Genomic DNA, 115,343 nt, shown 5'->3' with positions numbered 1-115,343 from the left:
AAATCAAAGTGATCATATTATTAAGTTTAATAAATTTATTGGCGAATTAGAAGAAATAACAAAAGAATGTTATCCTAACTCCTTAGTTGCAAGAACTTTTAAAAAAGATATGGAACCTATAATTTTTCCAGGAGACTATTGTATCGGATGGCCTATATTAGAGAAAATACCAGATAATCTTATAGGAGAACCATGTATAGTTAAAATCAAAAAATGTAATACTCTAAAAATAAAAATAATTAAAAATATAATTAATGATATTGATATTCAAAAAATTAATTTATCTGTTTCAAATATTGAGCACTCAGATGACGAATCTTTTATTTTTAATGCAGAATTTGAATTTATTTCTCCAATTATGTGTATAATTAGAAAGCAGAAGCATGAATATTGACAATTTAAGAAAAACAATTGAAACTTGGGAGAATAAGCATAATTATAAGAGTTATTTTTCTTCTCTTAATAATCCATATGGACTAAATGCTGAACCGAAAATAATAGATGGAAAATTTATATTGAAATATAAAATTGAAAAAAAACATATGGGAATTCCTAATTTCGCATTTGGTGGCATATCATTCTCATTATTAGATGGCCTTATGGGATGGTTTATAATGACTAATTATGACAAAATTGGCATAACACTAACAAATACTATTAAGTATTATAATCCATTAATTCTAAATGAAACATACATTTTTGAAACTCGTGAGAATAAAAAAATAAATAATAATACAATTTCTCTTATTGGTGAGGTCAAAAATAATGATGATATATTATGTGTTGAATCAAAATCTATTTTTCTCTTAAAAAACGAATTGATTAATTTTTAACCATATTTTTATTAAATCTAAAATTATCATTTATACTTAATACAAATATCAGTATCAGAAAAAAAGAAAACACAAAATCATGTTCCAATCTAATATTAAAAAACGTAATTATTTGTGTTGATATAATTGCTACTAATAAATTATAAATAACAGGAAAAGACATATATAGTTGATTTATATTTGATTTTGAAAAAAGTTTTGTTAAAGATGTAGCCCAATAAGATGATACCAAAATTGATAAAATATTTATCTGTACAAAATAGTTGTTAACAAAATGATACAACGGAATAAATAAAATTATTGAAATATTTGTCCATCTTAAAACTTTTTCGACACCAATTTTGTCACTTAATATACCAAATAAAATTGGAACTATTGTTGTAAAAAAGCTAAAATAGGTTAAACAAATTTCTGATATCTCTGGGCTAACATTATACTTTTTCTGAATATATTCAGGAAATATTAAAAGTGTATAATAAATAATAAACACATATGGAAATACATATTTAAAAACACTGAGAGTTAGCATAATATTATTATTACTAATTTTATTTGATATATCATTTGAATATTTTATCGGTTCTATCATGTTTTTTCTAAAAAATATTACTATAATGGAAATAAAGATAGAGATACTATAAGAAAAAATGATTTTATTTTCAATAAATTTTATTCTACTTAATAAATTGGGTGCATAAGTTGCAAGTGTCATACCCAGTCCAGCCCCTAAACCAGCTATAGCTATTGCTGTAGATTTATATTTAGCAATTTCAAAAATATATAACACAGAATTTGTAAATTCACCGCCCAATGCTATACCTTGTATAAATCTTGCAATTATAGTAATTAATACACAGAAAAAAAGATTATCTTTTACGAAGACTGCTATTATTAAAAGAAAAGAAGCAACTGACATTAAATAAATTGTATTTAATAAAGAAACTATACGTCCCTTTTTTAAAGATACTCTACCAAATATATATGCTCCTAACGGTCTAGCAAAAAAACTTATTAATATTCCAAACTTCTGAAATATTACAATTTCACTATTATTAAAAAGTTGAATAAATACATAAACAAAAATAAGAAAATCAAACCACTCAATGAAAGATATTAACATCGTAGTTAAATAACTTCTATAATGATTTAAAGACATTTTATATACCTTTAATTTGGTAAATAATAATAAAGTAATATTAAAGAGGAGAAAGACCTCTTTACAAGATTGAGAAATCAGTATGTAATCTTCTACAAATAAAGATGTTTATTTTTTAATTTTGCGCGTCAAGATTTAATAAAGATGGGTGGGATGAAGTTGCTTTATGAGAAATTTGACCAGTTATTTCACTAATCTTATTTTTAAATACTTCAGGATTATCTATATTTGTAAGTTTTGTTGGCTTATCATTTCCAGTTAAAACTAGAATATTTCCAGATCCAAGCATTCTTTGGATAATTCCTTGAGAAACCTCTAGGTCATTAATTTTCTGGAGAGGTATATCTTTCTTTTTTTTAGCAATAATTCCCTCTTCTACATATAATCTTTGATTTGTTACGGAATAATCCTTACAGCGATTAGCCAATAATTTATAAATGAGTGGACCCCAACCAATAATTAATATCATTACTAGATTAGAACCACCAGAAATAACATGGCTAATAAATCCAATGGTAATTGCAAATGCCCATAAACCAGGTACAAGATATGACGACCAATGGAAATCAACTTTAATTTTCAATTCTTCATTTGCTCTTAACTTTAATGCCACAGCTCATTCCTCGCTTAAATAAAGAAATATTCACATTTTAATTACTTTCTATAGAACGATTTTATATTATTAAATAATTTATTTTTTTTCAAGTTTAAAATTATTAATTTTTTAAAATAGTAGATAAATGTTACAAAAATTAATGCGACTAAAGAAACAAAAATATAAATATAAAAATTTGATTTTTATCAATTCAAACAATCATAAAAGAAATTTAAAGATGTATGATATTAACGTGACATGCAGTCTATAGACTGCTATATTTTATCTTTTGGAGATGAATTATGAATCTTACAGGGAAGTATAGAGAGTCAAATGGAAACTGGCTTGGAAGTATGTCTGAACTAGGTATTATTCAAATTGGAAAAACTCAAAACGAACTTTTTGATAATTTAATAAAAGATATTGATGCAATCATCAATACTCATGATGAAAAAGAAAAACCATATCAGATTAAAATAAATGAAGACAAAACATTCAATCTAAAATTTTTAGAACATAAAATCTTTTCTTCATTCATCTTTAAAGCCTTAAGAAGAAATGAAAAAATCTCACAATCAAAAGTTGCTTCAAGACTTGATGTTGTTCGATCCTCTTATTCACAATACGAAGAACGCAAAAAAGATCCGACTATCACAAAATTTTGTGAAATAATGGAATCTTTCGGATATGAATGTGAAATTTCTTTCAAAAAAACTAGCAGTCTATAGACTGCTAGTTTTTTTGAAATATTCTAATGAATTCTAAAGAAGCATAAGTTTTCCTTAATTTTCAATCTTTTTAATCAAAAACCGTTTTTAGGCAATTTAAGCTCGAATTTTAAATAATATGACTTCTAGTATTACCTAAAAAAAGAACGAACTTGTTTACTAGTTCATAAATCAATTAAAAATATCCATAAGGTTTGAATTCTACCTTAAAACCCATTAAATCTTTTCTCTTACCACCTTTGACTGATTTAATTCCAAGAGTGTTACTTAAAATTTGAGAAAATTTCTTAACTGACATAACCCTAACATCATGACATGAATCTAAAAAATTTTCATAAAGTTCATTCGTTGATTTCCACTCACTTTCACTTAGCTTAATCCTTTTATTTACTATAAAACTTCTTACTAAATTATTTAAAATCTTATCTTTTTCTGAAGGCTCACAATCATATACTTCTTCATAAATCTCAGAAACTTTAGTTATAAGTTCATTTTCTTCCTCAATAAATTCTAAATCTTCCTTTAGTTTTTTATATTTTTCTTTTAAATTTTTTGCTCCCTTAGCATTCTGAATTCTCTTCTTTAATTTCTGATTTTCTAATGTAATAAATTCTATTTTATCTTCTAATTTTTCAAGTTCATACGAAAGGCTTAATATTTGTCTTTTTAAAAACTGTGCTTCTTTATTATTATCTCTTGAATCTTTACTATTGATTATAAAATCTGAAAAATTTACTCCGTTTTTTATGCAAAGGTTTTGAGCATATCTCAAAGCAGATAATGCTTCATGATCATTTGATGATTCAGTTAATCGAATAAATTTTTCAAATTTAGAGTCCATTATAAATACCTTTTTCGGAAAGTTTGCATATCCTCCGAAATAAAAATATCGAATCTTTCGGAGGATTGCAACTTTCTCCGAAAGAGATTTATAAGAATATTCCTTTAATAACATGAATATGTTGATTATACTAAAAAAGTTTATAGAAAGTATTTTAATTTCTATAGATAGAAATTAAAAATTTAAAATGGAATTTTATTTTCTTCTTCAAATTCTGTTTTGTGAATTGGCTGCTGCGTTCCTCTCAAATATTCCTCAAGTGATACCCCAAGATATTTCGCTCTTTTTATAAAATAAGAGTTCAAATTTTCAGCTTTAGAAGATTTATAACCGCAAATCTGACTTGAATTTATTGGATTTATGTTTTTGCTGTAAAGTTGAGAAGCTAGAATTTGATAAGCTTTAGTATTTTTCCTCATATGTATCACCGAAATAAAATTTAAATGAGCTGTTTTACCTAAAAGATCTTTAAGCTTTGGCAAAACATTTTTTAACTTATAATGCCTATTTTTAACCAAACAAAGCAGCATTTTTCCCTCATAAAAAAATCCAATGCGTTGATTAAAAGTGACTGCATTTATTTTTACATTTGTTTGTTTTATAGGAAAGGAAAGCAAAGTCCCTGTTGGACCCTGGAAATTTAATTCACTTGGAGAAAAATTTTGAACCTTTTTAAAAGAAATACTCATTTTTTCTTTGTTTGTAATGCTTAGTGGAAAGCTCTGTACAGCTCCGCAAGAAAAACCCCACGGAGTTTCACTCCTACTAGAAGTTAATGGCCTCAAAATAAAGCAAGCTTTTGTTACTATAATGTTACTTTGCTCGATATTTAATCTAAAACTAAGTTTATCTTGCCTTGAAATTTTAATTGCTGCTCGTTTAAGGAACAATTTATCGTCTTCCATCCAAGATGGTAAAATTATTTTTCCTATTCCAAACAATTCTTTTCTATTAGAAAATATAGAATGAACTGTACATTTTAACTGATTTTCTTTGCACGACTTTGAAGTTTCAAAATTTGGGATTAACTTAACACGTAAACTTATTTTATTTAATGTCTGGATTTCAGAATATCCATTCCATTTGTACCCAATAGCCCAATTTACAATTGCTAAATTTCTTTCTCCATCTTGTACCTTAAATGGTTCAATTATTTTTAATTTAATTCTATTTTGAGAAGTGTTAGCTGCTAGTACCTTTTGAGCTCTATCTATTTGCTTCAAAACGATTTTAGACTGCCTACAGCCTATCCTTATTGTATTGTCTATCGTCTCTTCAAAATGAAATAAAGAATGAAAACGATCCATTTTAAAATAAATATTAGCGGTTCTGATATTAATATCCATCAATTTAACTATTTCTTCTTTTTTTAACTCAATCATACTATATGCTGAAACATACGGTAAATTTAAATCAATGAGTTTTTTCTCTCCGATTAAAAATGATTTATTATCAAATTGTTTTGGATTATAAAGACCCATTAAGTATAAAAATAATTTTGAAAAAGATTTTTCGACTCTAATATCTTTATATAATCTATAATTAATCTCTAATTCTTCTACTATATTTTCAGTATGTTTTAATAAATTAGTTATAAATGGTTCTTTTTTATTTGAAACTTCAGCGCCATCTATTTTTAAATAGTTTGGTTTTTTTGCCTCTTTTTCTACTCTTTTTGTTAATATTTCATTATGATAAACAAGGCTTTTTTTCTTATTATATGTGCAAAAATCTTGCTTTAATCCTAATGCGGCTGGATCTGCTCCTATTCCAATCTCATTAAAAATTTGAATTAGATTGTATTGCAATTGTCTTGCGCTTATTTGAGCTCCATTTGTACGTTCGTCTAGTGGTAATGGCGCTAATCCAAAAAGTATATGAAAACCAGTTCCTGATGTGCTTTTTATTACGTATTCAATTGCTTCAAATAGTTTAGGATATTGCTTTAAACGCTCTTGGATTAAATGCCAATCTAGCTTATTATCTGGACTTTTAAATTCATCACGACTTTTATTAAAATCAATATCCAATCGAATGTATCTTAATACTTCAGTTTTGTCCGGATTCACAAAATAAGTTGATTGTAGGTCAGGGCTAGCGGATTTTTTGCAATTAACTGGTATTTTATTCCCATTTTTAACTTTCACCCATTTTTTAAATATGTATCGTCCGCCTTCTTTTTTAGGCTTTAAACATATTGCTTGATGTAAATAACTAGTGAGCTGCTCCATTAACAGCCCCCTTAGTTATTTTAGTTTTTAATTGATTGAATAATAAAGAAAAAGATGTCTTATTAATTACATAAGTCAATATTACTTCATAAATGAATAAAATTTGACTGGTATTCCGAAAAAAATTCAGTTGCATCTAAAAATCCTATTGATTTATTGATGCAACATAGCTATCCTCAAATTAGGTTGATTGTTTGGTTTTTGAGGATCGGTTCAGTTGCATCTAATGTGTACTGGGCCTTCTTTTTTTATAAACTCTTAATTATTTCTTTAACTCCCAAAGTTTCTGAATTTGAAGTATTATTTTCTTTTTTCTTTTTAGAAAAATCAAATTTTTTTACAAATGAAATATACTTACTCCGATGAATATGATGATCTTTAAAATTTCCATTTTCTTTTAAATATCTATAAAGCTCATCCGCATTTTTATGAAGATTTAATTCTAATATTTTCTTTAATCCAATATCACTTAATGTTGCTGCACATTGAACAGTCCATTGTGGAAAGAGGCGATCTCTTTCGGGAAATATAGACATAACAATTAATGGCCATTGAGCATAATTCTCAAGAATGTAAAACCAAGTTACATTTGAAAGTTTAGGATAATATCCTCTTAGGTTTTTAATATAAGGTAAATGATGCTCCAATTCATCTTTTTTAAAAAATAAAACTTTATCCTCTTTCAGATTTTCTCTTTTAATAGAACTTTTATTTTCTTGAACTTTTGATTCTATTTTTAATTTCTTTGCTGCTAATGATTGCTCAAACTTTTTTTTCGCATCATAAACCATCTTTAATATCCAAGCTGGTTTATCAACTTTATTTTGAAGAACTGCGATTTTAGCAATATTTTGTATTATATTTTCAGGTAGTCCATTTGCTTCGGGATAGGTTAGTATAATTTTTTTAATATATTCTTGATCCATAGAAAACTCCGAAATTTCATTCCACGTCGTGGAATGAAACTTTTTCTTTCTTATAGCAAATGTAAATTCCTCTAAATTAAACAAATTCTTAACCTCTTTTCATTCCACTGTGTGGAATGAACTCAGTATTCTTTGAAGTTTTTCAATACTATTTTTAAGCTTTATAACTTCATTTTTATCAGTATCAGTTTTCTCTAATCTCATAAATTTTTCTGTCATAGAATCTATTTCATTCCTTAGTTTAACCATATTACTTTTGAATATTTTAAAAGAATCCTTGGTATTTTCCCTTAATGCTAAAATATCTTTAGCAGAAATTAAAGCTACATCAATTGATTTAATGTCTACACCACTATTGTGAGCGCGTAATAATGCTTTCAAAGTATGAATTGGCAATTTACTTAACCTATATTGCTTTAATTTTTCTGCAATTGCCATGAATTCATATGCTGTTGATTTCTCAAAACCATTACATAAATTATCTTTTAAAAAAGTAGACCACAAACCTCTAGTTTTTCTATCATCGTTTGGAAAAAAACGAGTTCTACAACTAAATAACCAATCGCCTATAAGATAAGCTATAGTTCCATCTAAATTTTTTCTTATTGTTTTATATGAATTAAAAATAATATTTACTTGATTTAGATAATCAACAGCATTAGATAAGTTATCTCTGATTTTAGCTTGCTCTTCCCAATACGAACAAAAACCATCTAAGCTATCTACACTTTTTTTAAGTGCTCCTTCAGAAGAATAACCTACTAAATAACTTTGTATAACTTCACTTGCACCAACTTCTTTAATATTTCTTTGAGTTGGTGAAAAACCTTTTTGCTTTGCATTTTTTTCAAGATCCAATAGAGATGCCATAATTTATCTCTCTCAATTTATTCTTTAAAACCCAAACCAAGCTCATATCTTACTATCATGTCAACATCTTCTGAAGCAGTTCCTGCTGATTTACCAAGTTCCCAAAGACTCTTTTTTTGATTTGACGCGGTTAAAAAATCAGAAGAATTTCTAACATACAAGGGATACATAAAGTCCTTATAATGACTCATCAAAGATAAAACTTTTTCACAAGAAGATTTAACTCTAGTATCATGCTTATTAATTAAAATTTTTATATTTATATTTTTTGAATATTCAGCACCTAAACGTTTCCAAATAGAAAACATTTCCTGAAGACCTTCATCACTAAACTCATCTGGAACTACTGGAGCAACAACAGTATCTACAGCAAAATATATTGCCGCTACATGCGGTCCAATAGCAGGAGGACAGTCGCAAATAATTAAATCATAGTTTTTTTTAAGCTCAGAAAAGGGAACAGAAAATAAGTTTGCTATATTTCTTTGCCTTCTTTGAATTTGCTCCGCCAAATCTGCATTTCTTATAGAACTAGGTATTATGGAAATATTTTCTGATACAGGAACTATTAATTCTTTTAAATCCGAAACTTTATTATCTAACCAATCAATTAAAGTTAAATATTGCTGAGAGTAAACACCTAGAGATGAAGTTAAATTTGATTGATGATCAATATCAATAAATAAAACCTTATAACCATATCCAGCAGCTCTGATACCAAAGTTTTTGGCTAGGCTTGTTTTTCCAACCCCACCTTTTAATAATTGAAAAGCAATTGCCTTTTTCTGATATTTATAACCTCTATCCATTAAAATTTTTCTTGAAATAGAAGGATAGACTAGAATTGGCTTGCGGTTTTTGGGGGAAATTGAAGCTGAGCGTTCAGGGTCATATTTTTGGAGCATAGTTTGAACAGATTGTCTTGTAATACTTAATAAATCTGCAAAATCAATTGATGTAATACAATACCTATTTTGATCTACTTGCTCAAAAGACATCCTTATCCTCCTTTGCTCTGCTAACAAATGTTTCGTTAACACAGACTGCTTCTGCAAAGCAGTCTAACTTTCACAAAATTTAAAAGCAATGCAAAAATTTCAACGCTCACGATTTAGTCAAAAAAATTTAAAGTCAAAAGTAACAATGCCCAAATTTTAAACAAATCAACAAGGAAAGAAAAAAGTAACAATATTTTTCCTGATACGTTACTTATCCGACCCTCTTTGCTTTCAGTAGTCAGGATAAGCTCTATTATCCTTCCAAAGCTCAAATCTCTAAAAATGATGATTTCAATTCTTCTTTTTGTTATATTCAATAAAAGTAATATTAAACTTAAACATTTAAAACTTAGTGGTGAACATTGAATACTGAAAATTTTATATCAAAGTCACATATAATAAGAAATAATGATGTTTATCTGGATAAATCGTCTTTAATTAAAGACATTTTCTTATCAAATAAAACTTATTATTTTTCTTCAGGTGGTTTCTCAGATATTATTGAAATGATAGATCTATTTAAAATTAAAGGTTTTAGGAGATTAATTTTACAAAATCATTTAGAGATTCATTTCGATCCGTTTTCAGTAGCTCTTCCGGAAGCTAGTTCAGTATTTATTAAAAATAAAAGCGGTTGCAAGCATAAATTTAAATTCATTTTTATAAGACCTCATAATAGAGAAAAATGGATAGAAGAAAAAATTAGATTAAAAATTATTCAAAATTTTAATTCCACTTTCTTCAAAAAACATGGAAATTTTATTATCAATTCTATCAAAGGATTAGACAATACTAACCCTAATTTTATACATATAAAAAATCAAATAAACTACTGTATAGATGATATAAAGAAAGACCTAGAAATTCTGAAATTATGCATTATTAAAAATTTAAACAAAAAAATTAATCTACATTCATTATATATAAATATAGATAATATAGGGAATGGAGAAATAGAATTTTCATCAAATCTTAATATGTTAGTAAATTCAGAACATGAAGCGCATCAAATCATTCAAAGAGCAATATCAGATATTTCAAGCATAAACTCATCAATCTGTTATCGAAAATACTTTAATGCAATTTCTGAATATAACGAATATCACGTAGATTTAATAAATAAAAAATACCAGAATATTCTATTATTAAATAGCATACCTACATCAAACTCTAATTTTTCAAATGCAATTGTTAATTTGGCAAATTTACCCGATTTCAGCACAATAAAATATATAGATATAAAAAAGCTTATTGCACTTAAAAAATCTAACAAATATACTGACATTATAAATAGGCTTTCTACAGCAAAGACAAACAATGATATAAATGACATTAGAGCTGAAATAAATTCAATAAGTAGTAAATTAGCCTCTATCTACAAAAATCCAGTAACAAAAATGTTAAGAACTTTTGTTCCAACAATAATGGGATTAAGTAGTAATAATATAGTACAAACAGCAGCTACAATCCTTGGAGTTACAGATTCTTTATTAATTGATACGATGATCAAGGAGAATAAAATGCATTCTTTTATTAAAAAAGAAATTCCAAATTTAATCAGTTATTAACTAAGTTAAATTCAATGTTGAAATATTTACCTGTAGAAACTAAAGAAATCCTAGGGAAGGGAGCACAGTCAAACAATTTACAAACTCAAATTCTCTTTGTTTGCGATCTCTTCCCCCCCTCGTTTTTCCGGATAAGTTCACTTATCCGGCTTTTCTTGAAGTTTTAGTATTGTAACTAGGTACAAAATGAATAGAGCAAGATTTACAATATTTAAGAATTTGCTTTAAAAATGCGATTTTTAGAGGCATGACGAATTTTAAGAAAGGTTATTATTTAAAATTTATTCATTAAATATAATATATAATTACAAAATAAATAATAATTTATTCTTCGTATAAATTTCCTCTATTCATTGCATATTTAACAAGTTTTTGAGCTATTTTTTTACTTTCATTTTTAGTTAGAGAATTAAAATTTATATAAGCATGTCCTTTATTCGACACATGATCAGAATCATCAATAACCTTAAGTGCTTCTCTTGAAACTTCTTCAACAGATAATCCCCAAGTACCAACTGTTTTTAAGTTTAAAATATTCTTGTGAATTTCAAAAGCCTCTTTCGATGAAACATGCTTGCTTTGTCTAACTGAAAGTTTGTTATTATCTTGTGAATTTGGACAAAAACAAATTGAAGCAATTTGACCATATGAATAATGATTAGGATGAATTTGACGATACAAAATTTCATTTGGATCAGAAATCAAGGTTTCTTCATTGGCATCCATTAGATGAAAAATCCTTTCAATGTATTATAAATTTTTCAGCAATATTGTTAATTACATAATCTACTTTTTCATCATCTTGAATATTGAAATCAATTTCTTCAATGGATCCATAGAGATTTGCTTCTTTAGATTCACCAAAAAAAGAAACTGTAATTAAGCCTTCAAGAGTAGGCCATTCTAAGTAAACTTCATTCTTATCAATACCAGGAAATATAAATGGTGGTGGTAGCCCTTTATCAATACATTTTTGACAAAAATCCAATATTAATTTAATAACGTTAGGATTCAAAGCTTTTCCTAATCCCTCCCAATACCAACCATCCTGAAGTTCTTTAAGTTTATCAATTGCTTTATTCATACCAATAAATTGGTTGTTATCAAAATGATCAATAATTAAAATTGAGCCTTGACCAATTAGATCATTATGTTTATCAACTTGCCCATTTACTAATATTCTAACATCTTTTCTTAAGCTAGAACGAATAAGTTCAGAAATATTTTCTGAAAATGAAAAACTTTTAAGTGTTCCATCATCTAACTCGATACAGCAAGTAAAAGTACTAAAGTCAACTTTAAATAACTCTCCATTAAAAATTAAAGTGCTTCTCCTTGTTTGAATTTTATTTAAATTTTGTTTGAAAAGATATTCACGAGTATTAAAATCTACTTTAATAATATTTGAATTATCATTAATCTCTATATGACAATCCTTACTTATACCTTTTCCAAATTTGAAAAGATGTTTAAATGCTCCTTCAGGTAGCCAGGTTTGAATTCCTGTTTCTTGAGAACTTGCGGCTTGTCGAAGAATATTTTTAATTTCATTAGTTGCTTCTTCATGCGACGTGACAAAATCATTATCTAACTCATCTTCGTACTGCAACTTCATTATAGGAACAGCGCTTCCTTCCTGAATTTCATCAATAAATAATCTAAATTTTTCTTTAAAGTTATTTGGCATCCTTAACCTTTCTGGATGCTTTTCCTTATATTTCTCTTTTGCAGAAATTTTGATGGCTTCAGCTAAAGCAATCAAATCAGATAAAGACTCCACAGGTAATCTGTGTTTATCATATGCATTACCAACAAAGCGAATAGGTATAAGTTCTTTAACGTTTATCATTACTAAAACCCCTCATTCAATGTTGTATTCTAATTCAAAATTAGAATCAAAGGTATAAAATATGCAAAGAGCGAAGCATGTATAAAATAAGTATTATGAACTGAGAAAAAACTTCCAAAAGATACTCCTAGATATTACCCTTTACCTATTGGCAGGATAAGTTCCCTTATCCTCCCTATCCGGCATAGCCTTTAAAATTTTGTTACGATGCATGGAAACAATAAATTGCATTTTTTTGCTTTCACCCTTTTTTCAAATCAAATTCCAGTTTGAAAAAAAGAAGCATACTTTGAGGAGAGAGCTAAAAATTGGCAGGATAATTTTTTTAATAGAATCTTCATGTAATTAGTTCATATTTTGAAATGGGTTTTTTATTAATTTTTAGTTATATAATATATCAAGGATAATAATTATGAATAGTTGTAAGATATGCAATAATAATTCTAATGATATTCAAGAAATAACTTTAACAACTCATCAGGGCATTAGAGTCCAAGGATGTATGATTTGTGGTGAATATGTTCTTATGGGAGGTCCATTAGCAATTCCACAATACTATCAAAATTTACCTCAATTTAAGGCAAATATGGTATATTATAACGTGAAAAATAAAATAAATAAGAAAATTACATATTGGTTTTTAAACAATGAGAATAAAAATAATTTTCCTGATTTAAATGAAAATATTAGTTGCCAAAGTTTAGAAGAAGTTAAAAATTTAAATGTTATTCAATCAAAAAAATATATAGATATTTTGAAAATATTTAACAAAAAAATTGATGATTCCAAAATAGGTGCCTTCGATTTTTTTAAAGTTGAATTATGTGATTTGTATTTATGTAAGTTAACATCTGTTAAAGAGTATTTAATAATATTAGATTATTTAATTAAGAAATCTTTTATTATTTTAAATAATATTGATTTTATTTCCTTCCGAGATAGTTATATGAATAATGTTGAAAGATGGAATAACAATAGTTCATTAATAAATAAATTCTTAAACGATAATCATGAAATATCTTTGACTATTGAAGCGTATCAACTTATAGAAGAAGAAATTAAATTTAATAAATCAAATAAAGTATTTATTGCAATGAAATTTTGTAGTAATCAAAATCAGTATATCGAAGCTGTAAATCAGGCTTGTAATGCTGTGAACCATGATCTTATTGCTTCAACTGTTTCACAGTTTCATAACGACAATATTACTTTTAGAATCTTCAATGAAATTCGTGAGTCTAGATTTGTTATCGCCGATTTTACACCTGATATAGATGGAACGAATTATACAGAAGAATTTATGAAATATAAAACGGATGGATCTTATTTTGAAGCTGGTTATGCATATGGTCTTGGCAAAGACGTTATTTATACTGTGAGAAAGGATATCTTTGAAAAGAGATTTTTACATTTTGATATAAGTCAAATTAATTTTGTTGTATGGGAAGACTATGAAAAGCTGAAAGAAAAATTAATTGATAGAATAAGGGCAAGTATTATTTTATCTTAAATAACCCTGACATTAGCTTGCAGGTTTAAATTTGAATTTATAATTACTATCATCTCAAAATGATTAAATCAAATTAATATTATTTTTATTCCGTTTTAAAAAACATGATTTTTTTAAAGCATATCCTTTGCTAATAATTGATCGTAACCCCCATTTGAAGTTGACACTTTTCACAACCGAAAGTGTAGTCAATGGATAAATTAAAAGCAGTAAAGAAAAGATTTGGATATCATGAAAAAAGAGAAATATTAGAGGAACACTTTAACTCTGGCTTGAGTTTATCCGTATTATCGCGTAAACATCAGATTCATCCAGTGACTTTATATAGCTGGAAAAGGAGTCTCTGCATGAGTGATAAAGATGAAAATCAATCTACTAGTCCAACAAATATAGAAGAAATACTTGCAGAAAATGAGAACCTTAAAAAACGTAATAAACATTTAGAAAAAGCTGTTTCAAACTTAACAATAGATAATTCAATTCTAACAGATGCAATTGATATAATGAAAAAAAACATCCAAAAGAAAGAACTGTTGAAACAGCAAAAGAAATCCTAAATTTAGGTAAATATAAAATATTAAGAGTTAGTAAAAATTTAAAGATATCAAGACAATCAATTTATAAAAATAAAACTAAGGTCGTCTGCATGAAGAATTATGTAAAAAAGGAAGATACTTTTTTATTATCAATAATAAAGAATATATTAGAAAATAGACCAACGTATGGTTACAAAAGGGTAACAGCAATGGTTAATAACGTTATTCAAGAGAATCATGGGAAAGTTAATAAAAAAAGAATATATAGAATAATGAAAAATAACGGATTGCTCTTGCCTAAAACGGAAGTTCAACGAAAAGAGCATACTGGAACTGGTAAAATAATAACTTTACATTCAAACACTCGTTGGTGTTCGTATGGTTTTGAAATAAGGTGTTTTAATGATGAAAAAGTATATGTAGCATTCTCTTTAGATTGTCGAGATAGAGAAGCAATTAGCTATGTAGCATCAAAAGAACCCTTATTAGGTAAAAATATTCAAGATTTAATGATTCATTCAGTAGAAAAAAGATTTAATAATTTAAAGACACAAAGACAAATAGAATGGCTTTCAGATAGAGGCTCAATTTATCGAGATAAATCCGTACAAAATTTAGCAAGAAATTTAGGATTAAAACCTTGTTACACCGCTGCTTATAGTCCATCAAGTAATGGAATGGCAGAAGCATTTGTTGGTACGTTTAAAAGAGATTATGTTTATGTCAATGATTGTTATTCTGCTGATTGGGTTTTAGAGCATTTAGAGGAATGGTTTTATGATTATAATCATCACGCACCACATTCCGGACTTGCAATGATGAGCCCAATACAGTATCAAAATTCACATTAATCATGTGTCAACTTAAATGGGGTCCAAAGCATATATTTCATAAATATTAAAGGTATAATTTTTAATTTGGTCTAATATTTCTTTAATTTCTGCTTTTTCTTCCAAGGTATACTCCTTTCAAAAGTCTTAACTACAAGAAATTATTTTAAAAGATATTTTAGAGTGAATCAAACCAATTATGAAATTTGTCAGCTCATGTTGAATTTGACTAAAAAAATAGTTTAACAGTCTATAGATGAGTATCCATTTATACAAAAATTATCTATTAACCTTTTTTAGTGCTTCTGGAGGAAATGAAGTAGATCCAATTTGATGTGAACTGTAATTCCCATTCGACGCAAAAGAAATATTTTCTGGAAAGTCTGAAACTTTGTTAAACCAATTGCAATGAACAAAAGTCTTATTATCATTAAATTCGCTTATACCAATACCAACTACAGTCATAGGCTCAGATCCACTTTTTAACTCAACTACATCGCCTATTTTAAAATCATTTGAAGACATCACATAAATCCTTTCTTATTTTTTAACTAGGTTCACAGAAAGCAAAGCATAAAAAAATTTATCTTATAAGACCAGAAAATTTTGGCTTAAAAACAGCTATAAAAACAATCAAAAATATACAGTTATGATAACCCTCATTATGATGTGTGAAAATGGGTATTTATTTAAATGTGTAAATGACTATTAATATGGGGTTTCTTGCAATTATATCGTCAGGATTTGTAAAGGTAAAACCTTGACTTTTTGAGGTAAATGTTTTACCTTTACTTTAGCAAGGAGGGCTGAATGACAGAAGTCAGGGAATCGAAAACGTTTTCAAAGCAAATTAAAAAAGCAGATAACATTGTTAAGTTAAAATACTTTACCTGGATGGAGTCTGTTACAAGCAAAGGAATTGAAGCCATTCAAAAAGAACACATCTGGAGAGATCATGAATTGATTGGCGATAGAAAAGGCCAACGAGCTATTAAGCTTGGCGGTAAATGGAGAGGGATTTACATTATTATTAATGGTAAAATGGAAATTATTGAAATGCAGGAGCTCACACCACATGACTACTAAAGTTAAACATATGACAAATAAGGGCGGTGATTCGATTAGAGAGTTTATTGATGGCGTTACATTCGGGGAGTATGTACGGACCCTTCGTGAAGCCGATGGAATGACTCAACAAGAACTTGCCGATAAAATTGGAAGTAAAAAACAATTTATTAGTGCTGTAGAAACGGGACGTGAAAAAGTTGGTCTTGATTATGCAAACCGCATTGCTATTGCAATGGGATACTCTCTAGCTCCGTTTGCTAAAATTTTAATTAACGAACAATTAAAAGAATATGATCCTACTCTTGAAATTGATATCAGAAGTAAAAAAGCAAGCTAATTAAAAAAGCCCCCTTTATGGCACTCTAAGCCGATGGCTGTGGCCAGACGCCATTTGACCCCGTTTTTTTAATAGTTATCCATTTTTATAAAGGATTAAATTTTAAAAAAATTGGTTATGAGAAAAGCAGCAAAAAAGTTCGCACAACGGGCAGAGTACGAACTTTTAATTTGATTTTGAGATAAAATTGCACACTTTGGATTCAATTATTTTTAAAAATACCTTTAAATTCTCAATCTGTTAAAAAAATGCGAACATTTTTTTCTTAAAAGTTAAAACAAGTGTAACCAAATTTTTTGCAAGTTAAATTCCCTTTTTTAAAGGGAAAAAAGTTATTTTCTGACTTCAAATGGCGTCAAAACGAAGCTATCGGCTTAGAGGGCCTCCTAGGAATGCGCGCCGTTAGTGTGCCACGAATGTGGTGAATACCGAAAGGTAATTACAGCAATGCTGTGCGAAAGATGAGAGTTGGCCTCTCGAAGTCGTCTTGCAGGAGAAGACTTCAAACCACTCTAAGCTGCAATAATAAAGAGTTATTTTAGTGAGCGTTAGAGAAAAGGCACAGTAAATGTGTCAGGTAAGAATCAAGGAGACGAATGTAAATGAACCATTGATGAGGTGTCGTTAGCGTAAAATGATGTCAAAACCAAGGACTAGCGGTTCTTTGGGATAAGCTTAAAGGTTACCTGTTTATTGTTTAAGCGGCATCCGGCACAGAGATGGCGTGAACTTGATTCAGGCTTCTGCACGGAACGTGGGAACCTGTCGTTAAAATGTAAATGTAGAAGTTCAAGTGGAAGCACCACAAGGCTTAAATACAGATGTTTAGCACAGGGGCGGAACAGCTCGTAATAGTTAAGAAGCAAAGTAACATTTGTGGAGCGAAGGGGCTGTGTTGTTTTAGTGGTTACTTTAATCAACCAGAAATGGGAGGAGTTAATGACAACTACAAAGTCATTTGAAGTTTCTAAATCAACTGTATGGGAGGCATGGAAAAGTGTAAAAGAAAATCATGGAGCACATGGTATTGATAAACAATCTATAGAAGACTTTGAAGCAAATCTCAAAGACAATTTGTACAAGCTTTGGAATCGTATGTCGTCGGGAAGTTACTTTCCGCCATCTGTTCGAAAAGTAGAAATACCAAAGAAAGATGGAGGGAAACGCACTTTAGGAATCCCTACAGTTGCTGATAGAATTGCCCAAACTACTCTGAAGAGAATGCTTGAACCACAAATTGAGGCTATTTTTCATCCTGATTCCTATGGCTATCGACCAAATAAATCAGCATTAGATGCAGTCGGTAAAACTCGTGAAAGATGCTGGAAATTTGATTGGGTTATAGATCTGGATATTAAGGGTTTCTTTGATAATATGAATCATGAATTGCTCATGAAAGCTTTAAAGAAACACACGGATTGCAAATGGATACTGCTTTATATCGAAAGATGGTTAAAAAGCCCATTGGAAGATATTGATGGATTGAGAATAGAAAGAACTAAAGGCACGCCTCAGGGTGGAGTAATTAGTCCATTGATCTCTAATTTATTCATGCATTATGCTTTTGATAAATGGATGGAAATTCATTTTCCAGGAGTTCTATTTGCAAGATACGCAGATGACCTCGTAATTCACTGCATATCAGAAAACCAAGCTAATATAATTCTTTCCGCAGTAAGGAAACGGCTATCAGAATGTTTTCTAGATTTACATCCAACTAAAACGAAAATAATATACTGTAAAGATAATCAAAGAAATGGAACTTATAAAGTAACGGCTTTTGATTTTCTAGGGTATACTTTTCGTCCAAGAATGGTGAAAACAAAATATGGAAACATAATGACTTCTTTTACTCCTGCAATTGGTGACAAGGTAAGAAAGATAATCCAAGGGCGGATACGTAATTGGAAAATCCATTTATTAAGTCATGCAAAAATTGAAGAGATTGCTTGTTCAATTAATCCAGTGTTACGTGGATGGCTTAACTATTACTGTAAATTTTATGGTTCTTTAGCAATTCATACTATTTCTCGTGCAGTTAATTTTGCTCTCGTAAGATGGGCAAGAAGAAAATTTAAGAAATTAAATCGAAGTTATTCCAGAGCAAGAGATTTAATTAGAAGAATGCAAAAGCAAAATTCTATATTATTTGAGCATTGGAAAAACGCTAAAGGAATTTAATTAATGACTGAACAATAGGAGCCGTATGAATCGAGAGATTCACGTACGGTTCTGAGAGAAACTAGGGGTGAAATTCCCCTGGTTTACTCACCCAGTTAGCTCGACCGCTTTAAATTTAAGGGAGAATTTCAATATATCCTGATGAATGTGGTTGATATCTTCTGCTAGAATAGCTTGGTGTAACGCTTACGTGCGTACTACGGTAATCTTTTGTATATTGCGCGTCACGCCCTTCCGCTGTGTCTGTTCTGAAGTATTGAGCGTTTGAACTCATTGCTCTTTCTAAAAACTCATCAATGAAGAAATCTTTATAAGCATTTGTTGCCGCTGCCGCGTAAGCTCTCGCTGTTTTTACCACTGCAAAATAAATACTTGCCATATCTCTAGTCATATCTGCATTTCTAAGATTATAGAATTCCATAAAAAGCGTTTGACCAAGTTTTTTAATTTCTCTTTCATTTACTTCTTTTACTGTAGGTTCCCCAACCCATCCTGAACCATCTGCATTAAGACCTTCACGAACCATTGCAGGGATATCAATTGGTAAATCTTTTTTTGCAATTTCTCTAGCTGCATATTGAATGATTGTCCAACGCTCATAAGTTAAAGCAGGGTATTTAATAACTGTATCACTATAGTTAAAATATAGTATAGCTTCACTATTTTTATTTCTAAGATCAATCAAAGCGTTGCGATCTCTTATTGCTTGATTTTTTGCTCTTAGCTCAGCTTGATACTGTTGCTCTCTCCAATAAGCTTCATTCCTTAGTTGTTCAGCTCGATTTTCTTGTTGTATAGTGCATTTACGGCAGGCGTAAGCGTCAAGAGAAACAAAAGAAGATATAGAAACAAGCGCTGTTAAAATTATTTTTTTCATCGTGTAACTTTCTATAAACTATTTAAATTTAGCGTGCCCAATTGCCGTGTGATTTGCCTTTACCTGAGACTATCTTACCACCATTACCGTAGTTTTTTGATACCCAATCAATTGTGTCTCTACCTTTTACGTAATTACGCGGTGCTGTCCCATCTAATAGACCTTTTCTTCTCTCTTGTTCTTCTTTCGCTTTCTGTGCCTCTATTTTTGCATTTTGTCTATCAATTTGTTCAGCAATCGTTTTATCTAACACTGAGTTTTGATGCATTTCAATTGGTGCATTTCTTAGGATATCTGCAACAACCCCTTTATTTTTTTCTCCATATTCTTTAGCGTATTTAATAGCGGCACGGCCTGACTTTGTTCTTGCCGCAACTTCGGCAAGTTTTCTAAACATCTCTAAATAATTACGTTTGCTTCTTCCGTTGCTTGGGAAACGGTCATTTTCATAAACATAAAGAGCTACTTTTTCGTCATGCACAATTTTACACATTTCATTAGATAAGCAGGCTGCATAAGAAACATGAGGTGTGTTGTCACCTAAAAAGTAAGTAACGCCTTTTTGTATCGAAGTGTTGTTTTGGTCATTAAAATTCTCTTCATAAATTTCAATAGAACCAGCTATAACGTCGTCTACATAAAAATCAACTAAACAAAATTCAGCCGTTCCACACACAGGAGTACCGCGCGTTACTGCGCCTTGCGCATGGGCGTAAGCTGAAAACACCAAAAAAGAAGATAACACAATCAATTTATTCATAAAAAATCCTTTTTAAAATGAAAAACACCACAAAAAAAAACGGTTTCAATTGTATCAACTATTTGTTTTAATAAACAAAATCTTAATATCATTAAAATAAAAGCTTGTATATAAAATTTAATTTAAAATTTTATATAAAATAATAATTATTAAAAATATATATAAATATTATCTAAATAACATTACTATAACAATATTTTTCTCATTAGCTTTTTACTTCTTTCGCTTTTAAAAGATGTATATTGCATTTCTCAACCTATTTTGATTCCTTGATAGCCATTACTGTAGCCTCTTTAGCCTGTTTGTGCAGAAGAGGGTAGATTGTATAACAATTTAAATAAATTAAGAAAATTTTACAAAAAAGAAAAACAAGGTTTTTAGGCTTAGTGTTTTGAAAATAAAAATTATTAAGAAAAAAGAAGATTGAGTAAAGTTAAAAGCTTAAGTGTGACTGATAAGTTTCGGAAGCACTCTCTGCCTCTTAGGGCTTAAAGCCTTGGGGAGAATCTAAATTGATCTCAATAAGCACTAAGCAAGAATTTTGCATAGTGTTTGATTCAATCAACATTTTTTCCGTTTCAGCTGCTTGGTACCCCATAAAAGGCAAATTGAACTTAATAATAAAAAAAGCTGGTATTCTGGTACCAACTTTAAACACTATCACAACTAAACTGCACAGATAAAAACAAAAATTTAGCTTGAGGAGGCAAACAAATCAAATTTAAATTCAAATAAATTTTATAAATATCTAAAATAATTACTTTATCATGTGGTGCTGGTTCCTGTAATTTTATACGGCAACATAGTTAATTAACATTTTTTAAGTATTTGTATTTTACATATGTCTTTTGCAAAAATTGTTTTTGACAATCCAACGTCAGATCATGAAATAGCACTATAGCACTAAGCTTAGAAAAATTTTATAACATTGCTATAGGCGAAGTTTTTCAAAAATGTGTTCAATTTTTTGGATATTTATCAGAAAAGTTCCAGTAGGGTCTTTCAAGTAGTTTGCAAAAACGATACTGTGTAAGCGGAAGAAGAACGCAGTAAAGACATTAATTAATATCTTTGAAATTATTTTGCCCAAAAACTTTGATAGTGTTAGATCTTAGTAACAAAAAAAATTGAAATTATTAATTAAAAAAAGATTTATAAATTGCATAAGAAATGCAAAATAAAATTAATATCAAATTAAACCAAAGAAAATCCGGTTTTTTTAAAGTTCCTTTTTTAATTTCTTCTTCCAATCTTTGCTTGTTCGATTTTTGTTTATCCATTATTAATTACTTTCTTTTTAAGCGTATTATTAACCTTATAAAAGCTTTTCTCATTCTCAAAAATATTTTTCAATAATTTAAGAATATTTTTAAATTTATTTTAACAGGTAGCTTTTTTCTGCTAAAGTAACTTAAGCAGAAAAAAGTTTTACCAGTAAACTGGCTCTAGCAAAAAAACAATAGCTCAAAGGAGCTGCATAGAGTTGCCCAAATTGTAGTGTTACCTCTGGAGCCAGAGGAAAGCTATTCATAAAGCTTCGGCCTGTTCTCAATCTAAATTTTATTTTTAGATCTCCGGCCTAGCTCGGTAAGTTCTGAAAATATTTCATGTGAAACCAAAAATCAAATTTTTCTTTGCAGTCAATTGACTGCTACTAATGACCACAATTTGGATAATGACAACATATAGCCCTACTATACTCGCTAGAACTAATATTAAGAGGAGTTCCGATAGGATTAGTGATAGAACCACCAGATTTTTTTTGTAGACATTGCTTAATATAATTAGCTTTTGTTTCGTTTGTATTTGAAATACAAACTTGATCATATTCATCTTTCTTTATTATTACTCTACATTTTTCTTGAAATGGATTTTGCATATCATAAATAATTTTTTCATATTCACAATCACTCTTATCTAAATAAACTATTGTAGTTACATCATTATTATAAGTATAGCGAGCTGCCATCACCATTCTATTTCCATTAAAATATTTTTTATCACACATTAAAATTATCCTTTAATTTATTAGGCATTTAAAAATACCACTAAAAATATTTTATCATCATAACCCCACAGTCAAAAAATTAAACTCAAATTATAAAAACAAAATCAAATACTTAAGCCTACTTTCAAGTTTCACTTCTCAAAACTCTGATTTTTGCAAGAATCCCCGAAAATGTATACCAAGGCTGACTTATTATTGAATTTAAATGATTATGTAATTATTTTTAAAATATGACGAATATAAAATTTATAATAATTTGATTTTTGCGGATAAAAAGGAGGATCTATGTCAAATTTACATAATAAAGATAATAGATGGTTTTATAAAGATGCTTCATATGATAAGGATTTTAATGTAGAAGCTAATAAAAAATACAATGTTAGATTTGACGGTAAAGAATATAGAATAAAATTTGACAAGCATAATAAAATATCAAAAGTAACCCCAATTGAGATTAGTAATACTTTAAAAGTTGGTATGACTTTTGAGGAATTAAAAAGAATAGATATTATATTTTATAATAAACAAGAAGAAAAATTTCAAATTGATTGCATTATTGACGATGATATAGTTCTTCATAAAAATGAAATAAAGAATATTAATAATTATAAAAAAGAAAAAGACAAAATATTAGCAAATAAACTTATAAAAAAATTTAAAGATAATAATTCATAATTTTACTTGATTAAATTTCTTAATAATTAAAATTAAATAAGATTAAAATTTTAAATGATTATGTGTATAATACGTCAAAATTATTGCATATTAATAAATTCAAAAATGTTATATTACTTAATTATAATTTTTTAAAATTGTTAAGAAAGGTGTTAAATAATGAAAATTAGTTTTAAAATAAAGATATTATCGGTTTTTATAATAATTACTTTGTTATTAACAAGCTGCGCCACTCCTATTAATTATACTTATGAAGAATCATGTGCATTAAAAGGACTTGTGTTATCAGGAGTAACTTCAACCAATCTAAACGGTAGCAATTATAATATAAATACTGGAAATACTTCTGTTAATAATTTATCAGGCGAAAGCATTCAATGCAAAATTGCACAAAATGAAAACGAAAAATGTTTAATAAATGAACTTAGAAAAAAAATGATTCCAAAAGTTGATTATAATGAAAATATATCCACATATAGAACTATAACTGGAGTTGGTTATTGTTTATTTATAGTTCCAGGCATAATATTCAAAATTATTTTTGATGATAAAAAGAATAAAGCTATAATAGAATCTAATAAAATTAGTGTTGATTGTTTGAAATAATTTAAAATTATATTACTCAGATATCAATATTTTTTAAAAAACGCTCAATCATAAAAATTAATTTTACGGTCGATTAACCGCATTTTTTTATTGCAAATAATTCAGATTTGAAATAGAAATAATAGGTACACGGTAAGGATTACTACAGAAATGGGCCACTTTGTTTAATTAGATTTATTTCAAATCAAATCCGACATAAACGGTGGTTTTTGGCAGTAGAAAAATAGATAAATTGCTTCATGATAAATCAATGAAAAGTTTGTGCCATAACTCATGCCAAAATCAAAATGACAGAATCTAATATTCATGATGAGTTTTGGCATAAAATGTTTATTAAAGTATCAATTTCTTTCCGTGGCCCATTTCTGTAGTAATCCTTACCGCGTACCATATAATAATAAATTATTATAATACATTTAGTGATGTAAAGTTGGCTAAAAGTAGAAATTACAATTTAGAACAAGAAGCTTATTCAGAAATTTACGAATACTTCGAACAAAATATTAATTATCTTTTTATTAAAGAAAATAAACAATTATTTAATAAAAAAGTAACTCAGTTTATTTTTGATATTGCCAAAAAAGGAACAATTAAAAATATCAAAGAAAATTCTTGGATGTCTCAAGAAACAAAAGATAAGGCCATTTATAAAATTAGAAGTATCAAATTACAAAATACTTTTCCAGAAATATTTGAGCAATGGCAATTTGAAAAGATAGATCAATTAAGCTCTACCCATTATCTTAAAAATTTATCCATTTTGAAAAAAAATAAAATATCTTCAATGTTAGAAAATATGAAAAAATTAGACGATGCAAACATATGGAGAAACTCTTTATTTAAAGATTCTATCCAGTTTAAAATTTTTTCAAATCAATTATCGCTTTTGCCATCAGGACTTTATATTAATGAATTTAACAAATTTCAATCTCTTCAATTCATGATGGGTACCTTAGGTTTCATTGTTGCACATGAAATTGCTCATTCCATTGAATTTAAAGAACAAACAGAAAATTTTCTTTCATTTACAAATGATAGCGAAAAAGAAATTTATGAAAAAAATAAAAATAAAATGATAAATTTATTTAATAAATATGGAGGACAAGGAGAAACTAGTTTAAGAGAAAATATAGCAGATTATATTGGACTTAATTCAACATATAAAGTTTTATTTTTTGTTAAATACAAAAGCTATATTCCCCTTCAAAAAGAATTTTTCATAAACTATGCCAAATTATATTGTGAAGTTTCTCTACCAGTTTACAATGATAAAAGAGCTAAAAACGATACTCATTCTTCTCCCGAATTCAGAGTAAATAATATTTTAAAGCTCTCAAAAGATTTCGAAGACACTTATTCTTGTAAAAAAGGAGATCCAATGACACTTCCTGAGAATGAAAGAGTTTCCTTTTGGTGAATTTATAATTTATAGAACAAATTAAAATTAAATATTAACATTCATGAATCAATATAAGAGAAAAAAATGAAAAGAATATTATGCTACGGCGATTCTAATGTTTGGGGTTTTGTACCAGGAAGCTATAATAGCAAAACAAAATTAGTAAAAAGACATAACAAAAATGAACTTTGGACAACCATTATGCAGGAGAAACTAGGTGTTGAGTATGAAGTATTTTACGATGGAACAAATGGTCGTACTACAGATTTAGATGAAATAAATCCGGGTAGACCATTTAGAAATGGATTTACTCTTTTAGAATGTAGCCTTGAAATTCATTATCCAATTAATTTAATTATTCTATGGCTTGGAACCAATGATACAAAAAAACAATTTAATCGAGCTACCTTTGAAATTAAAAAAGGTTTGCAAAAAATTGTTGCTTTTATAAAAGAATCCGTGTGGGGGCAAAATGCATGTGCACCTAAAATTTTAATTATTTGCCCGCCACCAATTACTGAAAATTTACACCCTGAATTTAACTTTGATGCGATAAGAAAATCAAAAGAATTATCAAAATTATATTTCGATTTATCTATTGAAATGCAATGTGAATTCCTAGATGCGGGGCTTTATATTCAATCGAGCTTAATAGATGGTATACATTTAGATTCCAATTCATGCTTTATCATTGGTAATAGAATAGCTGAAAAAGTAAATCAAATGAGTATTTGAAACATTCTAAAAAATTGTTGTATTTTTCTTCTTATATTACATTATGAACAAGAATAGCAGAGAATTGAAGAAACAATTAAATAAAAATATTGATATTCAAGAATTTGTATGATGATTTTAATCATCAAATTCGATTCTTCCTATTTTTATATCAACAGCGTTACTCCCTCCCTCCGATATTAATTTAACAAAATTCGAATGCCCCTTTCTTAAACCATAATAAAGTCTTCCTGCAAAATTAACTCTGGCAAGAACTTTTATTGTAAAATGTCCTACCGTTTCTCCATTATGAATCACATCAAAATCCATAGCATCATCATAATCATCACTGTTTGATTTCCATTGAGCCCAGAATTTTATATTTTCGCAAGAGTGCGCATTTATGATTTGATTTGCTGAATCATGATCTCTTGTATTCATTTGATAAGAACCAGTTTTTTTAACTTGAAATGCTCCATTCATTTTATTACAAACTTGAAATTCACCATTAAAGTGACTCCATGCATGAGCTTGGGTATTAAAAACAAATTGCGCACCAATTAAAGTAACAGCACTAAAGATAGAACTTGCTATACTTCTCTTTATAAACAGCATTATATTCTCCTGTAAATCTATTTATTTTTTCTTTTATTTCTAAATTAACATTGACAAAAAATATGTAATAACTCAAATGTAGCGTCAAATTAGTGTTCAAAAAAAAATTTTATATTTTTTTCATATTTAAAAAGCCACCAAATATAAATATGATTATATTTAGTGGCTTTTTAATCTTTATTTTGAGAGGTTAAAGTGATTCCTTTTGAGTGAAGACGACTACATATTAAATCCAATATTATTCGTTTTTAATGGCTTCATCCTTAAATAAAAACGTTTCTTTGCCTGTGGCTTGCTGGTTACATCTTGTCCATCATTTAGAATCTGCACCGATGCATAATCCACACAACTTCCATCATCACGATTAATCTCATCACATTTTCCTGTTGCTACGAGAGGAATCTTTGCAATATCTGCCTCAGATTTCAGAGTGTAAACAATAGGAGAACGCTCTTCATCTTTCCAGTGTATTGCACCCTGAATCGGCCCACCGTCTAAACTAACTCTTACTTTCACTGGAAATTTAAATTTGTAGAATGCAGAATTTTTTAATTGAACAGTTAGATTGAAAGCTTTTGTATCACCAGGTTTCAATGTAATAGGAATAGGTTTAGAACGTGAACCAGGTTGCCCCGCAATCACATCATTACCATTCGCTTTGAAAACAAATTCAGCGTGAGAATTGCTATCCATACTAAAATTACGCTTTGCTAACGCAGCAAGAATGAGCGGCCTAAGGTCACCACTTTTACGAACATTACCATTGCCAAGTTCATCAGCAAATAGCATATGATCAAACCATTCTTTTTCTCCGAGAGCTGGGTGATTTCTACTAAGTCGCATCGCATCTAAAGTTAAGTCCGTCATCATTTGAAGTCCGTTATAGATTCCAAATTTCTTTTCTGAAGATGTTAAAATATCATACATGGTACCACCAAACGCTTCGCCATCGTCATGCACTTCGTTGGTCAAGAAAAATCCTGTTTGGTTAATAATACGCATGTCGGATAAACCTGGGAATGAACTTGCGCCCGTAACATCGTGCAATACCATTTGGGCAACAAAATCCGCCATACCTTCACTAAGTCCACCGGTACCTGCTAAATTAATAAAATCTCCCATCAAACGATCCATAACACCGTGACCAAGTTCGTGCCAAATCGTGGTATTATCACGGGCCATGTTACCTTGATTGGGAGAATAAGTTGTAAAATTAATTGTGTCGTCGGTATAATAGGCATTATTTTTCATGGAAATATCGGGGTCATATAAGAATGCATGGAACGGTCTTGTAGATAATTCTGGATCATTAAACCCACTTTTATGTAGCGTCTCAAATAATTGATCCACAGCCCAGTAAACTTGGATGCTGTCGAAACCATTGTTCAAGTACTCAAGAACATTATTATCAGGAAGACGAACAGCGTCGACATGCTCAATTTCTTTGCGTGAAGCAAATGGTTTGCCGTGGTAAGTAGCGGTTGGAATCATTTCATCGTCACGGTAATCAAAACGGAACTGCCCTGAAAATTTCGGTTTGAAAGATAACTTCCCGTTGAATTGCTTAATTGCTTCAGGATGAATGTTGATTGAAGTAAATTTCCCCTCAAGTACAAAACCAGAAGCAAAATTGTTATCAACCAATGGTAATGAATTTAGAATTGCATTTCCTTGTCTCTTAACATATGTGGGAGCCCAAAAACCATCTTTGCGACCAGCAGCGGTTAATCCTTTAAATGGATCAAGCATGGAATAAAGGTATTTCATACTACGAAGGGGTGAGTAAGGATCCGAATCCGCTTTGTGGATCTTGCTAACTAGATTGCGTAAATAGGCAGGTACACGAGGCATCAGTTCATTGGTTTTCTCAACTTCTTCATAAATTGGATAAATGTGCACAGGAATACTTATCGTCTTGATGTCATTGTCCGCGTTTGGAAACTCTTCATAAAGATGATCAACAACTTTCTTTCCAATAGGATCAATTTTAATAAGGTGTGTTCCGCGCTTTCCTTTAACTTTAACAATACGGAGAACCTTATCTTTTTCGATTACATCTTTCCACTGCACATTTCGAATCTGTTTATCATCAGGATGGTTAAAAACTTCTTTTCGCACTAAATCCATTGTTGTGTCAGATGCAAGAAGTGCTTGAACGGTCTCTGGACTCATGGAGAGACTTTGTTTTGATAACTCAGAAGAAGATTTATCGCTCACTTGAGCTTCAACCTGGAAAAGCTCTCCTTGGTTATTCGTCCAGATACGTAAAGTGTTCCCCTCAATTGGTAAACCATTTTGTAATTGAGTGAGCATGAGATAATTGTACTTTGCAAGTTTACGACTTTCCAACATCGAAAAATCGGAGACTGAAAGGGCAAAACCAGTTTTTTGATTGATCACATCAATGATGTGTACGAAGTCACTATTGTTATCTTCTTTATAAGTCCAACGTACACTTTTTTGATTATTTCCTGCAAATGCAACTAAACTAGATACCAAGCTAAAATAAGTTGTGGAGAACGCCAAAATCAGTTTCAGTTTCATTGGTATATACCCTCAAATTTTAATAAAAAAAGTTTACACCGATGATAAATTTTTATTTTCACCTTCTCAATGGAAAAATCACTTTTTTTTAGATCGAAGATTTCTTGTCCTAAAATATTTTATTTCAGAAATATTAAAAGAGAAAACATATTAATAGCTGTCTTGGATAAAATAAAGTTAATAGACAAATTTTTCATTATCTGAAGAATTAGGACCTGATGTTTTTAACAAAACTTTAAACTCTTTTGATTAAATTTCACATTTTTTAGAATATACTTTATTAGATAAAATTAAATACATAAAAAAATAAAGCTAGTTTATTATTTTTATGTATTTAATTTTTTGTAACCACAATTATTTATAATAAAATATTATGTTATATAAAAATAACAAACAAGCATTAATTATTTAAAAACATCATGTTAAGTTATTTTTAATTATTTAAGTAAAATAAAAACAAAAAATAAAAAAATAGATCAATATTTTAAATTTATTTCATTACAATATCTTAAGCCAACTAATATAAATTATTTATTAAGACTTTTAACTTTGATATTTTTAAAAAAAAGAATAGAATCATTACTTCGAGTTTAATTGAATCATATTATTCATAATCATTCTCATTATTAAAATTCTAAGTAATCTAGGTAAAATAATTAAAGACCAACCTAAAAATTTAGATAAAAATCCAGGACGAACTGTAAGCTTCTCACCTAATGCTAAAATTGTTTCTTTAGCAACCTCTTCAGGAGAAGAAGAGTTCCCCATTTTCATTTTAGCACGGGCTCCAAAACCCGAAAGAACAGGACCAGGGGCTGAACAAAGAACATCGACACCAAATGGCTTTAATTCAAAATAGATCCCTTCTGCAAAATTTTGAATAAAAGATTTAGTTGCTGAATAATTAGAAGCAAATGGAACACCTTGAAAGCCTACTAATGAACCCATTAATATAATTCCACCTCTCTTTTGAGAAATAAACTTATTCGCAAAATAATAAGTTTGTTCTACAACACTTCGGCAATTCACATCTATCATATTTAATTCATCATTTATGTTCGCTTTAAAAAAATAACCTGACGTTCCAAAACCAGCGATTGCAGCAAACAATCCAATTTCATATTCTTCAATTTGCGAATTTAAGTTTTTAACGGAATTTATGATAGAAAGATCAATTGCTATTGCTTTAACAGTTACTTTATATTCCTTTTGTATTTCATTTCCCAAAGCTTCTAAACGTTCGTGATTTCGTGCCACAATGATTAAATTCAGCCCCAAATTAGCAATTTCAATTGCCATTGCTCGACCAATGCCATCTGAGGCTCCTGTAACTATAGCCCAAGGTCCATATTTTTTTTGAAATGCAAGTTTATTTACATTCATTTTAAATGCTCTCCATCAATTTTATTAAAATCCATTATGTACGATAAATTTAATTTTATTTTATAGAGATATACAACATAAGTAAAATAGTTGGATCACATTAAGTTAAAATGGCAAACTCGTAAATTTATTTAAACTTCAAATGCTTTGAAGTAAGTATCTTATTGAATATGACAACATTCTATTGTATTGTGAAAAAATAATTATTTTAAATTAGGAGTCAATTATCATGACTAAAAAAATTGCTCTTGTTACAGGAGCAAGCCGAGGAATCGGTCGAGAGATAGCCCTACGTCTTGCGGAAGCAAAGACAGACTTAATCATTACATATCGAGATCAAGAAGAAAAAGCACTTCATGTAGCTAAAGAAACAGAATCTTTTGGAATTAAAGCCAGAACAATGAAGCTAGACATGAACAATTTTAAATCTATCAATCCATTTATTGAATCTTTAAAAGATCTTCTTAAAAGCGAATGGAACCAAGAAAAAATAGATTTCTTAGTAAATAATGCAGGAATGGGTGCAACTGTACCAATGGAAAAAGTAACAGAAGAAATTTTTGATGAATTTATGAATGTTCACTTTAAAAGTGTCTACTTTCTAACTCAACATATTCTAAACTTCATGAATTCCGGTGGCAGAGTAATTAATTTATCTTCAGGTACAACAAGATTTTCAAATCCAGGTTATTCAGTTTACGCATCAATGAAAGGAGCGATTGAAGTTTTAACTAAATATATCGCAAAAGAATATGGTGTTAAAGGAATACGAGCAAATGTGGTGGCTCCAGGACCTGTTGAAACTGATTTTAATAATGCAATTATACGTAATAATCCACAAATTAAAGGTTTACTTAGTTCTTTCTCGCCTCTTGGTAGAGTGGGTGAAACCCAAGATATTGGAGGCGTTGTTGCTTTTCTTTGCTCAGATGCTGGAAGCTGGATCAATGGTCAACGTATAGAAGTGAGCGGTGGGATTAACGTTTAATATTTATAAATAAAATAATAGATATTTCTATATTAATAACAATAATTATTTTTTTCATATAAAATTTTTATTAAATGAAAGGACAAAAATGAAATACAAAGTTTTATCTTGTTTATTTGGATTATTTTTTACAAACAATTTTTATGCAAGCGAATATAAAATACAAAATCAATTTTATGATTTCTTTAATGAAAAAAACAATAATAGTTACAATTCTAATGAAATATCAAATTTAGATGACATCAAAAATACTTTAGATATATACATAGCAAAAAACTCTTCATCTACATTTGTTACAGGAATTCCATTACTTTTTCAGTGTGATAAATATCAAAACGGAAAAAAATTCATTATTAATTCGGGATTACAAAGTAAATTTGGATTTCAAGTGACAAATCAAAGTTTATTTCAAATTGGAAGTAATTCAAAATCTTTTCTTTCCGTTGTATTTTTACAGTTAGAAGCTGAAAATAAATTAAGTATTGAAAATACAGTCGAAGATTTTCTTGGAAATATATATCCAAAATGGAATAAAATAAAAATTAAACAATTATTAAATATGACAAGTGGAATTATCGATTTTGCGAATGATGATGATACAATAAACAAAGAAGTTGGAAAAAATCCTTTTCGATTGATAACATCAGATGAAATATTAGATCATTTAAAAGATAAAGAACTTTGGTTTAATCCTGGGAGTAATTGGAAATACTCAAATACAAACTATGTCTTACTTGGAAAAATCATTGAAAAAGTTACAAATCATTCCGTATCTCATGAAATAAATGAAAGAATTATTAGACCTTTAAAATTAAATCATACTTATTATATTGAGACTTTCCCTAAAACAAATGTACCAAAATATGAAGTAAAAAATCTTATGGATGGTTATTATTTTGGAGATGAAAAATCACAATTTTCACCTTATTTAACAAATGGGGTGGGAGTTATAGATTATTCTATGTCTTGGGGCAATTCAGCAGGTTCAATTACAAGTAATGTAAATGATTTAAATAAATATTTTCACGCTTTATTAAAACAAGACAAAAATGGTAATTCAAAACTCCTTGCAAAAAAACAATATGAAGAACTTGTTTCTTTAGTTGATACTACAAATGGAAAACCATTAATAAACGGAGTTAATAATGAAAATATGAATGGGTATGGATTAGGCTTGGGTGCTAAATATGATTCTAAACTGCAATCAAGATTTTATACACATTCAGGAGGAACATTAGGGTTTATTTCTAAATGGATATATTTTCCAGAAAAAAATATGTCATTAATTTATTCAATGAATACAACAAACATGAATAATTATATGCAAGAAATATTCCAACCAACATTATATTTTATATTTAATAAATGTTACTAAAATAATTGAAGTATTGATATAAAATACAATGAACAAAACTATAATTAATCTCTTAATTAAGATAAATGAGAAAAAATAGATATATCATGAAAAAATTACTTTTAATAATATTAATTTCAAGCCTCTATTTTTTACCATTTCAAGTAAAAGCAATGGAATATATTCATCACGATATACAGGATTACGAATCAACTTCTAACATTATTTGTTCAAATGGATGTTACAAGTGGAAATGGCTTAAGGAAAATTTAATAAGTAAATATAAATTAACAGGAAGATGGGCTGAATATAAGCAGGTTTTTTTTGCGAACTCACAATACAAAATATTTACTCAACTTTATTTTATTGTTAATGATGAAAAAAAATTAAAAGAAATTTCGACTAAATGTATAGAACAATTTGGCGTTGAATATTTATATATTCACCAGGCTAACAGCATATGGGATGATTGGTTTTTATTTCGTAATCAGAGTGGAGCTTTTTATGAAGGGGAATTTAATATTAAAAAACAGCAATGTGATTTAAATATGGAAAATTGCACAACTAAAAAAGAAACATCTCTTTATAAAAACGATCTAGGCATAGATCAAACAATTCGAAAATTAAATATAGATTAATGAATTAATAATTCTAATTTCATATTCTCAATATGGTTATTCAATTTCTTTAAATTCACACTGATTCATTATATTGATATTTTGGTCTAGTAAAGGATTCGGTACACATACAGCTCTTGAAGGTTGAATTTTTCTCCATTCATTTGAATTTTTAAATTCTATTGGGAAGGATATTTCATACTTGTTATTTTTTGGTGATAAAAGAACAATATATTGATTATTTTCTTTTAATAAACGATAAATACAAACCATCTGACTAAAATAATTTGTTTCATCAATTTGTTTTAGACCAAATACATAATGAAAGCCAAGAGATTTTATATTGTCATTTTTATTATTATAAGCTTGATAATTTATAAACTGAGTCCAATTTCCATTTTTAGTGCGTGCAATATGTGTACCATCTTCTTTAGATACAATTTCTGAAATACTTGGGCAATTAGCATAAGAATATAAAGAAAAAGAAGAACTCATAAATAACATATATGTTTTTATTAATTTCATTTTACTCATAATTATTGCTTTCATGATTTATAATATAAATATTATTTAAAAATTTAATATAACTTATTTTCTCGATTCTAGTCAAAATAAGATTAAGATCATTGTAATCATACAAATAAAAATCGACATAGCAAATGTCAAATTTCATAAATTTTACAAAATTAAAAATAAAAAAATATAATTATTTATCATAATTAATTATATTTTTTAAAACAATTTCAAATATTTTACTTAATTAGTATTTATAATTTTATGATTCCCAATTAAATTATTTATTTTTTTTAATTCATAGATTAATATTAAGGATAAACTAAGATAAGCCATATAGGCTTCTACATGACATTGGCAAGAAACTAATTTAAAATATATTTAATCATATTAGACATAATATTTATATGAATTAGTCTGATATTTTTTAAAATAAAATTAATGATAATTAAATTGAATACAAATAAAAACGATTGACTTTACAAAATACATTGTTTAAACTTGATTTAAGTTTACATCCAAATTAAAAAATCTATATAAAGGAATTAATTATGAAATTTATTTATATCATTATTATTTTATTTGTATCTTTTAGAGTAATAGCTGAAGAAAATACAACTTATAATCCATATAAACAAGTTTTAAATATTTTAGGATACCCTATAAAATATTGTGATAAATTTATTTTTACAACAAATCGATTAGAATCAAATGAAAATAGATCAGGAATTATCATTGCTACAAATTCACTATTTAATAATAGCAATTACCTAAAAGAATCTTTTTATCAATCCCATATTGCAAATGCTATTTTTACAATAGAACCTAAAAATTTAGACAGCTGTGGAACTTTTATTTATGCAGATGATCAATTTTATATAAAATTCTTAAATACAAGTTATTCTAATAAAAATTACTTGAAAAACGATGGAGCTGGACACTATATTCTTGAGGAAAAAACTCTCTTTCAAAAAGAATCTGAAAATTATTTATTCTCATTAAGATCTACTGATAATTTCATTCGTCCTGAAAATTATTCTTACATTTTAAATCAAAGAATTAATAATAGATTTTCTGTATTACACTGTAATCAATCTGATTGGTGTCATACGAAGAATAACTTTGATAATCTTATTTTAAAATTAACTCTGGTACTAGAACGAGTTCATGAAAAAGCTAAAGTTCCATTTGACTAAAATATATAAATTAAATTGTACTAAATTGTTGCCAAAAGAGATAACGCTAATAATATCATTACACTTCCTGATATATAGCGGATATAATGTATTTTAGTTAATAAAAACTTTGAAGCCCTATTTGCTATCATCAAATAAGTAAACATTGAAAAAACTACTACTGAAATTTGAATAAAAGATAAAGTAAAAATTTGCATTAAAATATTTTTTTCATTTATAATATAATTAGGTAATAAAGCTATATATAAAAATAAAACTTTTGGATTCGTTAAGCAACAAATTAAAGATTCATAATATAATTTAAATTTATTTGGTCTTATAATGGATTGCAGATTTTCAAATTTATATTTATCTTTACTAAAAATATTTTTAATTCCTAAATAAATAAGATAAAAGGCTCCAATAACCTTTAAGTATGTATAAAAACTAGCTGAAAATTTAAAGACACCTTGAACTGTGAATGAACTAATAATGGCAAATATGATTAACCCAGATAAAATACCAAAAATTGCAAAAATAGCATCTTTTAATTGATATCTTAAACCATTATTAATCATAAGTACTACGTTTGGTCCTGGAGAGAAGGCCAATAAAAATACCGTCATAAAAAAAAGATAGTACATAATACAATGAACTCACTAAATTAAATTATAATTTTTGGGTAAAAAATAGCAAATAAAACCCATATAAATCATGATATACTAAATTAATTCATAAAAAAATAAAAGAAATAAAGAAATAAATTCAATAAAACAAACTAGTTTATAATTTTTATACTTTTTTTAATATAAAAAAAAAGCTATACTTTCCGTGACTAAGGTACCGTTTTAGGTATTTTCAAAAAGGGGCTTGCAGGAATGAATCAATCGAGCAAATTAAAGTTTTATCTTATTAATCTTTTTTCATTAATTACGCTTACATGCCCGTTACTACCCTGGATGTCCTACGGTGTAGGCTCCAAAACAGGAATGGATATAGGAGGGAAACCAGCATATTTTATATTTTTATTTTCGTTTCTATTAATTGCCATTTCTTATATTTTATTTAAAACGAATAAAATTCGAAAGTTTTTTTTATACACAATGCTTTTTCTTTCACTTTTTGTATGCGCAATTTATTTTTATGAATTGGCAAAAATAGGTTACCAAACCATGATAGCTAAAAACCTACCTGTAGAAATGTTTGGAGTTGTTTCACTTGCAACAAATCAAATAAGAATTGGTTACGGACTTTGGCTTGGAAGCGCCGCCTCCTTGCTATCTTTAATTATTAATTATATATCAGTAAGGATCAAAAGTTAAAAAGGAATCATATGATATTTCAATTTGTTGATAATATTTTTGATCTTTATCCTGAAGCTTTAGCGCATCCAATAAACAGTATTGGATTAAGTCATGATTTGTTAACAAAAAAAATTAAAAAAATATGGCCTGACTATTATAGAGAATATGCTCGTTCATGTTTAAGAAAACATTTCGAACCTTATCAATCATATTATTATCCTATTAATACTTTGTTTGGAACAAATCACATTATTGCCATGACAATAAGAAATAATTGGCAAGAAAGATTAAAACAGGATACTATGAGAAAAACCATTTTATCTCTAATAGATCATTGCAATTCTAAGCAAATCATGACTTTAGCAATTCCAATTATTGAAAATGTACCACAAAAATGGATTGAACAAGAAATTGAATTAGCAACTAAAAATTTCTCTAATATAAACTTAAAAATAGTTTATATTTTTGAGAATAATTAATTTAAAGTTCTGTTACCTCATAAAATTTTCGTTCGAAAACCACATTCGCAATTTTTTCAATTTCTCCAAACTTTGAAAGTTCATGAAGTTTTGGATCTTTAATATTATCTATCAATAGAGACATATAAAGTTGTAAAGAATAATCAACTTCAGTTAAAAAACCATCTACAAAATTGTTTAAATAATAATCATAGGATTCAATTTCTCCAGATAATGCAATAATTTTTGTAAATAATTTTGTATAATCTTCTATTATTTTATCTTCTGAATAATCAACTTTTTTAAAGTATTTTTCTTTAAAACTTGTTTTAAATACATAATTCGTTTTTTGTTCATTAAATTTTTCTACTTTCTTTACCAAGCTTATAATATCTTTATTTACCTCAATTGCTAATTGACTTATATTCCCAAGTTTATCACTATAAATTTTAGAAATATTTTTCATATAATTAACTGCATTTTTATCTTGTTTTTTAAAAAAATCAAATGCAGGTCTCCAATATTTTCTTGGTGCATTAGGGGATATACCATTGAATAAATTTGTTTCAGATTCTGGTTTATTTCTCAATTCCATTTCTGTTTCTCTATATTCAACATAATCTTCAACAATTTTATTCCACATTTTTTTTTCATGTTGGTCAATTTTATGAGAGGCATAAGAAATACCTACATCTGCGATCAATCCAAATGGCGAAGCAGCAAAATTAGAAAGCGTTGTGTTTACTAACTTTCCACTCCAAACTCCTATATAATTAACTAGACCAATTATACATTCTCCCATATAAATAGTAGACATAGTATATTTCATAATATCTGTAACAAATTCTAGTTTTTTAGAAGGTTTTCTATCATTTGCTACATAAGTAATACCAAGTACTAAATTGTATAAAATGGCACCACCAATTTGAAAATAATATTTAGAATCACTATTAAATTGTTTTAAAGGATTGGAAGCTGTTTCGGAAGTACCATAAAAAATCCAACCTAAATTTCCTAAAATACCTACGCCTTTTCTTCCTAATGAAGTTGGATGTGATAAATCTTTAAACCAGTTTTTCATTTCTTGGCCGTAGTCTTTTTTATTTACTAAGTTATCCAATCCCTGTAAAAACTCTTTTGATTTATCTGGACTCAATTTTCCAGAAACAATTGTTGAAAAAATAAGATCCGTATAAACTGATCTATCAAATCCATTAATTGACTTGTATTTTTTCTTGATTTTATTTTCTATAGTGGTTCTATAGTATTCTTTATTTGATTTTGACGAATTTACTATATGATTATTACAAAACACAGAAAATGTAGATTCAGGTGAAAATAGAACCTGAATTGATTTTAGTAAACTTAATCTTATTGAGCCCAACTGAGCATATAAAGGAGTTTTTAAAGCTTTCATGTATCTTGAGTAATTCATTGTTTTATAATATATATTCTCTAATTCCTGAAATTCTTTTTCATAAGGTTCTCCTTTATGAAATATAGATTTTTTAAAGTCAGTTTGAGATAAATCATGATCAAATTTTTCTACTAAATTAATATAATAATGAAATAATGACGATAAGTTAAAATTAACTAATCCATTACGAGTTGCCACATTAGATATTTCGCTTAATACTTTATTCATTTTATTTAGATTATTTAATTCAATTTCATATTTATTTTTAGAAAATGAATTAATAAGAAAACCATTTGAATTTTGACTTAATCCATTATTTGAATTTAAAGGTTCATATAATTCTGTAGGACTTTGAAAACTCTTTCCATAATAAACATCTTTTCTAACTATAAAATAAGCTCTAGATGCAAAAGGAGTTAATACTCTTCTCCCTCCATTTATTGCAGAAATAATAGCAAAAGCTGTAATTGTTCCTGTAACAGCAGCATAAGGAGGAAAAGCAATTGTTAGAGCAACAGAAGAAAACTCTAATAAAGTTACAGCTAACATGTTAAATAGCTCAGCCTTTGTGAAACATTTATGATAGCGAAATTTATCATCCATGTTTCGGCTTTCCGCTATTTTCTTAAATTTTTCATGAAACTTAATATAAAATTGAGTGAAATTTTCTAATTCATTTTCATTAATAAATTTACTTAATTTATTAAGAAAATTTTCATAAGAAGAAAGAGAAAAAATAGGTGCAGAAGAATTCTCGCAAATTACTAAAAAACCATGGTTATCTGTATTGCCTTTAATGTTAGTTTCAAAACTAGATATTAGTTTTTCATGTATATCAGCAGTTTTCATATTAAAAGCAATTGCTATTAAATTGTCTCTTTGATTTCGATTTGTATAAATTTTTTCTAAATAACGAACATCATTCTCATTCAAAAAAACTATAGAAGAGTAATATGCTACACATAATTCTTTAAAAGATGAATAATAATAATAAAGTTCACTAGGATCTAATATAACTTCTTTTATAATTTCTGCTTTTGAAATCTTATTTTTATAAATTTTTTTTTGCTTCTTTTTTTCGAGTCTTTTTGCTTTAAAGTCATTGAACCTAGATTCAATTTTTAAATTAGTCATGAATAAAAAATCCTCATAGATCTAATGAATTTAAAAATTTAATTCCTGGTGATATAAAATTTTGGTATCAATTAAAATAATCGCGATATTGAAGTAAAAGCAAAATCTATGCCAAATAAAAATATAGAATTAGAAATTTTTCTAATTCTATATTTACAACAAAAGTAACGAATTTTAAGAAACAGACTCAGTTAAAATATTTTTTTAAATATATTTATAAAAACACCTCCTCTTTAAAAAGAGGAGATGTTTATTTAATTAAAGTATTTTTAATTTATATTAATTTTACATTACTCTGACATTAAAAAGATGACAGGACGAACATCGTCTTCTTCAGTAGATTCCCAATACTGAACAAGTACTTTATATGTTAAAATTCCTATTTCTCCCTCACCAAATAAAACATAAAAAATAGCCTGCTCCATTGCGTTTTTACGTGCAAGACCTAAATATATTGCAATAGGATCTATCTGCTCACTGATATAAGCAACGGTATTTGGAATAGCTACAGCTCCAGAAACTTCGATTAAATAATTATTTGCATCATTATACATTCTTAATACTTTGATAACTAAAGGAGTCTCAAATTCACTGCGATCATCTCGAAGGGAAATGGTTAAAAACGCCAAAGGGGCTTCACATTTGTAATGTTCCTTTATTTTATCTTCTTTGTGTTTAAACCATTTTTTATCACCAAATGAAATTGGAACTAAATTTACTTTTTTATTTTTGATTTCTTCCCAAAGTTTTTCAGACTCTACACCAATAATATTATGAGACTCCACTCTCAATTCAAAAGCACGACGCCAACGGCTTATTGCACTCGCTAATAATATGGCAATGAAAAAGATAAAAGCTATTACTAATCCGTCTGGTCGGATTTTTACATTATCAATTAAAGTATAAGTAAACACTATAGATACTAAAAAGAAATAAATAATTTTGAATCTTAATTTTTTTGAAGATTTGACTTTAAGTTCTTTTTTAATAGACAAGGTTACAGCAATTGCCGCAGATAAAATGAGAGCCAAAACACCTGTAGCATAAGCTCCCGCTTGTGCATTTACATTTGCATTAAATACCACCAAAATAATTGTACTAATTAGGGTAATGATAACTACCAAAGGTCTTCTGAAAGAAGCCCATTGAGGAGCCATACCAAAACGTGGTAAATAACGTGGAATAATATTTAATAGACCAGCTAAAGCAGAAGACCCTGCAAAACCTAAAATAATGATTGTACAAAAATCATATACAGTTCCATATCCATTCCCAATATATTTATGGGCTAAAAAGGAAAGCGCTCTTCCTGAGGCTTCTCCCCCATCAGCAACTTGTGATTGCTTTAATAATATAGACGTAACAATACTTGAGGTGATTAAGTAGGCAGACATAATTAAAGCAGAAAATAAAAGTAGATTTTTTGTTCCTTTAATTCTCTCCACGGGAATATTTGTCTTATTATGACTTTCTTGTAAGTCAGATTTCCCATTTTTAATAAGTGGCATTACGGAAACGCCAGTCTCAAATCCACTCAACCCTAAGGCCAGCTTTGGAAAAGCTAGTGCTGAAATGATAAAGAGTCCAAACCAGTCTACTTTAAAAATAGGATCTGAAATCCATTGATAAATTAAAATAGGCTCATTCATTATGACTAGAGAAGCCTTTATGATTACAATTAATGTAAGTAACAAGAATGGAATTGTGCATAAAATGGCGACTAAAATGGCTTCTCTAAAACCTACATAAAATACAGCTCCCAAAGCTAGAACCATTACTATAGATATTGCTAAATTTGAGTGCCCCACATAAGTACTAATATAGGGATTTTCAACCATGTGAGCTGCGGCATCGGATGCAGATAAAGTAATAGTGATAAAAAAATCAGTAACAGCAAAAGATATCAAACCAAGAACACAAAACTTACCACTCCAGCCGCTTAACAAATTTTCAAGCATTGCTATGGAGCCTTGCCCCGTAAATGATCTTTTAGCAACCTCACGATAAGTGGGCACGGCACCAAATAAAGTAACTAGTACTAAGAGTAAAGAAGAAAAGGGGGCTAAAGCACCAACCGCCATTAAAGCAATGCCGGGTTGATAAGCAAGTGTGGAAAAATAATCTACCCCTGTAAGACATAAAACACTAAACCAGTGGTGTGTTTTTTCTTGGACATGCGGACCAGATTTCATTTTAAAATAAAATAATTTAGTTAAAAGAAAGGATAAATTCTTTACGAACTTATGAGAATAATTCTTATTTTTTGAGCCAGATTCTTTATCATTTTTACGGAAGATCATGGTACCTCTTTAAATTTCATTCTTAGTTTCTTTATTAAACATTAGATTTTTTTTTGAAATCTAAAAAAAGAAATATCCAACCAAGTAATAAAGAAACTCCTCCAATTGGAGTGATAGATCCTAAAATCGGCATATTTAAGATTACGAGTAAGTAGAGTGAACAAGAAAATACAAAAGCGCCAAAAGCAAAACAAAATTGTGATCTTTTTTTAATTGTAAAAAAAGAGGATAAAATACCAATAATTACATGCATCATTAAATAAAGGGTAGCTGTCTTCCAAATTTCAAGCATTTCAATTGTTACTTTATCTTTCAATCCATGAGCACCGAATGCCCCTAATGCGACTCCAAAAAAGCCTAAAATAGAAAAAAGTTTGGGATAAAACATGATAGTTCCTTAATAATAGTCTAAACTTGTGCTGTCAATATTTTGACGCTTTTTTGCTTAGTTACTTAGCAAGCACAGAAAGACAATTCTGTTTATTTGCAAGGTATAATAAAAAAGGTTTTCTTTTTTAAAAAGAAGCAAAACCAATAACAGGATAAGCATAATGTAGAATCGTTTCCATTAACAATAAACTCTAGATCTTATTTTACCTTGCTTTTAGGAGAAAAAATGACAGAAAAAAAAGTAAAAAGAATTGGTGCTACAAAATCAAATATACCAAAAGCAATGACAAAAATGTATGAGCGTCCCAATTCGGTAAGAATAATTTCTGTTTGCAATCAAAAAGGGGGATGCGGCAAGACAACAACAGTAATAAATATCGCAGCTGGCCTTGCCAAATTAGGTCAAAGAGTGCTTGTTGTTGATTTAGACTCTCAATGTAATGCAACCACAGGTCTTGGTATTGATATAAATGATATTGATAAAAGCGTCTTTGAATTATTAGTAGAACCTAAAAAAACAAATCTTGAAGATGTTATTTTAGAAACTCAATATGAAAATTTACATATTGCACCAGCTTCAATTGAACTATCAGAGTTTGAAAGCAGAATGGCGGGCGAAATTGGTCGTGAAAACCGCTTAAAAAAAGCTTTACTCCCCCTTCACCCTCTTTACGATTTTATTATTTTAGATACTCCTCCAAGCCTTGGTTTACTTAGTGTAAATGCATTGAATGCGGCTAATGAAGTTCAAATCGCTTTACAAGCGCATCCTTTTGCATTTGATGGATTAAATTTATTATTAGAAACAATAAGCTTGATAAAAGAAGAATTAAATCCAAAGTTAAAAATTTCAGGCCTTGTTGTTACTATGTTTGATTCACGAACAAAGCTATCTAGAGAAATTGTTGATAAAGTAATGAACATAGATTTATTAAAAAATTCTGTATTTAAAACGTGTATTCGTCAAAATGTAAAACTTGCTGAAGCGGTGAAGGCAAGAAAATCTGTTTTAAATTATGATCCTTCCTGCACAGGTGCAGAAGATTACTTATCTTTAAGTAAAGAAATATGCTTACAAAATAATAAAATGGATATCCCTATTGTTACTTCTGAAAATAAATTTGAGGCGCAAGTGGAATAATTTGATGTGACGTCACATCAAACTGAAAAAATAAATGCTTAATAATAAATTACTTCATTTTGATTTTAAATAGAGAGGAAATTGTTTAATGGATATTCAAAAACCTAAAAAAGCTCTTAGGGGTTTATTTTCAAGAACGGAACCAGAAATTCAGCCAGAAGAAAATAAGCAAATACAAAAAATAAATTCATCAGAATCACAAAATGAAATAGTCCAAAAAATAGATTCTAATTTAAATACGGCAAATGAAGAAAAAAATATTTCATCTCATTTACATTCAATTAAAACTTCTCCGCAAGAATTACCTAAGGTAGAATTGCAATCACAAAATGCAGAAATTGAAGTAACAAAAAATGAAAATGAAATGCTCATTTTAGATAGCGTTAACACGCCATCAAGTCCCATTGTAGAAAAAAAAGATCTAGCCTACACAGTGACTAAAATACAATACAATTTTGAGCGCCTCCGTCTAGAAAGAAATAAATGGGATAAAAATGAATATATTTCATTTTTAAATAGAATTGATAATGCACAAACAGAAGCTTTTTTTCTTAAAGGCAAATTAATTGGAGAAATAAAAGAGCGCTTTTATGAAGGCAATAAAGTTGGCTGGAAAGCTTTTTGTGATGAAAATTTAAATATGAATTATACGACAGCAAACCAATATATTCGAGTTGCGGAAGAATTTGATATTTCTTCTAAACAAAGAACCGATTTTGGCTTTGAGCATTTTAAAGCTTTGTTACCCGTGCCTAGTGACCAACGTAACAAAATTTTAGAAAACCTTCCCACAAGTGTAAGTGTGAAGTCATTAAGAAACATCGTATCTAAGACATTAGGGAAAGAACCAAACCTAACGCATACTAGTACTCAAAAAGTTCATATACGACATATCACAGAAAATTTAGAAAAAATAAAAATACAATTAGAATCTCTAAATTTAAATGATTTAGAGCAATCCGATAAATGGAGTCTTTTGGGAGCCTTTAAAAACTTATCCGAAGAAATGTCTAAAATGTCTGAAATGCTTTCAAAACCTCAAGATTCACGATATCATTCAAAGCACTTGGGCGCGACTTCAGCCCTGATAGAGGACGATTATGCAACATAATGATTATTATAAAAATTCATCTCAAAATAATTTGCCTGCAAAAAGCATGACCGAAAATGTATCAATGGTAGTATACGTGCTTCAACTTATTTCTGTTTTTACAGGCGGTCTTTTTTCTTTAATTCCTTTGATAATCACATACCTATTTAGAACACAGGTTAAAGAAAGCTGGCTTGACCATCACTACCGTTGGCAAATTCAAACCTTTTGGTTTGCCTCTATTTTTTATTTTTTAGCATGGGTTTTTGGTTTCATTCCTTTTATAGGGTGGATTTTTTCAATTCCATTATTTTTACTTGCTTCTGCAATTGTCATAGTAAGATCCATAAAAGGTTGGAAACGCCTCACCATACAAAAAGCTCCTCAAAATTTAATAGAATAACAAATCAATTATAACTTTATTAAATTTATATATTTTCTTTTTTTAAATCCTTTTAAATTTTTGTGGAAAGATTTTTTAAAAGTAACTAAGAAAAGATTCAGGGGGATCCCCTTTCACTTAAAGAATATATAAGGATTTAAAATGGCATTCCGTAATCATCGCTTCAGCAGGTTAGAGCTTCTTATAGGAAGAGAAGGCCTTGGAAGATTTAGAAATTTACATGTACTCATCGTAGGAGCTGGAGGAGTAGGTGGTTTTGCTGCCGAAGCCATAGCAAGAGCTGCTGTAGGCAAAGTCACTGTAGTCGATCATGATGACGTTTGTGTTACCAATGTAAATCGCCAGATCCATGCCTTTACAGATACAGTAGGTAAAAAGAAAGTCGATCTTTTAGTCGAGAGACTTCAAAAAATAAACCCATTGGCAAGTTACTTTGGAATTGATGAACATCATCATCCCGATAAAAACGATTTCATTTTTGAAGAGGCTGAACGTTTGGCAGGGCAACCCGTAGATGCTGTTATTGATTGCATAGATACATTAATTCCAAAAGTTGATTTAATCGCAAGATGCAAAAAGAAAGATATTCCTATTTGGAGTTCCATGGGTTCAGCAAGCAGACTAGATCCATCACAAATTAAATGCGCCGATATTTCAGAAACAAAAAATGATAAATTTGCAAAACAAATTCGCTTAAAACTTCGTGAAGTTGGAGTTACAAATGGCGTTCGAGTTGTTTATTCAACAGAAGAAGCGATAGATCCTGAACAAGCTGTTCCAGGTACTGAATGGAATTGTATTTGTCCAACAATAGAAAAAGAATTTGGTGCATGCCAGCATAAAAGAGTCATGCTTGGAACCATTAGTTATATTCCTCCTATTTTTGGAATGTGGCTTGCTGGTGACCTATTGCAACATTATTTAAAAGGAATTGACTTTAAAAACAGGGATACTTTTGAAAAAGTACCTACATATGATGAGTTTAAAAAGGTTTTAAAGCTTGGACAGGGGTAATTCAATTTGATGTGACGTCACATCCTTTTTTGGGTAAATATTTCCTACTGTCAAACACAATGTCATATTTTTGACATAGGAAATATATCCCTAGCAAAATTCAAAAAAATTCATTAAAAAAAACCATAGGAAAAATTAAAAAATAAATAATTATTTTATTTTTTCTTTGATTAAAATCGTACCTTCTGAATATACCGAAAGTTTAAAAATACCATTCATTTTAATGATACTTAAATGCTCAAATATTAATTTTACTTCTATATTTTTAGATTCAAAATGCAAAGTCATATCCTTAATATTATAAAATTGATTTTCCTTTGCATCATCTTTTACTCTAACGGAATTTAAATTATTCAAAAAAGATTCTAATGGAATAGTAATGATTAGCTTTTGATCTTTATAAATAGACAATTCAGATTTTTCTTGATGCATTTCAAGCTTAAAATTTTCAATAGTAATTTTATTTTCATTTTCATAAAAATTAAACTTTAATAATGTATCATAATTTTGAATATCTAAAGGAAAACTTCTTAAATTTAAATGAAAGAAAAGCTCATCACTTAATTGCTCCTTATCCCATTGATCCATATAATTTATTCCAATTCCATCCAAAAGTATTTTAGCAAAAAAATTAGAATCAGGGTATTTATATTTATTTACTTTAATAGCATTTATTGCTTTTTCACCAAATATCTCTTTAACTGAATCTAGTCCATGATTTTCAATTAAATAATAAATTTTATTACTAATTAATTGACGCTGCACTAAAGTAAGAGAAATTGGTGATTTTTGAATTTGATTATCAACCAAAATTTTATTTTGAATTAAAAAAGATTTTGCAATATTGAATTGGCTTTTAAAAGATAGACTATAAATGCTCCATGGACCGACGAGAGAAATTAAAAATACAATAGATAAAGATATTGGTATAATTTTAAGATTTTTTGACTTTGAGATAACATAGAATAAGGAAATTAAAAGTAACCAAAGTGCCAATACCAATAGGATATAACGATTTTCTGTGATTCCATAATCTGCAATTCTTAAATATAATCCAATAAATAACATTCCTAAAAGAGGAAACATTAAAAAATGAAAATATTTACTAAAAAAAACGACCCACTTTGTAGAAGATTTATTAAAATCTTTATTGATCAATAATTTAGTTAATATTCCTAATATCCCTAAAATGGAAACCAACCATCCTATAAGTCCTTTAGGCAAATCCCACAACAATAATATTTTAAACATATAAATATAAAGAATTATAAAGTAGGATAAGACAATAGGTACTAAAATGTTTTGAGTAAAAAATTTTAAGAATGAAGGATAAAGCTCTATTGTATTTAAAGAATTTATATTCTTTGGGATACCCAAAACAAAAAACCAAGTTTGAATTATAAATAAACAAAAAAAGAATATATTATAATATAAAATTGATTTAACATTAAACTCAAATAAATAAATACAAGTTTGAATTGCAATCATAATAAATATAAAAATAATTGCTGAATAAAAAATAGACAAAGATATTCTTTGCAAAAGAATTCGATTAAATTGCCAAAACCCATTTAATTCTTTTTTTAAAATGAAAGGACTAAATGACAAAACCAAATGCAATAAGATAAAAATTTGGATATATTTATATATATTATTTAATGAATGATCAAAACTTGAATTGTAATAATATATTAAAATAACGAATAATGATGAAATACCTGCTATTATTTTTTTACCTTTAAATTTTAATCTCTCAAAAAACAAATAAAAGGATAATGAAAGAGGAATTCCTAAAGCACAAGACATAATTCCATTTACAATATGAAAATTATCGGAATTAATTTGATAAAATCTATCCATGTAAATACTTAAAAAAGTAGCTATAAAAGAAAAAAGAAGGGTTACTGGAAATCTTAATAATGAAATAAAGGTTTCATTAAATTTAAGTTTTAAAATAATTTTATTTAGATACATTTTTCCACCTCTCATAAATTCAATCTCTTATAAATTTACTAATTAATAAATCTAAAGTAGTTTGATTTGTTTTATATACTATAAAAGAGGTTTTTATGCTTAAATATTTTTTTTTATTTCTCTCAACAACAATACAAATTTCTGCGATTGGACAAGATCTTATTATTAAAAATATTAATATTTTGACATACGAAAATAATTTCAAACCATATTTAGGTCATATTGAAATTGATAAAGGTAAGATCACAAAAGTCAAAGAAGGGCATCCAAAAAACGAGAAAGCAATAAAAGTCATTGATGGAAAAAATAAATATTTAATTCCTGGATTAATTGATTCTCATAATCATATTAATCTTGTCCCAGGTCTTAGCTCTGAACAAGAAAAAAAATATCCAGAATTAGTTAAAAATTACCGGAAGCAACTGCCACACAGTTATCTTTATCATGGATTTACTACAATTGTTGATCTATTTACAACAGATGAAGATATCATAAAATCTTTTAAATCTAATAAAAAACACCCTGACTTATATACTTGCGGTGGTGCTGCTGCAGAGTACCAGGGCTACCCCATGATTTATTTTCCTGAATCTGAAAAATTTAAAAATGTTCCTAACTTTATTAATAGTCATAATAGAGATGAAGAAGAAAAACATTCTCCCAAAAATGCGATAAAAGGGATTATAGAGAGAAATGGGATTGTGGTAAAAACACATTATGAAAGTGGCTTTTCTCCAAATAAAAAACTTCCTGTTCCTTCTGAGAAAAATTTAAAACTTTTAATTAAAGAAGCTCATAAAAATAATTTACCCGTTTTAATTCATGCTAATTCTTTAGAATCTTTTCAAATGGCAATAAATGTAGGAGCAGATGGATTCGCTCATGGGCTATGGAGATGGCAAACAAAAAGCGAGAACGATAAAATTCCACTGGCAGTAAAAAATGTCTTAGACCAAGTTATTTTAAATAAAATGGCATACCAACCAACTACACAAGTTATGAAAGGCTTGGTTTCGTTATTCGATTCAAATTATTTAAACGATCCTCTTTTAGAAAAAGTAATACCTAAAAATTTAATTCAATTTTATAAATCAAATGATGGAAAATGGTTTGAAAATGAAATTACCTCTGAAAGTAATTTAGCAGATATGGAAAAGGTATATAATAATGGAATTCAATCTTTAAGCTATATCAATAAAAATAATGGTTTTTTAATATTTGGAAGTGATACACCTTCAGCCCCTATTTATTCAAACCCCCCAGGTTTAAATGGATACTATGAAATACAAAATTGGATCAAAGCAGGAGTCAGCCATAAAAGATTACTAGAAGCTTTAACAATAAATAATGCTAAATTTTTAAGACTACAAAATAAAATAGGTTCTATACAGGAAGGAAAAATTGCAAATCTCGTTTTATTAAATAAAAATCCATTAGAAGAGATAGAAGCTTATAATGATATAGATAGTATTATTCTTCATGGCGAAATCCATAAAAGAGAAATATTTGAAATGAACAATAAGTCATAAATAATTTATAATAAAAATATTATTGATTATCAACAAGTATTTTTTTATTTGTTCTCTTTTCTCCTAAATAAACATATTTTAATAGTAATTTTATAATTGGCTTTTCGACAATAATATGAACAATTATTCCTACAAATGCTATACTAATTAAAGAAAATAAAGTTAAAAATAAAAATGATAATGGTGTATTATAACCTAATTTAAGTTTTATAAAAATATACTTAACAAGTCCAAGAGTAAAAAGATGACTTAAATAAATAGAATAAGAGGAACTTCCAAGTAAATATGGTATTTTATAATATTTAAATTTATTATTTTTTTCTATCATTAAACAGCCAATAACAACTAAAGTAGCAGGAACACCCCAAGATATACCTCTAACGGTTAAATCTTTAAATAGCATAAAGCCAGTTATTCCTATTAAAATAAAACTAATAGAAATTAATAATGATTTAGATTCAAAAAATTTACTTCTAAAGTATAAATTTGCAAGAAACATTCCAGATAAAAATTCAAGTAAAAGGGGGTTAGTATAGGTCAATAATATAGCATTATTTGTTTTAATTAAAAAGCCAGTGATAAGAAGTATAGAAAATATAACAGCCATTGATATTAAAATATGCTTTTTAGTTTTAAAAAGAAAAAATGAAAATAATAAATAAAAGAAAATTTCATAGTTCAATGTCCAGCCAGGAATTAAGATAGGCCATATTTCATGATTCTTAATATCAAAATAAGGTATAAATAGCAGTGATTTATATACAGATTCAAAATTAATTGAAACATTATTAAAAGCTAATTTAGGAAATAAAAAATTCAATATTATTAACATAATTAGAAAAATCCAATATAAAGGAATAACTCTAATAAATCGGCGAATAAGAAAGCTTAAAGGAGATAGATTTTTATTTAAATAGTTTAAATAAATAACAAAACCGCTAATTACAAAAAAGACATCGACTCCACTTGCCATCCATTTGGATACACTAACTAACGCTAGAGGAGTTTCCTTAGATTCCGCTAAATGATATAGAGCAACAAGAAGAGCTGCAATGCCTCTTAAATAGTGAATCGATAGTATTTCATCATTTTTAATACTAAAATTTTTTTTATTAATGCCAAAAAAATCTAACATATACAAACTTTCAATTAAAAAAATAGACTAATTAAGGCCTAAGAAAGGTCTAATACGATTGAAAGACTAGTAATAGCAAAGAAAATCGTCAAGAAAACATAACAAGATTAATCATTAGTTTATTATTAATAAATAAAAATAAGCACTTATATAAAATCTACTAAAATATAGGGAGAGAATTTTTATAACATTTTACTTAAAAAATTACTTTTTACTACAAATAATTGTCATTAAACCAAAACTAAAATATTTTTCAAATAGAAAAATTGGAAAATATAAAACTTTAAATAATAAAAAATGAGAAAAGTATTTTTCTAAAGATTTTATTTCATTTTTGGATATATTCTTTTTTTCAATTTCACCCAACCACCAAAATATATAAGCATCTAAAGTTCCATAATTTAAAATTCTTTCTACCTTCCAGCCCGAATTTTCTAATAATAATTCAATAGACTTTGGAGAATAAATAACACTGTGACGTGGGGTATGAAATCCAGCCCAGTTCTCTTTTTGAATTTTTCTAGATAAGGAATTAAAATTCGGGACTTCTATAATTAATAAAGACTCTTCCAAAGATATGTCATGTAATCTCTTAAGCAATTGCTTAGGATTAAAATGATGTTCTAAACTATGCCACATCGTAATTATATTAAATTTATTTTTAAATTCAATTTCATTAAAATCACCTGAATACAAGTTAATTTTATCAAAAGTATTTTTATGTTTTATCCATCCATTATTTGAAAAATCATATCCAAAACATTTCCATCCTGTTTTTTTTTCCAATTCATACAAAAAGGAGGGATGCCCACAACCAAAATCTAAAATACGTGTTTCTTTATCAAATTTTTTATTTAAATCTAATAAAAAATTTATACGTCTTTTATCTAACATCAATTGCCATTTTTTCACTAAATTAGTATATTTTCCCCAGATATTATCGCTGGAATATGGTAAATAATTTTCATCATAAAAATGAGACAAATCTTGTTCTTTTGGAGGATCATATAAATAAATAGAATCACAGTTTAAACACTTATGAAACGAAAATATAGAATCATTATTTTGCATTTGTACTTTAGAAGAAACGAAAAATTCAGAGTTAGAATAATCACATATAGGACAATTATTGTTTTCATTCATATATTAAATTTCACAATTTTCAGGATATTTTTTAAACTGGTAAGAGTTTTCATTCAAAAATTCTAGAATTTTATGATTCATTACCTTTTTACTTCCATTTGTTAAATTTGGAAATTCAAATATGGCATCGTATTTTAATGATTTTGAAATTTGATTATGTGTTTTGTAATCACCAGAAGTTAAATTAAACCGTTCATAGAATTTATAATTCTTAAATAACTTACTAGTAAAATAAATAATATCTTCAACATGAATATAATTTAAAATATTTTCACCATACTTAACACGTTTTTTTTCATACCAGTTTTTAGGATATCTTTCAGGCCCAAGAATACCAGAAAGATGTAAAATTAAAGCCCCTTTTTTTCTAAGTTCTTCTTCTGCATAAATTCGAGGTTCATCTAAATTTAATTTAGAATTTTCATTTATTTCTTCATTTTCAATTTCACTTTTATATGCAGAAGTTGTAGATAAAACAATTACATTTTTATTTTTTAAATACAAATCAAAAAAAGTTAAACAATTTTCAATTTCATTTTTATTTTTTACAGCAGGAAAAGTCCATAATATATCATCAAAATTAATTATATTTTTCCAACTATCTTTATCTAACAGATCAAAATAAAATGAATTTTCAGTATTTTCTTTTAACTTTCTACTTGTCCAAACGTAATGAGGATTTTTTTTTAAATAAAAACCAGCAACGTAACCTAATCCTAATATTATACCTTTTTTATGATCAGCATTCATGAATAATATGGTTCCATTAATAAAGATTGATATAGGAAAATGTTGAAGGTAAATTTGCTAAAAGTGCCGGCATTTTTTCAGACCCAATATCTTTTGCAACTAAACGACAAGTAATACGAGAGCTTAATATAACGCCAGGCAATCCCGCACCAGGTTGTGTATTTGCACCCACAAAATAAAGACCATCGATTTCAGGTGAAGAATTAGACGGACGAAATCCCGCACTTTGTAAAATCCATGGTTCTAAACCAAATGCGTTACCTAAGTGGCTTCTTAAGGTTGTATCAAAATCAACTGGAGTAAAAATACTTTCTTCTACTATCGAAGATTTTAAACCTGGTAAAAATTTATCTTCTAAAAAAGTTCTTACTTTATCAGCAATCACATTTTTATAGGAATCCCAATTTGTTTGACTTGCTAAATTAGCAACTGGAACAAGGGCATAAATGACTTCGCCACCCTTGGGAGCCAAACTCGGATCTGAGCGAGTAGGAATATGGATATAAACACTAAAATCTTCAAACTCTATTTTTTTAATAAAGATATCTTCTAATAATTCTTTGTAACGCGGCCCTAAAGCAATTGTATGCTGGCACATTTCAGGCCATTGTTTATTTGTACCAAAGTACATCAAAAATGCAGACATACTTAAATCAGCTCTAGATAATTTACGTGATAATTTTTTAGGATATGCATTCCCTTTTAAGACTGTTTTCACAAAACGATGCATATCTGCATTTACGAGTAATTTATTAGAAACTAAAGTTTGATTTGAAGTTTCTACAACAAAATCTCCAGAAAGATTTTTTGAAACAGATTCCACAGGAGAGGATAAAAAGGTAACACCACCTAATTCTCTAAATCTTTTATCAAAAGCTTCTGCAAGTTTATTCATTCCTCCTATAGGATGAAAGACACCATAGGCTCTTTCTAATCTATTAATTAGACTATAAACTGCAGAAGCTCTAAAAGGATTTCCACCAATTAATAAAGGATGAAAACTTAAAAATTGTCTTACTTTTTCATTTTTAACAAATTTTGAAACCATAGAATATACTGGTCTAACAGCATTCAATTTTAAAAGCTGTGGCGCAACACCCAACATAGAATAAGGATTTGAAAAATTTTTATCACCTAATTCAACAAAACCTTTTTGGAATATTTTTTCAGCATGTGCAAAAAAAGCTTTCACACCTTCAACTTCATCTGGAGAAATTTTATTTATTTCATTTAAAAACTTATCTTGAGAATTATAGTGCGCTATATTTGTTCCGTCGTGAAAAACAACATTATAATAAGGATCCACGGGAACAAACTTACAATAATCTTCTCTGTTCACTCCGGACATTTGAAAAATATCATCTATTAAAAAAGGGGCTGTTATTATTGAAGGCCCCCTATCAAAAAGATATCCATTTTTATTTTCTACATAAGCTCTTCCACCAACTTTGTCTAGAGCTTCTATAAGAGCAACAGAAAGTCCCATGCTTTGTAAAGTTAACGCACTAGATAAACCACCAAAACCAGCACCAACAACGATAGCATCATATTTTTTCACGGTAATTCCTCTTTACTAATTAGTTTTGCTACTTTTAAAGGATGAAAACCAATTACTACTTTTAAAAATATAATCATTTTTTTAAAATGAGATATAACAATTCTTTTCTTAAAAATAACAGATTTATCAATTAATATTTTCCCAAGAATAGATCCATATACAGCAACCATTAGCTTTACACAAAGACGAGCTCGAAAAGAAGGTATATATTTTATACCTTCTAAAGACTCACAATAATATAATATGGCTATATCTGATAGATCTTTTATGATTTCAATTTTATTTTGTTTATTTACTTCATTCGAGAAAAAATCTAATGAATTTTCAATTTTATGTTTTTGAAATAATGAAATTGGAATATAAATTCTTTTTTTATCGTAATCTTCTTTTACATCTCTTAAGATATTAGTTATTTGCATTGCAGAACCCAGCTTTTCTGCTGCATTTAATGCAATAGGGCTTTTTTGTGTTCTAAATATTTTAGACATCATAATGCCTACTACGCCTGCTACACGATAACAATATAAATTAAAATCGGAAATATTTAATGGCTGTGAAAAATGTTCATCCATTAACTGCCCAGAAATAAGGTCTTCGAAATATACTTTTTCTAAAGAAAGATTCTTAATTAATAACCGTGAGTTCATGATAAAATCTAGGGCAGAATCATAATTAATTACAGAATATAAGCTTAATGATATATTTTTTATCAATAACGGAATAAAATCATCCAATATTTCTATATCATCCGACCAAAAGACATTTAAAAGTTGAGTTGAAAATTTTGAACCAGGTTCATTTAATAAAATATTTTCATCAGTAGCGTCATCTATTAATCTACATAGAGTATAAATAAAATAAGAACTATTTCTTTGCTCTATAGGCAACACTAATGATGATATATAAAATGATTTTCCATGATTCCAAGTTATTTTTTTGCATATTTTAGAAAAGTTTAAATAAGAACTAATTTCTGATTCACTTGAAATATTTTTTAGAATATGAATTTTTCTAGAATAAAGTAATTTTTGATTCCAATCATTTATAATCTTCTTAGGATTTAAAACCTCTATAGTTGATAAAATATTATCAACAGATTTTGCTCTATAATAAAAGGGCGCAGATTCAATCGTTTTATTAAATTGGATTTCATTAAATGCGATTGAATTTATTTTTTTAGGATAAGAAAGACCAAAAAAAGTATTTGAGTTTTTTAATATTAGTTCTTTTTTTGATATTGAGTGTATTTTAGAAGTTAATTCATTATTTATAAATCCAATATGAAACATTTTTTCAATATGTGGAAAAAAATAATTAACTTCATATTCATTTTTATTTCTAGCATGCCACCAATACCAATTATCTTTAATAGAATAAAGCGATTCAAAACCCGCATTATGATCAAAATATAGATTTGCATTTTCAAATTTATATAAATTTGTATTTCTTTTTGAAAGTTTTATACTTAAAGGAAAATCATAAAAATTAGATTTTCTTTTACAGATATTTGTTAAATCAAATTTAGGTGATAAATCAAATATTTTTATAAATCCATTCGCATTATTTTTATATGAAATAAATTGCCAAAAATGCTTTTTATTTGATCCTAAATCAATATCTTTATTTGTTTTAATACATGAAACATCTCTTGGGTAATCTATAGATAATTGAATATACTTCTTTAAAGAATGATCAGGAAACCAAAGCTCTAAAGAAGGAGTTTCTAAATTAAACCATTTAAATATTTTTTCTTTAAATTCTTTTTCTTCATTTCCCTCAAAAAAAGAATAACTATAACCCACAATTTTATTTTTGTAATAACACGTAAAATATATTGAGGAATTCTCAGAAGAATTAGTATTTTTTATCTCAAAACAATCTTTCAATGAAAGAATTAAAATAACATGTAAATCTTCCTTATTAATTTCTAGATAAAACCACTCATAAAATACATTATTTTTAATTTTTGAAAGAATTATAGGATCCTGATTTTCAATTTTTGCAATTTCAGCGTCTTGAATTTCAAGTATTTTCATAATGCATAATTTTCTTTTACTATAGATTTATTATATTTAAGGTGTATCATAGAAAATATTTTCTTTTTTATTTCATCAAATGGTTTTTCAATAATTTCAGATAAATACTCTCTAGATTCTTTATTAAAATGAACAGAATCTAGTTGTATTGAATTTAAATGAAGTAGATATGAAGCCTTATAAAAACACTTTTCTAAAGCATTGAATTTTTTTGCATGATTTAAAAAATATTCTTTAAAACGATTATTAATGAGTTCATTATTCATTTGAATTTTTTCATCTTCTGTTAAAATATCTAAAAAGCATAATACAACAGCACTTCTCATTCCTGAGTTTAAATCTTCATATAATTTATCACGATTTAATTCTGGTATAAAATTCTTAATATCATCAAATATTTGGTATATAATTCCGTATATTCTAAATACATTTTCAAGAATAATAATGTCATTTTTATTTATATTCAATATTTTTTTAGCACAGTCAAAAGCAAGAGATATTAACTTTGAAGTTTTTAATTCGGCACATCTTTCATAAAATTCCCATCTTTCATTTTCAGATAATAAAAAATGATGATAAGTAGTTTCTGTATTTTTACTACTTAAATCTAGTGCTTGGCCTATATGACAATCAAATAAGGTATCCATTACAATAGATTTTAAACTTTGTGGAACGTATTTTAATGCTAAAAAATACATCCAATTTGCTGTATTTAATGCTTGTGGCATTCCATATTTAACATGAAGAGATTCTTGTCCTCTTCTTTCTTTACTATCATCTTCAATATCATCAACCACAAGACTTGCGCTGTGAAGGATTTCAATTGTTATTGCAACTTTATTCATTTTTTCGAATATTTTTTTTTCGCTTAGTTTTATATTTGATAATTTTTCTGTAAAATTTCCTTGCATATAAAAATTTCTAAAAAGCCAATAACATAGCATTGGTCTTATTCTTTTAGCCTGTGTTGAAAAAGAACTTCGTGCTGTTTGAATTAAATATTTTTGAAGAATAGTTTGAATATCTTTATTGTCTTCATATAAAATTTCATATAATTCAGAATCTAAAAAATAATTTAATTTATCCGAAAAATATTTTAAATCATTAACATAAGGATCATTAATTAAATTACTCATATAGTTTTAATCTCTTTTTTATAAAATATCAACACAAAATGCAATCCAGCAACAAATAAACCCATTAAAATTACAGGATATAAAAAATATTTCATATATAAATCACTTGAAGTATTTTGTATGATATTAGAACTAGTTAAAAACCAATCTTCTTTAGGTTTTGAAACAAGAATTAAGGTAGTATATATTGCTCTTAAAGCAGACATACCGAAATGCATTGAGTATTCAAGACTTGTCAAACCACCGATTGTTTTTCTACTTTTATTTTCTTCAAAAACGTCCATATATTCAATAATTAAACTTATAAGAGTTAAAAAAATACCAAACCACAAATAGATTCCTTTAAATTCATCCAAAAATAAAAAATAAATAGACCATGGAAAAAGAAAAGAATTTAAAGTATGTAATAAATGCTCTTTTCTAGAGTCTTCTCTAGCGTACAATTTATATTTGTATAAATGAAAATATAAACCATCAATTGATGCTACTATTAAAAATAATAATAAAAATAAACAAGATAATAATTTATATTCAATTAACATAGCATTACCTATTGGCAAATTTTTTTAAGATATGGTCTGCAATTCTTCTAGCAGATTTCATTACCATGGTAACACCAGCGCCAGGATGAACACCAGCACCCACAAAATATAAATTCTGAGTATCGGTTAATCCTGAAAAATGAAAATTCATAGGCTGAAAGGATGAACAAGTAGCACTATATATTCCTCCATTGAGACTGTTAGCTCTAACTTCTAACTCGTTTGGAGTTATAACCTTAAATATTTTTCCTTTTAATTTCATGCTTAATCTAGTTCTACAAATATTTAAAATTTTCTCTGAATATTTATTTATAAAATTATCATCCCACTTAACTTCCGCTAATGTATTTGGAGCCATAGCAGATATAAATAAAACACGAGAAGAAACACTTTTATCTGTTGCATGTGGCCAAACTAAATAAACACAAGGGTCATTTGGAATTTGATTTTTTTCACATACTTCAATAAAACTCTTTCTCCAACTTTCAGGAAAAATTTTTATATGATGATCAAGATCTATTTCATCTTCCAAATCAAATAAAATCACAAATTGACTTTCAGAAGGTCTAAATTGTTTTTTTTCAAGTTTTGAATTAAATATTTTTTTAATTGAAGGTATTTCTAACCATGTCTTGGATGCTACATAAGGATCACTATTAGATATAATAATGTCATAAATACATTCATTAATTTTATGTTCTTTTTCAAAAGTTAATTTAAGGTTGCTTCCATGTTTAAAGTTTTCATTTAATTTAACAGAAATTACTTTTGAATTAAAATGAAATTTCGCATTATAATCTAAAGCAGCTTTATATAAATGCTCTGCTATATTATACACTCCACCTTTTGGAAAAACGATTTCAGAATTTAACTCGACATGAGCTACACTTAGTATCCCGCCTTGAGCTTCATCAGGATTCATGCCAACGTAACTTGCAAAGTGATAAAAAAATTCTCTTAAATTTGAATTTGTTATTAAAGAATCAACTACCTTAGAATAGGGGGTTAATGTAATTTTAGGGTACTTTAAAAATAATCCAGATGACAATGATTTTAACCCAAGCTGAAAATAAGATGGAGGGTCAACATGAAATATATGATCTTCAGCAAATTCATAAATAGAAGATGAAATTTTCATAACTTCTTCAAATTGTCTTGAAATATTTTGATCTATTTTTTGGTAAAAAGAAACAAGTTGATTTAAACCAATTGGTAACGACCAATCTGTTTGATCACTAAAAAGTAATCTACAACCTGTAAGCAATGGAATTAATTCAGGTGGATTTTTTTTTAAAATTTTAAAAATTTGATAAATTTCATTGGGCAATGATATTAAAGTAGGGCCTGTATCCCAAGAGATACCATCTTCATTTGTGTAACGAAACATTTTTCCACCATATGTTTCAGCAGATTCAAAAACATCTATTTTAAAACCTTCTTTAGAAAGAAGTGAAGCTATTGACAAACCGCCTACACCAGAACCAATGATTGCTACTTTAATAAGTTATCCCCTAAATATAATTAAATCACTTTATATTCACGGTTTTTCAGATACCATAAATTTAGTATATCCTCAACTTTTTGAATGAAATTATTATTAAATATATTTTAATTATCAATTAAGCTTACCACTTTAAAAATTTTTATATCTTTTTTACAATGTATTATTTTTGCATATTTTCAAACTTGAATATTTACAGTTTTTAAAATATAAGTAAAAATTATGAATTGAAATTATTTAGTTTTTTAAATTTATTTAAAATACGAATTAACTAAAAATTATAATTTAGAAAGTAACAAAAATGAGTAACAAAAAAACATTAGTAATAAATGGCGGTAATTCATCAATTGGTAAAAAATTATATGAAATTGAAACCAACAATAAAAATATTGCTCTAATTGTAAAAGATAAATCAAACTTAGAAGAGAATAATTATAACAAATTTATATATCAAGCTAATGCAACAAATCCAGAAGAAATTCAACAAGCAATTCATGAGATTTTAAACGAACATAATTCTATTGATGAATACGTTCATTTAATTGGATCAATTACACTCAAATCCTTGCATAATACCTCTCTTAATGAGTGGAATCAAATTATGGATTTGAATTTAAATAGTATTTATTACGCTTTAAAAATTATATTGCCAATAATGCAAAAACAAAAATCAGGAAATATTGTACTTATATCTTCAGTTGCAGCACAAGTTGGACTAATGAATCATGAAGCAATATCAGCAGCAAAAGGTGCTGTTGAGTCTTTAACTAGGAGTTTATCTATATCCTATGCCAACTTTGGAATTAGAGTAAATTGTATAGCCCCATCCTTAACGAATACCAAAATGGCCAAGTTTTTAGTTCAAAATGAAATAGCAGTAAAATCTACAATTTCGTTTAATGCAATTAAAAGAATAGGGGAGCCAGAAGATATTGCAAATACAATTTCATTTTTATTAGATCAAAAAAGCTCATTCATTACAGGTCAAATTATTTCTGTCGATGGTGGTTTAACTCACGTTAGAACACCTCATAAACTATAAAGAATAATGATTATGACTAAACCTAGAATAGCCATTGCAGGAGCAAGTGGTTTTATTGGTATATACGCAATTGAAGAATTATCAAAAAATTTTAGAATTAGAGCATTATGTCGAAACCTTCCCACAACAAATAGTCTAAATTCAGATGTACAATGGTTTTCATGCGATTTATTTAATTTAAAAGAAGCTGAAATTGCATTTCAAGATTGTGATTATATTTTATATCTTATTCATTCTATGACAAAAGGAAGCAGGTTAACTCAAAGCACTTTTGATGACCTTGATCTAATTATTGCTGATAACGTTAGACGTTCCGCACTAAAAAATAATATTAAACATATTATTTATTTAGGTGGCATTATTCCAGAAATAAATTATGGAATATCAAGACATTTAAAAAGTAGAAATGAAGTTGAAATTGTCTTAACTTGTTCAGGTATACCTTTAACTTGTATAAGAGCTGGAATTATTATTGGGTCTGGAGGAAGTTCATTTCAAATTGTCTACCGGTTAGTAAAAACTTTAAAAATAATGACAACACCAAAATGGACAAAATCACTTTCACAGCCAGTTGATGTTAATGATGTTATCCAATTTATTAAACTTTGTGTTGGAAATAAAGAAGTATATAATAAAGTTATTGATATACATGGTACAGAATTAATATCCTATAATGAATTGATTATTAAAATTGCTACGTTAATGAAACTAAAAAGAACATTAATAACATTACCGTTTTTTAATTTAGGTCTTTCAAAATTATGGCTTTATATAATTACTGGTATTGATTATTATACAATATCACCACTTATTGATAGTTTAAAATATGACTTGAAAGCAAATCATTCCCTTTATTTTAATAATTATATACCAAATCCAATATCATTAAATGACTCATTACAAAGAGCAATTGAAAATGAAGAAAAAAATGAAATAAAACCGAGAAGAAAAACATTTGAAGAAAATAAAGTAAGAACAGTTCAAAGATTAAATTTGCCAATGGGTTGGGATTCAATCAGATTAGGAAAAGAGTATATTAATTGGCTTCCAAAAGTATTTTTCACAATAATACGGTCTAAAGTTAACAATAATATTGTTCGTTTTACTTTTCTAAAAATCAATTTATTAACATTCGAGTTTTCAGATGATAGAAGCTCTACAGATAGACAACTTTTTTATATAAAAGGTGGACTCCTTGTTATTAAAAAAGATTATCCTCCAGCAAGATTTGAGTTTAGAATTAGCCCACATGAACAGTCTGCAATTGCTGCAATTCATGACTATTATCCTTCATTACCTTGGCCAATTTATAGGATATTTCAAGCTAGTTTTCATAAAATGGTTATGTATTTATTTAATAAACATCTCATAAAAATTCAAAATAAAAAAGTTTAAAAATGAAAATAGAATTTGACGAAGAATTTGATAATGTTATTATTGGAGCAGGAGCGGGAGGAATTGCCGTTGCAAAATTATTAAGCGAGAATTCAAATAAAAATAATACGGTTTTATTTGAACAACATTTTGCACCTGGAGGTTGCGGAGGTTATTTTGCAAGAGGAAATCCTAAAAGAGTTTTTGATGTTGGTGCTACTCAACTTGTAGCAATTCAAAATGGAGAAATTCAAAATAAAATTTACTGCCTTAATAAAAAAGAAATAATAAAATTTCCTGATAGTGAAAAAATTGAAAATATTTACTTTCATTTTCCAAATGATAATACATCAATCTCTATAGATTCAAGAGCAAATATAAAGATAACTGATGGTAAACTAGAAGAAAATGAAGAGAGAGTGTTAAAAAATATTATCCATTTTTCAAATTTAACAAGTAAGGAAATTTGGGTTAATTTAAAATATATACCTAAATTACCAATTAATTCAATTAAAGAATTATTTCAAAATTTAGCTATTTTTTTTAGAATGAAAAATAAATTAATTCTATTTTCTACATTTTTTTTATCCTATTTAACAGTTTGTAAATTATTAGGCCTAAAAAACAATTTTAAAAAAAGTCATGATATCTTAAACTCGCTTTTACTTGATACTGTCCAAAATAAAATGAAATATGTGCCTTGGATATTTGGAAGTATGGGTATTAGTATATTAAATTATGGAATTTATCGTTTAAATGGAGGAATGAGATCGTACTTTATGGATCTTGCTTTTCAAATTCAAGATAAAGGTATTAAAATAAATTATCAACATGAGCTTTTATCTATAGAAGAAGATAAAAATGGATTTATTCTATGTATTTTAGACAGAAAAAAAAATATAAGAAAAAAAATTCTTGCAAATAAAAATTTATTTTTAAATATAACTGTTTGGAATTTTTTAAAAATTTATAAAGAAGAAAATTCTTTTAAAAAGAAATTAAGCCATAAAATTAAAAATAAATCATCATGGGGTGCCTGTGCGCTTTTTGGATATTTTGAACATAAAGAAACTTATCCAATTGGCCCATGGTATCACCAAATTTTCTTTGAAGAAAACGAAATAGAAGAATTAAAAAGTTCTTTGTATTTATCTGTTTATAAAAAAGAACAAAATAATAATATTAGATGCTTTACCGCAACAATACATTTTAAAATAAATCAATATGACCACCAAAAAAAAGAATTCTATAAAAATAAACTTATTGCTAGAATTGAAAAAACTTTGAAAATTAAAATACAAAATTGTGAGTTTGCCTCTCCTTCTACTTATGAAAAATTTACATATAGAGATAAAGGTAAAGTTGGAGGCATGATTACAAATGCATATGATATTATTTTTAAGTCGATTCCTTCTGTTTATAAACATCCAAATAAATCTTCAAAATTATTTTTTGTAGGAGATTCTGTATTTCCTGGTCAAGGAATTGTATCCAGTTCCATAAGCGGTGTTATAGCATGGGAAAGAGCGACAAATTTAAAATTCTCCGATTTAGAATAATATAATATTTTATACTGAATAAATACTTTAATATAATTTAACAATAAAAACAAAAATAACAACTATTCTTTTCTTACAAATCTCTTGAAATTAAAATTATTATAGTTTAATAATTACTAATCAATTCAATATTATAAATTAAATTTTTATTAAATATAAAAATGACACATATTAATAAGAAATGGAATAAAACGTGAAGAATAATGAGTTAAAGGTAGCTCTTGTTGTTGATTGGCTAACTGTTTATGGTGGAGCAGAAAGAGTAGTTGAGCAAATAATAGAATGTTATCCGAATTGTGATATTTATTCTTTAATTGATTTTTTAAATGATGAACAAAGATTTTTTGTAAAAGGAAAAAAAGCAAAAACATCATTTATACAAAAACTACCTTTTGCAAAAAAATACTATAGAATTTATTTACCTTTAATGCCTTTAGCAATTGAATCATTTAATTTACATGATTATGATTTAATTATTTCTTCTTCACACGCAGTTGCCAGAGGTGTAATCACTTACCATCACCAGCTTCATATTACTTACCTACAAGCACCGGGCTTAAGATATGCTTATCATGATAAAAATATCTACTCGATTGGAAGTAAATTTAAAATTTTAAAAGAGTTTTTATTATATAAATTAAGAAAATGGGATTTTATTGCTTCAAAAAGAGCGGATTATACTATTGCAAATTCTGAATATGTTTCAGAATGGAATGAAAAAATTGTTGGTGTAAAATCTAAAGTAATTTATCCACCTGTTTATTTAGACAATTTTATAAAATATTTTAATGAAGAAAAACGTGATACTTATGTTGCAGTAGGAAGATTGGAACCTATTAAAAGATTCGACCTTATCATTGAAGCTTTTAATTCATCAAATAAAAAATTAATTATAATTGGGTCTGGTTCTATTGAAAAAGAATTAAAAAAACTTGCAAATGACAATATATCATTTGTAGGATTCAGAAATCAAATTGAAATTGCTGAAATTCTTTCAAAATCAAAAGCATTTTTACAAGCTGGTTGTGAAGGCTTTGGAATTTCAATGCTTGAATCACAAGCCTGCGGAACACCAGTAATTGCCTTTGCCCAAGGAGGAGCCTTAGAAGTTGTAAATCATATTGGAGTTACAAATAAACCGACTGGAATTTTATTTGAAGATCAAAGTAAGGAAAGTATTTTAAAAGCAATTGAATTGTTTGAATCTGGTTTAGTAAATATTCAGCCCATACATTGTCTTGAAAATGCAAAAAGATTTTCAAAAGAAACATTTAAAAAATCATTTAAAGATTTTATCAATCAAAAAATAATGTTTAGATCATTTAAAAATAAAATTGAAAATAAAAAACGAGCCTAAAACAAAAACGATTTAATTAATTTTTGAATTTTCAAATGACTTCTCATGTATTAATAAAGTTTCATCTATAAAAGAAGCATTTTCTCTTACATATGAAGCGTTTAAATGAGTTGAATCTAAATAGATTGGATAAAAATCGTTTGTCATAACCTGACATGATGAATTATGGCAAAGGAGTTTTGTTGGATCAATTATAATTGCCCCATTTTCATCTGCTATTTTTTTCAATTTGCTAGAAATTAAAAGATTTTCACTCATAAATTTAGGATTATCTACAAACTTTTTCTCGTTTATTTTAATACCATTTATAAATGAGCGAGTAAGCAATGATTTTGGTGAATATTCTTTTCCAACTGGAATATTTAAAATTAAATATACTTTTTTCCTATTTTCTTTGAATGCCTTAACTTGACTACTTAGCTGATTAAAAAATTTATTCATCGCTACAGAATTATAGAAAATTTGTTCTTCGTGGTTATTTATATCATTAAAAACAATGCCTTTTGCTTCATATAAGGCATGCCAATTTGCTGCTAAAACGACCGTATCTATTTCAGGATCGTTTCTCAATTTGTAAATTTTTTCACTCCATTTTAAACAATCTACTTCGTTTATTTTAGACACATGCAAAACAGGAAAACAACCCGTCTGATAAGCAAAAAGTATGGATTTGCTATTTTCAGGATGCTCATTTTGAATTTTTTCAATTCTTGACCAATATTGACCCATATTACTGTCACCCCAATACAAAACTTTTCCATTATTATGATTTTTTGGATTAGATTTTTCATATATTTCATAAATATGGGCATTTGGAGCTGTCCAATCAATTAAGGAATCATTGATTTTTGTAATTAATGGATCGTGAGAGCTAAGTGGCTTGACCTTATAAAAGTATAAAAGCGAAGTTATTATACCAATAATAATTGGAGTAAATATTAAAATATTTAGGGTCAGTTTTCTCTCAGAAAACCTAATAGGTTTTTCTATTAAAATATAACTTAAATAAGACAAAATTAAAGAAATAAATAAACAAAATGTATTTGTGATTAATGAAGATTCGCCTCCATTAATTGTATTTGAAAAAGCTAAGATTGGCCAATGCCACAAATAAAGAGAATAACTTAATCCACCTATAAAAACCATAACTCTATTACTTAAAAAATATTTATTTATAAATGAATTTTGATCTGAAAAAATTAACAAAAAAGAACCAATAACTGGAAATAATGCCCAAAATCCAGGATATAATATTTCTGAATTTGAACAAAAAACAAGACCTAAAATTATAAGAGAGATTCCTAATATAGATTTTAAGTTTGAAGCATTTATAGATATATAAAATTTATTTAATATATTATCAATATAAATATCAATTGAATTCTTTTTAAATAAATTTAAATAAGCAAGAAAACCACCAATTAATAACTCCCAAAATCTTGTAAATGGAAAATAAAATGCCATGACTTTATTAAAACTAATAGTATAAATGTTTAAAATAAATGAAATGATAATAATAGCAAAAATAATTTTTAAGACATGTTTCTGAAATTTCCAAATAATAAATAATGAAAGTGGCCAAAATAAATAAAATTGCTCTTCGATTGCTAGAGACCATAAATGTAAAAGAAGTTTAGATTCTGAAGACGCTGCAAAATAATTTCCAGACTCAAAAAATAGCACTAAATTTGATGAGAAAACAGTTCCTGCTGCTAAATGCTTATTTAAAAGCTTAAATTCATCTAATAAAAAATAATTCCATCCAATAAGCCATACCGATATTAGAACAACTATAAGAACAGGAAAAATTCGTTTAACGCGCCTAATATAAAATTCTTTAAAGCTGAAAGAATTTGAATTTAAATTTTTAAGAATAATACTTGTAATTAAAAAACCTGATATTACAAAAAAAACATCGACTCCTATAAAGCCTCCTGAAAAATAAGGTATTTTTGCATGGAAAAATAAAGTTAGAATAATTGCAATAGCTCTTATACCATCTATATCAGGCCTGTATTTTATATGAGCGGTTTTATTTTCCATACAATACTCCAGTAAATCAAATTAAATACTTATCCATAATCAAATTTATTATTTATTAAATGAGTCAAGTAATTCAGGTTTTTTAGCAAAATTAACTTCTTTTAAAACTGACCTATAATAATAAAAGACAAATATTGTACAAACTGAAAAACTTCCAACAAGTGCAATAGGAGCTCCATAAATATCAAAAATCTTCATTAAAGGAATTGAAAATAATGCTATAAATAAAAATGCAAATCTTGATGCATTCATAACCATTTTCCCATGTCCATTTAAAACTAACCATTCATAATACATCCTATAATTTCCATATAAAAAGCAGCAAATCAGCATAATTAAGAATAAAGGTAACGAGCTTTTATATTTTTCTCCAAGAAAATATTCTATTAAGATAAAACCACCAATTGCAGAACCCAAAACTAAAAATAAAGAAATTAATATATTTGAATAAAATGTATTTTTAGGAATTGAAGGTAAATTAGAAACTTTTTTTGCCATAGTCTGTGTAAATGAAAGAAAAACAAGTAATAATGGATTAATAAAATTAAAAGACACTCTAAAAATTGCTGCACTTTTTTCACTAAGTATATACCCAACAAGCAGGACAAGTAAAAAAGGAATCGTAGAATTATATAATCTTCCTAAAAAACAATGAAATCCAAACTTTTTCCAATCTGAATAAATATTCTTAAAAATTACTTTTTGATTTTTAAACCTTGGTTTTAAAATCAAAAATACTAATATTATACCAATTATTATTGATAGTGACTTATAATTTATATATGAAGAAATATTCTTATCTTTTAATATATATGTTTGAAAAATAACAAAAATAAAATAAATAAAGTTATTAGAAAAATTAAATAAACTAAATATTTTAATTTTTTCAGACCCAGTCATAATAAAAGGAAGAGCATATGCAAATAAAAATGAAAACGATATTATTCCTGAATTTAATATTAATAATTTTAAACTATCATTATAAAAAATATTTATAATTGGATAAATGATTGATAGAGAAATTAAAAAAACTAACGATAAAACCAATGAAACTAATATAGAAAAACCAAATAAATCATTTTCATTGAATTTATTTTTTGACAGACTTGTTCCTATATTACCATAGATTCCAAGTTCAGAAAATATTGCTAAAATATTATAAATTGTTAAGCAAATGGAAAATACTCCAAAATTTTCTAAGGTATTTTCTCTCGCAATAATTAAAATTGCTAAAAAATTAAAAATAAGTGATATAATTTGTGAGATAGACAATAAAATTGCATTAGAAAATTTATCTTTTAATATCTGGTTTCTTTGAAAGATTTGTTTCATTTTAAAAAAATTCACTTTAATTTTCCAATTTATTTTTAAATTCGATTTATAAAAAATATAATCTATCTCAATCTATTTAATTTATGATTGAGTAGATTTTAATACTTACCCCTTTGTAAATGTAAATAATCATATAATAAATCTATAAATTTTCATTAAATGATATAACATAAAGCAAATAAAATTCAAATGAATTTAAAAATCATTCTTGTAATTTTTCAAACTATGTTAAGAACTAACTTTTTGCCATTTGCTTTAAAGCTTGCTACTTACATTCTTAACTCAAACCTTGGTTTTAAAATTTCTAAATCAGATTAATGAGTACTATATTAAATACCTTTAAGCAAACAAATCTATTTGCTTAACTGATTTGAATATAATTGATTTATAAGATGTTTTTTCTTGTTTAAATTTTAATTTTTTTTGAAAAATTATAATATTGATAATATATAAATTATAATATTTGTTTATTTATGCTTAAGATACAAAATAAAAATTTTTTGGTAACTATAGTTATCTTTCAATTACTAATATTTAAAAATTATTATTTCTTTTTTATAACTTATTAAATATGATTTTTTAAAATATCACAAAAAAAAATTAGCAAAAATTTTTGGATTATTTTAATGAATATTTTACTAACCAATTAATTTACATTTATTCAAATAAACTCTAGCAACTCAAATATTTTATTATAAATTTTTAGTTATTAATTTTTAATAATAATAATATATTTGGTTTTTTTTGTTATTTTATAAGATCTTTTTAAAATAAAAATAAACAAGTTATGAAAATTTTTTCATCCGAAATCATAAATTTTAAAATAGTAGATAATTTTAGTGACTAGAAAGTTGAGAAAAAAAATTGCTGGTAGTAAGGTACAAATTGATAAGTTAGCTTTGTATGTAAATTTGTAGATTCTCTGTTGTCTTTTATTTAGTAATAAATAATAAATAAGATAAAGCTATTTGATCAATCCAATTATTGTTTATTAACTTTAATTTGCATTGATAAAAGTTTTTTACTTATTTTACTAAAACATTTTATTATTTGCTGTTTTATTAAAAGAGAGGTTTTTATGCTTTTAGGTTACACTACAGGAGTTTTTGATCTATTTCATATTGGTCATTTAAATTTACTTAGAAATGCAAAATCAATTTGCGATAAGTTAATTGTCGGCGTTACTACTGACGAACTTGTTTCATATAAACACAAGAAAGCTGTAATTCCATTTCATGAAAGAGTTGAAATCATTAGAAGCGTTAAATACGTTGATTCCGTAATTGCTCAAGAGAGTATGGATAAATTTGAAGTATGGAGAAAAGTTAAATTTGATGTAATGATTGTTGGCGATGATTGGTACTCTTCAGACAAATGGTCTGACTATGAAAAACAATTTAAAGAAGTGGGTGTTAAAATTATTTTTTTCCCATACCTTAAAGGAACTTCTTCTACAATTATTAATCAAACGTTACAAAATCTTCGTTTAGATAACAGGCAATAAAAATAAATCAAATTTTTCCGTTTTGAGGGTTATTATGTGCGGGTTATTATTTGCTAAATTAAACAATATTCAAAAGTCTGACTTTCTTGCCAGTCTAATGCTTATGGAGCATAGAGGGCCAGATGTTTCTGGAAAAATATATCAAGATAATAATGTTTATCTTGGTCATAATAGGCTATCAATAATTGATATTAATCCAAGAAGCAATCAGCCTTTTTCATCTGAAGATGGTCGATATATTCTTATTTATAACGGAGAAATTTATAATTATCTTGAACTCGCAAATAAATATGGAATTCAATTAAAAACATCTTCAGATACTGAACTTTTAATAAAGTTATACATAAAACTTGGTATAAAATGTTTAGATCAGTTAAATGGAATTTTTGCATTTGTTATTTATGATACTATTGAAAAAAATATTTTTGCAGCAAGAGATCGTTTAGGTGTAAAACCACTTTATTACTATGATCATGATGAGACTCTTATTTTCTCTTCAGAAATTTCTTCTATCATTAAACTAACAAGCGAAACAAAGATTGATCCAGTTGCACTTAAACAATATCGATTATTGAGAACTTTCTTTAACGGAAGAACAATATATAAAAATATAAAAATGTTTCCAGCTGGATCATTTTATAAAGATAATAGAATAAATAGTTATTGGAAATTCCAAAAAATAGAGCAAGCAGCTCCTACCGATGAAGAGCTTCGTTACCTTATTGAAGATTCAGTTCGTTGCCGTCTTGTTTCCGATGTTCCTGTTGGATCATATTTAAGTGGTGGAATAGATTCTACAATTATAGCTAAACTATCTGGGACAGAACATACTTGGACAATTGGAAGTAAAACAAATAATGAGTTTGATTATGCAGCCCTTGCCGCAAAGTCATGCTCCTCTCAACATCATGAAGTTGAGTATAATGCTGAAGAATTTTATGAAACTGCAAAAAAACTTATAAAATTACGTATGGAACCTTTTTCTGTCCCAAATGAAGTCCTTATCTATTTAATGACGAAAAAGGTAAAGCAAAAAAATACAGTTATCCTTTCTGGAGAAGGTGCGGATGAACTCTTTTTTGGTTACGATCGCATATTTCGTTGGGCAAATGAAACTAAAACTTTTAATATTGAGAAATTTGCAGATCTTTATGCTTATGGCTCAGTAAAAGATTTAGAAATAATAGAAGATGCTTTAGAGCCTTTTATGCATTTCTCAGAGCCCATTAGTATTGTGGCCGCATTTTTTCAAACCGCTCACTTACATGGCTTATTAAGACGTCTTGATAATTCTACAATGCTTTGCTCCGTTGAAGCTCGAGAACCTTTTGTTGATTATAGACTAATAGAGAGAATGGCTGGAGTTCCTTTTAATTACCGAATGAAAGATGGAATCGTAAAAGCACCTCTGAAAAGAATTTTTAAAGATATCATTCCGAAAGAAATTATTGAGAGAAAAAAAGTTGGATTTCCTGTTAAACTAGAAGAAGTTATTCCACCTTTTATAAAAGGTGACACACCAATGGATCGTTGGTTTAATTTTAATTTACAAGTTCTAGGAATAGATGAAGTGTAATTAATATTTATAATTTATTTAATTACATTTCGAAGCTATATCATTTTGAGCTAAAGGATAATATTTATGGGAAAAAACAAGAAATTCTTGATACATTTAATTAGTAACAAGATTTCTTTATTTGTGTCAATCTTATTTTATCCACTTTATTTATTTCTCGGTCTATTAAGAAAAACAAGATTAATAAATGGAAAATACTATGTATTATCAGCTGCTTCTGGAAAACTTATTAATGATAATTCTAAGTATTTATTATTAAATTATAGAAATAATCCCAAATTTATTTATCTTGTTAAAGAAAAAAGTTTATTAAAATTTAAAAAAGAATATAACTTAAATATAGAATATTTTTATACATTAAAGGCATTTTATTATTTAATCTTTGCAAAAAAGTTTTTTTTATCGCATGGAACATATGACCTTTCCCCTATTTTTATGAATAGAGTTTCGGTTATACAGCTATGGCATGGTGTTCCGCTAAAGAAGGTTGTTAATGATATACAACGTAATAATAGTATATTTAAAAAGATTTTATTTTATTTTTATCCACAATTAAACTACTCATATTGCGATCAGCTGTTAGTAGGTGGCGATAAATGTATGCTTAGTCATGCATTTCAAAAGCCCTTAGATCATTGTCAAAAGATAGGTTTCCCTAGGTATCTAGCTTTTGACAAAAATTTTTCAGATGTAAATTCTGATATTTTATATAATCAAGAATTAAAAAATCTGGAAAAATTTAAAAAAGAGGGCATGAAGCTTATAGTCTATGCTCCAACGTATAGACAATATGACGATTCTAAAGAAATTATTACTACATTAAAAAGTCTTCAATCTTTAGAAAATTGTATTATTATTTATAAGGGTCATGTTATTGGCTCTCAATTACATTTAGATGAAAGCTCTAAAAATAAGATTTATATTTATAAAGAACCAGATCCCTATCCTTTAATGAATATCTGCGATGTTCTTATCACAGATTATTCAAGCTTATTTATAGATTATTCTGTGACTGGTAAGCCTTTTATATTATACATGCATGATTATGAAAAATATAAGAAAACAGTTGGTTTATATTATGATCTCAAAAATGACTTCAAAGAATTATCTTGTTTCAATCCAGAGGAATTACTAAAATTAGTGAATTCTTTTCTCAATAGTAATGTTAATATAAAGCCCTTTATTCAAGTAAAAAATGATTTTATTTTGAAAGATAATCGCTTATTATTTAATATCAAAGAATTTGAACAAAAACTTTTATAATAGTTTATTAATTCAAATAGGGTCCAAAGCAAAATAACAAAAAATATTTTTTTAATAAATTTAATCATTTAAGATAAATGTTTTTTATTTAATATTTTATAATTATATGAAATACATAATATAAAATCAAATATTTCAATTTTTATACTAATAAATATAAATTTCTTTTTCATTACATTTTGATATAGATTAAATTACATTTTTTGTTTAATCTATAAAAAATGTAAAATATTTTATTTTAATAATTTTATAGGTATCTATGTCAAAGAATTCAGATATTAAAGTTGCTCTCGTAATTGATTGGTTAACTGTATACGGAGGAGCTGAAAGAGTCGTAGAACAGATAATTGAATGCTATCCAAATTGTGATATTTTTTCCTTAATTGATTTTTTAGATGACAAACAAAGATTTTTTGTTAAAGGCAAAAAAGCAAGCACTTCATTCATACAAAAACTACCTTTTGCAAAAAAATTATATCGAATCTATTTACCATTTATGCCAATGGCAATAGAATCATTTAATTTAGGAAAATATGACCTTGTTATTTCCTCATCCCATGCAGTAGCAAGGGGTGTTATAACATACCCCAATCAAATTCATTTTAGTTATTTGCAAGCTAGAGGATTAAAATATCTTTATGAAGAAAAATCAAATTATACTCAAGGAAATATCTTAGGAATATTTAAAGAATGGCTATCTCATAAAGTCAGAATGTGGGACTCCATTGCCTCAAGCAGGCCTGATTACACTATTTCAAATTCAAAATTTGTGTCTAACTGGAACAAAAAAATACACTTAGTAGATTCACATGTAATTCATCCTCCAGTTGATATTGATTTATTTTCTAGCTATTTTAGTGAATCTAAAGAAGATTATTACGTTATAGTTGGAAGAATGGAGCCTTATAAACGCTTTGATATTGCAATTAAAGCATTTAATATTTTAGGAAAAAAGCTAATTGTTATTGGTTCAGGAACTTGTGAAAATAAATTAAAAAAAATGTCGCTTCCTAACATAGAATTTATTGGATATCAAAGTAAAGAAACCATTGCTAAAATAATTTCTAAAGCAAGAGGATTTATCTTTCCAGGTAGAGAAGATTTTGGAATATCACTTGTTGAAGCTCAAGCATGTGGAACACCGGTTATTGCTAATGGTCAAGGTGGGGCTTGCGAAATTGTAAATAATATTGGCAACAGCAACAATCCAACAGGAATTTTATTTAAAGAGCAAACAGTAGAATCTTTGGTAGATTCGATACATTATTTTGAATCGCTTAAAGATAAAATATTACCCAATGATTGTTTGCAAAATGCAAAAAGGTTTTCCAAAGAAATTTTTAAAAATAATCTTATGAATTTTATTAATAGTAAAACTTATGATTTAAAATGATCCTATTCTTTAAATCTTAAACGTTATTTTGCTTTGGAATAAAAACATTGATTTCTAAAAATGCAATATAAACAGCTAACAAATAATTTCCATTAAATGAGATAAAAAAAGTTAAAGACAAAACAACATATAAAAATAAATAAAGTTGAATATGACTCACAAAATTTTTAGTTAAGAAAAATTTTAAAATTTGATACATTAAATATAAAGCAAAAATACCGCTAATATTTAAAGCAAATGAAAACAAACTTTTATTATCTAGCCCCCTATTATCATAAGAAAAACGAGATATTTCGGAGATATCAATATTTGATCCTAGAATGAAGTTTAATTTATTTGAATTACTTGAGTATAACTCCAAAAGAGCTTCTTGATGAACTCCAAACCCATGTCCTAATGGATAATCAATGAGTCCAAAAACGCCAGAAATAGTATCTAAAAATCGAGTTGAGAAAGTTAATGCTTGGTTTTCAGAAGTCATTTTTTCTATAAATATGGGATAAAAATAAATTAAAAATATTGGAATGAAGCAAATTACAAGAAAAATAATTATAAAGTTTCTAGTTTTATTTTTATAAAAGAAAAATAAAACGAATAAAAACAATCCTATAGTTAAAAAATTAGAAAGCAAAAATCCTTTTGAAGTTGTTACAATTGAGTAAAAAACAAAAAATGAAATACATATAAAAGATGAAATTTTAGATTTTCTGACAAAATTACTGTAGTATAATGCAATTGCAATTAAAACAGGAACTATGAAAGCAGAAACACTAGCTTCATAAGCCAATAATCTTATTCCAAAATAAGGAGCGGGATAAACAAAATGTAAAAATGAAAACGCATTTGGCATAGTCATTATTTCAATTATTAATATTAATATTTGTGTAAGTGTTATTGCAAAAATACCAAAATAAATATTCATTGGTTTAAAATTAATAAAAATATATTTTGAATGTCTATATGTAATAAATAATGCACTTATTGTTATTAAATAAGATGTAAACCTGAAAAAATAGGACGCATTTTGGAATGAATCCGTTCCTCTCAATAACATAAAAAAGAATATATAAAAAATACTAATAAAAATTGAGAAAATTAAAAATGAAATTATATATATATCCATTTTACTATACTCAATTTTTCTATATTTAATAATATAATATACTTCTAAAATTGCGAAAAATGGGACTAAAAAAAGAACTGGACTAGAAGCTAATGCTCCAAAAATAACTCCAGAAATAAAATCATTATAACATAATAAAAAAAATAATATATATACATATAGAGACTCTAAAACATTTTTATAATAGATATTAATCATAATTTTTCTTTTTTAGGAATTTTTTAAAACTTCTTTGTACAAGTCTATATTTAAATTAATTATCTTATCCCAGTTATAATATTTTTTTACTTCATTCATTCCATTTTTACTTTCCACATTGAAATTTTTTTCTGCATTTTCAATAATTTCTTTAGCCATTAAATGCGTATCAGCAATATGTATTGATGATTTAATAATGGGAGTTAAATATTTACCAGCTGTAGAAATTACGCAAGCACCATTTCCGATGGCAGCTAACAATGAGCCTCTTCTTTCTGAGGCTCCATCTTCAAAAGGTAAATAAATATACTTCATTTTACTCAACTCTAAAGCCACATCTTTTTCACTTAGATTTAAATTCCATTCAATATCATAGTGAGAGTATTTTTGTTTAATTGAATTAAAATAATCCATATAAATTTCTGAAGTTGAACCAATAACTTTTATTTTAAAACTATTTTCTTTTTCTAATAACTCAACAAGTTCAAAAAACTCTTCTAAACCTTTTGAAGGCCTAATTCCACCAAAAAAACCCATAATTTTATCTCTTTGAAAATATGGTTTGGATTCAATAAATGGAATATTACTTGCAATAGGAATCACTTTATGTTTACAGGGAATTCTTATGGGAAAATATTTTTTAAAATTATTTAGTTCTAAATTTGTTGTCCAAATAATAGCTTTTGATAGAGGAAAAATAAACATTGATATTTTTCTAGTCCAATGGGTTTCGGCAAATTCATGAGCAGTTATTAATATTTTATATTTCAAAAAGCACATTAATAATAATATATGCGCGGACAATCCTGTGAGTGGATATTGAATATGAATAATATCCGGATTATATTTTTTTATAATTTTATATATTTTAAAAGGATTTGTTTTCCAATTTAGGCCATCAAGAACTTTAGTTTCAATATTTTTTTCATCTAGTTTCATTTTTAATTTATAAGTATAGTCTCCAATTCCACAAATTTTAGGAGGATATATACCTACAAGAAATAATATTTTCATATTTTTCAACCTTATATAAATAATATCAACTGGAATAGTTAATCATTGCTTAAATATTTATAAGAATATCTATTTGAACAATCGCTCAACCTTTCTGAAACATTATTGAAAATAAACCCGTTTAATTCTTCGCAAGACATATTAAATTTCTTTAATGAAACTAATATTTCTTTTTCATCATGAGATTCATTTCCAAAAATAATAATTGAAAACGCTTTATATTTGCAAAAATGAAAAGCATCAGAAATGGATAATATTGGTGGTGTATCTATAACAATATAATCATAAGAAGGGGAAATTTCTTTCATTACTTGTTCTATATTTGAAGATTCAATAAGAGATGTAATTTTATCAAAATAATTACCTCGAGGCAAAAAATCTAAATTTTTAATTCTAGTTTTCAAAATTAAATCATTAATATTTAAATTATGAATTAATAAATCAGATAACCCTCTCGGAGAACTTTTAGAGTCAAAATAGTTTAGTAAAGTTCCTCTTCTTAAATCTCCATCTATTAATAAAACTTTTTTCCCAGCTTCTGCTAATACATTTGCAAAATTTGCTGAAATAAAAGTTTTCCCTGCATTAGGTTTAGGGCTTAAAAAAACAACTACTTTATTATTTGAAAATTGGTTTTGATATCCTAAATTTGTTCTTAAACTTCTTAAACTTTCAAGAGTTAAATCAAATGAATCCATCTCAGTTAAGAACTTAAGATTTTTAATTTTATTTTTACTTAAATTAAAAATTTGTTGTTTCTGTAAAATACTTGTATTTAAAGAAGCAAGACATGTTATATTGAATTTTTCTTCGATTAAATGTGGGTCTTGAATACCCGAAAAAAAGAATTTTCGAATTAAAATAACTGCTATAGAAGATATTCCAGCTAATACAACTGAAATAAAAAATAATAGTACTTTTGAAACTTCTGATGGCTTTAATGGTTTAAAAGCATAACTTATAATAGATAAATCACCAACTGTACCTGCTTTTAAAAGCTCAAACTGTTGAATTTTTTCAACAAGATTTACATAAATTTGATTTTGAATATCAACATCTCTCATTAAATTCAATGCAATTTGATCTGCATTTGGAAGAGATTTCAATTTTTTTTCATATTTATCTTTTTCTTGCTTCAATTTATCTAAAGTTGTATTCACATCTTTAATTTGTAAACTTTGGTCTGTATATTTTTGTTCTACTTGCCCTTTTTGTATTAATAATTGCGAAATCTGACCCTGTAAAAGAGCAATTGTATCCATTGTAATCTTAGTTTCTTGATCAAGAGCAACGTTACCCGTTTTTGCCCTATACTCGTGAAGTAACGTTTCTGCATTAGATAAATCCATTCGAACTTTTGGCTCATGCTTTCTTAAAAAATCAAGAGTTCTTTTTGCTTGCTCCTGCTTTTGATAAATATCCTGAATAACGGCTGATTCAGCAATTGCATTTAGTATTTTCGCTGTATTTAGAGGATTTGTTCCTTGATATGATAAAGAAATTAAATCTGATTTTTTTCCAGAACTTGAAATATTTAAATTTTTTAACAAATCTTCAATTGCATTATCCATTGATAATTGTTTTATATTAAATTTAATTCCTGGTCTTGCCTTAATTTGTTTAATATTAATTGAAATTTCTTCTTTATAAACCTTATGAATTAATTTTTCGTTCATTTTACCAGATATTAATTTATTCCCATTATTATCAAATAAATTAAATTTATTTTCACCTAAGTAAACAATAGTAAAATTATCACCCTTCATGCTATCAGGAACTTGAAAATAATTGATATTTATAATTTCTCCACCCCAAGCAAATTGATCTAAATTCATGACAGGTGCTGCTAACCCATCATTAGTTAATCCTTCATCTTTATAATTAAAATAAAATAATTTTCCAATTATAGGAAAAAGCTTAACATCTGCTCTAATATCTAACTTTAGCTCTTTTATGACTGGAGCAAGAACAGCATATGATCTAATAATAGCTGACTCTTCTTCATAAGCAGAGTCTTCTTGCGGTAAAATTGGATTGATTTTACTTACTAAATTCGACAGTGTAGCAGAACCCTTACTTGAATTTAAATCTAATAATAAAGATGTTTTGAATGTAGGTAGTTTAAAAAAACTAAAAATTAAAACAGAAAAACCAAAAAGCAAAGATATAATAATAATCTTCCATTTCTTTTCTGTAACAAATATTATTAATTTCTTTATGTCGGTATATTGTAGTTCCATTTTATATTTTGGATTTCGAGAGATAATTTCATCATTTTTCATATTAAACCCTAATTTTAATTGCTTAATGTTTTAATTCCGACAGCAGTACTAACACCTTGATTAATTGTATTCATTGATGGTGTTACAAGACTCATGACTTCATTAAATTGAACAAGTTTAGATTTTGAAGCATATACAATATCTTTTGGTTTCAAATAAAACTGCCCAGCTAACAAAAGCGAGTCTGGCGATCGAAGATTTATAGCATAAATTTCAGGTTCATTATAAAAATTACGAATAATATATGTATATTCAGGGGATGATTGATTAGAAAAACCTTTTGAGTTTCCAATAACATCTAACAATGCAAGTTTTCCATTATTTATATTATAAGCTCCTGGTGCATTAACTGCTCCAAGAACAAACACCTGTGTTTTAATATTACTTGGAACTGTTACAACATCACCGTCTTTTAAAATCCAATTTTCAGATGTGCCTTTGGGTGATTCTAAAGTTGTTAAATCCACTAAAACACTTACATTTCCTCTTTTAATTGTTACAGCAGTTAAATCCGAACATTCTGTTTCAACGACATTATTATTTTGATTAACTCCACAACGAATTGGTCCTCCTGTTAAAGTAATTGCATTTAAAATGGTTAAAGGAGTATTTGTTATTGGGATCACTCTTGGTGTTGTAACAGCACCTACCACAGCTACTTTTTGACTGTTAAATTCGTTTACTGTAACATTAATTTGTGGATTTTTTAAGAAGATGGATAGTTTTTTAGTAATTAAAACTCTTAACTCAGGAATAGATAATCCTGCTACTTTTATTTCTCCTATATAAGGATAAAAAATATTTCCATTTTGATCTACTGAAATTCCTAGAGACGATGAAATATTTGAAGGCATTGATTTTGAAGAACTGACACCATCATTTAGAGTTGGATTGGTTAAATTAGGATGATCCCAAACAACAATACTAATAACATCTTGAGAGCCAATTCTATATGTATATCCATTAGAGTCTTGAGTAAATCCATTAGGAGCTAAGTAATTATTTTTTAAAATTATTTTTTGTTCATTATCTTTAGTTAATTTATCTTTAATAAATCTAGCATTAATTTGCTGAATTTTTGGGGTGACGATATCCCCATTTTTAGAAACTTGTTCAATAGGATCTTCTACATGCATTCCTGGAGCAAAAACGCATCCACTTGTTAAAACTAAATTTAGCTTTAAAATAACCGACACTCTAAAATTTCTCAAAAACTCCATAAAAAATTATTCCTTAAATATTATTTAAATTTTTCTAACCAATCAAGTAAACATAAATCTATTTTTTTAGCCATTTCTACAAATGCAGGATAGGGTTTTTGATATGGATCATAAATAATTTCATTATTCCATTTCCCAATTAAGTGAACTTTACCAAATGAAAATGGAAACTTTTTCTCTATCCATTTTTTTTGCTCTTCTTCCATAACAAGAATTAATTCATATTGCTTTACATGATATATAGTTAATTGCTTTGCAATATGAGCTGAAAGGTCTAAGTTATTTTCTTTAGCTACCTTAATTGAATTTAAAGTCGCAGATTCACCAATCATTGCATTTATGCCTGCAGAAGAAATATTAAAATTCTCTAAATTAGAGTTCTTAATCATCTCTTTAAGCTTTGTTTCAGCATAAGGACTTCTGCAAATATTACCAATACAAACTAATAAAACTGAATTTATTTTATTCATTTAAATTCTCTTTTTTAATTTTTAATAAATATTATTATATAATTAATATGCGTTTTTATTGAAAAATCCCTTGAATATTGTAAGAAATATAATTTTTAAATCCAAAAAAACACTCCAGTTTTTAATGTAATCCATGTCAAAATCAACTCTTTTTTGCATTTTTTCCACAGTATCTGTTTCACCACGAGAACCATTTACCTGTGCAAGTCCTGTGATACCTGGTTTAATGAGATGCCTTTGCATATATAAAGTAACTAAATCTTTGTAATACTCATTATGACTTACTGCATGAGGTCTTGGCCCAACTATAGACATTTTTCCTTGAAGTACATTAATAAATTGCGGAAGTTCATCTAAACTTGTTCTTCTTAAAAACCCTCCAATAATAGTTAATCTTGGATCATTTTTTTGAGCTTGTTGTATAATATTTTTTTCAGTATGCATTTTCATAGATCGAAATTTATAAACATTAAATACATTTCCATAAATACCATATCTTTTTTGTTTAAAAATAATAGGGCCCTTACTGGTAACTTTAATTGCAATTGCAATACCAATCATTAAAGGAGAAATTAAAATTAATATAATTAAGGCAAGAGATTTATCTAAAATATCTTTTATTATAATTGATTTTCCTATAATTCTTGAATCTTCTAAATCTAAAATGGGGATGTCTTCAATTTGTCCGATTGAAGATGTAATTACATTTAAAGCAAACATATCTGGAACATATCTTTTTGGAATGGGTTTATGCCGTAACTCCCAAAGTAAATCTTTAATTTCACCATCTAGACTTAGTGGTAAAGCAAACCAGATCTCTTCAACAGAATGTTCCTCAATCCACTTAGATAGATCTTTTGGTTTATTGTATATCGGAACACCATTAAAACTTTTTTGTTCAAATTCATTAGATTGTTCATGATTTATAAATCCAATTACTCTATATCCTGTCCAAAGAAATTCTAGGAATCGCACATGTATTTTTTCTGCCATTTCCCCAGTACCAATGATCAAAATCGATCTTGTATTAAAACTTCTTTTTCTTAAAAATCTTAGGACAGTTAATAAAAGCAATCTTGAAAAAATAAACATGAAAAAGGAAATACTGACAAAAACTGAAATCCAAGTTACTTTAAAAATAAAAGTATTTTGATTTATAAGATAAACAATTGTGGAGAATACAATAAAAAAAGATATATGCGCTAATATGATTTTCTTACAAATCTGAATATAATTTGCTCTTCTAAAAGGAGAATAAACTCCAAAATAAGAAAGAAAAGGAAACATAAAAATTGAAACAACAATTAAATTTTTAAAAATTTGAGTAAAATTTAATACTTGATCTAAAACAAGAATTGATGATAAAAATTCTGAAATTGAAATAATAAGAACATCAGCTACAATTAGAAAAAGAAAAAAATAGTAATAATTTTGCTTCAAAAAATTTCTATACATAATACACCAAAACAATGTTGTTAATATTTCATTTCAATATCATAAGTACCATATTTTTAAGTTTAGGTTCAAGATAACTAACAGTGGAATAATTATAATTCAAAACCAGTATAAGCTTAATATTACTTACTGAAGTTCCTCTTGTAGACTCAATTAACATAAAGAAAAAAAAATATACAGTTTTAAATCTATAAATTTTAAGTCTATAATTTGATAAACATTTAATTTTTTTTTTAAAATTAAATGTTTAAATTGTATAATTATTTGTATTATTATACATATGCATAAATTCATAACAAATAAACTATTATCTTAAATTTTATAATTACAAATGTTATAATAACTCCCCAAAAAAAAGAAAGAGACAATAAAAGTTTATTTATTGTCTCTTTCTTTTTTTGCTTTAAAGTAATGCGAATTATGTTCTCGCATCATACCCACGACGATTATACGAACCTTCGCGTTTTCCTTCTTCACGTGGTCTAGCTTCATTTACTGTCAGAGGACGACCCATAAAGGGTTTGCCATTTAAGTTTTCTACAGCCTTGAGGGCATCATCTTCTTGATCCATTTCAACAAAACCAAAACCTTTGCTGTGCCCAGTTTCACGATCAGTGACAACACGAGCGCTAGTAACAGCACCATAATTAGCAAAAGCTTGTGAAAGCTCAGCATCAGTACAACTAAAAGGAAGGTTTCCTACATATAACTTCTTAGCCATGAGACATGCCTCCAAGGAGCGTCCTCTTTATGAAAAGAGAATGAACGCAAAACTTCAAAATACACCAAGCAGATAAGCCCATTCGGTTTGATTTTTTTTAAACTTCAACCACGAATTGAGCGTGCTGGTGACATAAATACTACAAATCAAACAAGAAAAAGTCAATGTGTTTCACTTAGGTGAAGAGCTAGATGGATAAACAAGCTCCTCTGTAGAATCTTTTTCATTTAATTCCATTTGAGAGAGCTTGAATATTACTGTTTTATAATTTGGATCAGTATCATCTGCTAGGCTTAAATAAGTTTGCCATGATTTTTGAGCGGCATAAAAATTATGTCTTAAATTCTCTAATACACCATTTAAAAAATATAAGTGAGCCTGTGAAGGCGAATTTGTTATTGCTTTCATTAAAACTTCATTGGCTAAATCATATTGATTACTTTTTATTAAGCAATATGAATAATTATGCGCAATATAGGGATTCATAAAATTTAATTCGTATGCAGCATTAAAATGTTTACATGCTGAATCATAATCCTTTTGGTCATAGTCTATAATGCCACTCCAAAGCTCGATATCACCATTTTTTGGAAATAAAACAAGAGCTCTATTTAGTGTTTGTTTTGCTCTTATAATATCACCCACTCCTCGAAAAGACTTAGTTTGCAAAACATATAAATAAGATAACTTTTCATTACACTTATCTATCCCTTTTGTAGCAACATTTAGCGATAAAGAATAAGCCTTTTTATTATAGTAATAATCACCAAGTACCATATAAATTGGAGACCACGTATTAGAATAAGTAACCAATTTTTCTAAAATTTGGATAGCTTGATTTTCATCTCCTTCTTGTAAATAAGCAATTGCTAAAATAAGAGATGCCTCCCTAAATGGAGATACTCCATAATCCTCATTTAGTGTTTTTGTCCTATTTCTTTCCAAATTATTTAAAATATTTTTATTTTTTTCAATTGCTTTTTGTGTATCACCTCTTTGAAGGTCATGAATTGTACTTGCGATAACATCAAGATTACTTGGAATAGACTTAAATAATTCTGGATCTAAAAAATTATCTTCTAATAGTTTTTCTGTTTCTGTTTTAGGCTTTAAATAATTTAATATATCATATGGAGTAAATTTATCGCTGGCTAATTTTCTTTGCGAACGAATTGTAGATTCAGGATAATAGAAAAAAGGACTATAATAAGGTAAATTTAATAAATCTGATTCTGCTTGAAATTCAGTATTGTTATTATCTTCTAATTCCTCAATATGTTTTGAAGATGTACATGAAATAAAAAAAATAAACACAATTATCCATATAAATATTTTATTTTTTATTTTCATTTTATACCTCCCGAATCTGAAACTTGACTTACTAAGCCCATAGAAGAAGGTAAATACTCTAAAATAAACATTGATTTTTGATGGTCTTGAATATCTGCTTGAGGTGAAACATTAAAACTTCTCTTAGAATATCTTGATAAAAGACTTGATAATAATAAATTATCACTAGATGAATTTTTTGAAATTGATAAAGCATTATATAAATATTTTTTTGCATCAGATTGCAGCTGATTTGATTTTACTAAATAAATATCTTTTTTATCTTTATATTTATAAAGTTGTGAATAAGAATCACTTATAACCAAACTCATTTTTCCTAATAGAGTACTTGTATGAGACATAGCGCTTTCTTGATTTTTATATTTTGATAAATAATTTAATCTTTTTAATGTAAAATTTCTACTTATATCCATATTTTTTATGTTATTAAGATTTATTTCTGAAAAATTTTTATTATTATCCATTTCAAATTTTTCGTTATCAAAACTATTTAAAGCTAAAATTGCATCATTTGATAACTTTAATAAACTTAAATTGTTTGTTTTATTATTATTTAAAAGATTTGATACATATCTGTCAAATTTAGTTTCTGAAGTATTTCTATTTTTAGATAAATAGAGTTCTGAAGTATAAATACCAATTGTTGCTCTTTCTTTAATATAAACTGAAATGTTATTTTTTAACGACAAATATTTATAAATTTTATTAGCAAATAAATACTTTTTTTGTTCAAGAAATTTATCCGCTGCGGTTAATTCTAAAAGTCCTACTTCATTTTTATCTATATTTTTTTTACTTTCTAAATTAGCTATTTTTTCTATAATTCTAGGAACATTTTCATCTAGTTGAATTAAGCTATAAATTTCATAAGCTCTTTTTAAAGCAAATATTTTCTTTTCCAAATCTGGGTATTTATCATCATTAAACGAAGATTTATCATATAGAGTTGCTGCTAGTGAAAATTGCAATAACATGTCAGATGCACGTGCTCTCCAATAAATAATTTCATTTATTTTGCTATCATTAGGATATGTTTCAATAAAATACTCAGTAAGAGTTTGAACATGATCCCAGTTTTGAAGAAAAGCAAATTCGTGTATTGATAATAAAAGCCCATCACTAGAATTTAAATTATTTTTGTAATTTTTTGACCATAACTCTAAAAATTTAGCTGAATTAACAAGCTCACCTTTTTCTTTTAAATTAATTGCATGTTCCAAAGCTAATTTATAATTATTAATTATAATTACTTTATTTATTTCATCAGAAATTTTATTTTCAGAAGAAATTTTTTCCAAAGAACCAGCCGCATCCGAAATAAATTTTTCTTTTGCACCCATTTTTATGTAAAGGTTTGCAAGAGCTAATGAAACTTTATCTTTTTCTGCTTGTGACTGCTCTTTAAAATATAATGGCGGAGAAGATAGTATTTTTTCATAGCGATTTTTTGCATTTTCAAAATCATTTAATAATTCTGCACGTTTTCCACATTCAAACAAAGAAAGTCTAGCTTGAGGATCAGCAGGAAAATGAGCAATAAATCCATCGACTGCTTTTTCATATTTTTTAAATTCTATTGTATCTGTTGATGTGACATCCTCACTTTGCATTCGAGAAATATTCACCAATTGAAACCAAGATATTTTTAAATTATTTTGATCCAATGGGTGCTTAAGACTTTCTTCAGAAGCATCCCATGCCAAATTATAATCTCCAGCCATCATTAATGACTGAGCATAAGATTGAAATAAGACGCCTCTTAAATCTCCTTCAAAATTCTCTAAAATCCTTGCATGATATATTTCAGCACTTTTTAAAAAGTTACTTCTCGATTTTGTAGATACACCTAAATTATAATAGTAACTTCCTGACTGTAATGAAAGATTTTGAATCATAGCACTTCTATTTTCTTCTTCCATTTCTGTCAAAAGATATCTTGATTTCCATATAGAATCCTTTGCAATAAAAGCAGTACCATAATAAGCTATTTCATTATATTTATTTGTATTATCTAACTTATTTAATGCAACTAATCTTGCTTTAATGAAATCAGGAAACAATCTTGTTGATAAAAAATATTTTTCAATTGGTGCTGCATATTTTTCAACATCAATAGAATATCCAGCTGCGATATAATAATAAAAAGAATTTATAATCATTTTTTTTGCAAAATCACCAGCTGCTTTATCTTGAGCTAAAGTAATATAAAAATTTTGGTCTTTTCTTTCATATAAAGATAAAGCCCCAACTCTAATAACATCTTCTATTGCTATTTTAGGAAGAAGATTATTATATCTTCCTTTTTCTCTTGAAAAATCTTGAGCATACTCTGTTGCTAAAACATAATCTGCATTCCTATATGAAGACCAAATTAACCTTAATTTTATTTCACCTATTAATAAAGCATATTTATTTTCACTATATCCTATAAAATTTTTACTAAATTTTAATGCATTTTTATAAGAAATATTTGCTTCTGCAAAGTGAAATAATTCAAATTCAGCATCACCAAAACCAATATATGATCTAATAATTTCTTCTCTATATTCTTCAGATTCTAATTTTATATTTATAATATTATTAAAATATTTTTTTGCTGCTTGATATTTTTCACTTTTAAGTGCCAGATCACCTGCAAATAAATTCATTCGAACATAAAGTCTTTTATTATCTTCAGAGTTGGTTAAAACTTTTAAACCATTATCTAATATTTCCCTGCTAGCTTCTGCATCAGTTCTTTTTGTAATATAAGAAAATAAAGCTAATTTAAAACAAGCTTCAGAATAGGGTAATTTACTATTTTTTTCTTTTATAATTTTTTTTAATATTTCAATCGATTTATTTAGCTTTTCATCTTCAATTTTCTTATTTTCATCAAGTTCATAATTATCAATCGCATCATAATTTTTTTCATTTGAATTAATTTCTCTTTTAAACTCTTCTTTCCATGTTAAAAAATGCAAATCAAATATATCTCGAAATATTTTTTTAATTTGCTGATCACTTCTCATGTTAAATTCTTCTTTTCTTGTAATCAATTTTGTATCGTCATTAATTATAGGGATAAAATAATTTTCTTCTGAATAAATTAAATTATGCATGAATATTAAAAAAATGAATACTATTTTTTTCATCGCATTAGATCCATATTTAAAGATTGGCGTAAAGAATTCAACCAATTACCTCTTTCTTCTGAAGCTTTTTTAATTTCTTCATCTCTATCCTTTTTTAAGTCATAAATTCCTTTATTATGATCTGATAAAGAAATATTAACGTAATCTTTAAATTCTTTAGCTCTAGGATCAATTTGATTAACTAATTCTTTTGAAATTGATACATATTCATTCAATATAGATTTTTTTAATTTTTCTAATGTAACTTCTTCTTGAAGAGTATGGTTATTAATTTGTTCTACTTTATTTAATATTTCTTTTCTTTCATTTATAATTCTATCTTTTATATTTGATATTGCGATCAGTAACTGTTTATAGCTAGAGAATAAATTATCCCATGAATTTCTAGTTGCATCTAATATTTCGTTATCTCCAATAGAAAAAGCTTCTTCTCTATTTCTTAAATGAAGATTATATATATTATTCATTGTAGATTCTACAATATTAGATTGCTTTTCAAAAATCAATGAAGAAGATGGTTTTAGACTTCTTGATAATTGAAAGGTTCTTTCTTCTATAGTATATTTAATTAAATCTTTATACAATTTATCAAATGTAAATTTCGAATAGTTTTTCTCTAAAATATCAATATCCTCATTTTCTGCTTTTTTTGGAATTTTATTATCGTTTAATGTAAATAAGTAATTTACACTCGACATTTCAGAATTCATATTGTTCATATTACGACTCAAACTTTGCAAAGATCCTGGTAGCTTTGGATTATAAATTTTATCGTCGATTTCTGCTTTTAATTTATATTTAGTAATATCATCATCCATAGAAATAAATCTTTTTATTAATTCAAATCTATTTTGTTTAGCAAATTCTATTCCAGGTTTTTTCATGTTCCAAAATTGATATTCTAGTTTATCCAAATCTAAAATAATTATTTTAAACTCGTCTAATATATTTTTTAATTTAGTAAGAGAAGATATTGCTCTAACCTCTAAAATGCCACTATAAGTATATTCAGCTAAATTAATTGCATTAGCTAAATCAGATCTTATTATAGAAATTTCATTTTCTAAATGATAATATGCTCTTCTAAAATTTAAAGCATTTGTTACTAATTCATTTTTTATACCATACTCTTCGGCTAAACTGGCTAAAGCCAAAATATTTTCAACACCTTCTTCGTTTGATTTAGAGTAGTCATTTTTTATTTTTTCTAAAAATGCAATATCAGCTTCAGTTTCACTTAATAATTCTACTAGTTGAACTTCTGCTTCATAATTTCTTTTTGATGTTTTAGAAAGAATTTTAGCCAAAATAAACTTAGATGTTTTTACTTCATTATTTTTTTCATATATTTTCTCATCTTTCAAATTTATTATTTCTTGATTTCCATATTCAATTGCTTCTTTGTACTGTCTTGCACTTTCAAGATAATTTTTTCTTAAATATAAAATATGGGCATACTCTAAATGAGATTTTCTTTTTTCTTTTTCTAATAACTCAATTCCAGTTATTTTATTTTCAATTAAGACATCATGATACCAAGTTTCTGCAGCTATCAAATTAAACATAGAGGCATGAAAACGGGCTAAACAAAGTCTTGCTACAATTCGACTCATGTCATCTTTTTCAAAATATTTTAAGTTCTCACCATATCCTTTAAAGTCTCCGGAAAGAAATCTTATTAAAGACAATGCTTCTTCTTTTTTTCCTATTTCATACTTTAAAAGAGAAAGAGCTAAATAAGCTTTGGCAATATAATTATTACCAGGTTTTGTATGACCAATTGCTTCTTCTAAATAACTTATGGAATTTATATTATTTAAATATAGATTACGGAGTGCAAGTGAGATATAAATTGCACTCATTATCATATTTTTTGAATCTCTTTTTATTACAGGAGAATTACTCCAAATTATTAAATTTTCTTTGAAATCTGGAAGAGTATTATTCTCTTTTCTAATTTTAGTTTCCTGCAGAAATTCCATTGAACATGATAAACGCCATTTATCTGGAAAGAGATCTTCTTCATAACCTCCAATAACTAACATTTTTAAGCAAATATTACTTGTTACATTATGATTTTTAAGCTGCCTATTTGCTTCAAAAAGTATTTGATTTGCCCAAGATATATAACCTCTATTTCTTGGATCTATATATTGCATCTCTTTTTCTATAATATTTATAGCTATTAAAGGATCACCTAGATAAAGATGATCTTGTGCTTTAAGTAAATTCATTTTTACTCGTACAACATCATTTCTTAAACCAAGAGGAGATTTTTCTAATATATAGTTATTTGAATTTGGATCAGAAACATTTGAAATATAAGATAGACCTAATATTTTACCTTTTATAGAATCTAATTGAGTATCAATGCTTCTTATTTTTTTCCATTGTAACACTCTTATACTTTCAACATCTGAAAAAATACTTTCTTCTGATGCAGATAGTTCAAAATCTTTACAATATGTATATTTAAAAATGAAAAATTGAATAATAAGAATAATTAAAATTTTTCTCATTATAAATTTTCCTTAAGCTCTTCTTTTTCTATTTCAAATTCTGGAATTTTTGTTAATTTATTTTGCTTAAGAATTAATTTTATATTATGAATAGCCGAATTTAGAGTTCCTACTACTTCAATATTTTTATCTATTATCCACCTTCCTTGTGGTAAAACATAAGGCCAATTATTATTTAATTGACCAACTAAAGCATGAACTTTAATATTGTAAACTCCAACAGGAAGTGGACCATTAAAAATAGGTAAATTGATATTTTTTTCAAAAAACACGGGCTTTGAATAATGTATAATTGAAATATTGTTCATTATTGCTGATAATTCTATAAATCCAAATTGAGAATTTGGTTTTTCATAGTTTGATATAACTTCTATTTTAAGCTCTATTCGATCTTTAAATTTTGAAATTAAGGCATCTTGTAAAGATAATATTTTCGATCTCATTTCTTTATTTTTGTCTTGAAGCTGAGAAATTTTTTTTGATATTTCATCTGCGCTATTTATTTCATTATTTTCACCAATAATTAAATATGGATCTGGTGGCAAATAATTAGTTTCTGCATTAACATTAAAACTTGTTATTAAAAATAAGTATTTTAAAATTTTAATTTGATTAATTATATTTCTTTTTAAATTATTCATAATAACCTCGACATATTTAGTATTTCATTAAATACGTCAGGGCTATTGCATAAAAATTACTTTAAATGATGAGATTTTGACAGATGAGCTTTTTCAAATCATTTTTATTCTATTACTCATTGGATTCTCACAGTTTTGTGAAAATTCATAAACAGTGTCTCTTAATTCAGCTACACTTCTTGCTCTCATCGACAAACGCCAAAAATGATGTCCAAACTGAAACCAGCGCGCCCCCGTTGCAGTATAAAATCTAAATTTTTCCAAAATATACTCTTCATCTTGAAAGTAATCAGCAAAAATAGAGATCAATTTTAAGCAAGCTTTTGCATACTCTAAGCCTTCTTCTTCAGGAGTATTTGGGGCTTTAAGACCTTCATAACCTATTGGAGTTTCTTTATTACCAAGTAGCTCTGAAATTTGCCAAATAATCCAGGGTCGAGCCGTTGCTGCTCTGGCGATCATGGCTCCGTCAACTCCATACTCATTTAATAGACAGATAGCATCTTGAGCTGTTTGAATATCTCCATTGGCTATAACTGGAATTTCTAACAAATTTCTAACCTGAGAAACGAGATTCCAATTTGCATCACCGCTATGCTTTTGTGCTCTTGTTCTAGCGTGAATAGTAAGAAAATCGGCACCTGCATTTTGAAGGGTTTCTGCAAAAGAATGCAGATATTCAAAATTTTCTTCTTCTGAAATACCTCCGCGTAACTTTACGCTAACAGGAATGGGTGAGTGTTTTTTAACAATGCGAACAACATTTGCAGCATAATCTTTGTCTCCCATTAATCGAACACCCCAATTGTGTTTTAATGTATGAGAAACGGGACACCCCATATTTATATCAAATCCCCATGGCATTTTTGTCATAAGTTTTTCAATACTAGGAGCAATAAATCTTTCTTCATTTCCTAATAGCTGCGGTATAAAATAAGATTCATTAATAGCAGTTTTTAATTCATTTGTGGTTTCTAATTTTTCATTCGGAATTTTTCTTGTGGAAAGCATCTCTGTGAATTTTAGAGCATTTATATTATGAGGAGTATAGCTTTTAATCAATTCACGAAAAGCAACATGAGATAACCCGACCATAGGGGCTATAAAAAAGGGGAAATCTATCCTTAATTTTGCTAATCTAGAATGAGGAAAGAACGATGAAAGATTGCTCATGAAAACTCCAAACAAAAGCACAAAATAGAAGGAATTAACTTCTATTAAATTAGATAAAAATAAAAGCTTTTTTTTATTTGAGCTAAAATTGAGCTCCAATTTTTAAATGAATTGCCCCTTTAAATTTTAAAAAACCAGTAAAATTAGAATCTTGAATTCTAGTTACACATTTAGGAGGAGAACTAGAATTTAAAGCCTCTGCAGGGGAAACACAATCCGATGAACCTGAAGAAGGATCCTTTAATGGATAGCCGTAGTCTAAATTAATTGTCGCGTAATTTCCTAAAATAAGGCGAAAACCAATTCCTGTAGAAACATAAGCTTCTTGCCAATATTGTTCTATAAAATTAAGGTTTCGGAGATTTACTGGGCTCGGAGTAATTAAAGAAGCACCATCTGGCACGCATTGTGTTGTAGAAGCTTGGGCGGCAGCAACTTGACTATTCATTTGCGCATTTATTTGATTTGTTTCCTGCTGAGTAAAATAATTTGCTGCAGAGTCTGCAAATAAAACCATGCCAAATACTTCATTAAATCTGTATCTAGATTCTGCTTTCATATACAACAAATTTGTTGCGCCCAAAGAAGCTAATTGAGTGTTACAATTCGCAACACCATTATTTGCGTAATGAATCCACAATAAAGGACCTGGAGGTGTTCCAGATTCAGGAAAACCTCTAACAAGAGCTGCATCAGAAAGAGTAGAACGTCTTGATGCTGGAGGAGTTACAGTGGAACCACTCTCGTTAACCGTATCCATTATAAATTTTCCACCGATAGAAACAGCTCCACTGAGTTTTTTATAAATAGGAAAAAAAGAATCTACTGAAAAATTATATCTATTAAATTGAACTTGCGATCCTAATCCAAATCGAGCAAAACCAGCCTGAATATTATATAAAGATCCCGATGTAGGCCATGCAATATTATTTCTTGTATCCAAAGTAATACTAGAAAGTAATTCTTTTATTGAAATGGAAGGACTTTCTATGGTTTGAACAACTGCACTTTCAGAACTTGTAGACTTAGAATTTTCTTGAATAATCGACTGTCTAAAAGTCCAGTTTAAATCAAAAAAGGAAGGTTTCCATTCACCACTTAAATTAATTGTAAAATATTCGCGATTTGTTAGTGATTCTGCTGCAACTTGATACCCAAATGTCGAACTCATATCAATTGGTGTAACAATAGGACCTAATTTAAATAATGATTCAGAAAGACCTAGGCTAATTTGCCTTCCTAATATTTGTCTTGTTTCTGATGAAGCAAATGTTTGTTGCTGCTTTTCTTGCGAAACAGAAGCATTTGAAAAGAATCTTAACCCATCATCATTAAGTTTATTTAAAGTAAAATCTACTGCAAAAATATATCCACGATACGTTGAAAACTGTGGTGATAATCCTAACGAATATCCCGTTTTTGCTCGAGCATGTATTATAATATCTATTCGTAGATCTTTTCTTTCTAAAGCAGAGTTATCTAATGCTTCTACATAAACAGAGGAAAACAAATCATGCTTCAAAATTCTTAATCTTGCATTGTCAAAACTCTCTTGAGAAAAAACATCTCCCGATTCTAAATTAGATGAAGAAATTATTGCATTATTTTTACCAATAATATCACTATCTACATAAATTTTACGAATACGGACGATAGGCCCAGGAATAATATTAAATGTCAAATCTATTTTTTTAATTTCAGAATTAGATGAAATTAAATTCTGATTAATTAATATTTGATTATATAAATATCCGCGTAATAATAATTGTCTTCTTATTTCATCTATATAGTTTTTTCTTTTTAAATAACTTAAAGAAGTACCTGATTCTAATATTAAAGCTAATTTCTTTTTATCTAATTCAAAACCTTTAGGTGCACCATCAATTTTAATTTCATTGATTGTATACTTACTACCCCTGTCTATTCTAAAAATTAAATTCATTTCTGATTTATCTTGTGAAGGAATAAAATCTGGCATTGCTACTTGAACATCAGCATAACCTTCTTCTAAATATAAATTTCTCAATTTATCTCTATAATCAGAAATATTGTCTTTTGAAAAAGGAATTCCTGTTGAAAAAAAACCTTTTTCAAGTCCAATATACTCTAATACTTTATCTTCGCTAACAGGAAGAATTCCTATAAAGTTTATTTTACCAATTTTTACAAGAGGTCCTTTTTTTAATAAAAATTTGAGAATTGTATTTCCATTTTTATCAACTATTCTTTCAGGTCCAGAAATATTTGGAAAAGCATAACCTTGTTTTTGATAAAAACTTGTTAATATTGATAATAAATCACTATCAGACATTAAAATAATATCTGAATAGGTTAAACCTTGTTTAGTTATTAAAAAGTCTTGATTTAATAAGCCGCTATCCTGATCATAAATTTGAAAAGTTGTTTTTGGCCCTCTATCAATTTGAAGAACAATTTTAGCGCTTTCTTTATTAGCAGAATAAGAAATATCTTTTATCTTAACATTTGCTTGTAAATAACCCTGTTCTAAATAATTTTCTTTTTGTATTTCTAAGGTTTCTCTTATAGATTTAAAATCACAGATTGATCCCGTTTCTATAGGCACTGTTAAAAAATTCAAAATATTTGATAAAGAATCTTCAATTAAAACTTGGTCTACTCTACACGGGTTCTTTTTTTCAATATTAAAATTAACCTGAACATATTCACTTGAAACTTCATTAACAGTAACTGATTCTATCTTTGCGTTCAGGTATCCATGTTCGTTTAAATTCTTTTCTAATTTTTCTTTATCAGATTTCAAAACAGATTCGTTAAAGGGCTGACCCTTTTGTGTGGATATAATTCTTAAATATTCTGAGGCCTCATAATTTGAAAGACCATTCATAATTACTTCTTGAATACGTTTAATAGTAAATGCCTTAGCAACAAATATTAATTCATTATCAGCAGTTAGTAACTTTTCTACTTCAACATTTTGATATAGTTTAGTTTCAATCAATTCAGAAATAATAGCTTCATCTAACTCATTTAAAGGAACATTAGATAAAGTATTTAACATATCTGAATAAAATTCTGTTTCTTTACCATCAACAAATAAATGAAGTTCAACACTTTTTGCTTTTTCAGACGGTTCTACTAATTTGTTTCTACCAATCTGTGAATAAACAAAAAAATCAAAATTAAACATTAAAATTATGATGATATATTTTATAAATTTATTGACTTCCAAATCGAAACCTCAATCCACCTGTTAAATCATCTCTAGATTGTTGTTGTGTAGAAACAGATGGATTTGTCAGTGAATAAGAACTAAAAAGACTAATCACATCATTTAAAAAATAATTTGCGTAAATTATTTGTGAAGGCCCAGCATCTCCAGTTTGACCTTGATAACTTACACCAAGATTAATTCTTTCAGTAACAGAACGACTTGCCGTAGCTCTCCAACTGTATTGTCCATTTTGAGAAATAGGAACCACATTAATATTATCAACGAGTCCCCCTGTTACCGTACTTAAGGTATTATTTAAAAAACCTAGATCCGCAACACCACCACCAAAAAAAGAAAAAACACTCGTAGAAGCAGACAAAAGGTTTCCACTGGAACTTTGAGTTGGAATTTGTCCCGTAGAAATTATCGAAATAATATCTGTCTGATTCATTCTATCTCCATTTGGAAGATTTGGAGGTAAAATACTTAAATCAATTTTAGGGTGACTAAATCTTCCATTTAAAGTTGCTGTAATTGTATACGAAGCAATTCTGGATTCCATTTGAATATCAATATTTGGATCATATTTTTGCATTTCGATAAAATTAAAATCTCCTCTTTTTACTTCAAATCGACTTTTTAATAGAAAAAGATTTGCTGAATCTGTAGTAAAGTTCCCTACTAAAACAGGGTTAGAAGAATCACCAGATAAGTTCACAGAAGGTGAAGTAGAAAATCTTCCTCGGACACATTGAGTTTGCATTATTAATGAATTAATTCCCTGAAAATTTATATTAAAGCTAGCAAAGGGATTACTTGATACCAGTTGAGGATTTACATTGTTTGTCATTGCTATAATTTGATTTGCAATTTCACTACAACCAATATCTTTAAAAATTCTTAATTTTTTAAAATTAACATCACCACTTATATTATAAGGTTTTTCGTTTCCTGAAAATAAAATATCTGCATCAAAATTTGTGTCTACTACTTGAAAAATTGGAATTTGTAATCTTAAATCCGCATTTCTAGCAGAAAATTTAAAATATAAATTTGGAGATTCTGGATTTTCTTTAAATAAAGTAGAAAAATCAATACTTCCAGCACCATTAACCGTGCCGGTTCCTTTCACAGCATTAAATGTATTTAATTCAAGTTTATTTCCATTAAATTCTAGTCTTCCATATAAATTCGTAAAAGCAGGTTGATAATTTTTAAGAGATAAAACTTTTGCATCTAAAACTAAATCACCGGTAGTTTTTATATCATTTAATTTTCCATTTATATTAAACTGCCCATTTAAACTACCTTCAGATGGTCCAAAAAAATCAGCCATTTGATCAACTTTATTTAAGCTTGCATTAATATAAATCGATGTATTAATATGATTTTCAAAGAAATTAATATTACTTTTACCAATTTCAAACTTTCCTAATTGCCCATTAAATGATAGAGGACTGAGTTTTAGTTCTTTACCATCAAATAAAATTTCATTATTGTTTGATAATTCAAATAACATTTTTCCTAATTGCAAACTCCCAGACTCAATAATTCCTTGCCCTTTCCAATTATGAATCCAATTTTTATCATGAAAATTATTAAAAGGAGTAAGTCCATTCATTTTTATGCTAGCTGTAAATTGTGAAAATAAGCCATATTGAGATCTTAATTCATCAGTTAAAAAAGCTGTTGCATCAAAATCCAATAAATCTATATTTAAAAATGATTGCCCCTGAATATTATTAGGCATAATATATTTTATTAAAAATTGATTGCTAAATGATTTCATATCAAAAACTATCTGTTTTTGATCATTAGGATAAGCATTAAAAGAAAAATCACCAATATGAAATTCATTATATTTAAACTTATAAACTTGAGAATTCATATATCCGCCAAGATTATCCCATTTTCCTGTCATTTGAATACTAGAATTTAAATAACCTTGTATTTTTTTGTCTTTATCATTTGAAAACATTCCTAAAGGAACATTATTAAATTTTGCTCTAAAAACAGAATCATCAAATGAAAATCGTATTAATTCTATCAAAACAAAAGGCAAAGAGTTTAAAGATTCTTCTGGATTATTTTTTTCTTTTAATCCAGTAAATGATAATAAAGAATTAGAACAAACTCCAGTATTACAGCTTAAATTTATTTTTGATTTTTTAACTTCTCCATTAATAAATTTTAAATTATCTATATCTGAATTTAAATTTAAATCCCAAGTTGAAAGATGAAGCAAAAGACCAGACATATTAACGCTTAATTTATTTAATTTTCCTGATGAATTATGAAATAAAGGATTAAGCCAATAAGAACTTGAATAAGACAAAACAGATAAATCACCTGCATCAGAATAAGCAACAATTTTAGAATTTAAATTATTATATTCAATATTAGCTTCTTTTATATAAATATTTAAAAATTTTAATTTATCAATATCGCTTAATTGTATTATTGAATCTTTTGTCCAAACATTTTTTGAATTTAAACCTAATTTTCCTTTATAATTATGAAATTTTAATCCAAACATTTCTCCATCATTCGCTTCAGCATCTCCTTCAAAAACAACATCCGTTGAACCTGGTTTTACCGTTACATCTCCAATAAAACTACCTACGCCAGTTGTTTTAAATTTTAAAAAATAATTTAAAAATGATAAATTTATTTGGCTTCCAATTAAATTAGTATTTACTGCAATTCCTTTAATAGGAGTAAAATCAATGTATCCTTTTTTAACATCAACTTCACCCTGATCGCCCAATTTTGATTTTGTTATATAGGCCTTTGTACTATCTAAAGCTAATCCCAAAACATTGGCTGTTAAATTCAAATCAAAATCAATATTAGGAATAGGATCGCGACCCACTTGGTCAGGAAAAGATGTCACAATCATGCTATTAGCAGAGCCTTTTCCATTTGCGAATAATTCAAAAACTTTTTTATGATCTAAACTTTGAATATATCCTGAAACAAACATTTCTTTAGAGTTAATTGAAAATTCAATAGGTGTAAAAGGAACCCCTAAACCATGAATTAACTCAGCAAAAGAAAACTTTATAATTTCTGCTTTATTTTCAAAATAAAATTTATCATATAGTTGAAAAAATCCTTTAGATAAAATTTTTCCCTCTTTTAAAGTTTTAATTTTTGCATTTGAATAATTGATTGTTTTATCTTTATAATAAAGATCGGCTTCACCAGAGTAAATGTCAAATTGTTTTAATTTAAAATCATTCCATTTTATTCTTCCATTAAAAATGGGTTCATCTGTAATTTTTTTTCCTGAAATTACAATTCCAGAAAGAACTGCTCTACCAGATGAACTCATTTCTAATAAATGAAAAACTTCTTTTGAATTTAAATCTAATTTTTTAACATTTGCTACATATGAGGAATCCAGAATATTGCTCGAAATAATCCCTCTTATATCAGTTTGCAATTCTGCTAAATTACTTTTTAATTCCAAATTTTCAATTAATAAAGAACCGTCTGAAGCTATTAATAAATTAATATCTATTAAATTTAAAGATATTTTATCAATCAACCATGGGAAAATAACTTCAGAATCCGTTATAAGAATATTTGATTTTAAGGCAGGAATTCCTTTTTGATTTATCGTTTTTTTTATTTCTAAATGTGATATTGAAATTTTTTGATAATTTTTTTGCTCTATTGAACCTAAGCTAAATTTTAAATTAATGCCTTCAATTTCAAAAGGAATATGAGTCATATTATCTTGGATTAGTTTGGGAATATCCAAATCTTCATTGTCATTTTTGTTAAAATTTAAAAATTCTGGGATAATTAATTTATTTGATGAATCATAAGATAAATTTATATCACTACCTCTTAGTATAATTTTCTGAATTACAGGAATTCTTTTAATATAAGAAGAAAATACATCAAATGATACTGTAAGCTGATTTAAACTAAGCTTAAATTCTTTTAATGAATCATTTTTTTTATCTTTTTCCTTAATATATACCTCATTAAGATTTAATGAACCACTAAGAAAATTCAAGCTTAATGAGCCTAACCCCAATTCCAATTTCTGCTTATTGAAATAATTTATATTAATATATTCAACTATAGCATGTTGCACAGTCTGACTATTTAAAACAAAAAAGACAACAGCATTAAGAGATATAAATGAAACTATTAAGAATATTATCACACGTTTTAAAAACTTAATCACTTAAATTCATCCTTCGTAGAAGGTTTAATTTAACTTTTATGATAGCATTCGCTTTCATAAAGTGCGCGTGAGTTTTGACCTTATGCTCACACTTTGTTATGGACTACCCACCGTATTCTGTCGAGGAGGTTACTAAACATGGGATGGCTATCGCGCGAACCAGCAAAACTTCAAGATGTATCAGAGAAAAAATCTCTGCCAAGTGGTGTTTGGGAAAAATGTCCTTCATGCTCCGAAATTGTTTTAATATCTGATCTTGAAGAAAACCATCTTGTATGTCCAACTTGTAGCTACCACCATAGGCTACCAGGAGAACACCGCATTGAACTTCTTATAGATAATAATACATTTTTTGAATGGGATCATACTTTATGCAGTACGAATCCACTTGAGTTTGATGATGGACGCTCTTACCAAGACCGATTAATAAATATGGCAAAAAAGACAAAAAAATATGACGCTATTTTAACCGGCGCAGGATTAATGAATGACAGACCAATTGCAATTGGTGTGTTAGATTTTTTCTGGATGGGTGGCAGTATGGGTTCAGTTGTTGGAGAAAGAATTCATAGAATGTTCGCCAGAGCTAGAAAAAATAAAATGCCTGTAATTTTAGTAAGCAGTAGTGGTGGAGCACGTATGCATGAAGGACTTATTTCCTTAATGCAAATGGCAAAAACATCTGCAGCAATTGCTTTGCATAAAGAAGCTGGACTTCCTTTCATAAGTATTCTTTGTGATCCAACAACAGGGGGAGTTGCAGCAAGTTTTGCTATGTTAGGAGATGTCAATTATGCTGAACCTAAATCAACAATTGGATTTGCTGGTAGAAGAGTAATTGAAAATATTATTCGTCAAAAGTTACCAGATAATTTTCAAACAGCTGAATTTTGTTTTGAACACGGAGTAGTTGATAGAATTGTAAAGCGCCCTGAAATGAAAGAAACGCTTACAAGAACATTAAATATTTTATGTGGTCCAATTGCTAAAAAGAAATAATTAAAAAGTAATTTAAAATATGACATATAAATTACCTTCACAAAGTAATGTGAAAAAAAATTCAATTTTAGAACCTTACTTTGATAGAGTGAGAGGCAAAATTATTCCGGGAGCGCATAGGCTTCAAATACTTTTGCAAGACTGGATTGAAGAAGGAATCTTTCAAATTCCCTCTGTTTTAGTTACAGGAAGTAACGGCAAGGGTACAACATGTGCTTTTATCGAATCTATTTTAAGACATCATGATTTAAAAACAGGATTATATACCTCTCCTCACTTAATTCATCCAAATGAAAGAATCAGAATAAACGGAATTCCAATAAGCGAAAATAATCTGGAAAATAATTTAAATATTATTATAGATATCACAAAAGTTAGACTTCCTGATGCTAGTTTATTTGAAATTCTGACCGCAACAGCCTTACTCACTTTTTTAAAAGAAAAAATAGATTTTCTAATCTGTGAAGTTGGTTTAGGTGGTCTTTATGATAGCACTAATAGTATATCGCCATTAGTAAGTATTCTTACAAGTGTAAGCTTAGAACATACCGATTTTCTAGGAAAAACATTACAGAAAATTTCATCAGACAAATCTTTTGTCTCAAGAAGAAATAAACCTTTTATTATAAACCATATTTCTGAAGAAGCCTTAGAAGGTTTAATGGAAACTCTCCAAATTACGGGCGCAAATATCATACATACTAAAGATAAATTACCTCAAATATTTGAAAACCAAATAACTCAAACATTAAATTCAAAAAATAATTTTAATTTTGCAAAATTAAATATAATAAATTTAAGAACTGCTTTACATGCTGTAGAAAGTATTAAAAACGAATTAAATAAAAATTTTGAAGTTGACCCAAAAATTCTTGAAAAATCTATATTAAACACAGAATGGCCTGGTCGTTTTGATATTAGAAAAATAAACGAAAGAACCGTAATTTTTGATGCCTCACATAATCCAGAGGGCTTTCAATATTTTGTAAATGAATATTTTCAATCTCCCTTTTCAAAAGTAAAATGTGTTTTGATTTTTGCCAGTTTAAGTGACAAGGACTGGAAAAAAACTCTGTCATTAATACCTGAAATTGCAGATTCTGTTATATTTACCGAAATTTCATCTCAAAGATCAGAGATTTCAGAAAATATTTCAAACTATTTTAATATGTTTAAATCTAAATATGATAGTATATCTTGTTCATCAATTAAAAATTTAGATCATGCGCTAGAAAGCGCAATGAATCAAAAACAAGATTTACCAATTGTGATTACAGGATCAATAGCTTTTATTGGAGCTGCTATGGAACGTTTTGGAATTTCCTTTCATCGAGGAACTGAGTGAATATAAAAAAGAAATTTATAAAAAAAATATTCATTATTATAAATTTTACTTTTATTTTTCCATTTATATTTAATAATATTTCTTTCGCACAAAATATACAAAATTCAAATCAATTGCCCAATTGGTTATTTTATGATGCTGATGAAATTAAAATTAATAAAAATTCTGAAACTTTTAGTTTTGATGGAAATGCTATAATTTTAATTGGAAATGTTTATATATCTGCAAATAAAATAATAAGTCAGAAAAAAATTGGCCTCATTACCGCTGAAGGAAATGTTAATTTAATAAATAACAAACAAAAAGCTGTAGCTTCAAGAATCGTTTTTGATATAAATACAAAACAATTTAGAATGGATGATGCTCAAATTTTTTCTGACCCTAAAGTCACTGAGGAAAAAGTTTCTGAAATTACTTTAGGCTTAACAAAAGCTGAAATTGCTTTTGAAAAAGCAAAAGAAAAAAGAACAAAAGAAATTGAAAATGATTTAAAATCTATTAGAGAAGAATATGCAAAGCTTTTAAACCTAAAAAATATAAAAAAAAAGAACGACACAGTTTATTCTTCTCAATTATCAGAACTTAGAAGTAAATATAGTAGATTATTAGCAAGACTTACTCGAACACAGTTTCAACCAAATGCGATACTAGCAGCCTTACCAGAAAAAGACCGAGAAAAATTAATAGAAAGAAGACAAGCAGTTGAAAAATTCAATAAAGATAATCCCGAAATGGTGGATCAAGTTGTAAATTTTTCTGCTATCAAAGGGTACGTAAAAGTTGCTGCTTCACAAATTGTTCAAAAAGATAATAAAACATTAATCTTAAATAATGCCATAATAACTCCTTGTAACTGCAGTCCTTACAATGAACCTCCTATTTATGGTTTTAGTACTCAAGATGCTAATATTGAATTAGATAATTATATTACAATGAAAGATGTTACGTTTGATTTGTTTTCTATTCCTGTCTTTTATTCACCTTGGTTAAAGTTTCCAATTAAAAATAAAAGAGAAACTGGATTATTACCACCTAATTCTTATACAAGCACAAATGCAGGCACAGCAACAACTGTTCCTTTATTTATAGTAATGGGTCCACACGCTGACAGTTCAATATCTTATGAATATTTTAGTAGCAGCGGTTCACAAATTACAGGTGAGTTTCGTTTTCAAATAGAAGAAGATAGTCAATTAAGAACAGAAGCTAAATTTATAAAAGATAAAAATTACCAAAATAAATGGGACACAAATAACTCGAATGTAAATAATGCAATTGCTCAAAGTTCTGACCCAGCAACACAATCTATGTATGATAGCTTTAGAGGAAATAGACTACAAGATAGATGGTACTCAGGTAGTTCAATTAATATCCCAATTCTTGAAAAAGCCGCCTTAAAAACAAACGCGGAATTTGTAAGTGATAATACTTATCTTTCTGATTATTCTAGCAACAATCCAAATGTCAATCCAACAGCAGCCGTTTATGGTGATACATCTTCAGCATCTAGAAGGTTTTTAAATCAAGAATTATCAACCGAATACTATGGAGATAATATAACTATCTCTGCTCAAGGACAAACTACAAAAGATCTTTTTGCACCAGATGCATCAACTACTCCAAATAAAACTCCAAAAATAGAAATTGACATTCTTCCTGATCGTTACTTTAATTTACCTCTGATATTTAGCAGTAACTCAACATTTGAAAATATTACAAGAAAAAATCAACAAAATTTCATTCCTCTTGCACAAAATGTTTTTTCCCCTTTAGGTTCAAATCAAACAAGTAGTTATATACCTGGTGGCCAAAAAAATCCAAATGACCCATATGCTCAAGGTAACAGAGTATTTACCTCATCAACAGTATCTTTACCTATTCCAGCAAATGATTATGTAAATGCTAATATTTCTACGACAGCTGTAGGAACTCAATATTATTTTCCAGATTCATATCCTTACCAAGATGTTCAACCATACTTGGGATATTTAATATATAAAGCTCATTTAGATGTTCCTTTATATTCAAGTTTAAATTTAGTTAATGAAGATAACTCTACAAAAGGAAAAATAACTCAAAATCTTGTCCCATTTATAGACATAAACCATATACCTTCAGTAACAAGAAGTTCTAATTATCCTAATACATATCAACTTTGGTATGACCAAGATAAAACTGTGAGTTCTTCCATTATAAATTTTGGAGCAATGCTTTCTTGGACCATTGAAAAAGAAGAGTTTGTTGAATCAAAAGATCCCATTTCCAGGCTTCCTATTAATGAAGAGCCAGGTGTAGCGAATCTTAGTTTTTTTAACGAAATAATAACCGACAATAATTTAAATATTTCCTCTAATTCGAATGAAATTTATCAATTTTCATCAGACTCAAATGCTTCTAAAATATTTGATTTATGGGCAAAAAAGGAATTAGATAATTATTATGAAAAAATTTCATCAAATGAATTTAAACAAAATTATGTTTGGCCTTCTGGAAGTTATTATTCTAAAAATATTATTTGGAAAATGACTCCTTTATCTCTTTCTGTTTCTACAGGATATAATTTAATGGCTGACAAAACAGCAAATGAGACTAACGCCTTAGCTGGCCCAACCGTTTCTCCTGTTCCTGCACAAAAATATACCGATATCTCTGCGTCCGCTACAGTAAATTTAAATCCCATAATACCAATTAGAGGAGTTTTTTCTACAACTTATAATCAATACTACCATAGAATAAACACGACATCATTGTCAGTAAATGCTGAACTACCATATGGTTTAAATATTTCTTATACAAATAATCAACAATTTGTTATTGACCCAACTAATCAAAACCAAAATAGTTTTATAAAAAAGACGCAACAAACAGCGGGAGTAACTTATACACCTGTAGCGTGGCTGCAATTTGGTTATCAGTGGTCAGAAAATACAGACCCCACAGCCACAAATACAGACTTAAGTAATGGTAAAGCCTATGGATCTTCTCAAAATATAACTTTTTTAAACCTACAAAATTGTTTAGATCTTACGATTGCAAGAAATAAGCCTGCTGGTGTTCCAGAAAATTTAGCAACATATGCTTTGACACTTACTTTTAGGTTTTTTGGCTATACGCAAACCACTCCACAACTTGGCGATTATATTAACAGAAATCTTACGAATTGAATTTTCTCTGAAAAGCTTTACAAATCTTATTAACCTATGCTAACCAAATAACCGTGTGTTCTGGCCGTAGCTCAGCTGGATAGAGCATCGGATTTCTAATCCGATGGTCGCGTGTTCGAATCGCGCCGGCCAGGCCACACAAAAATACTTCCTACTATCATGTTAATATTGCTAGGCAATTCTTTCTACATTCTTACTTAAAAAAATCCGATAAAGCCTACGGTGGGTATATTAACCCAAGCTGGAGGTTGTTTAGTGCTATTTTCAAAAAAAGGCCCTAAAAAAATTAACTATAAGTACAAAGATAATTTAAAAAAGAAATTTTTCGACACACATACTATTTTATATATTTCGAAAAAAACAGGTAAAACACATATCTTCCATATTCCTGGAATATTACCACCATTTATATTATTAGTTTCTACTTCTATTTTAACAATAGCAATATTAATGACCGCAAACTATATAATAAATATGAAAACAACGCTTGAATTAGAAAATCTTAGAGATGAAAGTCTTGGACTCCAAAGCGAAGTTGAGGCATTAAATTCAAAAATAAGAAATATACAAGATACTGTTAATCAGGTTAATTATTATTCTGATAAAATAAAAAAAGTAACAACACGTTCTGACGACAGAAAATCAGGAACGAATTCTAAAAGTACATCACAAAATGAATCTATTATTCCTTCTGGGATTGGGCCATTAACAAAAGAAGAGTATGAAATTTCGAATAAAGTAACCGGATTAAAATACGAAAGTTTAGAGTTAAAGTCCTTATTTGACATAGCCCAGGAATCCGAATTCAGAACCTCTAAACAACTAGAGGATTTAAAACACTTTTTAGTAGAAGCACAAAAAAATGCTCTAAAACTTCAGAGCATTCCAGATATCGCTCCTGTGCGAGGAAGATTAACTTCAACTTTTGGTTGGCGTGTAAGCCCCTTTTCAGGTCAAGGACGAATTCATTTTGGATTAGACATTGCAGCACCAAAAGGCTCTCCAATTTACGCCACAGCGAATGGAATTGTTCTTAGAGTGAGCCAATCAGATGATTTTGGAAAATTTATAGAAATTATTCATGAGAAAAAAATGGTAACTAGATATGCACATACAAGTATTATTTACGCGAAAGAAGGGGCAAAAATTAAAAAAGGAGATATTATTGCCGCTGTAGGAAATACAGGACATAGTACGGGACCACATGTACATTATGAAATTGAAGTAAATGGAAAAAAACATGATCCCGAAAACTTTATCGTTTTATGGTAGAGTATTAAAACTCAGTAGATACTGAAGCTCTCATACCATAAACCCCATTTATTAAACTTTGATTATAAACTTGCCAAGCATTACCAACAAACCAATACCCTGCATCGAATCCAAACGTTACCCTATCTAGGGTTGTATAACGATAGGAAACATCTGCTTCAAAGCCTAAATTGCTATTTCCACCAACACATAAAACATTTGTTGGACTATTTGGATCAACAGATGGCGAATTATTTTTGCAAAGTGTATTTTGAGCATTATAATTTTGATTTAAATTATTTAAGACACCCCAAACAAACACAGGACCAATTGATCCAAAAATTGGATTTTCATATGTATAATCTAATCGAACAAAAGTTGTATTTGTTAATGATCCACCAGGCATTCCATTTACCGCAGGAAGAGTATTATTAAACATTAAAAATGAAGGTTGAATATTTGAATTCATATTAAGAGCTGTTATGTCATTCGTACTTCCAGATGTACCAGGGGAGTTAAATTGATTATTCCCTCCACTGACATAACCAGACCACATACCAATTACATGAGAAGATTTTCTTTCTTCTGTTCCAAGAATTTTCTGAGCTTTTTCAGTTGAAGCCAAAGAAGTACTATCATTTGCATTAATTTGATATTTTAGTTTTAATAATGCAGCTAAGGCAGATATTTTTTGACTAACACAAGTTATAGAACCAGGAGTTGTTCCATCTTGAACATAAGAACACGCAGAAGCTCCTCCTAAATTTTGGTAATTTGGACTTTGCGTTGATCCTGTAGGATATAATAATTCACCACCAATATAAAAACTTGAAAAATAAAATTTTGCATAAACATCTAAAATATTCAAAGTTGTATTAGATTTACCATGAGTAAACTTGGAAAATAATACTCCTAATTCTTGACTCACACCAGAACTTGCTACATCTGCTGGATCAGATTTTAATCGCGCCTCAAGTGTAAATGCGTTACCTTTAGAGTCATTAGAAGTTCCGCCAACTCCTTCAGAATATTTTTCATAATAAGCAGAAACATCAAATGCATTAAAATCACCTGTTAAGGAAATAGCATCAGATGTAGATGGTAACCCAGAATATGGTGTCCATTCCGAGTTTTTATATATGCCTAGCCCCCAATGTCTAGGCATTCTACCTGCACGCAACAAACCAATTGCGGTTTGATAAGAAAAATATGCTTGCGTTATATAAACATTATCTACTTGTTGCGAATAAGCAGAGCCATTTGTTGCATTAGCAAACGGCATGGGAGATCCAGTTCCAGTACTATCGCTTTTTGAAGTTGTTGAATTTTGGCCTAAATAAATACTTGGCCCAGGATAATTATTATACGCATAATCTATCCCTAAATATAAAGACAAATTATCCGTTGGTTTTGCTTCAAGAATAAGGCCAATTGGAACACGAAATGCTGAAAAATTAGAGCCTACTGGAGGAGAGCCAAAAGTTGCTTGTCCCACAACTCCAACATGCCCACTTGCCATCAAAGAAGTAGAAGCAGATGCTTGCATGTCATTCAACAACATTGATGAAGAAAGCAAACAAATACCTAACAAAATAGTTTTTTTTATTTGAAATTTATTATTATATGATAATCTCATTCATTTCTCCAAAAAACATTCCTAACAAATCATATGCAAGGCCGTCGGCTGCAAACCATAGCATGTTAAAATTGAATTTGCAGTTTTTTATAGTTAAAAGAGAAGTCCGAGTGCGGTAATAGAAATAGGATGGAAATTCAAAGATGACAAAAAACAAAAATGAGAATAAGGAAGCTAAAACGCTTCCTATTAAATTGATTACAACTTTAATAATAATTTTTTTTCTAATATTGGTTATAGGCTTTATGATCCTTCCTGCTTACTTTGACAAAACACCATTTGGAAAATTATTTCACAATGAGCCTGCTCCTTGGGCACTTTCAGAAGAAGATCAAAAAAAGTTTAAACTAACAGAATCCGAACTAAAAGGAAGACATCATTTTATCGAATACTGCGCTTCTTGTCATGGACCAGATGGAATGGGCAACGGCCCTTCTTCTATTACATTAAGAAAACGCATGCCAAATTTTAAAAATCCATCTGAAAAATATATTAATGGTCTAAGTCGTATGCAAATTTTAAAAACAATTGAAGAAGGAATTCCAAATTCAGAAATGCCGTCCTATCATTATTTACCATCTGAAGCCAAAGAACAAATAACAGATTTTTTATTATATTTACAAAAATAGATTTATTTTAAATAGAAAAACACGATTAAATAATTATTTATAACTAAATTATAATTTAAAAAAACAAGAACAAATAAAAATCCAAAAATAAATATTGTCGTTTACTTGTCAGATTAATCATGCAAAATAAGATATATTTGCCGATTGCTAAATTATTAAAAATTAATAATATATTAAATACTTAGGGTTTATTTATTTCAAACTTGGGAATTTCCCTTTTGAAGAAGTAATTTAATTATGGCTCTTCGAATAGATACAGTTCCATGGTTTCTAAAACCAGTTGTAGCTTTTTATGGATATGTTCTTGGACATTTTCAGTACTTTCATTATTGGTTTAATCACCGAACAATCCGAATTTCATGGATTGGACGTGAAAATATTTCTCCTGATAAAAACTATATTTTTGTATATTGGCATCGTTATTTCCCATGTTACTTTTCGGCTTTTTTTCATTTTAAACAACATGCTTGGATGGTGCATCCTTTACTCTACATGGTTCACATGTGGGTACTTGTTAGACTTTTGGGAGTTCAAAAGCTGATCCCAGGATCAACAGGTAATGATGGTTATAAGGCAGCTTGTGAGCTGATAGAGGCTCTTAAATCTGGCTATTCAACTATGATATGTCCTGATGGCCCTTCGGGTCCACCACAAGTTCTAAAAAAAGGTGTCCTACACATCGCCGCTAAAAGTCAGGTTCAAATAGTTCCACTTCATTTTACTCCAAAACCAAGTATTTGGATTCGAAGTTGGGACAAAAAGCTTTTCCCAATTCCTTTTGGACACCTTGAAGTGAAAATAGGTCAACCAATCGAAGTGACAACACAAAACCAAAAATTGATTGAGACAGCACTTACTTCAGCATTAAATGGAGAGTAAAATGAATTCTTCTTTTTTAGAAAAAGTAATCATAAAAAATCAAATTTAATTTTACTTGCTTCTGTTACTTTAATTTTTTTCATTCTTTTTCTTTCAGCAGGATCATTCTCAAAATCTTTGATATCTGCAATAATATCTGCCTCAGAAAAACTATTTTTATTCCATCTATCTACAAGCATAATACCATCTAAATGATCATTTTCATGTTGAAAACAAACGCTAGCATAAAGATGAGAAGATTTAACTGAAAATTTCTCACCAAATTCATTTTGAGCGTGAATTTCAATATTTAAAAATCTTTCTGTATTGAAAGATTCTGCATTAGGAAAAGATAAACAACCTTCCCAATTCACTTTAATTGGTTCGGATTTTTCGACAATTTGAGGGTTAATAAAAACCATAGGAAACTTAGGCTCTATTTCTTTATGATTTTTATCGAAAACCTTAAAGCAATCTTTAGTATATTCGAATTTATCGCTTTCAAAAACAGGCTTAAAATCTACAACAAATATTCTTTTAGAAACACCAATTTGAGGAGCAGCCAGACCGCCACCATCAAACTCATACATGGTATTTATAAAATTTTTTAAAAATTCACGAAGTTCATCTGTAAATTTTTCGACAGGCGTTCCTTTTTTACGTAAAAGAACATGAGGATAGTGCAATACTTTGAAAAGAGTCATCTAAAATAGCTCCAAATTTATATTTAAGTAAATATATTTAAAACCTGAAAACGCCGTGATTGTTAAATCACCAAATTAAGATAGATTCAACCAAATTTAAAGCAAATACTTTTTATTATAGCAAATATCTGATAGCATGAACCTTCGACAAACGGGACACAATTAAGCTGGCGCATGGTGCGTTGGGACTCTCGGATTGGCCGGGAGGATAAATATAAATAAAATAATCCTTCAAATTCCCGATTTTTTGTTGCGATTATTTAGATTTTTTAAGGTTCTTTCATGTTTAATATCACAGAAAAATCCATTCAAATTGGTGATAATCAAATCACTATTGAAACAGGACGAATTGCAAGACAAGCAGGCGGATCCGTCCTTGTTACCTGCGGAGGCACTCAAGTTCTCGTAACGGCTACGGCAGCAAAAGAAGCTCAGGTAACTGCGTCCTTCTTCCCACTTTCAGTAGACTATATTGAAAAATTTTATTCTGCAGGCCGTATTCCTGGTGGCTACATCAAAAGAGAAACACGCCCCTCTGACAGAGAAATTTTAATCAGCCGTTTAATAGACCGCCCAATTCGCCCACTTTTCCCTGAAACTTACTTAGTAGAAACACAGGTTATCGCTAAAGTTGTTTCCTTAGATCCTAAAATATCTCCTTCTCAACTCGCTATTTTAGGCGCTAGTTGCGCATTACATATTTCTGATATTCCTTTTGCTGGACCTGTTGCAGGAGTTCGCGTTGGATTTAAAGATGGAAAATATTTAATTAATCCACCAGAGTCCGAACTTCCATCAAGTGATCTTGATCTTGTTGTTGCTGGTACAAAAGATGCTATTTTAATGGTTGAAGCTGCAGCTAATTTTTTAACTGAAGCTCAAATTCTTGAAGCCATTGAAGTTGGTCACAAAGAAATTAAAAAACTATGCCATTTTCAAGATGAAATTCGTGAAAAATGCGGTAAAGAAAAACGTGAAGTTCCAGATGTTCCACAAAATGCGGAAATGAAATCTGTTCTTTCTAAAAAATATGCAAAAGCTTTAAAAGATGCTTATGCAATTGCATCTAAATCTGATAGAAAAAAAGCAATTGATGCAGTTAAAAAAGAAGCGAAAGCAGAGCTTGTTGAAGCTGGTAATACTGAATCTGAAAAAGCGTTTAGTTACCTTTTTGAAATGCAAGAATATAAAATATTACGCAATAGTATTATTAAAGATAATTATCGTGTTGATGGACGTTCTACAAAAGACGTTCGTAATATTGACTGCCAAACGAGTGTATTAAAAAGAACTCATGGTTCCGCATTATTCACACGCGGCGAAACACAATCATTAGGTGTTGTTACCTTAGGAACTCATGATGACGCTCAAAGAAGCGAATCTATTATGAACGTTCTCGAAGAAAAAACATTCATGTTACATTACAACATGCCTGGTTATTCTGTTGGAGAAGTAAAACGTCTTGGCTCTCCAGGAAGACGTGAAGTAGGTCATGGTAACCTTGCAGAACGCGCTTTAAAAGCTTCTCTTCCAACTAAAAATCGCTTTCCTTATTCTATCCGTATCGTATCTGAAATTACAGAAAGTAATGGCTCAAGCTCAATGGCTTCTGTTTGTTCTGGTACTTTATCTATGCTTGACGCTGGCGTTCCTTTAAAAGAGCCTATTGCCGGAATTGCAATGGGTCTTATTTTAGAAGGAAAAGAATACGCAATTTTATCCGATATTTTAGGTGACGAAGATCATCTTGGCGATATGGATTTTAAAGTTGCTGGCGGCAAAAACGGAATTACAGCTATGCAAATGGACATCAAAATTTCAGGAATTTCAATGGAAATTCTTGAAAAAGCACTTGCACAAGCTAAAGATGCTCGTATTTTAATATTAGATAAAATGCTACGCGCTATTTCACGTCCAAATGATTTAAGTCAACTTGCTCCACGAATTGAACAAATTAAAATCAAACCAGAAAGAGTTCGTGATCTTATTGGCCCTGGTGGAAAAAATATCAAGAAAATTGTTTCTGACACTGGCTGTAAGTTAGAAGTAAATGATGAAGGCATTGTAAGCATTGCATCTACTGATGGAAATTCAGCAGCAAAAGCTAAACGAATGGTAAATTATTTAACAACAGATCCTGAAATTGGTGAAATATACTTAGGTATAGTTAAGAAAACAGCTGATTTTGGCGCCTTTGTTGAAATAAAACCAGGAGTCGAAGGTCTAGTTCATATATCTCAGCTCGCTGCAACTCGTATTAATAAAACAGAAGAAGTTGTTAAAGAAGGTGACGAAGTCATGGTTAAAGTTATTGAACTTGACCGGACAGGACGCATTAAACTAAGTCGTAAAGATGCCATTGGTAAAACACCTTCTAACGAAGGAACTCGTCCTTGGGTATTATAATTATTAATTTTTAAGTAATAATTTCCTATCTCAAGATTTCATTCTAAATCCCGAAAAGTAAAGGAATTTACTATAGGGATTTTTTTCTTTATGAAATTGAAATCATTATTTTTCATTGTAATCTTATCCATAAATTTTATATTCATAAATAATATTTCTCAAGCAGACGGATTTACAGCAAATTGGGTTGATATTATGATACTCCATAATGGGAAATATCGCGTTATAATTAAATATACAAATTTAAAAATTGGTGAATACAGAGAAGCTTACGTAGACTTTGATTCTAAAAAAGAAGCCATTGAAGTGTTTCAAAAACTAGCGCTAGGAGCTGATTTTTATTGGGGTGATAGAAAAACAATTCATTTTCATGATAAGGTTGAAAAACCTAAACCTTATTAATAAATATAATAAAATTATTATTCAAATTTTTTAAAAAAATTATTTAATATACCTGAAATTAAAACAGGATCATCTGTAGTAATATCATGGCCTAAATTATCTAATATACACAATTCAGCAAAAGGCACTTTATCCCATAAAAAAATAGTATTATTCCAAGGTACTAATAAATCACCTTTTGAAACAATAAATAAATAATTATATTTTAATATTTTTTTATTCACTTTAATTCTATAAAAAGCGGCCGCTAACAATTGGCGAATTAAAGCAATTTTAGAGAATGATTCTTTTTTCCAAATGTCATCCCATATTTTAACAATTTGCTTTTTATTTACTTTAGAATCATTTGAGATTAAATATTTTGAAAAAAGTTTATGACTTGGTTTCCCTTTTATAAAAGATAAAAAAACAGAAAATAAAATTAAAAATAATGGTTTGTAGTTAATTCTTTTTAAATTAAAACCTGATGATGAAGAAGACATAATACACACAGATTTTAAATTCATATTCATCCATTCTTCATTAGATATAAGTCTCGATATTTCTAAAGAAACCATTCCACCTAAACTAATACCAGCTAGATGAAAATTTAAAATATTATTTTTTTTTAAAGTATATAATACGTCTAATGCGAACTTTGAAATATGAACCCTTCCAAATAAATCTTTACTTCCACCTGTTCCTAGTAAATCAATAAAAATAATATCGCAAAATTTTGATAATTCATGTTCAAAATCTAACCAAAAACTCATAGAACGCCCTAAACCTCTAAGCAAGACGACAGGATATTTTATTTTTGAAATATTTTGAGAATTTTTATATTTTAAATTTAATATTTTGTATTCCATATATTCTATTTTAAAAACTTTCAAATAATATTTTAGCTTTAAATGGCGTTGAAAATGTTTTACTAAACTTAAATAATTTTAATTTATCTTCCATGCATTTATTAATTTTTTCTTGTGATAAACCTTTACTTATAAATTTAAAATCTTTATTAGAAATATCTAAAAATCTTGATTTATTTTTAAAATTTTGAATCTGTATAAATCCATTTAAAATTAATAGAGGATCTGATACTTCTTGTTCAGATACACATGACGTAATCTCTGAAGTTGAATATTCTTTTAATTGATCTAAGAATTTTTTTAAATTTTCATTATTTTTTTTTGTACCAGTCAAAATTATTTTTAATTGAACATCACCTATAATTCGGTCTTTCTTCATTTGATCGCCAGAATAAGCGTTATATACTTTTTTAACTGAAAACAATTTTTTTATCGTATATATTTCGTAATTTCTTTTAAAATAAAAACTAATATCTCCTAAAACTGTCTTTTTAACATCTTTATTCTCTATGACATCTTCAAGATCGCTTTTTTTAATTTCAGTTGTACCAACAAAGTATAATCCCATAGGATCTTGTTTATTAGTTAAATTTAGTTCAATTATTTTTAAAAGTGTTCTTTCTTTAATATCTTGATATTTAAAAAAGTCTTCAGTCATTTTAAAATATTTTTTTAACTCTTTGTCTTTTTTTAATAAAGATGAAGTATTAAATTTTCTTTCTACTTTATTTTTTAAGTTTATTGTCATTGATTGCATTGTCCAATTGCCATTTGGAAGATAATATTTCTGAGGAAAAACATTATGAACTTTACATTTATCTTTGCTATTATTAATATTTTCATAAAATACATATTGCAAAGAATCGCCTCTATTAACCCATACAGTTTTAAGAATTCCTTTTATTTCACATGAAACATCAATAATCATACCAATATAATTTGAATTTGGATATTTAATTTTAGAGCCATCAACTTGTAGAGAAGGAAATTGAGAATTCGCATTTATAAATGTTATTTTATTATCAAATATTAATTTTTTAACAGATTTTATTTGATTGTAAATATCATTAACATAAATATAATCATCCTCAATTAAATCTACTTGTGATGAAACTTTATTTATAACTCCTTCTTTTATAATCAAATTACTTTCATAAAAAATTTCAGGTATTGGAGATATATGATTATTTCTAATAAGAAAATTAATATATTTAGATTTAGAATTACTATAAGGATTAATTGCAGAAATTTCTAAATTATTAATTACTTTACTTTTATTAGTATATTCGATATTTATACCTTTTAACTCATAATTTCCAGCTGGTATTTCAAATAATTTTTTTGAAAAAAATGATTTAGAAGAAATTTTTGAATTTATTGTGATATAATTATTTTTTTTACCGGTAGATTTAAGCTCTTGGTATTCGTTTTTATTGGATTCAGTTTCATGTAATATTAATTTAACAGATTTTATTAATATTTCTGAATTATCAGAATTCGATTTATCATAATTTAATGCCCATGCTAAAGGTATCCATATAAATCCATTTTCTTTACTAAAACAGTTTATATGAAATACAAAAATCAAAAATATTATTGCATAACGAATAGTTTTCTCCATAATGTCTCTAGTGGCGATAAAACTTGATTGTTTATATTATTTTTGGAGTCCAAGGTGAATTGCAATGAAATTATTTTTTCCAAAAAAATCCTCCTTAAAGAAGGGGCTTTATATAAAATTTTCCCTGCTTCAATAGAAATATCAGGAAATCATATTCACAAAGTCACAAAGCTCTCATTAGAATCTTATCAAGAATCTCTTTCAAAAGAAAAGCATTTAAAAAAAGTAACCATTCATGATTTTGGCGATCGACTTATTACCCCTTCGTTTATTAATTCACACACTCACATAGCCATGAATTTTTTTAGAAGTTTTTTTAATACAAATTCAAAACCAAATAATTTAATTGAAGATATTTTTTATAAAGCGGAATCTTTATTAACACCTTCAGATGTAAGAGCTTTTTCTAGAATAGGAGCGTTTGAAAATATTTTAAATGGAAATGGACTCATATGGGACCATTATTATTATGGAGAAGAAATTGCAAAAGCTTGTTTAGAAACGGGGATAGGAGCTGTAATAGCACCAACACTTCAAGACATATCTGGTCCTGGAGTCGCAATTTGTAGAAAAATGTTAGATGAAACATACAAAATTCATTCAAATCATTTGTATGAAAATTCAGGAATATATGCAGCATTTGGTCCACACGCAACAGATACTGTAAGTGAAAGTCTTTGGAAAGAAATTCTTGAAGGTTCAAAAGAATTAAATATTCCAATACATGCACATATTGCACAATCATACGAAGAAATAAATAGAATTTATAAAAAACATAAAACAACTCCTATACAATTTTTAAATTCACTAGGAATTTTAAAAAATCCATCGTCTAACTTATTTATTCATGGAATTTATTTAAATAAAAAAGATTTTAAATTACTTCAAAGTAAAAATAATGCTCTTGTTTTTTGCCCATTTTCACAAATGATATTTCAATTTCCTGCAAATATTATTGACTGGTATAAAAATAAATTAAAATGGTTTGTTGCAACAGATTGTGTAGCAAGCAATGATTCAATGAATCTTCAAAAAGAACTTAAAATGGTTTCTGGTTTCCCAAGTCTACAAAATACATTCAGTAATCACTTAAATTTAATAGA

General features: G+C 27.6%; 92 protein-coding genes and 1 tRNA gene (2 of these 93 cut by a window edge). 43 read left to right on the top strand and 50 right to left on the bottom strand.

Annotated features, from left to right (window positions below):
• Positions 1 to 394: the 3' portion of a hypothetical protein gene (locus tag GCL60_RS10080; RefSeq protein ID WP_153420531.1), read on the top strand. Its footprint begins 287 nt before the window's first position; the window shows 394 of its 681 coding nt (coding positions 288-681); the start codon falls outside the window, past its left edge; the stop codon is at positions 392 to 394.
• Positions 384 to 833: a PaaI family thioesterase gene (locus GCL60_RS10075; protein WP_153420530.1), complete on the top strand. Its 450-nt coding sequence runs from the start codon at positions 384 to 386 to the stop codon at positions 831 to 833. The genes GCL60_RS10080 and GCL60_RS10075 overlap by 11 nt, the downstream gene beginning before the upstream one ends.
• On the opposite strand, the gene GCL60_RS10070 is transcribed toward GCL60_RS10075, so the two are convergent.
• Complete coding sequence (locus tag GCL60_RS10070; protein ID WP_153420529.1) at positions 823 to 1,989, bottom strand: MFS transporter; 1,167 nt, start codon at positions 1,987 to 1,989, stop codon at positions 823 to 825. The genes GCL60_RS10075 and GCL60_RS10070 overlap by 11 nt on opposite strands.
• A gap of 115 nt (positions 1,990 to 2,104) precedes the next feature.
• Entirely contained in the window at positions 2,105 to 2,602 is a 498-nt protein-coding gene (locus GCL60_RS10065; protein ID WP_153420528.1) for a PH domain-containing protein, read from the bottom strand.
• Positions 2,603 to 2,886: 284 nt separating this feature from the next.
• Between GCL60_RS10065 and GCL60_RS10060 the strand changes: the two genes are divergently transcribed.
• Positions 2,887 to 3,312, top strand: a complete 426-nt coding sequence (locus GCL60_RS10060; RefSeq protein WP_153420527.1) for a helix-turn-helix domain-containing protein — start codon at positions 2,887 to 2,889, stop codon at positions 3,310 to 3,312.
• Positions 3,313 to 3,487: 175 nt separating this feature from the next.
• On the opposite strand, the gene GCL60_RS10055 is transcribed toward GCL60_RS10060, so the two are convergent.
• The 5 genes from GCL60_RS10055 to GCL60_RS10035 all read right to left on the bottom strand — a co-directional run bounded on the left by GCL60_RS10055 (position 3,488) and on the right by GCL60_RS10035 (position 9,178).
• A complete protein-coding gene (locus tag GCL60_RS10055) occupies positions 3,488 to 4,153 on the bottom strand; it encodes a hypothetical protein (protein ID WP_153420526.1) in 666 nt (221 codons plus the stop codon).
• Positions 4,154 to 4,335: 182 nt separating this feature from the next.
• A complete protein-coding gene (locus GCL60_RS10050) occupies positions 4,336 to 6,384 on the bottom strand; it encodes a hypothetical protein (RefSeq protein WP_153420525.1) in 2,049 nt (682 codons plus the stop codon).
• A gap of 248 nt (positions 6,385 to 6,632) precedes the next feature.
• On the bottom strand, positions 6,633 to 7,310 hold the full coding sequence (locus GCL60_RS10045; RefSeq protein WP_153420524.1) for a hypothetical protein: 678 nt from the start codon (positions 7,308 to 7,310) through the stop codon (positions 6,633 to 6,635).
• Positions 7,311 to 7,409: 99 nt separating this feature from the next.
• On the bottom strand, positions 7,410 to 8,180 hold the full coding sequence (locus GCL60_RS10040; RefSeq protein ID WP_153420523.1) for a hypothetical protein: 771 nt from the start codon (positions 8,178 to 8,180) through the stop codon (positions 7,410 to 7,412).
• A 17-nt stretch (positions 8,181 to 8,197) separates the two neighbouring features.
• On the bottom strand, positions 8,198 to 9,178 hold the full coding sequence (locus GCL60_RS10035) for a ParA family protein (protein WP_153420522.1): 981 nt from the start codon (positions 9,176 to 9,178) through the stop codon (positions 8,198 to 8,200).
• Positions 9,179 to 9,540: 362 nt separating this feature from the next.
• Here GCL60_RS10035 and GCL60_RS10030 point away from each other — a divergent pair, with 362 nt between their 5' ends.
• Positions 9,541 to 10,746: a hypothetical protein gene (locus tag GCL60_RS10030; protein ID WP_153420521.1), complete on the top strand. Its 1,206-nt coding sequence runs from the start codon at positions 9,541 to 9,543 to the stop codon at positions 10,744 to 10,746.
• Positions 10,747 to 11,070: 324 nt separating this feature from the next.
• Here the strand turns inward: GCL60_RS10030 and GCL60_RS10025 are convergent, their stop codons facing one another.
• Complete coding sequence (locus GCL60_RS10025) at positions 11,071 to 11,472, bottom strand: hypothetical protein (protein ID WP_153420520.1); 402 nt, start codon at positions 11,470 to 11,472, stop codon at positions 11,071 to 11,073.
• A 16-nt stretch (positions 11,473 to 11,488) separates the two neighbouring features.
• Positions 11,489 to 12,595, bottom strand: a complete 1,107-nt coding sequence (locus tag GCL60_RS10020) for a hypothetical protein (RefSeq protein WP_153420519.1) — start codon at positions 12,593 to 12,595, stop codon at positions 11,489 to 11,491.
• A gap of 412 nt (positions 12,596 to 13,007) precedes the next feature.
• Between GCL60_RS10020 and GCL60_RS10015 the strand changes: the two genes are divergently transcribed.
• The 3 genes from GCL60_RS10015 (at position 13,008) to GCL60_RS10005 (ending at position 15,492) form a co-directional block, all read left to right on the top strand.
• The gene (locus GCL60_RS10015) at positions 13,008 to 14,105 is read left to right on the top strand and encodes a hypothetical protein (protein ID WP_153420518.1); all 1,098 of its coding nucleotides are present in this window, start codon (positions 13,008 to 13,010) and stop codon (positions 14,103 to 14,105) included.
• A 191-nt stretch (positions 14,106 to 14,296) separates the two neighbouring features.
• Positions 14,297 to 14,662 (top strand): transposase, encoded by a 366-nt coding sequence (locus tag GCL60_RS10010; RefSeq protein ID WP_153420517.1) that lies wholly within the window; start codon positions 14,297 to 14,299, stop codon positions 14,660 to 14,662.
• A complete protein-coding gene (locus GCL60_RS10005; RefSeq protein WP_153420516.1) occupies positions 14,656 to 15,492 on the top strand; it encodes an IS3 family transposase in 837 nt (278 codons plus the stop codon). Before GCL60_RS10010 ends, GCL60_RS10005 begins: the two co-directional genes overlap by 7 nt.
• 258 nt (positions 15,493 to 15,750) lie before the next feature.
• Here GCL60_RS10005 and GCL60_RS10000 read toward each other — a convergent pair whose 3' ends face one another.
• Positions 15,751 to 15,996, bottom strand: a complete 246-nt coding sequence (locus GCL60_RS10000) for a DUF2158 domain-containing protein (RefSeq protein WP_153420515.1) — start codon at positions 15,994 to 15,996, stop codon at positions 15,751 to 15,753.
• Positions 15,997 to 16,281: 285 nt separating this feature from the next.
• Here GCL60_RS10000 and GCL60_RS09995 point away from each other — a divergent pair, with 285 nt between their 5' ends.
• From GCL60_RS09995 to ltrA, 3 genes are all read left to right on the top strand, one after another.
• Positions 16,282 to 16,557, top strand: a complete 276-nt coding sequence (locus GCL60_RS09995) for a type II toxin-antitoxin system mRNA interferase toxin, RelE/StbE family (protein WP_153420514.1) — start codon at positions 16,282 to 16,284, stop codon at positions 16,555 to 16,557.
• Positions 16,547 to 16,876 (top strand): helix-turn-helix domain-containing protein, encoded by a 330-nt coding sequence (locus tag GCL60_RS09990; RefSeq protein WP_161998163.1) that lies wholly within the window; start codon positions 16,547 to 16,549, stop codon positions 16,874 to 16,876. The genes GCL60_RS09995 and GCL60_RS09990 overlap by 11 nt, the downstream gene beginning before the upstream one ends.
• Before the next feature lie 939 nt (positions 16,877 to 17,815).
• Positions 17,816 to 19,057 carry a group II intron reverse transcriptase/maturase gene (gene ltrA, locus GCL60_RS09985; protein WP_153420512.1) on the top strand — a complete coding sequence of 414 codons (1,242 nt, stop codon included), beginning with the start codon at positions 17,816 to 17,818 and terminating at the stop codon, positions 19,055 to 19,057.
• Positions 19,058 to 19,172: 115 nt separating this feature from the next.
• Here ltrA and GCL60_RS09980 read toward each other — a convergent pair whose 3' ends face one another.
• The 3 genes from GCL60_RS09980 to GCL60_RS09970 form a co-directional block, all read right to left on the bottom strand.
• Positions 19,173 to 19,934, bottom strand: coding sequence for a hypothetical protein (locus tag GCL60_RS09980; protein WP_161998162.1), 762 nt, complete (start codon positions 19,932 to 19,934; stop codon positions 19,173 to 19,175).
• A 28-nt stretch (positions 19,935 to 19,962) separates the two neighbouring features.
• The gene (locus tag GCL60_RS09975; protein WP_153420510.1) at positions 19,963 to 20,664 is read right to left on the bottom strand and encodes a hypothetical protein; all 702 of its coding nucleotides are present in this window, start codon (positions 20,662 to 20,664) and stop codon (positions 19,963 to 19,965) included.
• A 1,684-nt stretch (positions 20,665 to 22,348) separates the two neighbouring features.
• Positions 22,349 to 22,702: a hypothetical protein gene (locus GCL60_RS09970; RefSeq protein WP_153420509.1), complete on the bottom strand. Its 354-nt coding sequence runs from the start codon at positions 22,700 to 22,702 to the stop codon at positions 22,349 to 22,351.
• A 285-nt stretch (positions 22,703 to 22,987) separates the two neighbouring features.
• Between GCL60_RS09970 and GCL60_RS09965 the strand changes: the two genes are divergently transcribed.
• The 4 genes from GCL60_RS09965 to GCL60_RS09950 all read left to right on the top strand — a co-directional run bounded on the left by GCL60_RS09965 (position 22,988) and on the right by GCL60_RS09950 (position 26,117).
• Positions 22,988 to 23,377: a hypothetical protein gene (locus tag GCL60_RS09965; RefSeq protein WP_153420508.1), complete on the top strand. Its 390-nt coding sequence runs from the start codon at positions 22,988 to 22,990 to the stop codon at positions 23,375 to 23,377.
• Between the two features lie 159 nt (positions 23,378 to 23,536).
• Entirely contained in the window at positions 23,537 to 23,983 is a 447-nt protein-coding gene (locus GCL60_RS09960; RefSeq protein WP_153420507.1) for a hypothetical protein, read from the top strand.
• Positions 23,984 to 24,413: 430 nt separating this feature from the next.
• The gene (locus tag GCL60_RS09955) at positions 24,414 to 25,400 is read left to right on the top strand and encodes a M13-type metalloendopeptidase (RefSeq protein ID WP_153420506.1); all 987 of its coding nucleotides are present in this window, start codon (positions 24,414 to 24,416) and stop codon (positions 25,398 to 25,400) included.
• A gap of 66 nt (positions 25,401 to 25,466) precedes the next feature.
• Positions 25,467 to 26,117: a GDSL-type esterase/lipase family protein gene (locus GCL60_RS09950; protein ID WP_153420505.1), complete on the top strand. Its 651-nt coding sequence runs from the start codon at positions 25,467 to 25,469 to the stop codon at positions 26,115 to 26,117.
• 117 nt (positions 26,118 to 26,234) lie between these two features.
• Here the strand turns inward: GCL60_RS09950 and GCL60_RS09945 are convergent, their stop codons facing one another.
• The 3 genes from GCL60_RS09945 to GCL60_RS09935 all read right to left on the bottom strand — a co-directional run bounded on the left by GCL60_RS09945 (position 26,235) and on the right by GCL60_RS09935 (position 30,638).
• Positions 26,235 to 26,711 (bottom strand): hypothetical protein, encoded by a 477-nt coding sequence (locus GCL60_RS09945; RefSeq protein ID WP_153420504.1) that lies wholly within the window; start codon positions 26,709 to 26,711, stop codon positions 26,235 to 26,237.
• A gap of 219 nt (positions 26,712 to 26,930) precedes the next feature.
• A complete protein-coding gene (locus GCL60_RS09940) occupies positions 26,931 to 29,255 on the bottom strand; it encodes a gluzincin family metallopeptidase (RefSeq protein ID WP_153420503.1) in 2,325 nt (774 codons plus the stop codon).
• A 579-nt stretch (positions 29,256 to 29,834) separates the two neighbouring features.
• The gene (locus GCL60_RS09935) at positions 29,835 to 30,638 is read right to left on the bottom strand and encodes an SDR family NAD(P)-dependent oxidoreductase (protein ID WP_153420502.1); all 804 of its coding nucleotides are present in this window, start codon (positions 30,636 to 30,638) and stop codon (positions 29,835 to 29,837) included.
• A gap of 229 nt (positions 30,639 to 30,867) precedes the next feature.
• On the opposite strand from GCL60_RS09935, the gene GCL60_RS09930 reads away from it, so the two are divergent.
• From GCL60_RS09930 to GCL60_RS09920, 3 genes are all read left to right on the top strand, one after another.
• On the top strand, positions 30,868 to 31,626 hold the full coding sequence (locus tag GCL60_RS09930; RefSeq protein WP_153420501.1) for an SDR family NAD(P)-dependent oxidoreductase: 759 nt from the start codon (positions 30,868 to 30,870) through the stop codon (positions 31,624 to 31,626).
• A gap of 88 nt (positions 31,627 to 31,714) precedes the next feature.
• Positions 31,715 to 33,001 carry a serine hydrolase domain-containing protein gene (locus GCL60_RS09925; RefSeq protein WP_153420500.1) on the top strand — a complete coding sequence of 429 codons (1,287 nt, stop codon included), beginning with the start codon at positions 31,715 to 31,717 and terminating at the stop codon, positions 32,999 to 33,001.
• 86 nt (positions 33,002 to 33,087) lie between these two features.
• On the top strand, positions 33,088 to 33,618 hold the full coding sequence (locus tag GCL60_RS09920) for a hypothetical protein (protein ID WP_153420499.1): 531 nt from the start codon (positions 33,088 to 33,090) through the stop codon (positions 33,616 to 33,618).
• Positions 33,619 to 33,654: 36 nt separating this feature from the next.
• On the opposite strand, the gene GCL60_RS09915 is transcribed toward GCL60_RS09920, so the two are convergent.
• The gene (locus tag GCL60_RS09915; RefSeq protein WP_153420498.1) at positions 33,655 to 34,131 is read right to left on the bottom strand and encodes a hypothetical protein; all 477 of its coding nucleotides are present in this window, start codon (positions 34,129 to 34,131) and stop codon (positions 33,655 to 33,657) included.
• A gap of 530 nt (positions 34,132 to 34,661) precedes the next feature.
• On the opposite strand from GCL60_RS09915, the gene GCL60_RS09910 reads away from it, so the two are divergent.
• On the top strand, positions 34,662 to 35,306 hold the full coding sequence (locus GCL60_RS09910; RefSeq protein WP_153420497.1) for a hypothetical protein: 645 nt from the start codon (positions 34,662 to 34,664) through the stop codon (positions 35,304 to 35,306).
• 20 nt (positions 35,307 to 35,326) lie between these two features.
• Here the strand turns inward: GCL60_RS09910 and GCL60_RS09905 are convergent, their stop codons facing one another.
• Entirely contained in the window at positions 35,327 to 35,911 is a 585-nt protein-coding gene (locus GCL60_RS09905) for a LysE family translocator (protein WP_272914824.1), read from the bottom strand.
• A 252-nt stretch (positions 35,912 to 36,163) separates the two neighbouring features.
• On the opposite strand from GCL60_RS09905, the gene GCL60_RS09900 reads away from it, so the two are divergent.
• Both GCL60_RS09900 and GCL60_RS09895 read left to right on the top strand, forming a co-directional pair.
• A complete protein-coding gene (locus GCL60_RS09900) occupies positions 36,164 to 36,607 on the top strand; it encodes a hypothetical protein (RefSeq protein ID WP_153420495.1) in 444 nt (147 codons plus the stop codon).
• A gap of 11 nt (positions 36,608 to 36,618) precedes the next feature.
• Entirely contained in the window at positions 36,619 to 37,068 is a 450-nt protein-coding gene (locus tag GCL60_RS09895) for a hypothetical protein (RefSeq protein WP_153420494.1), read from the top strand.
• Position 37,069: 1 nt separating this feature from the next.
• On the opposite strand, the gene GCL60_RS09890 is transcribed toward GCL60_RS09895, so the two are convergent.
• The 3 genes from GCL60_RS09890 to GCL60_RS09880 all read right to left on the bottom strand — a co-directional run bounded on the left by GCL60_RS09890 (position 37,070) and on the right by GCL60_RS09880 (position 42,286).
• Positions 37,070 to 39,598 (bottom strand): hypothetical protein, encoded by a 2,529-nt coding sequence (locus tag GCL60_RS09890; RefSeq protein ID WP_153420493.1) that lies wholly within the window; start codon positions 39,596 to 39,598, stop codon positions 37,070 to 37,072.
• A 290-nt stretch (positions 39,599 to 39,888) separates the two neighbouring features.
• A complete protein-coding gene (locus GCL60_RS09885; RefSeq protein ID WP_153420492.1) occupies positions 39,889 to 41,898 on the bottom strand; it encodes an APC family permease in 2,010 nt (669 codons plus the stop codon).
• A gap of 34 nt (positions 41,899 to 41,932) precedes the next feature.
• Positions 41,933 to 42,286, bottom strand: coding sequence for a DUF423 domain-containing protein (locus GCL60_RS09880; RefSeq protein WP_153420491.1), 354 nt, complete (start codon positions 42,284 to 42,286; stop codon positions 41,933 to 41,935).
• Positions 42,287 to 42,514: 228 nt separating this feature from the next.
• On the opposite strand from GCL60_RS09880, the gene GCL60_RS09875 reads away from it, so the two are divergent.
• From GCL60_RS09875 to GCL60_RS09860, 4 genes are all read left to right on the top strand, one after another.
• The gene (locus GCL60_RS09875; RefSeq protein ID WP_153420490.1) at positions 42,515 to 43,429 is read left to right on the top strand and encodes a ParA family protein; all 915 of its coding nucleotides are present in this window, start codon (positions 42,515 to 42,517) and stop codon (positions 43,427 to 43,429) included.
• Between the two features lie 88 nt (positions 43,430 to 43,517).
• On the top strand, positions 43,518 to 44,540 hold the full coding sequence (locus GCL60_RS09870) for a hypothetical protein (RefSeq protein WP_153420489.1): 1,023 nt from the start codon (positions 43,518 to 43,520) through the stop codon (positions 44,538 to 44,540).
• Entirely contained in the window at positions 44,530 to 44,922 is a 393-nt protein-coding gene (locus GCL60_RS09865) for a DUF4870 family protein (protein WP_153420488.1), read from the top strand. The genes GCL60_RS09870 and GCL60_RS09865 overlap by 11 nt, the downstream gene beginning before the upstream one ends.
• A 141-nt stretch (positions 44,923 to 45,063) precedes the next feature.
• The gene (locus tag GCL60_RS09860; protein ID WP_153420487.1) at positions 45,064 to 45,936 is read left to right on the top strand and encodes a tRNA threonylcarbamoyladenosine dehydratase; all 873 of its coding nucleotides are present in this window, start codon (positions 45,064 to 45,066) and stop codon (positions 45,934 to 45,936) included.
• Between the two features lie 150 nt (positions 45,937 to 46,086).
• Here the strand turns inward: GCL60_RS09860 and GCL60_RS09855 are convergent, their stop codons facing one another.
• Positions 46,087 to 47,910: a DUF4153 domain-containing protein gene (locus GCL60_RS09855; protein WP_161998160.1), complete on the bottom strand. Its 1,824-nt coding sequence runs from the start codon at positions 47,908 to 47,910 to the stop codon at positions 46,087 to 46,089.
• 95 nt (positions 47,911 to 48,005) lie between these two features.
• Here GCL60_RS09855 and GCL60_RS09850 point away from each other — a divergent pair, with 95 nt between their 5' ends.
• The gene (locus GCL60_RS09850; protein ID WP_153420485.1) at positions 48,006 to 49,439 is read left to right on the top strand and encodes an amidohydrolase family protein; all 1,434 of its coding nucleotides are present in this window, start codon (positions 48,006 to 48,008) and stop codon (positions 49,437 to 49,439) included.
• A gap of 19 nt (positions 49,440 to 49,458) precedes the next feature.
• Here the strand turns inward: GCL60_RS09850 and GCL60_RS09845 are convergent, their stop codons facing one another.
• The 8 genes from GCL60_RS09845 to GCL60_RS09810 all read right to left on the bottom strand — a co-directional run bounded on the left by GCL60_RS09845 (position 49,459) and on the right by GCL60_RS09810 (position 59,225).
• Positions 49,459 to 50,574, bottom strand: a complete 1,116-nt coding sequence (locus GCL60_RS09845; protein ID WP_153420484.1) for an acyltransferase family protein — start codon at positions 50,572 to 50,574, stop codon at positions 49,459 to 49,461.
• Positions 50,575 to 50,778: 204 nt separating this feature from the next.
• Positions 50,779 to 51,717, bottom strand: a complete 939-nt coding sequence (locus tag GCL60_RS09840) for a class I SAM-dependent methyltransferase (protein ID WP_153420483.1) — start codon at positions 51,715 to 51,717, stop codon at positions 50,779 to 50,781.
• Positions 51,718 to 51,720: 3 nt separating this feature from the next.
• Positions 51,721 to 52,467, bottom strand: a complete 747-nt coding sequence (locus GCL60_RS09835; RefSeq protein WP_153420482.1) for a Rossmann-fold NAD(P)-binding domain-containing protein — start codon at positions 52,465 to 52,467, stop codon at positions 51,721 to 51,723.
• Positions 52,468 to 52,483: 16 nt separating this feature from the next.
• Entirely contained in the window at positions 52,484 to 54,025 is a 1,542-nt protein-coding gene (gene crtI, locus GCL60_RS09830; RefSeq protein ID WP_161998159.1) for a phytoene desaturase family protein, read from the bottom strand.
• Complete coding sequence (locus tag GCL60_RS09825) at positions 54,022 to 56,061, bottom strand: phytoene/squalene synthase family protein (protein WP_153420480.1); 2,040 nt, start codon at positions 56,059 to 56,061, stop codon at positions 54,022 to 54,024. The genes crtI and GCL60_RS09825 overlap by 4 nt, the downstream gene beginning before the upstream one ends.
• Positions 56,058 to 57,197 carry a polyprenyl synthetase family protein gene (locus GCL60_RS09820; protein WP_153420479.1) on the bottom strand — a complete coding sequence of 380 codons (1,140 nt, stop codon included), beginning with the start codon at positions 57,195 to 57,197 and terminating at the stop codon, positions 56,058 to 56,060. Before GCL60_RS09820 ends, GCL60_RS09825 begins: the two co-directional genes overlap by 4 nt.
• Positions 57,194 to 57,739: a hypothetical protein gene (locus GCL60_RS09815; protein WP_153420478.1), complete on the bottom strand. Its 546-nt coding sequence runs from the start codon at positions 57,737 to 57,739 to the stop codon at positions 57,194 to 57,196. Before GCL60_RS09815 ends, GCL60_RS09820 begins: the two co-directional genes overlap by 4 nt.
• A gap of 4 nt (positions 57,740 to 57,743) precedes the next feature.
• The gene (locus GCL60_RS09810) at positions 57,744 to 59,225 is read right to left on the bottom strand and encodes a phytoene desaturase family protein (protein WP_272914823.1); all 1,482 of its coding nucleotides are present in this window, start codon (positions 59,223 to 59,225) and stop codon (positions 57,744 to 57,746) included.
• 316 nt (positions 59,226 to 59,541) lie between these two features.
• On the opposite strand from GCL60_RS09810, the gene GCL60_RS09805 reads away from it, so the two are divergent.
• From GCL60_RS09805 to GCL60_RS09790, 4 genes are all read left to right on the top strand, one after another.
• Positions 59,542 to 60,282 (top strand): SDR family NAD(P)-dependent oxidoreductase, encoded by a 741-nt coding sequence (locus GCL60_RS09805; protein ID WP_153420476.1) that lies wholly within the window; start codon positions 59,542 to 59,544, stop codon positions 60,280 to 60,282.
• Between the two features lie 12 nt (positions 60,283 to 60,294).
• Positions 60,295 to 61,677, top strand: coding sequence for an NAD(P)H-binding protein (locus tag GCL60_RS09800; RefSeq protein WP_161998157.1), 1,383 nt, complete (start codon positions 60,295 to 60,297; stop codon positions 61,675 to 61,677).
• A gap of 2 nt (positions 61,678 to 61,679) precedes the next feature.
• Positions 61,680 to 63,215, top strand: coding sequence for an NAD(P)-binding protein (locus tag GCL60_RS09795; protein ID WP_153420474.1), 1,536 nt, complete (start codon positions 61,680 to 61,682; stop codon positions 63,213 to 63,215).
• A 193-nt stretch (positions 63,216 to 63,408) separates the two neighbouring features.
• A complete protein-coding gene (locus GCL60_RS09790; protein ID WP_153420473.1) occupies positions 63,409 to 64,572 on the top strand; it encodes a glycosyltransferase in 1,164 nt (387 codons plus the stop codon).
• Between the two features lie 12 nt (positions 64,573 to 64,584).
• Here GCL60_RS09790 and GCL60_RS09785 read toward each other — a convergent pair whose 3' ends face one another.
• Positions 64,585 to 66,615, bottom strand: coding sequence for an acyltransferase family protein (locus tag GCL60_RS09785; RefSeq protein WP_153420472.1), 2,031 nt, complete (start codon positions 66,613 to 66,615; stop codon positions 64,585 to 64,587).
• Between the two features lie 48 nt (positions 66,616 to 66,663).
• Positions 66,664 to 67,962, bottom strand: coding sequence for a lipopolysaccharide biosynthesis protein (locus GCL60_RS09780; protein ID WP_153420471.1), 1,299 nt, complete (start codon positions 67,960 to 67,962; stop codon positions 66,664 to 66,666).
• Between the two features lie 1,063 nt (positions 67,963 to 69,025).
• Between GCL60_RS09780 and GCL60_RS09775 the strand changes: the two genes are divergently transcribed.
• The 4 genes from GCL60_RS09775 (at position 69,026) to GCL60_RS09760 (ending at position 73,683) form a co-directional block, all read left to right on the top strand.
• Positions 69,026 to 69,451 (top strand): FAD synthase family protein, encoded by a 426-nt coding sequence (locus tag GCL60_RS09775; protein WP_153420470.1) that lies wholly within the window; start codon positions 69,026 to 69,028, stop codon positions 69,449 to 69,451.
• A gap of 34 nt (positions 69,452 to 69,485) precedes the next feature.
• A complete protein-coding gene (gene asnB, locus GCL60_RS09770) occupies positions 69,486 to 71,027 on the top strand; it encodes an asparagine synthase (glutamine-hydrolyzing) (protein WP_153420469.1) in 1,542 nt (513 codons plus the stop codon).
• A 66-nt stretch (positions 71,028 to 71,093) separates the two neighbouring features.
• Entirely contained in the window at positions 71,094 to 72,290 is a 1,197-nt protein-coding gene (locus tag GCL60_RS09765; RefSeq protein ID WP_153420468.1) for a CDP-glycerol glycerophosphotransferase family protein, read from the top strand.
• Between the two features lie 259 nt (positions 72,291 to 72,549).
• Positions 72,550 to 73,683, top strand: coding sequence for a glycosyltransferase (locus GCL60_RS09760; RefSeq protein WP_153420467.1), 1,134 nt, complete (start codon positions 72,550 to 72,552; stop codon positions 73,681 to 73,683).
• A gap of 16 nt (positions 73,684 to 73,699) precedes the next feature.
• Here the strand turns inward: GCL60_RS09760 and GCL60_RS09755 are convergent, their stop codons facing one another.
• From GCL60_RS09755 to GCL60_RS09690, 14 genes are all read right to left on the bottom strand, one after another.
• A complete protein-coding gene (locus tag GCL60_RS09755; protein WP_153420466.1) occupies positions 73,700 to 75,004 on the bottom strand; it encodes an O-antigen polymerase in 1,305 nt (434 codons plus the stop codon).
• 12 nt (positions 75,005 to 75,016) lie between these two features.
• Positions 75,017 to 76,018: a glycosyltransferase gene (locus tag GCL60_RS09750; protein WP_153420465.1), complete on the bottom strand. Its 1,002-nt coding sequence runs from the start codon at positions 76,016 to 76,018 to the stop codon at positions 75,017 to 75,019.
• A gap of 38 nt (positions 76,019 to 76,056) precedes the next feature.
• Positions 76,057 to 78,300 carry a polysaccharide biosynthesis tyrosine autokinase gene (locus tag GCL60_RS09745; protein ID WP_153420464.1) on the bottom strand — a complete coding sequence of 748 codons (2,244 nt, stop codon included), beginning with the start codon at positions 78,298 to 78,300 and terminating at the stop codon, positions 76,057 to 76,059.
• 14 nt (positions 78,301 to 78,314) lie between these two features.
• The gene (locus tag GCL60_RS09740) at positions 78,315 to 79,520 is read right to left on the bottom strand and encodes a polysaccharide biosynthesis/export family protein (RefSeq protein WP_153420463.1); all 1,206 of its coding nucleotides are present in this window, start codon (positions 79,518 to 79,520) and stop codon (positions 78,315 to 78,317) included.
• A gap of 20 nt (positions 79,521 to 79,540) precedes the next feature.
• On the bottom strand, positions 79,541 to 79,990 hold the full coding sequence (locus tag GCL60_RS09735) for a low molecular weight protein-tyrosine-phosphatase (protein ID WP_153420462.1): 450 nt from the start codon (positions 79,988 to 79,990) through the stop codon (positions 79,541 to 79,543).
• 42 nt (positions 79,991 to 80,032) lie between these two features.
• Entirely contained in the window at positions 80,033 to 81,445 is a 1,413-nt protein-coding gene (locus tag GCL60_RS09730) for an undecaprenyl-phosphate glucose phosphotransferase (RefSeq protein ID WP_153420461.1), read from the bottom strand.
• A 418-nt stretch (positions 81,446 to 81,863) separates the two neighbouring features.
• Positions 81,864 to 82,166, bottom strand: coding sequence for an RNA recognition motif domain-containing protein (locus GCL60_RS09725; RefSeq protein ID WP_153420460.1), 303 nt, complete (start codon positions 82,164 to 82,166; stop codon positions 81,864 to 81,866).
• A gap of 171 nt (positions 82,167 to 82,337) precedes the next feature.
• A complete protein-coding gene (locus GCL60_RS09720) occupies positions 82,338 to 83,516 on the bottom strand; it encodes a tetratricopeptide repeat protein (protein ID WP_153420459.1) in 1,179 nt (392 codons plus the stop codon).
• Positions 83,513 to 86,650: a hypothetical protein gene (locus GCL60_RS09715; RefSeq protein ID WP_153420458.1), complete on the bottom strand. Its 3,138-nt coding sequence runs from the start codon at positions 86,648 to 86,650 to the stop codon at positions 83,513 to 83,515. The genes GCL60_RS09720 and GCL60_RS09715 overlap by 4 nt, the downstream gene beginning before the upstream one ends.
• Entirely contained in the window at positions 86,647 to 89,169 is a 2,523-nt protein-coding gene (locus GCL60_RS09710) for a hypothetical protein (RefSeq protein WP_153420457.1), read from the bottom strand. Before GCL60_RS09710 ends, GCL60_RS09715 begins: the two co-directional genes overlap by 4 nt.
• Entirely contained in the window at positions 89,169 to 89,810 is a 642-nt protein-coding gene (locus tag GCL60_RS09705) for a hypothetical protein (RefSeq protein ID WP_153420456.1), read from the bottom strand. Before GCL60_RS09705 ends, GCL60_RS09710 begins: the two co-directional genes overlap by 1 nt.
• Before the next feature lie 93 nt (positions 89,811 to 89,903).
• Positions 89,904 to 90,983, bottom strand: a complete 1,080-nt coding sequence (locus GCL60_RS09700) for a tRNA-dihydrouridine synthase family protein (protein ID WP_153420455.1) — start codon at positions 90,981 to 90,983, stop codon at positions 89,904 to 89,906.
• Between the two features lie 82 nt (positions 90,984 to 91,065).
• Positions 91,066 to 94,194, bottom strand: coding sequence for a POTRA domain-containing protein (locus GCL60_RS09695; protein ID WP_153420454.1), 3,129 nt, complete (start codon positions 94,192 to 94,194; stop codon positions 91,066 to 91,068).
• On the bottom strand, positions 94,181 to 98,203 hold the full coding sequence (locus GCL60_RS09690; RefSeq protein WP_153420453.1) for a translocation/assembly module TamB domain-containing protein: 4,023 nt from the start codon (positions 98,201 to 98,203) through the stop codon (positions 94,181 to 94,183). Before GCL60_RS09690 ends, GCL60_RS09695 begins: the two co-directional genes overlap by 14 nt.
• Positions 98,204 to 98,515: 312 nt before the next feature.
• Here GCL60_RS09690 and accD point away from each other — a divergent pair, with 312 nt between their 5' ends.
• The 5 genes from accD (at position 98,516) to GCL60_RS09665 (ending at position 105,157) form a co-directional block, all read left to right on the top strand.
• Positions 98,516 to 99,376, top strand: a complete 861-nt coding sequence (gene accD / locus GCL60_RS09685; protein WP_153420452.1) for an acetyl-CoA carboxylase, carboxyltransferase subunit beta — start codon at positions 98,516 to 98,518, stop codon at positions 99,374 to 99,376.
• A gap of 19 nt (positions 99,377 to 99,395) precedes the next feature.
• Positions 99,396 to 100,721 (top strand): bifunctional folylpolyglutamate synthase/dihydrofolate synthase, encoded by a 1,326-nt coding sequence (locus GCL60_RS09680; protein ID WP_153420451.1) that lies wholly within the window; start codon positions 99,396 to 99,398, stop codon positions 100,719 to 100,721.
• Complete coding sequence (locus tag GCL60_RS09675) at positions 100,718 to 103,885, top strand: LPS-assembly protein LptD (RefSeq protein ID WP_153420450.1); 3,168 nt, start codon at positions 100,718 to 100,720, stop codon at positions 103,883 to 103,885. The genes GCL60_RS09680 and GCL60_RS09675 overlap by 4 nt, the downstream gene beginning before the upstream one ends.
• 60 nt (positions 103,886 to 103,945) lie before the next feature.
• Positions 103,946 to 104,022 (top strand) — tRNA-Arg (locus tag GCL60_RS09670).
• A gap of 118 nt (positions 104,023 to 104,140) precedes the next feature.
• A complete protein-coding gene (locus tag GCL60_RS09665; RefSeq protein WP_153420449.1) occupies positions 104,141 to 105,157 on the top strand; it encodes a M23 family metallopeptidase in 1,017 nt (338 codons plus the stop codon).
• A gap of 4 nt (positions 105,158 to 105,161) precedes the next feature.
• Here GCL60_RS09665 and GCL60_RS09660 read toward each other — a convergent pair whose 3' ends face one another.
• Positions 105,162 to 106,772: a hypothetical protein gene (locus GCL60_RS09660; RefSeq protein WP_153420448.1), complete on the bottom strand. Its 1,611-nt coding sequence runs from the start codon at positions 106,770 to 106,772 to the stop codon at positions 105,162 to 105,164.
• Positions 106,773 to 106,915: 143 nt separating this feature from the next.
• Between GCL60_RS09660 and GCL60_RS09655 the strand changes: the two genes are divergently transcribed.
• Both GCL60_RS09655 and GCL60_RS09650 read left to right on the top strand, forming a co-directional pair.
• Positions 106,916 to 107,401 carry a c-type cytochrome gene (locus tag GCL60_RS09655; protein WP_153420447.1) on the top strand — a complete coding sequence of 162 codons (486 nt, stop codon included), beginning with the start codon at positions 106,916 to 106,918 and terminating at the stop codon, positions 107,399 to 107,401.
• A 237-nt stretch (positions 107,402 to 107,638) separates the two neighbouring features.
• On the top strand, positions 107,639 to 108,280 hold the full coding sequence (locus tag GCL60_RS09650; protein WP_153420446.1) for a DUF374 domain-containing protein: 642 nt from the start codon (positions 107,639 to 107,641) through the stop codon (positions 108,278 to 108,280).
• 29 nt (positions 108,281 to 108,309) lie between these two features.
• Here the strand turns inward: GCL60_RS09650 and def are convergent, their stop codons facing one another.
• Positions 108,310 to 108,963 carry a peptide deformylase gene (gene def, locus GCL60_RS09645; protein WP_153420445.1) on the bottom strand — a complete coding sequence of 218 codons (654 nt, stop codon included), beginning with the start codon at positions 108,961 to 108,963 and terminating at the stop codon, positions 108,310 to 108,312.
• Positions 108,964 to 109,245: 282 nt separating this feature from the next.
• Between def and pnp the strand changes: the two genes are divergently transcribed.
• Both pnp and GCL60_RS09635 read left to right on the top strand, forming a co-directional pair.
• The gene (gene pnp, locus GCL60_RS09640; protein ID WP_153420444.1) at positions 109,246 to 111,369 is read left to right on the top strand and encodes a polyribonucleotide nucleotidyltransferase; all 2,124 of its coding nucleotides are present in this window, start codon (positions 109,246 to 109,248) and stop codon (positions 111,367 to 111,369) included.
• A gap of 90 nt (positions 111,370 to 111,459) precedes the next feature.
• Positions 111,460 to 111,771: a hypothetical protein gene (locus tag GCL60_RS09635; RefSeq protein WP_153420443.1), complete on the top strand. Its 312-nt coding sequence runs from the start codon at positions 111,460 to 111,462 to the stop codon at positions 111,769 to 111,771.
• Between the two features lie 17 nt (positions 111,772 to 111,788).
• On the opposite strand, the gene GCL60_RS09630 is transcribed toward GCL60_RS09635, so the two are convergent.
• Both GCL60_RS09630 and GCL60_RS09625 read right to left on the bottom strand, forming a co-directional pair.
• Complete coding sequence (locus tag GCL60_RS09630) at positions 111,789 to 112,619, bottom strand: alpha/beta fold hydrolase (RefSeq protein WP_161998156.1); 831 nt, start codon at positions 112,617 to 112,619, stop codon at positions 111,789 to 111,791.
• Between the two features lie 10 nt (positions 112,620 to 112,629).
• Entirely contained in the window at positions 112,630 to 114,240 is a 1,611-nt protein-coding gene (locus GCL60_RS09625; protein ID WP_153420441.1) for a hypothetical protein, read from the bottom strand.
• Between the two features lie 54 nt (positions 114,241 to 114,294).
• Between GCL60_RS09625 and GCL60_RS09620 the strand changes: the two genes are divergently transcribed.
• On the top strand, positions 114,295 to 115,343 hold the 5' portion of the coding sequence (locus GCL60_RS09620; RefSeq protein WP_153420440.1) for an amidohydrolase family protein. It continues 397 nt past the right edge of the window; the window shows 1,049 of its 1,446 coding nt (coding positions 1-1,049); the start codon lies at positions 114,295 to 114,297; its stop codon lies off the right edge, out of view.

This window comes from Silvanigrella paludirubra (assembly GCF_009208775.1).
Taxonomy (GTDB): domain Bacteria; phylum Bdellovibrionota_B; class Oligoflexia; order Silvanigrellales; family Silvanigrellaceae; genus Silvanigrella; species Silvanigrella paludirubra.
This window is presented reverse-complemented; position numbering and strand designations above follow the sequence as displayed.

Bases quoted from the DNA above. Each gene is read 5' to 3' on its own strand.
- GCL60_RS09925 (WP_153420500.1), top strand. From the start codon at position 31,715: ATGAAATACAAAGTTTTATCTTGTTTATTTGGATTATTTTTTACAAAC.
- GCL60_RS09795 (WP_153420474.1), top strand. From the start codon at position 61,680: ATGAAAATAGAATTTGACGAAGAATTTGATAATGTTATTATTGGAGCA.
- GCL60_RS10055 (WP_153420526.1), bottom strand. From the start codon at position 4,153: ATGGACTCTAAATTTGAAAAATTTATTCGATTAACTGAATCATCAAAT.
- GCL60_RS09940 (WP_153420503.1), bottom strand. From the start codon at position 29,255: ATGAAACTGAAACTGATTTTGGCGTTCTCCACAACTTATTTTAGCTTG.
- GCL60_RS09735 (WP_153420462.1), bottom strand. From the start codon at position 79,990: ATGAATAAAATAAATTCAGTTTTATTAGTTTGTATTGGTAATATTTGC.
- ltrA (WP_153420512.1), top strand. From the start codon at position 17,816: ATGACAACTACAAAGTCATTTGAAGTTTCTAAATCAACTGTATGGGAG.
- GCL60_RS09720 (WP_153420459.1), bottom strand. From the start codon at position 83,516: ATGAAAATAAAAAATAAAATATTTATATGGATAATTGTGTTTATTTTT.
- GCL60_RS09920 (WP_153420499.1), top strand. From the start codon at position 33,088: ATGAAAAAATTACTTTTAATAATATTAATTTCAAGCCTCTATTTTTTA.
- GCL60_RS09630 (WP_161998156.1), bottom strand. From the start codon at position 112,619: ATGGAATACAAAATATTAAATTTAAAATATAAAAATTCTCAAAATATT.
- GCL60_RS09820 (WP_153420479.1), bottom strand. From the start codon at position 57,197: ATGAGTAATTTAATTAATGATCCTTATGTTAATGATTTAAAATATTTT.
- GCL60_RS09705 (WP_153420456.1), bottom strand. From the start codon at position 89,810: ATGAATAATTTAAAAAGAAATATAATTAATCAAATTAAAATTTTAAAA.
- GCL60_RS09650 (WP_153420446.1), top strand. From the start codon at position 107,639: ATGGCTCTTCGAATAGATACAGTTCCATGGTTTCTAAAACCAGTTGTA.
- GCL60_RS09930 (WP_153420501.1), top strand. From the start codon at position 30,868: ATGACTAAAAAAATTGCTCTTGTTACAGGAGCAAGCCGAGGAATCGGT.
- GCL60_RS09935 (WP_153420502.1), bottom strand. From the start codon at position 30,638: ATGAATGTAAATAAACTTGCATTTCAAAAAAAATATGGACCTTGGGCT.
- GCL60_RS09745 (WP_153420464.1), bottom strand. From the start codon at position 78,300: ATGAAAAATGATGAAATTATCTCTCGAAATCCAAAATATAAAATGGAA.
- GCL60_RS10015 (WP_153420518.1), top strand. From the start codon at position 13,008: ATGAATAGTTGTAAGATATGCAATAATAATTCTAATGATATTCAAGAA.
- GCL60_RS09725 (WP_153420460.1), bottom strand. From the start codon at position 82,166: ATGGCTAAGAAGTTATATGTAGGAAACCTTCCTTTTAGTTGTACTGAT.
- GCL60_RS09850 (WP_153420485.1), top strand. From the start codon at position 48,006: ATGCTTAAATATTTTTTTTTATTTCTCTCAACAACAATACAAATTTCT.
- GCL60_RS09890 (WP_153420493.1), bottom strand. From the start codon at position 39,598: ATGACTAATTTAAAAATTGAATCTAGGTTCAATGACTTTAAAGCAAAA.
- GCL60_RS09680 (WP_153420451.1), top strand. From the start codon at position 99,396: ATGACATATAAATTACCTTCACAAAGTAATGTGAAAAAAAATTCAATT.
- GCL60_RS09855 (WP_161998160.1), bottom strand. From the start codon at position 47,910: ATGTATCTAAATAAAATTATTTTAAAACTTAAATTTAATGAAACCTTT.
- def (WP_153420445.1), bottom strand. From the start codon at position 108,963: ATGACTCTTTTCAAAGTATTGCACTATCCTCATGTTCTTTTACGTAAA.
- GCL60_RS10035 (WP_153420522.1), bottom strand. From the start codon at position 9,178: ATGTCTTTTGAGCAAGTAGATCAAAATAGGTATTGTATTACATCAATT.
- GCL60_RS10070 (WP_153420529.1), bottom strand. From the start codon at position 1,989: ATGTCTTTAAATCATTATAGAAGTTATTTAACTACGATGTTAATATCT.
- GCL60_RS09815 (WP_153420478.1), bottom strand. From the start codon at position 57,739: ATGTTAATTGAATATAAATTATTATCTTGTTTATTTTTATTATTATTT.
- GCL60_RS09660 (WP_153420448.1), bottom strand. From the start codon at position 106,772: ATGAGATTATCATATAATAATAAATTTCAAATAAAAAAAACTATTTTG.
- GCL60_RS09715 (WP_153420458.1), bottom strand. From the start codon at position 86,650: ATGAAAAAAATAGTATTCATTTTTTTAATATTCATGCATAATTTAATT.
- GCL60_RS09885 (WP_153420492.1), bottom strand. From the start codon at position 41,898: ATGATCTTCCGTAAAAATGATAAAGAATCTGGCTCAAAAAATAAGAAT.
- GCL60_RS09880 (WP_153420491.1), bottom strand. From the start codon at position 42,286: ATGTTTTATCCCAAACTTTTTTCTATTTTAGGCTTTTTTGGAGTCGCA.
- GCL60_RS10040 (WP_153420523.1), bottom strand. From the start codon at position 8,180: ATGGCATCTCTATTGGATCTTGAAAAAAATGCAAAGCAAAAAGGTTTT.
- GCL60_RS09760 (WP_153420467.1), top strand. From the start codon at position 72,550: ATGTCAAAGAATTCAGATATTAAAGTTGCTCTCGTAATTGATTGGTTA.
- asnB (WP_153420469.1), top strand. From the start codon at position 69,486: ATGTGCGGGTTATTATTTGCTAAATTAAACAATATTCAAAAGTCTGAC.
- GCL60_RS09835 (WP_153420482.1), bottom strand. From the start codon at position 52,467: ATGAATGCTGATCATAAAAAAGGTATAATATTAGGATTAGGTTACGTT.
- GCL60_RS09635 (WP_153420443.1), top strand. From the start codon at position 111,460: ATGAAATTGAAATCATTATTTTTCATTGTAATCTTATCCATAAATTTT.
- accD (WP_153420452.1), top strand. From the start codon at position 98,516: ATGGGATGGCTATCGCGCGAACCAGCAAAACTTCAAGATGTATCAGAG.
- GCL60_RS09710 (WP_153420457.1), bottom strand. From the start codon at position 89,169: ATGAGAAAAATTTTAATTATTCTTATTATTCAATTTTTCATTTTTAAA.
- pnp (WP_153420444.1), top strand. From the start codon at position 109,246: ATGTTTAATATCACAGAAAAATCCATTCAAATTGGTGATAATCAAATC.
- GCL60_RS09845 (WP_153420484.1), bottom strand. From the start codon at position 50,574: ATGTTAGATTTTTTTGGCATTAATAAAAAAAATTTTAGTATTAAAAAT.
- GCL60_RS09865 (WP_153420488.1), top strand. From the start codon at position 44,530: ATGCAACATAATGATTATTATAAAAATTCATCTCAAAATAATTTGCCT.
- GCL60_RS10025 (WP_153420520.1), bottom strand. From the start codon at position 11,472: ATGGATGCCAATGAAGAAACCTTGATTTCTGATCCAAATGAAATTTTG.
- GCL60_RS09895 (WP_153420494.1), top strand. From the start codon at position 36,619: ATGATATTTCAATTTGTTGATAATATTTTTGATCTTTATCCTGAAGCT.
- GCL60_RS09950 (WP_153420505.1), top strand. From the start codon at position 25,467: ATGAAAAGAATATTATGCTACGGCGATTCTAATGTTTGGGGTTTTGTA.
- GCL60_RS10075 (WP_153420530.1), top strand. From the start codon at position 384: ATGAATATTGACAATTTAAGAAAAACAATTGAAACTTGGGAGAATAAG.
- GCL60_RS09980 (WP_161998162.1), bottom strand. From the start codon at position 19,934: ATGAAAAAAATAATTTTAACAGCGCTTGTTTCTATATCTTCTTTTGTT.
- GCL60_RS09960 (WP_153420507.1), top strand. From the start codon at position 23,537: ATGAAAATTAGTTTTAAAATAAAGATATTATCGGTTTTTATAATAATT.
- GCL60_RS09750 (WP_153420465.1), bottom strand. From the start codon at position 76,018: ATGAAAATATTATTTCTTGTAGGTATATATCCTCCTAAAATTTGTGGA.
- GCL60_RS09900 (WP_153420495.1), top strand. From the start codon at position 36,164: ATGAATCAATCGAGCAAATTAAAGTTTTATCTTATTAATCTTTTTTCA.
- GCL60_RS09700 (WP_153420455.1), bottom strand. From the start codon at position 90,983: ATGAGCAATCTTTCATCGTTCTTTCCTCATTCTAGATTAGCAAAATTA.
- GCL60_RS09965 (WP_153420508.1), top strand. From the start codon at position 22,988: ATGTCAAATTTACATAATAAAGATAATAGATGGTTTTATAAAGATGCT.
- GCL60_RS10020 (WP_153420519.1), bottom strand. From the start codon at position 12,595: ATGATAAACGTTAAAGAACTTATACCTATTCGCTTTGTTGGTAATGCA.
- GCL60_RS09740 (WP_153420463.1), bottom strand. From the start codon at position 79,520: ATGGAGTTTTTGAGAAATTTTAGAGTGTCGGTTATTTTAAAGCTAAAT.
- GCL60_RS09785 (WP_153420472.1), bottom strand. From the start codon at position 66,615: ATGGAAAATAAAACCGCTCATATAAAATACAGGCCTGATATAGATGGT.
- GCL60_RS10010 (WP_153420517.1), top strand. From the start codon at position 14,297: ATGGATAAATTAAAAGCAGTAAAGAAAAGATTTGGATATCATGAAAAA.
- GCL60_RS09625 (WP_153420441.1), bottom strand. From the start codon at position 114,240: ATGGAGAAAACTATTCGTTATGCAATAATATTTTTGATTTTTGTATTT.
- GCL60_RS09905 (WP_272914824.1), bottom strand. From the start codon at position 35,911: ATGACGGTATTTTTATTGGCCTTCTCTCCAGGACCAAACGTAGTACTT.
- GCL60_RS09995 (WP_153420514.1), top strand. From the start codon at position 16,282: ATGACAGAAGTCAGGGAATCGAAAACGTTTTCAAAGCAAATTAAAAAA.
- GCL60_RS09775 (WP_153420470.1), top strand. From the start codon at position 69,026: ATGCTTTTAGGTTACACTACAGGAGTTTTTGATCTATTTCATATTGGT.
- GCL60_RS09805 (WP_153420476.1), top strand. From the start codon at position 59,542: ATGAGTAACAAAAAAACATTAGTAATAAATGGCGGTAATTCATCAATT.
- GCL60_RS10045 (WP_153420524.1), bottom strand. From the start codon at position 7,310: ATGGATCAAGAATATATTAAAAAAATTATACTAACCTATCCCGAAGCA.
- GCL60_RS09800 (WP_161998157.1), top strand. From the start codon at position 60,295: ATGACTAAACCTAGAATAGCCATTGCAGGAGCAAGTGGTTTTATTGGT.
- GCL60_RS09910 (WP_153420497.1), top strand. From the start codon at position 34,662: ATGAAATTTATTTATATCATTATTATTTTATTTGTATCTTTTAGAGTA.
- GCL60_RS09730 (WP_153420461.1), bottom strand. From the start codon at position 81,445: ATGTATAGAAATTTTTTGAAGCAAAATTATTACTATTTTTTTCTTTTT.
- GCL60_RS09875 (WP_153420490.1), top strand. From the start codon at position 42,515: ATGACAGAAAAAAAAGTAAAAAGAATTGGTGCTACAAAATCAAATATA.
- GCL60_RS09870 (WP_153420489.1), top strand. From the start codon at position 43,518: ATGGATATTCAAAAACCTAAAAAAGCTCTTAGGGGTTTATTTTCAAGA.
- GCL60_RS09840 (WP_153420483.1), bottom strand. From the start codon at position 51,717: ATGAATGAAAACAATAATTGTCCTATATGTGATTATTCTAACTCTGAA.
- GCL60_RS09825 (WP_153420480.1), bottom strand. From the start codon at position 56,061: ATGAAAATACTTGAAATTCAAGACGCTGAAATTGCAAAAATTGAAAAT.
- GCL60_RS09970 (WP_153420509.1), bottom strand. From the start codon at position 22,702: ATGTGTGATAAAAAATATTTTAATGGAAATAGAATGGTGATGGCAGCT.
- GCL60_RS09915 (WP_153420498.1), bottom strand. From the start codon at position 34,131: ATGAGTAAAATGAAATTAATAAAAACATATATGTTATTTATGAGTTCT.
- GCL60_RS09945 (WP_153420504.1), bottom strand. From the start codon at position 26,711: ATGCTGTTTATAAAGAGAAGTATAGCAAGTTCTATCTTTAGTGCTGTT.
- GCL60_RS09755 (WP_153420466.1), bottom strand. From the start codon at position 75,004: ATGATTAATATCTATTATAAAAATGTTTTAGAGTCTCTATATGTATAT.
- GCL60_RS10050 (WP_153420525.1), bottom strand. From the start codon at position 6,384: ATGGAGCAGCTCACTAGTTATTTACATCAAGCAATATGTTTAAAGCCT.
- GCL60_RS09860 (WP_153420487.1), top strand. From the start codon at position 45,064: ATGGCATTCCGTAATCATCGCTTCAGCAGGTTAGAGCTTCTTATAGGA.
- GCL60_RS09990 (WP_161998163.1), top strand. From the start codon at position 16,547: ATGACTACTAAAGTTAAACATATGACAAATAAGGGCGGTGATTCGATT.
- GCL60_RS09655 (WP_153420447.1), top strand. From the start codon at position 106,916: ATGACAAAAAACAAAAATGAGAATAAGGAAGCTAAAACGCTTCCTATT.
- GCL60_RS09765 (WP_153420468.1), top strand. From the start codon at position 71,094: ATGGGAAAAAACAAGAAATTCTTGATACATTTAATTAGTAACAAGATT.
- GCL60_RS10060 (WP_153420527.1), top strand. From the start codon at position 2,887: ATGAATCTTACAGGGAAGTATAGAGAGTCAAATGGAAACTGGCTTGGA.
- GCL60_RS10000 (WP_153420515.1), bottom strand. From the start codon at position 15,996: ATGTCTTCAAATGATTTTAAAATAGGCGATGTAGTTGAGTTAAAAAGT.